The organism is Winogradskya humida (assembly GCF_016862215.1).
In the GTDB taxonomy this organism is placed as follows: Bacteria; Actinomycetota; Actinomycetes; order Mycobacteriales; family Micromonosporaceae; genus Actinoplanes; species Actinoplanes humidus.
The window spans coordinates 1-111148 of record NZ_BOMN01000112.1 but is presented as its reverse complement, the minus strand read 5'-3'; the positions used below and the strand labels follow the sequence as shown (position 1 = coordinate 111148).

Annotated in this window: 108 protein-coding genes and 1 pseudogene (1 of these 109 cut by a window edge); 56 read left to right on the top strand and 53 right to left on the bottom strand. The window is 70.1% G+C overall.

The features are described from left to right. Both Ahu01nite_RS38660 and Ahu01nite_RS38655 read left to right on the top strand, forming a co-directional pair. Positions 1–317, top strand: partial view of a lysylphosphatidylglycerol synthase transmembrane domain-containing protein gene (locus tag Ahu01nite_RS38660; protein ID WP_203841703.1) — the final stretch only. Its footprint begins 751 nt before the window's first position; only the last 317 of its 1068 coding nucleotides appear in the window; the start codon falls outside the window, past its left edge; the stop codon is at positions 315–317. 303 nt (positions 318–620) lie between these two features. Continuing rightward, on the top strand, positions 621–839 hold the full coding sequence (locus Ahu01nite_RS38655) for a hypothetical protein (protein ID WP_239159486.1): 219 nt from the start codon (positions 621–623) through the stop codon (positions 837–839). A 189-nt stretch (positions 840–1028) separates the two neighbouring features. On the opposite strand, the pseudogene Ahu01nite_RS51910 reads toward Ahu01nite_RS38655, so the two are convergent. Next, positions 1029–1809: pseudogene (locus Ahu01nite_RS51910) on the bottom strand (SDR family NAD(P)-dependent oxidoreductase). A gap of 86 nt (positions 1810–1895) precedes the next feature. On the opposite strand from Ahu01nite_RS51910, the gene Ahu01nite_RS38645 reads away from it, so the two are divergent. Beyond that, the gene (locus Ahu01nite_RS38645; protein WP_203841702.1) at positions 1896–2750 is read left to right on the top strand and encodes a helix-turn-helix transcriptional regulator; all 855 of its coding nucleotides are present in this window, start codon (positions 1896–1898) and stop codon (positions 2748–2750) included. On the opposite strand, the gene Ahu01nite_RS38640 is transcribed toward Ahu01nite_RS38645, so the two are convergent. From Ahu01nite_RS38640 to Ahu01nite_RS38630, 3 genes are read right to left on the bottom strand one after another with little or no spacing between them, the layout of a single operon-like run. Further along, positions 2742–5102, bottom strand: coding sequence for a glycoside hydrolase family 95 protein (locus Ahu01nite_RS38640; RefSeq protein WP_203841701.1), 2361 nt, complete (start codon positions 5100–5102; stop codon positions 2742–2744). The two genes, Ahu01nite_RS38645 and Ahu01nite_RS38640, sit on opposite strands and share 9 nt — an antisense overlap. 12 nt (positions 5103–5114) lie before the next feature. Then, complete coding sequence (locus Ahu01nite_RS38635) at positions 5115–6422, bottom strand: BNR repeat-containing protein (RefSeq protein WP_203841700.1); 1308 nt, start codon at positions 6420–6422, stop codon at positions 5115–5117. After that, on the bottom strand, positions 6422–7396 hold the full coding sequence (locus Ahu01nite_RS38630) for a cellulase family glycosylhydrolase (protein WP_203841699.1): 975 nt from the start codon (positions 7394–7396) through the stop codon (positions 6422–6424). Before Ahu01nite_RS38630 ends, Ahu01nite_RS38635 begins: the two co-directional genes overlap by 1 nt. Positions 7397–7583: 187 nt before the next feature. Here Ahu01nite_RS38630 and Ahu01nite_RS38625 point away from each other — a divergent pair, with 187 nt between their 5' ends. From Ahu01nite_RS38625 to Ahu01nite_RS38615, 3 genes are all read left to right on the top strand, one after another. After that, positions 7584–8843 (top strand): pectate lyase family protein, encoded by a 1260-nt coding sequence (locus Ahu01nite_RS38625; RefSeq protein WP_203841698.1) that lies wholly within the window; start codon positions 7584–7586, stop codon positions 8841–8843. Between the two features lie 109 nt (positions 8844–8952). Continuing rightward, positions 8953–9972 (top strand): alcohol dehydrogenase, encoded by a 1020-nt coding sequence (locus Ahu01nite_RS38620; protein ID WP_203841697.1) that lies wholly within the window; start codon positions 8953–8955, stop codon positions 9970–9972. Positions 9973–10132: 160 nt separating this feature from the next. Then, the gene (locus Ahu01nite_RS38615; protein ID WP_203841696.1) at positions 10133–10888 is read left to right on the top strand and encodes a SigB/SigF/SigG family RNA polymerase sigma factor; all 756 of its coding nucleotides are present in this window, start codon (positions 10133–10135) and stop codon (positions 10886–10888) included. Positions 10889–10909: 21 nt separating this feature from the next. Here the strand turns inward: Ahu01nite_RS38615 and Ahu01nite_RS38610 are convergent, their stop codons facing one another. Together Ahu01nite_RS38610 and Ahu01nite_RS38605 are read right to left on the bottom strand one after the other, a co-directional pair. Then, entirely contained in the window at positions 10910–11536 is a 627-nt protein-coding gene (locus Ahu01nite_RS38610; protein WP_203841695.1) for an NAD(P)-dependent oxidoreductase, read from the bottom strand. Next, entirely contained in the window at positions 11533–12945 is a 1413-nt protein-coding gene (locus Ahu01nite_RS38605) for an MFS transporter (RefSeq protein ID WP_203841694.1), read from the bottom strand. The genes Ahu01nite_RS38610 and Ahu01nite_RS38605 overlap by 4 nt, the downstream gene beginning before the upstream one ends. Before the next feature lie 131 nt (positions 12946–13076). Between Ahu01nite_RS38605 and Ahu01nite_RS38600 the strand changes: the two genes are divergently transcribed. Next, positions 13077–13820 (top strand): TetR/AcrR family transcriptional regulator, encoded by a 744-nt coding sequence (locus Ahu01nite_RS38600; protein ID WP_203841693.1) that lies wholly within the window; start codon positions 13077–13079, stop codon positions 13818–13820. A gap of 18 nt (positions 13821–13838) precedes the next feature. Here Ahu01nite_RS38600 and Ahu01nite_RS50870 read toward each other — a convergent pair whose 3' ends face one another. Further along, positions 13839–14330 carry a DUF3253 domain-containing protein gene (locus tag Ahu01nite_RS50870; protein WP_239159485.1) on the bottom strand — a complete coding sequence of 164 codons (492 nt, stop codon included), beginning with the start codon at positions 14328–14330 and terminating at the stop codon, positions 13839–13841. A 200-nt stretch (positions 14331–14530) separates the two neighbouring features. On the opposite strand from Ahu01nite_RS50870, the gene Ahu01nite_RS38590 reads away from it, so the two are divergent. Beyond that, positions 14531–14878: a hypothetical protein gene (locus Ahu01nite_RS38590; protein WP_203841692.1), complete on the top strand. Its 348-nt coding sequence runs from the start codon at positions 14531–14533 to the stop codon at positions 14876–14878. 29 nt (positions 14879–14907) lie between these two features. Further along, the gene (locus Ahu01nite_RS38585) at positions 14908–16380 is read left to right on the top strand and encodes a hypothetical protein (protein ID WP_239159484.1); all 1473 of its coding nucleotides are present in this window, start codon (positions 14908–14910) and stop codon (positions 16378–16380) included. Between the two features lie 143 nt (positions 16381–16523). On the opposite strand, the gene Ahu01nite_RS38580 is transcribed toward Ahu01nite_RS38585, so the two are convergent. Then, the gene (locus Ahu01nite_RS38580) at positions 16524–17369 is read right to left on the bottom strand and encodes a S1 family peptidase (RefSeq protein WP_203841691.1); all 846 of its coding nucleotides are present in this window, start codon (positions 17367–17369) and stop codon (positions 16524–16526) included. A 132-nt stretch (positions 17370–17501) separates the two neighbouring features. Here Ahu01nite_RS38580 and Ahu01nite_RS38575 point away from each other — a divergent pair, with 132 nt between their 5' ends. Beyond that, positions 17502–18272, top strand: coding sequence for a dienelactone hydrolase family protein (locus Ahu01nite_RS38575; RefSeq protein WP_203841690.1), 771 nt, complete (start codon positions 17502–17504; stop codon positions 18270–18272). A 32-nt stretch (positions 18273–18304) separates the two neighbouring features. Continuing rightward, positions 18305–18427, top strand: coding sequence for a hypothetical protein (locus tag Ahu01nite_RS51520; protein WP_275411811.1), 123 nt, complete (start codon positions 18305–18307; stop codon positions 18425–18427). Here Ahu01nite_RS51520 and Ahu01nite_RS38570 read toward each other — a convergent pair. Further along, positions 18421–19047, bottom strand: coding sequence for a cellulose binding domain-containing protein (locus tag Ahu01nite_RS38570; RefSeq protein ID WP_203841689.1), 627 nt, complete (start codon positions 19045–19047; stop codon positions 18421–18423). The two genes, Ahu01nite_RS51520 and Ahu01nite_RS38570, sit on opposite strands and share 7 nt — an antisense overlap. A 157-nt stretch (positions 19048–19204) precedes the next feature. On the opposite strand from Ahu01nite_RS38570, the gene Ahu01nite_RS38565 reads away from it, so the two are divergent. Then, positions 19205–20575, top strand: coding sequence for a S28 family serine protease (locus Ahu01nite_RS38565; protein WP_203841688.1), 1371 nt, complete (start codon positions 19205–19207; stop codon positions 20573–20575). A 189-nt stretch (positions 20576–20764) separates the two neighbouring features. Here the strand turns inward: Ahu01nite_RS38565 and Ahu01nite_RS38560 are convergent, their stop codons facing one another. Genes Ahu01nite_RS38560 through Ahu01nite_RS38550 form a run of 3 tightly spaced genes read right to left on the bottom strand, consistent with a single transcriptional unit; the run spans position 20765 to position 22070 of the window. After that, positions 20765–21010: an Imm10 family immunity protein gene (locus Ahu01nite_RS38560; RefSeq protein WP_203841687.1), complete on the bottom strand. Its 246-nt coding sequence runs from the start codon at positions 21008–21010 to the stop codon at positions 20765–20767. Between the two features lie 36 nt (positions 21011–21046). Then, entirely contained in the window at positions 21047–21571 is a 525-nt protein-coding gene (locus tag Ahu01nite_RS38555; RefSeq protein ID WP_203841686.1) for a hypothetical protein, read from the bottom strand. A 22-nt stretch (positions 21572–21593) separates the two neighbouring features. Continuing rightward, positions 21594–22070 (bottom strand): hypothetical protein, encoded by a 477-nt coding sequence (locus Ahu01nite_RS38550; RefSeq protein WP_203841685.1) that lies wholly within the window; start codon positions 22068–22070, stop codon positions 21594–21596. A 429-nt stretch (positions 22071–22499) separates the two neighbouring features. Here Ahu01nite_RS38550 and Ahu01nite_RS38545 point away from each other — a divergent pair, with 429 nt between their 5' ends. The 4 genes from Ahu01nite_RS38545 to Ahu01nite_RS38530 are packed head-to-tail and all read left to right on the top strand — an operon-like array spanning position 22500 to position 24817. Next, a complete protein-coding gene (locus Ahu01nite_RS38545; protein ID WP_203841684.1) occupies positions 22500–22934 on the top strand; it encodes a DUF4259 domain-containing protein in 435 nt (144 codons plus the stop codon). Between the two features lie 53 nt (positions 22935–22987). Continuing rightward, on the top strand, positions 22988–23743 hold the full coding sequence (locus tag Ahu01nite_RS52070) for a hypothetical protein (protein WP_203841683.1): 756 nt from the start codon (positions 22988–22990) through the stop codon (positions 23741–23743). A 10-nt stretch (positions 23744–23753) separates the two neighbouring features. After that, entirely contained in the window at positions 23754–24302 is a 549-nt protein-coding gene (locus tag Ahu01nite_RS38535) for a helix-turn-helix domain-containing protein (protein WP_203841682.1), read from the top strand. A 14-nt stretch (positions 24303–24316) separates the two neighbouring features. Next, positions 24317–24817, top strand: a complete 501-nt coding sequence (locus tag Ahu01nite_RS38530; RefSeq protein WP_203841681.1) for an immunity 21 family protein — start codon at positions 24317–24319, stop codon at positions 24815–24817. 68 nt (positions 24818–24885) lie between these two features. Here the strand turns inward: Ahu01nite_RS38530 and Ahu01nite_RS38525 are convergent, their stop codons facing one another. The 3 genes from Ahu01nite_RS38525 to Ahu01nite_RS38515 are packed head-to-tail and all read right to left on the bottom strand — an operon-like array spanning position 24886 to position 29526. Beyond that, the gene (locus tag Ahu01nite_RS38525) at positions 24886–26223 is read right to left on the bottom strand and encodes an MFS transporter (RefSeq protein ID WP_203841680.1); all 1338 of its coding nucleotides are present in this window, start codon (positions 26221–26223) and stop codon (positions 24886–24888) included. Beyond that, entirely contained in the window at positions 26210–27736 is a 1527-nt protein-coding gene (locus tag Ahu01nite_RS38520) for a Vgb family protein (RefSeq protein WP_203841679.1), read from the bottom strand. Before Ahu01nite_RS38520 ends, Ahu01nite_RS38525 begins: the two co-directional genes overlap by 14 nt. A 23-nt stretch (positions 27737–27759) precedes the next feature. Then, entirely contained in the window at positions 27760–29526 is a 1767-nt protein-coding gene (locus tag Ahu01nite_RS38515) for a flavin-containing monooxygenase (protein WP_203841678.1), read from the bottom strand. Positions 29527–29625: 99 nt separating this feature from the next. On the opposite strand from Ahu01nite_RS38515, the gene Ahu01nite_RS38510 reads away from it, so the two are divergent. After that, on the top strand, positions 29626–30342 hold the full coding sequence (locus Ahu01nite_RS38510) for an SDR family NAD(P)-dependent oxidoreductase (protein ID WP_203841677.1): 717 nt from the start codon (positions 29626–29628) through the stop codon (positions 30340–30342). Between the two features lie 48 nt (positions 30343–30390). Next, complete coding sequence (locus Ahu01nite_RS38505; RefSeq protein ID WP_239159483.1) at positions 30391–31563, top strand: cytochrome P450; 1173 nt, start codon at positions 30391–30393, stop codon at positions 31561–31563. On the opposite strand, the gene Ahu01nite_RS38500 is transcribed toward Ahu01nite_RS38505, so the two are convergent. After that, the gene (locus tag Ahu01nite_RS38500) at positions 31539–32420 is read right to left on the bottom strand and encodes a saccharopine dehydrogenase family protein (protein WP_203841675.1); all 882 of its coding nucleotides are present in this window, start codon (positions 32418–32420) and stop codon (positions 31539–31541) included. The genes Ahu01nite_RS38505 and Ahu01nite_RS38500 overlap by 25 nt on opposite strands. Positions 32421–32496: 76 nt before the next feature. Here Ahu01nite_RS38500 and Ahu01nite_RS38495 point away from each other — a divergent pair, with 76 nt between their 5' ends. From Ahu01nite_RS38495 to Ahu01nite_RS38485, 3 genes are all read left to right on the top strand, one after another. Beyond that, positions 32497–33324: an AraC family transcriptional regulator gene (locus Ahu01nite_RS38495; protein ID WP_203841674.1), complete on the top strand. Its 828-nt coding sequence runs from the start codon at positions 32497–32499 to the stop codon at positions 33322–33324. Positions 33325–33907: 583 nt separating this feature from the next. Further along, positions 33908–34453, top strand: coding sequence for a TetR/AcrR family transcriptional regulator (locus Ahu01nite_RS38490; protein ID WP_239159482.1), 546 nt, complete (start codon positions 33908–33910; stop codon positions 34451–34453). A gap of 5 nt (positions 34454–34458) precedes the next feature. Beyond that, positions 34459–35604 carry a GDSL-type esterase/lipase family protein gene (locus tag Ahu01nite_RS38485; protein ID WP_203841672.1) on the top strand — a complete coding sequence of 382 codons (1146 nt, stop codon included), beginning with the start codon at positions 34459–34461 and terminating at the stop codon, positions 35602–35604. Between the two features lie 167 nt (positions 35605–35771). Here Ahu01nite_RS38485 and Ahu01nite_RS38480 read toward each other — a convergent pair whose 3' ends face one another. Further along, a complete protein-coding gene (locus Ahu01nite_RS38480; protein WP_203841671.1) occupies positions 35772–36890 on the bottom strand; it encodes a lytic polysaccharide monooxygenase in 1119 nt (372 codons plus the stop codon). A gap of 170 nt (positions 36891–37060) precedes the next feature. Here Ahu01nite_RS38480 and Ahu01nite_RS38475 point away from each other — a divergent pair, with 170 nt between their 5' ends. After that, complete coding sequence (locus tag Ahu01nite_RS38475; protein ID WP_203841670.1) at positions 37061–39730, top strand: alpha/beta hydrolase; 2670 nt, start codon at positions 37061–37063, stop codon at positions 39728–39730. Here Ahu01nite_RS38475 and Ahu01nite_RS38470 read toward each other — a convergent pair. From Ahu01nite_RS38470 to Ahu01nite_RS38455, 4 genes are read right to left on the bottom strand one after another with little or no spacing between them, the layout of a single operon-like run. Next, the gene (locus tag Ahu01nite_RS38470; RefSeq protein WP_203841669.1) at positions 39727–40635 is read right to left on the bottom strand and encodes a hypothetical protein; all 909 of its coding nucleotides are present in this window, start codon (positions 40633–40635) and stop codon (positions 39727–39729) included. The genes Ahu01nite_RS38475 and Ahu01nite_RS38470 overlap by 4 nt on opposite strands. Then, positions 40626–41735, bottom strand: a complete 1110-nt coding sequence (locus Ahu01nite_RS38465; RefSeq protein WP_203841668.1) for a HEAT repeat domain-containing protein — start codon at positions 41733–41735, stop codon at positions 40626–40628. The genes Ahu01nite_RS38470 and Ahu01nite_RS38465 overlap by 10 nt, the downstream gene beginning before the upstream one ends. After that, on the bottom strand, positions 41728–42669 hold the full coding sequence (locus tag Ahu01nite_RS38460) for an alpha/beta hydrolase (RefSeq protein WP_203841667.1): 942 nt from the start codon (positions 42667–42669) through the stop codon (positions 41728–41730). Before Ahu01nite_RS38460 ends, Ahu01nite_RS38465 begins: the two co-directional genes overlap by 8 nt. Before the next feature lie 46 nt (positions 42670–42715). Continuing rightward, positions 42716–43291: a TetR/AcrR family transcriptional regulator gene (locus Ahu01nite_RS38455; RefSeq protein WP_203841666.1), complete on the bottom strand. Its 576-nt coding sequence runs from the start codon at positions 43289–43291 to the stop codon at positions 42716–42718. Positions 43292–43357: 66 nt separating this feature from the next. Here Ahu01nite_RS38455 and Ahu01nite_RS38450 point away from each other — a divergent pair, with 66 nt between their 5' ends. Continuing rightward, positions 43358–44536: an FAD-dependent monooxygenase gene (locus tag Ahu01nite_RS38450; protein ID WP_203841665.1), complete on the top strand. Its 1179-nt coding sequence runs from the start codon at positions 43358–43360 to the stop codon at positions 44534–44536. Between the two features lie 9 nt (positions 44537–44545). On the opposite strand, the gene Ahu01nite_RS38445 is transcribed toward Ahu01nite_RS38450, so the two are convergent. After that, positions 44546–45289: a DinB family protein gene (locus Ahu01nite_RS38445; RefSeq protein ID WP_203841664.1), complete on the bottom strand. Its 744-nt coding sequence runs from the start codon at positions 45287–45289 to the stop codon at positions 44546–44548. A gap of 68 nt (positions 45290–45357) precedes the next feature. Between Ahu01nite_RS38445 and Ahu01nite_RS38440 the strand changes: the two genes are divergently transcribed. Beyond that, the gene (locus Ahu01nite_RS38440) at positions 45358–45771 is read left to right on the top strand and encodes a VOC family protein (protein WP_203841663.1); all 414 of its coding nucleotides are present in this window, start codon (positions 45358–45360) and stop codon (positions 45769–45771) included. Positions 45772–45875: 104 nt separating this feature from the next. Here the strand turns inward: Ahu01nite_RS38440 and Ahu01nite_RS38435 are convergent, their stop codons facing one another. The 4 genes from Ahu01nite_RS38435 to Ahu01nite_RS38420 form a co-directional block, all read right to left on the bottom strand. After that, positions 45876–47720 (bottom strand): substrate-binding domain-containing protein, encoded by a 1845-nt coding sequence (locus tag Ahu01nite_RS38435; RefSeq protein ID WP_203841662.1) that lies wholly within the window; start codon positions 47718–47720, stop codon positions 45876–45878. A 189-nt stretch (positions 47721–47909) separates the two neighbouring features. Next, complete coding sequence (locus tag Ahu01nite_RS38430; RefSeq protein WP_203841661.1) at positions 47910–48245, bottom strand: TraR/DksA family transcriptional regulator; 336 nt, start codon at positions 48243–48245, stop codon at positions 47910–47912. A 39-nt stretch (positions 48246–48284) separates the two neighbouring features. Then, on the bottom strand, positions 48285–50525 hold the full coding sequence (locus Ahu01nite_RS38425; protein WP_203841660.1) for a M4 family metallopeptidase: 2241 nt from the start codon (positions 50523–50525) through the stop codon (positions 48285–48287). Between the two features lie 173 nt (positions 50526–50698). After that, on the bottom strand, positions 50699–51751 hold the full coding sequence (locus Ahu01nite_RS38420) for a zinc-binding dehydrogenase (protein WP_203841659.1): 1053 nt from the start codon (positions 51749–51751) through the stop codon (positions 50699–50701). 68 nt (positions 51752–51819) lie between these two features. Here Ahu01nite_RS38420 and Ahu01nite_RS38415 point away from each other — a divergent pair, with 68 nt between their 5' ends. Continuing rightward, on the top strand, positions 51820–52584 hold the full coding sequence (locus Ahu01nite_RS38415) for a helix-turn-helix transcriptional regulator (protein WP_203841658.1): 765 nt from the start codon (positions 51820–51822) through the stop codon (positions 52582–52584). A 46-nt stretch (positions 52585–52630) separates the two neighbouring features. Here the strand turns inward: Ahu01nite_RS38415 and Ahu01nite_RS38410 are convergent, their stop codons facing one another. Further along, positions 52631–54367, bottom strand: a complete 1737-nt coding sequence (locus tag Ahu01nite_RS38410) for an alpha/beta hydrolase (RefSeq protein WP_203841657.1) — start codon at positions 54365–54367, stop codon at positions 52631–52633. A gap of 301 nt (positions 54368–54668) precedes the next feature. Between Ahu01nite_RS38410 and Ahu01nite_RS38405 the strand changes: the two genes are divergently transcribed. From Ahu01nite_RS38405 to Ahu01nite_RS38375, 7 genes are read left to right on the top strand one after another with little or no spacing between them, the layout of a single operon-like run. After that, positions 54669–55118 carry a hypothetical protein gene (locus tag Ahu01nite_RS38405; protein ID WP_203841656.1) on the top strand — a complete coding sequence of 150 codons (450 nt, stop codon included), beginning with the start codon at positions 54669–54671 and terminating at the stop codon, positions 55116–55118. After that, complete coding sequence (locus Ahu01nite_RS38400; RefSeq protein ID WP_203841655.1) at positions 55115–56827, top strand: Hsp70 family protein; 1713 nt, start codon at positions 55115–55117, stop codon at positions 56825–56827. Before Ahu01nite_RS38405 ends, Ahu01nite_RS38400 begins: the two co-directional genes overlap by 4 nt. Beyond that, the gene (locus tag Ahu01nite_RS38395; protein WP_203841654.1) at positions 56820–58304 is read left to right on the top strand and encodes a hypothetical protein; all 1485 of its coding nucleotides are present in this window, start codon (positions 56820–56822) and stop codon (positions 58302–58304) included. Before Ahu01nite_RS38400 ends, Ahu01nite_RS38395 begins: the two co-directional genes overlap by 8 nt. Before the next feature lies 1 nt (position 58305). Then, a complete protein-coding gene (locus Ahu01nite_RS38390) occupies positions 58306–59649 on the top strand; it encodes a tetratricopeptide repeat protein (protein ID WP_203841653.1) in 1344 nt (447 codons plus the stop codon). A gap of 7 nt (positions 59650–59656) precedes the next feature. Further along, positions 59657–59866, top strand: coding sequence for a hypothetical protein (locus Ahu01nite_RS38385; protein ID WP_203841652.1), 210 nt, complete (start codon positions 59657–59659; stop codon positions 59864–59866). A gap of 11 nt (positions 59867–59877) precedes the next feature. Continuing rightward, on the top strand, positions 59878–61566 hold the full coding sequence (locus Ahu01nite_RS38380) for a toll/interleukin-1 receptor domain-containing protein (protein ID WP_203841651.1): 1689 nt from the start codon (positions 59878–59880) through the stop codon (positions 61564–61566). Further along, the gene (locus Ahu01nite_RS38375) at positions 61563–64622 is read left to right on the top strand and encodes a hypothetical protein (RefSeq protein WP_203841650.1); all 3060 of its coding nucleotides are present in this window, start codon (positions 61563–61565) and stop codon (positions 64620–64622) included. The genes Ahu01nite_RS38380 and Ahu01nite_RS38375 overlap by 4 nt, the downstream gene beginning before the upstream one ends. 156 nt (positions 64623–64778) lie before the next feature. On the opposite strand, the gene Ahu01nite_RS38370 is transcribed toward Ahu01nite_RS38375, so the two are convergent. Then, positions 64779–65666: an SDR family oxidoreductase gene (locus Ahu01nite_RS38370; RefSeq protein WP_203841649.1), complete on the bottom strand. Its 888-nt coding sequence runs from the start codon at positions 65664–65666 to the stop codon at positions 64779–64781. A gap of 90 nt (positions 65667–65756) precedes the next feature. On the opposite strand from Ahu01nite_RS38370, the gene Ahu01nite_RS38365 reads away from it, so the two are divergent. After that, a complete protein-coding gene (locus Ahu01nite_RS38365; RefSeq protein WP_203841648.1) occupies positions 65757–66314 on the top strand; it encodes a TetR family transcriptional regulator in 558 nt (185 codons plus the stop codon). Here the strand turns inward: Ahu01nite_RS38365 and Ahu01nite_RS38360 are convergent. The 7 genes from Ahu01nite_RS38360 to Ahu01nite_RS38330 all read right to left on the bottom strand — a co-directional run bounded on the left by Ahu01nite_RS38360 (position 66311) and on the right by Ahu01nite_RS38330 (position 73719). Next, positions 66311–67822 carry a tannase/feruloyl esterase family alpha/beta hydrolase gene (locus Ahu01nite_RS38360; RefSeq protein ID WP_239159481.1) on the bottom strand — a complete coding sequence of 504 codons (1512 nt, stop codon included), beginning with the start codon at positions 67820–67822 and terminating at the stop codon, positions 66311–66313. The two genes, Ahu01nite_RS38365 and Ahu01nite_RS38360, sit on opposite strands and share 4 nt — an antisense overlap. Positions 67823–67920: 98 nt before the next feature. Then, positions 67921–68640 carry a hypothetical protein gene (locus tag Ahu01nite_RS38355; RefSeq protein WP_203841647.1) on the bottom strand — a complete coding sequence of 240 codons (720 nt, stop codon included), beginning with the start codon at positions 68638–68640 and terminating at the stop codon, positions 67921–67923. Continuing rightward, positions 68628–69161: an RNA polymerase sigma factor gene (locus Ahu01nite_RS38350; RefSeq protein ID WP_203841646.1), complete on the bottom strand. Its 534-nt coding sequence runs from the start codon at positions 69159–69161 to the stop codon at positions 68628–68630. The genes Ahu01nite_RS38355 and Ahu01nite_RS38350 overlap by 13 nt, the downstream gene beginning before the upstream one ends. Positions 69162–69216: 55 nt before the next feature. Continuing rightward, positions 69217–69633, bottom strand: a complete 417-nt coding sequence (locus Ahu01nite_RS38345; protein ID WP_203841645.1) for a hypothetical protein — start codon at positions 69631–69633, stop codon at positions 69217–69219. Continuing rightward, the gene (locus Ahu01nite_RS38340) at positions 69633–71882 is read right to left on the bottom strand and encodes a DUF4132 domain-containing protein (RefSeq protein ID WP_203841644.1); all 2250 of its coding nucleotides are present in this window, start codon (positions 71880–71882) and stop codon (positions 69633–69635) included. Before Ahu01nite_RS38340 ends, Ahu01nite_RS38345 begins: the two co-directional genes overlap by 1 nt. A 309-nt stretch (positions 71883–72191) precedes the next feature. Further along, the gene (locus Ahu01nite_RS38335; RefSeq protein WP_203841643.1) at positions 72192–72743 is read right to left on the bottom strand and encodes a thymidine kinase; all 552 of its coding nucleotides are present in this window, start codon (positions 72741–72743) and stop codon (positions 72192–72194) included. A gap of 16 nt (positions 72744–72759) precedes the next feature. Continuing rightward, positions 72760–73719, bottom strand: a complete 960-nt coding sequence (locus Ahu01nite_RS38330) for a LysR family transcriptional regulator (RefSeq protein WP_203841642.1) — start codon at positions 73717–73719, stop codon at positions 72760–72762. A 124-nt stretch (positions 73720–73843) separates the two neighbouring features. Between Ahu01nite_RS38330 and Ahu01nite_RS38325 the strand changes: the two genes are divergently transcribed. From Ahu01nite_RS38325 to Ahu01nite_RS38310, 4 genes are read left to right on the top strand one after another with little or no spacing between them, the layout of a single operon-like run. After that, the gene (locus tag Ahu01nite_RS38325) at positions 73844–74467 is read left to right on the top strand and encodes an NADPH-dependent F420 reductase (protein ID WP_203841641.1); all 624 of its coding nucleotides are present in this window, start codon (positions 73844–73846) and stop codon (positions 74465–74467) included. Positions 74468–74498: 31 nt separating this feature from the next. After that, positions 74499–75434 carry an SDR family oxidoreductase gene (locus Ahu01nite_RS38320; RefSeq protein WP_203841640.1) on the top strand — a complete coding sequence of 312 codons (936 nt, stop codon included), beginning with the start codon at positions 74499–74501 and terminating at the stop codon, positions 75432–75434. A gap of 19 nt (positions 75435–75453) precedes the next feature. Further along, positions 75454–76122 (top strand): NADPH-dependent F420 reductase, encoded by a 669-nt coding sequence (locus Ahu01nite_RS38315; RefSeq protein ID WP_203841639.1) that lies wholly within the window; start codon positions 75454–75456, stop codon positions 76120–76122. 25 nt (positions 76123–76147) lie between these two features. After that, positions 76148–77005, top strand: coding sequence for an RNA polymerase sigma-70 factor (locus tag Ahu01nite_RS38310; RefSeq protein ID WP_239159480.1), 858 nt, complete (start codon positions 76148–76150; stop codon positions 77003–77005). Here Ahu01nite_RS38310 and Ahu01nite_RS38305 read toward each other — a convergent pair. Continuing rightward, on the bottom strand, positions 76995–77720 hold the full coding sequence (locus Ahu01nite_RS38305) for an SDR family oxidoreductase (protein ID WP_203841638.1): 726 nt from the start codon (positions 77718–77720) through the stop codon (positions 76995–76997). The genes Ahu01nite_RS38310 and Ahu01nite_RS38305 overlap by 11 nt on opposite strands. Before the next feature lie 184 nt (positions 77721–77904). Here Ahu01nite_RS38305 and Ahu01nite_RS38300 point away from each other — a divergent pair, with 184 nt between their 5' ends. Genes Ahu01nite_RS38300 through manD form a run of 6 tightly spaced genes read left to right on the top strand, consistent with a single transcriptional unit; the run spans position 77905 to position 84086 of the window. Beyond that, a complete protein-coding gene (locus Ahu01nite_RS38300) occupies positions 77905–78891 on the top strand; it encodes a LacI family DNA-binding transcriptional regulator (RefSeq protein WP_203841637.1) in 987 nt (328 codons plus the stop codon). 24 nt (positions 78892–78915) lie between these two features. Next, the gene (locus tag Ahu01nite_RS38295; RefSeq protein ID WP_203841636.1) at positions 78916–80136 is read left to right on the top strand and encodes an extracellular solute-binding protein; all 1221 of its coding nucleotides are present in this window, start codon (positions 78916–78918) and stop codon (positions 80134–80136) included. Beyond that, positions 80133–81185 carry an ABC transporter ATP-binding protein gene (locus tag Ahu01nite_RS38290; RefSeq protein ID WP_203841635.1) on the top strand — a complete coding sequence of 351 codons (1053 nt, stop codon included), beginning with the start codon at positions 80133–80135 and terminating at the stop codon, positions 81183–81185. The genes Ahu01nite_RS38295 and Ahu01nite_RS38290 overlap by 4 nt, the downstream gene beginning before the upstream one ends. After that, positions 81185–82060, top strand: a complete 876-nt coding sequence (locus Ahu01nite_RS38285) for an ABC transporter permease (RefSeq protein ID WP_203841634.1) — start codon at positions 81185–81187, stop codon at positions 82058–82060. Before Ahu01nite_RS38290 ends, Ahu01nite_RS38285 begins: the two co-directional genes overlap by 1 nt. After that, positions 82057–82881, top strand: a complete 825-nt coding sequence (locus tag Ahu01nite_RS38280; RefSeq protein WP_203841633.1) for an ABC transporter permease — start codon at positions 82057–82059, stop codon at positions 82879–82881. The genes Ahu01nite_RS38285 and Ahu01nite_RS38280 overlap by 4 nt, the downstream gene beginning before the upstream one ends. Then, on the top strand, positions 82878–84086 hold the full coding sequence (gene manD / locus Ahu01nite_RS38275) for a D-mannonate dehydratase ManD (protein WP_203841632.1): 1209 nt from the start codon (positions 82878–82880) through the stop codon (positions 84084–84086). The genes Ahu01nite_RS38280 and manD overlap by 4 nt, the downstream gene beginning before the upstream one ends. Positions 84087–84116: 30 nt before the next feature. Here manD and Ahu01nite_RS38270 read toward each other — a convergent pair whose 3' ends face one another. The 8 genes from Ahu01nite_RS38270 to Ahu01nite_RS38235 all read right to left on the bottom strand — a co-directional run bounded on the left by Ahu01nite_RS38270 (position 84117) and on the right by Ahu01nite_RS38235 (position 91271). Next, positions 84117–84737: a hypothetical protein gene (locus Ahu01nite_RS38270; RefSeq protein ID WP_203841631.1), complete on the bottom strand. Its 621-nt coding sequence runs from the start codon at positions 84735–84737 to the stop codon at positions 84117–84119. A gap of 71 nt (positions 84738–84808) precedes the next feature. Beyond that, positions 84809–86416 carry a glycoside hydrolase family 27 protein gene (locus Ahu01nite_RS38265; protein WP_203841630.1) on the bottom strand — a complete coding sequence of 536 codons (1608 nt, stop codon included), beginning with the start codon at positions 86414–86416 and terminating at the stop codon, positions 84809–84811. A 65-nt stretch (positions 86417–86481) separates the two neighbouring features. Beyond that, positions 86482–87762: a HEPN domain-containing protein gene (locus tag Ahu01nite_RS38260; protein ID WP_203841629.1), complete on the bottom strand. Its 1281-nt coding sequence runs from the start codon at positions 87760–87762 to the stop codon at positions 86482–86484. Between the two features lie 33 nt (positions 87763–87795). Beyond that, entirely contained in the window at positions 87796–88170 is a 375-nt protein-coding gene (locus tag Ahu01nite_RS38255; RefSeq protein WP_203841628.1) for a hypothetical protein, read from the bottom strand. Next, positions 88167–89330: a molybdopterin-dependent oxidoreductase gene (locus tag Ahu01nite_RS38250; protein WP_203841627.1), complete on the bottom strand. Its 1164-nt coding sequence runs from the start codon at positions 89328–89330 to the stop codon at positions 88167–88169. The genes Ahu01nite_RS38255 and Ahu01nite_RS38250 overlap by 4 nt, the downstream gene beginning before the upstream one ends. Then, positions 89303–89947, bottom strand: coding sequence for a methyltransferase domain-containing protein (locus tag Ahu01nite_RS38245; RefSeq protein ID WP_203841626.1), 645 nt, complete (start codon positions 89945–89947; stop codon positions 89303–89305). The genes Ahu01nite_RS38250 and Ahu01nite_RS38245 overlap by 28 nt, the downstream gene beginning before the upstream one ends. After that, positions 89944–90591 (bottom strand): TIGR04282 family arsenosugar biosynthesis glycosyltransferase, encoded by a 648-nt coding sequence (locus Ahu01nite_RS38240; protein WP_203841625.1) that lies wholly within the window; start codon positions 90589–90591, stop codon positions 89944–89946. The genes Ahu01nite_RS38245 and Ahu01nite_RS38240 overlap by 4 nt, the downstream gene beginning before the upstream one ends. Then, on the bottom strand, positions 90588–91271 hold the full coding sequence (locus Ahu01nite_RS38235) for a glycosyltransferase family 2 protein (protein ID WP_203841624.1): 684 nt from the start codon (positions 91269–91271) through the stop codon (positions 90588–90590). The genes Ahu01nite_RS38240 and Ahu01nite_RS38235 overlap by 4 nt, the downstream gene beginning before the upstream one ends. Positions 91272–91413: 142 nt before the next feature. On the opposite strand from Ahu01nite_RS38235, the gene Ahu01nite_RS38230 reads away from it, so the two are divergent. The 4 genes from Ahu01nite_RS38230 to Ahu01nite_RS38215 are packed head-to-tail and all read left to right on the top strand — an operon-like array spanning position 91414 to position 95475. Continuing rightward, positions 91414–92457 (top strand): NAD-dependent epimerase/dehydratase family protein, encoded by a 1044-nt coding sequence (locus tag Ahu01nite_RS38230; RefSeq protein ID WP_203841623.1) that lies wholly within the window; start codon positions 91414–91416, stop codon positions 92455–92457. A 17-nt stretch (positions 92458–92474) separates the two neighbouring features. After that, positions 92475–93737 (top strand): hypothetical protein, encoded by a 1263-nt coding sequence (locus Ahu01nite_RS38225; RefSeq protein WP_203841622.1) that lies wholly within the window; start codon positions 92475–92477, stop codon positions 93735–93737. A gap of 53 nt (positions 93738–93790) precedes the next feature. Next, a complete protein-coding gene (locus Ahu01nite_RS38220; protein ID WP_203841621.1) occupies positions 93791–94471 on the top strand; it encodes a response regulator transcription factor in 681 nt (226 codons plus the stop codon). Further along, the gene (locus tag Ahu01nite_RS38215; protein ID WP_203841620.1) at positions 94468–95475 is read left to right on the top strand and encodes a sensor histidine kinase; all 1008 of its coding nucleotides are present in this window, start codon (positions 94468–94470) and stop codon (positions 95473–95475) included. Before Ahu01nite_RS38220 ends, Ahu01nite_RS38215 begins: the two co-directional genes overlap by 4 nt. Here Ahu01nite_RS38215 and Ahu01nite_RS38210 read toward each other — a convergent pair. Together Ahu01nite_RS38210 and Ahu01nite_RS38205 are read right to left on the bottom strand one after the other, a co-directional pair. Further along, positions 95458–96324: a HEAT repeat domain-containing protein gene (locus Ahu01nite_RS38210; RefSeq protein ID WP_203841619.1), complete on the bottom strand. Its 867-nt coding sequence runs from the start codon at positions 96322–96324 to the stop codon at positions 95458–95460. The two genes, Ahu01nite_RS38215 and Ahu01nite_RS38210, sit on opposite strands and share 18 nt — an antisense overlap. 70 nt (positions 96325–96394) lie before the next feature. Continuing rightward, positions 96395–96589 carry a hypothetical protein gene (locus Ahu01nite_RS38205; protein WP_203841618.1) on the bottom strand — a complete coding sequence of 65 codons (195 nt, stop codon included), beginning with the start codon at positions 96587–96589 and terminating at the stop codon, positions 96395–96397. 234 nt (positions 96590–96823) lie between these two features. Between Ahu01nite_RS38205 and Ahu01nite_RS38200 the strand changes: the two genes are divergently transcribed. After that, on the top strand, positions 96824–97150 hold the full coding sequence (locus tag Ahu01nite_RS38200; RefSeq protein WP_203841617.1) for a hypothetical protein: 327 nt from the start codon (positions 96824–96826) through the stop codon (positions 97148–97150). Between the two features lie 52 nt (positions 97151–97202). On the opposite strand, the gene Ahu01nite_RS38195 is transcribed toward Ahu01nite_RS38200, so the two are convergent. Then, positions 97203–97361, bottom strand: a complete 159-nt coding sequence (locus Ahu01nite_RS38195) for a hypothetical protein (RefSeq protein WP_203841616.1) — start codon at positions 97359–97361, stop codon at positions 97203–97205. 226 nt (positions 97362–97587) lie between these two features. On the opposite strand from Ahu01nite_RS38195, the gene Ahu01nite_RS38190 reads away from it, so the two are divergent. Beyond that, positions 97588–97998, top strand: a complete 411-nt coding sequence (locus tag Ahu01nite_RS38190; protein ID WP_203841615.1) for a hypothetical protein — start codon at positions 97588–97590, stop codon at positions 97996–97998. On the opposite strand, the gene mtnP is transcribed toward Ahu01nite_RS38190, so the two are convergent. Continuing rightward, complete coding sequence (gene mtnP / locus Ahu01nite_RS38185; RefSeq protein ID WP_203841614.1) at positions 97991–98824, bottom strand: S-methyl-5'-thioadenosine phosphorylase; 834 nt, start codon at positions 98822–98824, stop codon at positions 97991–97993. The two genes, Ahu01nite_RS38190 and mtnP, sit on opposite strands and share 8 nt — an antisense overlap. A gap of 25 nt (positions 98825–98849) precedes the next feature. Then, positions 98850–99782, bottom strand: coding sequence for an AraC family transcriptional regulator (locus Ahu01nite_RS38180; protein WP_203841613.1), 933 nt, complete (start codon positions 99780–99782; stop codon positions 98850–98852). Positions 99783–99886: 104 nt separating this feature from the next. Here Ahu01nite_RS38180 and Ahu01nite_RS38175 point away from each other — a divergent pair, with 104 nt between their 5' ends. Next, a complete protein-coding gene (locus Ahu01nite_RS38175) occupies positions 99887–100630 on the top strand; it encodes an SDR family NAD(P)-dependent oxidoreductase (protein WP_203841612.1) in 744 nt (247 codons plus the stop codon). 47 nt (positions 100631–100677) lie between these two features. On the opposite strand, the gene Ahu01nite_RS38170 is transcribed toward Ahu01nite_RS38175, so the two are convergent. Then, complete coding sequence (locus Ahu01nite_RS38170; protein WP_203841611.1) at positions 100678–103695, bottom strand: fibronectin type III domain-containing protein; 3018 nt, start codon at positions 103693–103695, stop codon at positions 100678–100680. Positions 103696–103847: 152 nt separating this feature from the next. Between Ahu01nite_RS38170 and Ahu01nite_RS38165 the strand changes: the two genes are divergently transcribed. From Ahu01nite_RS38165 to Ahu01nite_RS38155, 3 genes are all read left to right on the top strand, one after another. Next, positions 103848–105209 (top strand): FAD-dependent oxidoreductase, encoded by a 1362-nt coding sequence (locus Ahu01nite_RS38165; RefSeq protein ID WP_203841610.1) that lies wholly within the window; start codon positions 103848–103850, stop codon positions 105207–105209. A 115-nt stretch (positions 105210–105324) separates the two neighbouring features. Then, positions 105325–105849, top strand: a complete 525-nt coding sequence (locus Ahu01nite_RS38160) for a TetR/AcrR family transcriptional regulator (RefSeq protein WP_239159479.1) — start codon at positions 105325–105327, stop codon at positions 105847–105849. A 126-nt stretch (positions 105850–105975) separates the two neighbouring features. Next, positions 105976–106764 carry a cupin domain-containing protein gene (locus Ahu01nite_RS38155; protein ID WP_203841608.1) on the top strand — a complete coding sequence of 263 codons (789 nt, stop codon included), beginning with the start codon at positions 105976–105978 and terminating at the stop codon, positions 106762–106764. Here the strand turns inward: Ahu01nite_RS38155 and Ahu01nite_RS38150 are convergent, their stop codons facing one another. Both Ahu01nite_RS38150 and Ahu01nite_RS38145 read right to left on the bottom strand, forming a co-directional pair. Further along, complete coding sequence (locus Ahu01nite_RS38150; RefSeq protein WP_203841607.1) at positions 106765–107343, bottom strand: TetR family transcriptional regulator; 579 nt, start codon at positions 107341–107343, stop codon at positions 106765–106767. It lies immediately after the preceding gene. A 30-nt stretch (positions 107344–107373) separates the two neighbouring features. Next, entirely contained in the window at positions 107374–107655 is a 282-nt protein-coding gene (locus Ahu01nite_RS38145) for a hypothetical protein (protein WP_203841606.1), read from the bottom strand. A gap of 91 nt (positions 107656–107746) precedes the next feature. Here Ahu01nite_RS38145 and Ahu01nite_RS38140 point away from each other — a divergent pair, with 91 nt between their 5' ends. After that, positions 107747–108283: a GNAT family N-acetyltransferase gene (locus tag Ahu01nite_RS38140; RefSeq protein WP_239159478.1), complete on the top strand. Its 537-nt coding sequence runs from the start codon at positions 107747–107749 to the stop codon at positions 108281–108283. On the opposite strand, the gene Ahu01nite_RS38135 is transcribed toward Ahu01nite_RS38140, so the two are convergent. Further along, a complete protein-coding gene (locus tag Ahu01nite_RS38135; protein ID WP_203841605.1) occupies positions 108270–108839 on the bottom strand; it encodes a TetR/AcrR family transcriptional regulator in 570 nt (189 codons plus the stop codon). The genes Ahu01nite_RS38140 and Ahu01nite_RS38135 overlap by 14 nt on opposite strands. 94 nt (positions 108840–108933) lie before the next feature. On the opposite strand from Ahu01nite_RS38135, the gene Ahu01nite_RS38130 reads away from it, so the two are divergent. After that, positions 108934–109677: an SDR family NAD(P)-dependent oxidoreductase gene (locus tag Ahu01nite_RS38130; protein ID WP_203841604.1), complete on the top strand. Its 744-nt coding sequence runs from the start codon at positions 108934–108936 to the stop codon at positions 109675–109677. Between the two features lie 51 nt (positions 109678–109728). Further along, the gene (locus Ahu01nite_RS38125) at positions 109729–110955 is read left to right on the top strand and encodes a VanW family protein (RefSeq protein ID WP_203841603.1); all 1227 of its coding nucleotides are present in this window, start codon (positions 109729–109731) and stop codon (positions 110953–110955) included. Positions 110956–111148: the final 193 nt, after the last annotated feature.

The window sequence follows — 111148 nt, the reverse complement described above, 5'->3', positions numbered from 1 at the left end:
GGCTCACGGACCTGCTCTGCCTCGTCGCCTGCACCCGCGCCCTGGGCCTGGACGTCAACCTCATCACCCTCGCGGGCATCTACCTCGGCGTCCAGATCGTCCGCCAGGTCCCCCTCTCCCCGGGCGGCATCGGCGTCATCGAAACAGCCCTGGTCGCCGGTCTCACCACCGCCGGCGCCACCGCCATCATCGCCTCCGCCGCGGTACTGATCTACCGCCTGCTCTCCTGCTGGATCCTGCTCCCGGCCGGCGGCGCCGCGGCCCTGTTCCTGCGCCGCGCCGGCACCCGGCAACCGGTTCCCATCGGCACCCGATAACGCCGCACCCCAGTGAGACGCCCGAGGAATCGGCATCCGACAACGTCGCACCCTCTGGTAGGCGCCCCGGGAAGCGAACGTGCCGGGTCCGGGCGGCGGTGGCCCCGGGGAAGCGGGCGTGCCGGGTCCGGGCGGCGGTGGCCCGCGGGAGGCGGGTGTGCCGGTGGTGGCCGGGGGAGGCGGGTGCGGCCGCGATAGGCCAAATAGTGGGTTTTACCAGCGGGAATGCGAGCCGATCGGAGGGCCGGGGGTCGCCCGGACGGACGGTGGGCCGGAGCGGGGCGGCGTGCGAGATTGGCGCGCATGCCGGACGAGAGCCCGATCGAGAATGCCCTGCTCGCCTATGCGGCCGGCCACGAGGACGGTGCCGTGCGGCGGCCCGATCCGCGGCAGGCCGGTGATGCCGAGACCGGGCCGGACTACCGCGTCGGGGTGGCTGACGGCAGCCTGATCGCGTTCCAGGCCGAGCTCGTCGACCAGGTTCGCCGTCTCCTCGGCGACCCCACCCGGGACAACCGGTAGCCCTCCCGGCCGCGACGGGAAGGTCGCGACCCGGGCAGTGGAAGGCGGGGGTGGAAAGGCCGGGGCGGGAAGGCCGGGGCGGGAAGGCCGGGGCGGGAAGGCCGGGGCGGGAAGGCCAGGACGACACGAGCGTGACCACCGCGGGCGTGAACGTGTTGTGACAGCCCGGGCTGACGCGGTGGGCGGTTGTCAGGCGCCGGCGGCGCCGTCGACCGGGAGGATGGCGCCGCTGACGGCGGAGGCCCGGTCGCTGAGCAGCCAGAGGGCGGCTTCGGCGACCTCGTCGGGGGTGGCCATGCGGCCCATGGGGCTGGTGGCGTTGATCTGATCGATGATGCCGGGGGTCATGGCCTCCCAGGCGTCGATCATCTCGGTGGCGGTGCCGCCGGGGGTGAGACCGTTGACCCGGATGTGGTCGGGTGCCCAGGTGACCGCGGCGGTTTCGGTGATGCTGTTCAGGGCTCGCTTCATCGCGCCGTAGGCGGGCAGGGCCGGGTTCGCGCGCCGGCTGCCGATGCTGGACGTATTGACGATCGCGCCGCCACCGCCACGGCGCATGATGGCGGCTTCGTGGACCATGGCGGTCCAGTGGCCGCGGAAGTTGACGGCGAATTGGGTGTCGATGTCCTCGTCGCTGGTCTCGTCGAGGGGGCCCGGCGTGCTGGATCGCGGCGCCGTTGTTGAACGCGCCGTCGAGGCGGCCGTGCAGGTCGGCGACGTGGTCGATCGCCGCTCGGATGCTGTCGCTGTCGGCGAGGTCGCAGGCGACGGCGTCGGCGATGCCGCCGGCGGCCCTGATGCCGGTGACGATGCGGTCGAGGGCGTCGACGGTGCGAGCAGCGAGAACAACGCTCGCTCCCTCACGGGCGAACAGGCGGGCCGCTGCCGCGCCGATGCCGCGGCTCGCGCCGGTGATGAGGACGACCTTGCCGGAGAGCAGGCCCTTGGTGGTGGTTTTGCTGTCGGTCATGGGGACCAGCGTCATCGGCTGCGGGGAGCGGATACAGGCACAATCGGTACCAGGCTGCCGCGGGTGGTGCCGCGCATACTGGGGCCGTGGACAAGCACGAGCTGGGGTTGTTTCTGCGGAACCGTCGCGCGCGGCTGATGCCGCAGGACGTGGGGCTGCCGTCCGGGCCGCGGCGCCGGACCCCGGGGCTGCGCCGCGAGGAGGTCGCGGTCCTGGCGCACATCTCGACCGAGTATTACGTGCGGCTCGAGCAGGGCCGGGCGCCGCGGCCGTCGGGGGAGGTGCTCGCCGGGATCGCGCGGGCGCTGCAGCTCACCGACGCGGAGACCGGGCACCTGCATGTGCTGGCGGGGACGCTCCGGTCGGGGCCCGCCCGGCACCGGCGGGACGTGCGGCCGAGCATTCTCGCGTTGCTGGACCGGTTGCCGGGGACCGCCGGGTTCGTGGTGTCGGCGGCGTTCGAGGTGCTCGCGTGGAACGATCTCGCCTCGGCGCTCATGGAGGACTTCGCCGCGCTCGATCCGGCCGGCCGCAACCTTGCCCGTCGGGCATTTCTCGGGCCGAGATCCGGCAGCAGCCTGTACGGGGCCTCGCGGTCACCCGAGTTCCGTCAGCACGTCGCCGTGAATCTGCGGGCCTCGCTGGCCCGTTACCCGGACGACCCGGAGATCACGGGGCTCATCGAGGATCTCCGCGCGGGCAGCGCCGACTTCGCCCGGCTGTGGGAGCGGCGTGACGTGCAGGTGGCGCCGATGCTCACGAAGACGTTCCAGCATCCCGAGGTCGGCCCGGTCACGGTGGACTGCGATTCGCTCACGCTGACCGACCGCGACCAGAATCTCGTGCTCTACACCGCGCCGAAGGGTTCCCGCGACGCCGATGCCCTGGCACTTCTGCATGTGCTGGGCCCCGGTGTGCATCAGCAGAGCGCGTCACGCTGAGATCTCGTACCGCCCCCCTGCCCGTGCGGTGAACGTGCACGACCCGCCGGCGTGCGCAGGGTGACGGAGGCCGTTCACCTCGTGTGGTGCCGCGAACAGGGTGCTGCGGACGGTGACCGCACCGGGGTGACCCGCCGTGATGGCGATCGCCCGGGCCTGCCCGCCGGACCAGGTGATGCCGACGGTCAGGTCGCCGCGGGCGCGCAGCCCGGTGACCCGGCCCTGCGGCCAGGCGGACGGCAACGCGGGCAGCACGTCGACGGAGCCGGTGTGGCTCTGGAGCAGCATCTCGGTGATGCCGGCGGTGGCGCCGAAGTTGCCGTCGATCTGGAAGGGCGGGTGGGTGTCCCAGAGGTTGCGCAGGGTGCTGGTGCGCAGCTGCTCGCTGAGCATGAGGTGGGCGTGGTCGCCGTCGAACAGCCGGGCCCAGAAGTTGATCTTCCAGGCCTTGCTCCAGCCGGTCCCGCCGTCGCCACGCGCCCGCAGCGACGTCTCCGCGGCCGCGGCCAGGCCGGGGGTGCCGGCCGGGGTGATCTGGCGGCCCGGGTGCAGCCCGAACAGGTGGGACACGTGCCGGTGGTCGTCGGCGGGGTCGTCCCAGTCGCCCTTCCACTCCTGTAGCTGACCCCATGACCCGACCCGGGTGCCCGGGTCGAGGCGGCGCAGCGCGGCCTTCACCTGGCCGCTGAGTTGCCGGTCGCCGAGCAGGTCCGCGGCCTCGAGGGTACTGGTGAGAAGGTCGCGGACGATCTGCTGCGACATCGACGCCCCGGCGGAGAAATCCCCGTGCTCGGGTGAATAGCTGGGGGACACCACCAGCGTGGAATCGCGCGGATCGACGTGCAGTTCGTCGAGCCAGAACCGGGTGACCTCGCGCATCACCGGAAAGGCGCGCTCGCGGAGAAAAGACTCGTCCAGGGTGAACCGGTAATGGTCGTAGAGATGCCACGCGAGCCACGCCGCGGCCTCCGGGAACCAGAACGCGGTGGGCCAGTCGTGGACCCCGGTGAATCCGAACGGATTGGTCTCGTTGTGCACGACCCAGCCGCTCGCACCGAACATCTCCCGGGCGGTGACGCGGCCCGGGCGGCGCAGCGCGTCGATGAACTCCACCAGGGGTGCGACGGTCTCGACAAGGTTCGCAGGCCCGGCGGGCCAGTAGTTCATCTGCAGGTTGATGTTGACGTGGTAATCAGCGGACCACGGCGCCGACGGGTACGGATTCCAGATGCCCTGCAGATTGGCGGGCAACGGCGACCCGGTCCGGGAGGAGGCGATCAGCAGGTACCGGCCGTACTGGAAGAAGAGCCCTTCCAATGCGTCACCCGGCTGATATTGCGCGAGTGCGACATCCGTCGGCACCTGCGGCAGGGCCCGCCCCAGGTCCAGCCGCACCCGGCCGAAAAGCGACCCATGGTCCCGCACGTGCGTTTCCAGCAATGGTGGGTACGCCCGCAGCGCCGCCCGATCAACGATCGCGGTCACTTTTCCATGCGGATCCGTGCCCCGGTAATCCGGATAGCGGTCGGCGTAATCGGTCCCGGCGGCGAGCACGATCGTCGCCGCCGAAGCCCCGCTCACCGTGACCGAGCCGTCGGCGTTGTCCGTCCGCCGGCCGCCCGTGGTGACGATCCGCAGCTGCACCTCGTAACGCAGCGCGTTGTCGTCGAGCGCCACGGCAACCGTGATCCGCCCGTCCGCAGCGGTTGTCCGCGCCGTCCGCCCTTCCGGGACGCCGAACGCCGCGGTGAACGAGACACTCCCGCCGCTGAGCCGCACGACAACAACCCGGTCCGGGTGGCTGACGAAGTACTCCCGCGTGTGCCGCACCCCGTCCGCGGTGTACTGCACGCGAGCCACCGCCCGCTCGAGGTCGAGCTCGCGGCGATACGAGCCGGCGGTCGCGGTCTCCGCGGTGGTCAGGGTGAGCGTGCCCAGGGCCTGATAGCTGCCGTACGCGTTCCGCGCCTGACCGAGCTCCGCGGCAACCTCCTCCGGCGACACCCGTACCCGCTCGTCGATCGCCTGCTGTACCCGAGCCACAGCACCAGGTCTGGGCGTACGCCAATTGCCGAAGTCATAGCCGGCCGAACCGGGCCCGCCGGTCCACAGCGTCTTCTCGTTGATCAGGATCTCGTCGCTCGCGACACCGCCGAGGATCGAGGCGCCGAGAATCCCGTTGCCGATCGGCAACGCCTGGCTCTCCCACTCCGTGCCCGGCGCGTCGTACCAGAGCGCGAGCTCCCCGGGCTTGTCCAGCGGGGACGGGCTGATCAGTGGCTCCGAGCCGAGCGGCACCTTCGCGGCGACGACGGCGGCCCCGGTCCCCGCGAGCACAGTCCTGCGGTCCATGCGTACCACCTTCTAGATCTTCCAGTCCTGGACGTCGATCTGGCTGCCGCCGTACCGGGGGGCGAAGATGCTCAGTACGCCGAGAGTGCGCAGCCGTTCGTGGTCGATCAGGGGATCGGAATAGTAGATCGGGCTCGACGTGTAGCGGATGGTCCAGTCGCTCCACCCGGACGCCTTCGACGCCGTCTCGATGTGCAGTTTCTTCGTCGACGAGTCCCCGCTCGCGACGTAGAGGTTGTCGTTCGCGTCGACGGCGATGTCCCCGCGCGCCGAGCGTTCCAGGAACGGCGTGTAGTCCTGGTGCCATGCCTTGGACGCCTTGTCGCGCCAGTAGTGCACGAGCACGGCGCTCTCGCGGGCCGCGGTGAAGTCCGTGTTGCTCGCGGCGGCGGCCGGCAGGTGCGAGGCGAGCACGTGCACGATGCCCGCCTTGTCGACGACCTGCGACTCCTGGTTCATCAGGCCCCGGTTCTGAGCGACGCTCCACGTCCGCAGCCCGGCGTTGTCGGAGACCAGGGGAGTGGTCCCGGTGGCCGCCACGACCGAGCCGTCGTTGTTGCGCCAGGTGCGGCCCTTGTCCTTGCTGTACGCGTAGTAGAGGTCATGGTTCGTGCTCGCGTCGGACGTCTCCCGCACGGTCCACGTGGCGTGGAGCAGGCTCGTGGAGTCGTACTCGATGCCGAACAGGTACGCGTTGTTGCCCGCCGTGGTGCCGTCGATGAACTTTCCGACGTAGGTCCACGTGCTCCCCGCGTACTCATAGAGAACTTCGTCTCCTGAGCCGCTGAGACCGGTGCGGATGGCGAGCTGGAGGGTGCCGTCCGGGACGCTGATGAACTGGGGGTAGGTGACCTGGTTCAGCGTCGAGCCGGCCAGGGTGCTGGTGACCGCGCCGAAACTCGACGCGGACCACGCCGCGGTGCCCGGCGACGTCGTCAGGCCTGCCACCGACCGGCGGTAGCGCAGCACGCTGGAGTGCATGTCGAACGCGAGGTGCAGGCTGCCGTCACGTGCGCTGATCCCGATGCTGATCGTGTTGTGCGAGTCGGTCGACGTGGTCACGTAGTCGGTCAGCCGCAGGTTCTGCCACGCGCCTGACGGCAACTGGCGCCGGGCGACGTTGACATAACCGTCCTGGTCCCAGTACGCCGAGTACTGCCAGCCGTTCGCCGTGACGATCCCGTCCTGCTGGAACGACTCCCCGTTCATGTACCCGGTGTAGGTGAGCGCCGTGCGCCCGTTCGTGGTCAGCGTCGTCGTGGAGATCGGTGTGACGGCCGGTGCCGCGGCCAGCATGATCGCCATCAGAAGATGCAGCATCAGAGACCCCAGCCCCAGCGCAGCTGCGCCACGCCGGACGCGTTGTTGACGGCCAGGCCGGTGCCGCTCTGCCGGGTGATCGAGTACGTGTCACCCGAGCGCAGCCCCGGCCAGTAGACGACCCCCATCTGTTTGGCGCGGGTCAGGTCGGTGAGGGCGGCGAAGTACGACGTGAACACGTTGCCGTCCTGGGTGGCGCCGTTCGTGTACGTCAGCCCCGTGGTCATCGGTGCGCCGGCCTCGTCGATCACCGTGCGGGACGCGTACGAGCCGATCCTGGGGGTGAGATCAGCCGTCCACTGAGCCCGCGTGGTGTAGGTGTTCCAGAAGCCGTAGAAGTGCAGCGACAGCAGGGTGCCGCTGAGCGCGCTCGCCGCGCCGACCCCGGTGACGTTGTCGTTGTAGCCCGTGCCGCTGATCAGGACCCGCCCGCGGGGGATGGTGCTGTGCCGGGCCAGCCACGTCGAGCACAGCGACACCCACGCGGACAGCGTGTATCCGAACGGCTCGTTCATCGGCTCGAAGTAGACGTTCGCGTTGCCCGCGTAGTCGCTGGTCACCGTGTCCCACATGGTGTTCCACCCCGCCGTGTCGTCGACGTAGCCGTCCTTGGTGGCCTCCCAGTAGCCCAGGATCACCTTCATCCCGTGCGCCAACGCCGAGTCGACAGCCCCCTTGTACGCCGCCCACCAGCTCGAGTTGACGCTCTGCGGGTTGATCGGCAGCCGCAGCGTGTTCGCGCCGAGCTGCGCCTGGAACCCGGCGACGATCCCGTCGGCCTTGCTGCGCACCGTCGCGTAGCTGTCGGACGCGGTCAGCCCGGTCGGGATGACCCAGCCGTCCACGTAGTTGTCCCGGGCATCGGCCCAGTTCACCCCGCGGAAGCCGTTCGTCGCGGCCTGCGCCGGGGCGGGCGTGACGACGGTCAGGGCGGCGACGGTGAGCAGGGTGGTGAGGGCGGCGCGGAGCTTCATCCGAACTCCAGATGTTTGCGTTAACATGGACATCGAAGTTCCTGAATAATTGCCCCCGCGTTACCGGCGTGTCAAGGACGCGTGCCGACCGCAAATTTCCTGCACATCCGAATGCATTGACTGGTGCCTATGGCCATGTGAGCGTGACCGGGTAAGCGCTTACCCCGCAGAGCTTCCGGAGTTCGCCATGCCCTTCCTCGCGGCCCTCCTCGCCGTCACCACAGCCCTGGCCCCCATCACCCCGGCCTCCCATGACCGCGACACGCTGCCCTCGAATGATGGCTGGGCTGCGGCCGGAGCCGGGACCACGGGCGGCTCGGCGGCCGACGACGCGCACGTGTTCGTCGTACGCACCCGGGCCGAGCTCCTCGCCGCCCTCGACAACGGCAGCGCTGTCCCGAAGATCGTGAAGGTCGCCGCCCGCATCGACCTGACCGCCGGGACTACCTGCGCGGACTACGCGGCCCCCGGCTACGACCTCGACGCCTTCCTCGCCGCGTACGACCCCGCCGTCTGGGGCAGAACGACCAAACCCACGGGCCCTCTCGAGGACGCGCGCGTGGCCTCCACCCGGCTGCAGGGCGCGCAGATCCGCATCCCCGTCGGCAGCAACACCACCCTGATCGGCGTCAACGGCGCCCGGATCGAGCACGGCAGCGTCACCCTCACCGGCGTCAGCAATGTGATCGTGCGCAACCTCGAGATCACCGACGCCGCGGACTGCTTCCCGGCCTGGGACCCCACCGACGGCGCGACCGGCAACTGGAATTCCCTCTACGACCTGGTCTCGCTCAGCGCGGCCACCAACGTGTGGATCGATCACAACACGTTCAGCGACGGCAACAACCACGACGCGGACCAGCCGCTCTACTTCGGCCGCCCGTACCAGGTGCACGACGGCGCCAGCGACATCATCCGCGGCTCCGACCTGGTCACCGTCTCGTGGAACAACTACTACGACCACGACAAGACGATGCTGATCGGCTCGACCGACACCCCGGGCGTGGACGTCGGCAAGCTGCGGGTCACGGTGCACCACAACCGGTTCGCCAACGTGCTGCAGCGGGCTCCGCGCGTACGGTTCGGGCAGGTCGACGTCTACGACAACAGCTACATCGCGACCGACGAGGACTACTCGTACTCACTGGGTGTCGGGGTCGAATCGTCGATCTACGCCGAGAACAACGTCTTCCAGCTCAGCTTTGACGTCGCCCCGGCCGACATTCTCAAAGATTGGAAGGGTACGCGGATCAGCGCACTCGGCACCCTCGTCCGCTTCGGCAGCCACCCGGCCCAGCCGGTGGACCTCGTCGCCGCGCACAACGCCGCCTACGACCCCGACTTCACCCCCGACGCCGGCTGGACCCCCGTCCTGCGCACCGGCGTCGACCCGGCCGCCCTGGTGCCACTTCTTGTCGCCGTGGGCGCCGGCCACGGGAAACTCTGACTGGGACCGGCTTTCCTGGGCAGGGCTGTGCCTGGTTGAGCGTCCCGCACGGGGGTCGTGGGCGCTGTGATGGAGGAGTCGCTTTTCCTCCAACCCTTTGAGGTACGCCATGAGCACGTTCCGTTCTGCCCAGGTGACCGAGCCCGGCGGCCCGTTCCGCATCGTCGAGCAGGAGTTGCCCGGACCGGGCCACGGTCAGGTCCGGGTGGCCGTCGAAGCCTGCGGCGTCTGCCGTTCCGACGCGGCCTTCATCGGCGCCGCGTTCCCGAACGTGCCGTTCCCCCTGGTCACCGGGCACGAGATCGCCGGACGCATCGACGCCGTCGGCGACGGCGTCGACCACTGGTCCCCGGGGCAGCGTGTCGCGGTCGGCTGGTTCGGCGGCAACTGCGGCGTCTGCCCCGCCTGCCGCGAGGGCGACTTCATCCACTGCGCGAGTGTCCAGGTCCCCGGCTGGGCCTACCCGGGCGGCTACGCCGAAGCCGTGGTCGTCCCGGCCACCGCGCTCGCCCGGATCCCGGACGCGCTGACCGCCGTCGAAGCCGCCCCGATGGGCTGCGCGGGGGTCGCGACGTTCAACGCACTGCGCCGCAGCCCGGCCGGCCCCGGCGACCTCGTCGCGGTCCTCGGCCTCGGCGGGCTCGGCCACCTCGGCGTGCAGTTCGCGGCCAAACTCGGCTTCGAGACCGTGGCGATCGCTCGCGGCGACGAGAAGGCCGCCACCGCTCTTGAACTGGGCGCACATCACTACATCGACAGCACCGCCGGCGACGTGGCGAAGCGGCTCCAGGACCTCGGCGGGGCCAAGGTCGTGCTCGCCACGGCGGGCAGCTCCGAAGCCATGAGCGCCACGATCGACGGCCTGCGGCACAACGGCCAGCTCGTCGTGGTGGGTGCCGACCCGGCCCCGATCCAGGTCAGCCCGTTCCAGCTCATCTCGACCAGCCGATCCGTGCACGGCCACCCGTCCGGGACCGCCCGCGACGTCGAGGAGACGTTGAACTTCGCCGCGCTGACGGGCGTACGTGCCATCACCGAGACCCGTCCCCTGGCCGAGGTGGCAGCGGCCTACGACCGGATGCTCTCCGGCGAGGCCCGCTACCGCATGGTCCTGACCCCGGGATCCTGACGGCGGTGGGTCCTCGGGCATCACGGGCTTGACCTGGGGCCTGTCATCCTTTCGGTTGGTGCCTGAGGACCCATCGGCTAGGGTTAGCGCAAATGTTTGCCATAGGGCATACATTTTCGGTGCCGCCCCGGCCGCGGGGCGGCGGATCCTAGGAGTCGCCATGACGACCGTCACCACCACCGAGGTCGCCAGCGAGCTCACCGCCGCCCTCGCCGCGATGAGCCCCGACGACCCCGCGCGGGAAAACCTGCGGGACCGGTGCATCGAGGCGTGGCTGCCGATGGCGCGGCACCTGGCCCGCCGTTACGCCAACCGCGGCGAGCCCCTCGACGACCTGGTCCAGGTCGCCGTCGTCGGGCTGATCAAATCGGTCGACCGCTACGAGGCCGACCGCGGCGTCGAGTTCGCCGGCTTCGCGATCCCGACCATCGTCGGCGAGATCAAGCGCCACTTCCGCGACCGCACCTGGGCCATCCGCGTCCCGCGCCGCCTGCAGGAGCTCCGGCTCGCGATCAGCGGCGCCAACAACGCCCTCACCCAGTCGATGGGCCGGCTCCCCACCGTCGGCGACATCGCCACCTACCTGAACATCACCGAGGAAGAGGTCCTCGAGGGCCTCGAAGGCGGCCGCGCCTACAGCGCCACCAGCCTGTCCACCCCGGTCAACGAGGGCAGCCAGGAGCTCAGCGACACCCTGGGCAGCGAGGACGCCGGCTTCGAACTCACCGAGCTGCGCGTCGCCCTCGGCCCCGCCATGGCCAGCCTGGACCCCCGCGAGCAGCGGATCCTCACCATGCGCTTCTACGGCAACCTCACCCAGACCGAGATCGCCGACCAGATCGGCATCTCCCAGATGCACGTCTCCCGCCTCATCACCAAGTCCCTCGCCAAGCTCCGCACCCAGCTCGCCTCATAGCTCTCCCGGCTTCGTCATTGTTCATTCGGCCAGGCTCGGTGCCTTACGGCTCCAGCGGTGGGCATCGAGCTCATCGACGATGAAACGGGCGACATCGGTACGCGTGATGCGCCAGCCGCCCTCGGGCGTGCTGTTGTCCGTGGCCCGATAGGCGCCGGTGGGTTCGCGGTCCTGCAGGTAGGTCGGGCGCACGAAGGTCCAGTCGAGGTCGCTGTCGCGCACGATGTCCTCCATGCGGGCCATGTCGGCGTAGAGGTCCCGGCCCAGTGGCCGGATCAGCCCCCGGTACCACCAGGAGTGGTGCGGGTCGTCGTGCCGGACACCGACCGACGTGATGGCCAGCAGCCGCCCCACGCCGGTCGCCCGCATCGCCGTGACGATGGCCCGGGCGCCGTCGGAGTAGAGGTTGCCGGCCCTGCTGCCGGGAGCGCCGATCGCGCAGACCACGGCGTCGTGCCCCTGGATCACCGTACGCAGGCTGCCCGCGTCGCGGACATCGGCCTGCTCCACCCGCAGGCCGGGCGCGCGCGGGACGCTGGCGGGATTGCGGACCGCGGCGGTGACGCGGTGACCGCTGCGCAGGGCCTCCGCGACGATCAGGCGACCCGTGCGGCCCGCGGCTCCGAGGACAACGACATCGATGCTCATGCTGATTTCCCTTCAGTGCTTTTAGTGGTGGGCAGGGCCCGGACCAGTAGCGCGCAGAGTGCGCAGGAGACGGCGACGATCAGCGTGCCGGTGAGCAGCGCGGCGGCCGGGGAGTCGCCGGCGAGGAAGACCGTGCCCAGTACGGCGACACCGAGCGCGGTCGCGATCTGCTGGACGGCATTGAGGGCCCCCGAGGCGCTGCCCACCTCGTCCGGTGCGGCCACGCCGAGGGTGGTCTGAATCAGCGGCCCGAACAGCAGGCCCAGTCCGAACCCACTGACCAGGCCCGCACCGGCGAACATCACCATCCCTGCCGTGGCGCTGAGCCCGCCGGTTGCCGCTGTGTTGCCGAGCACGCCGGTTGCCGCCGTGGCGCCGAGACCGAGGATGCCGAGCAGTTCGATGCCGAGTCCGATGTGGAGCAAGGCGCGGCCGAGGCGGGTGTGCAGTGCCGGGGCGAGCAGTGAGGCGACCGCGATGCCGAGGGCGACCGGGGTGAGCGCGAGACCGGTGTGCAGCGGCGAGTAACGCAGGCCCAGCTGCAGGAAGAGCGACAGGACGAGCATCAGCCCGCCGACCCCGGCGAACAGCACCGCGGCCACGGAAAGACCCGCCACGAACGGCCGCTTGCGCAGCAGTGCCGGCGCGAGAACGGGGGAGGGGCTCGTCCGCTGCCGGCGGCCCAGCACGACGAACGCCGGCACCGCGGCTGCCATCGTCGCGAAGGTCCACCACGGCCAGCCCGCCTCCCTGCCCTGGATCAACGGCAGGACCAGCGCCGCGGACCCGGCCGCGACCAGCACCACGCCGATCGGATCCAGCCGCACCGCACGGTCACCACGGTCGTCCGGCATCCAGGCCAGCGCCCCGAGGATCGCGAAGGCACCCAGCGGCACGTTGATCAGGAAGATCAGCCGCCACCCGAGCCCGCCCAGATCCGCGGCGATCAGCGCACCGGCGAGGATCGGCCCGCCGATCCCGGCCAGCGCGTTGACCGGCCCGAACAGCGAAAATGCCCGGCCGCGGTCCCGGGCGCCGGAGAACACGGCGGTCAGCACCCCGAAGCCCTGCGGAATCATCAGCGCCCCGAGCCCGCCCTGCGCCACCCGCGCCGCTACGAGCATCTCCGGTGACGAGGCGGCGGCGCAGGCCACCGAGGCCAGCGTGAAACCGGCAGCGCCGATGAGGAAGAGCCGGCGGCGTCCCCATCGGTCGCCCAGCCGCCCGCCGATCACCAGGAACACCCCGAACGCGAGCGTGTATCCCGCGGTCAGCCACTGCAGCGTGGCCTCCGTCCCGCCCAGCCCGGCCCGCACCGAAGGCCCGGCGACGGACATCACGGTCGAGTCGAGCAGATCCATCACAGCACCCGCCAGCACCACGGCGAGCACCCACCAGCGTCTCCCCATCACCCCTCCAAGCCCGATCCCAAGCCCGACTTCGAGCCCGACCTCAAGCCCGACTTCATATCGGGCGAACGTTGTTCGCGACGAACAATGTTCGTTGCGAACGTTGTTTGTCAACCCGGTAGGCTGTGGAGGTGACCGACAGCACCAGCCACGTCCGGGACAACCCGCGCACCCGCCCCGCCAAAGCACCACTGAGCCGCCAGGCCGTCCTCGCCGCCGCACTGGCCCTCGTCGACGAGGTCGGCTACGCCGCGGTGACCATGCGCCGCGTCGCGCAGGCCCTGGACACCGGCCCGGCATCGCTCTACGTCTACGTCGCCGACCGCGACGAGTTGATGGCCGGGGTCTACGACCTGGCGCTGGCCGCGGTGGAGCTGCCCGGCCCGGCCGACGGCGACTGGCGGGCCCGGCTCGAGCTGCTCGTCAGCCGGCTCATCGCAACCCTGGGCGGCCATGACGACATCGCCCTCGTCGCGATCACCCGGGTGCCGACCGGCCCGCAGACCCTGCGCATCCTGGAGGAGACACTGACACTGCTACGCGCCGGCGGCATCGACGACGCCGCATGCCCGTGGGCAGCGGATCTGCTGGACCAGTACGTGACCTCGTCCGCCCTGGAACTCGCCGCCCGGCTGCGCGACCAGCGAGCCGTGACGAAGGCGGAGGGCGCCGCCGAGGCCACCGAGGAGGCAATGTCCCGGGCCGCCCGGTCCGAACTCGACGCCGTCTACGGCGAACTGCCGGCCGCCACCCACCCGACCATCCACGCCCTGCGACCCGCGATGACCACCGCCGGCCGCACGAGCAACACCTCCGCCGCCTGGAAACTCGGCGTCATCATCGACGGCCTCCTGGCCCACCACCCGCAGCCGTAGACCCGTGCCCGCGCGACCTCACCAACCGGGGCCGCGCGCGAGGCGGATCGGCCCGACCGCGGCAGCCACGTCGACGTCGGCGCCGTGCTGCCGGACGGCGATGACTCCCTGCCGCGAGAGTTCGGCGGCGACTTCCCGCGCTGGGTCCATCAGCTCGCGCCACGACTCGCCACCGGCGACCCGCGCGGCATCGCTGGGGCAGATAGTGGCCTCAGGCCGGCGGTGCCGTAACAGTGCGCGCATCGTCGCGGCCAGGCGCACACGTTGACCATCGGGCGTCGGTTCCCACCAGGGGTCGCCTCGTTCGCCCAAGGCCACCTCGGCGTCCTCGACCCGCGTCCGGGCCGCGTCCGGAGTGTCGCGGGCGAGCGAGCGAGCTGTGGTCAGCTCATTCACCAGTTCCTTGCGCAGGGAGTCCGGGACGGACGGGTCAGCGGCTTGCCGCCTGCTGCCGGACACGCTCACGTATCGGCCGTCCGCCGTCACGGTGCCGTCGTCGTCCGGGCTCATCAGCCTATTGTCCCTCGGCATTGCGCCTGCCGGGCGTTGCGCACAATGTGCGGCGTGACTTTCGATTCTGATCGCCCGCGGAGCCGAGCGCCGGCCGGCAAAGTTGTCGGCGCGGTGGTACTCGGCGGGGTATGTGCTCGATCCACCTGCCGGGTCGCGGCCCACGACGACGATCCCGGCCGCACGGGTTCTCTACTTTGATGCGGCGGCCGAGGTTACGCGGAGATCCCACGTTGCTGCTGCAGTACAAGTTCCGCCGCGGCTACGAACGCCGTTGGATCGAGGCTGATGACAACATCTTCGGTGTGCGGCTCCTGCAGCTGCCCGACTCCAGGCGGGCCGCGGCGCCCGCGGGTGGTCTGGCCGCGCCGACCGCCCCGACCGCGCCGACCGCGCCGACGATGGCGAACGAGCTGCTCGCCGACGAGCTCGCGTGGCTGGCGACGGCGGGTGTGCGTACCGCGGGAATCTGTTTGCAACCCCGATTTCCACGGTGGAGATTAACCGGTAAAGTCTGCGCCGCGATTGCGCGTACGCGCAATTCTTAAGAATGAATTAAGCCGTGGCGGAAATGGATATGAGCGAGCACCCACCGAATCCAAGAAATCACCGTGCGGTCACTTCTCCGGGCCGGCGCCGGCTCATCGTGGGCATCGGCGCGGGTCTGGCCGTCGTCGTCGTGGCCGCGGGGGCGTACTTCGTCGCGGGGCCCGGGACCGAGTCCGCGGAGCTGACCTCGGCCACCGCCTCTCAGGGCGCCGCCGAGGCTCCCGGCGCGACCAACGGCCAGGCGCTGGCAGCGGGAGCAGCGCCGTCGGCGCCGGTCGCATCGCAAGCGTCGGCGTCCGGGCCGCCGTCGGCGTCGGCAAGCCCGTCCGCGGCGGCAGCGAAGGCCGGCGGCGGGTGCACGCGGCCGGTCGGTGCGACGCCCAAGGCGAAGGTGACCGAGGTGAAGCTCGGGGTGAAGGTCACCGGCTACGGCGGGCAGGGTGACACCGAGGCGCTGCCGATGGCGATCGCCGCGCGGCCCGCAGGTGGGTCGTGGCTCGCGTGGCTCGGCACCGACAAGCGGGTCTACCTGGGCAAGCTGGACTGCGACGACAAGCTGGTCGGCAGGCCCACGAGCTTCACCGGGATCGATCTGCAGGACGTGCAGGCCGACAGCAAGGGCGGGGTCATTCTGCTCACCCGCGCCGGGAGCTGCGGCTCCGGGCCGCTGTGCGGGGGCGCGTCCAGCCCGTGCAACACCATGCACATGATCCGCTTCGACGACTCGGGCAGGCAGGTGTGGGAGCGTCAGGTCACCAACCTGAGCAGCAGCCGTACGGGGTACGACGACGGCGCCCGGTTCGTCTGGTGGTACCAGCACCACGGCCGGCTCGCCACCGACGGCAAGAACTACGCGGCGTACTTCGGCGTCGCCATCACCGTGAAGAACGGCAGCTGCGTCGACATTCACGAGGGTGACCGGATGCAGGTCGTCAGCGCGAGCGGGAACCTCGTGACGAGCAACAAGGACGCCTTCGAGGTCGGCTGTAGTCACGCGTGGACGTCGCGGATCGTGTGGGACCCGCGTACCGGTCATTTTGTCACGGTCTGCGCGACCGACAACGACTGCCGCATCGCCCGGCCGAACCCGTACCGGACGGTCGCCGCGGGCACCTGCGACGGGACCCTGTTCGGCGGGGACCTCGTGCTGTCGTCGAAGAGTGGCTACTGGACGGCGTGGAGTCAGGGCGGCACGGCCAGGCTCGAGCATTTCACGACCGGCAGGTCCGATACCACGGTGAGGACGGGCGCGGCGACGGCCCATCCACACCTGGTCGCGTACGGAAGCAAGCGGATGTTGATGGTCTGGGGTTCCGGCAGCTCCATGGCCGCCCAGGTCTATGACGCCGGGTCCGGCAAGGCGGTCGGCAGCAAGTTCACCATCGCCGCCAAGGACCACGACTACCAGGCCTTCAAGGCCTTCCCGGACGGCAGCGCCGCCTACGCCGCCGCCGGCGGCACCAGCACCACGATCAAGATCGCCCGCGTCCTGCCCAGCTGATCACGATTCATCGATCGTGCCCGACCGCATCACGCGCAGTTGTGTTGTGCACAATTAAGTTGTACACAACTTAATTGCACACAACTGAGTTGGCTGGGCGGGCGAGCCCCGCCCCCAGTGGGGGCGGGGCTCGTTCTGGCAGGTCAGGGCTTGGTGAGCAGGCAGCCGCTGATGGTGAGGTCGATGACGCGGGCCGAGGTCAGGCACGTGGTGAACCAGTAGGTCTCCTGGCCGTAGCTCTGCCCCTCGATGACGGTGGTGGTGCCGTCCGCGGCGACCTCGCACGGGTTGTCGAGCGTGCACATCTCGCCGCTCTCGTTGCCCGTGTTGTTGATGCCGACGACCTGGCCCGTGGTGGTGTCGACGATCGGGGAGCCGGAGGTGCCGGGGATCGTGTCGCAGCCGGTGCTGTAGCGGATCGAGTCGTGCCAGGTCCACTCGTCCTCGCGGAGTTCGCCGACGAAGCCGTTGATCGAGCAGTTCCAGATTTCCTTCCAGTAGCTCGACGGGATGGCCATCGTGGTGCCGGAGACCGGGTGGCTGCCCGAGATCGTCAGCGCGGTCACGCCGTACGAGCTGGTCAGGGCGGCGTACGTCGACGTCAGCCGGTAGAGGGTGACGTCGGTGCCGGTCATCGTCGCGTAGAGGACGCGGTCGGCGCGGACCCGGCCGAGGGAGGCGCCGGTGCTGCTCAGCAGCGTGCCGGTGCGGGTGCTCGTGCGGTTCTGCAGGACCTGGCCGGCGGAGAGGAAGCCGCCCTCGTAGCAGTGCCCGTTGGTGAGCATCATGGCCCGGTCGGTGCTGACCGAGCTCGGGTAACGCACCAGGGACGCGGAGCAGTTGCTCAGGGCGATGGTCGAGGCCAGGGTCACAGCCTGCACTGCCGGTGCCGCCTTCACGGCGGCCTGCGCCGGGGCGGGCCCGACGAGGATGCCGCCGGCAGCGGCGATGGCGGCGGCTCCGAGCGCAATCATTTTCCGTACGCGCACAGGTGGTCCCTTCCGAGAGCGCTGATCTACCTGCCCGAACCTTTACATCGGCGTTTATCTATGTCAATGACCCGCTTTGCTCATACCACCGCCGTGACACGAAAGGCGCCACCGCCGTGACACGATCAGGTCATGAGCGATTGGCGGCGCACCTCGCGCACCGGGGCGGGGATCACGCACGACTGCTACGAGAAGGGCTCCGGCCCGGGTGTGGTGCTGATCCCGGAGCTGCCGGGCATCACCCCCGAGGTGTACGCCCTCGGCGACCACCTCGCAGCGGCCGGCTTCACGGTCGTCATCCCGTCGCTGTTCGGTACGCCGGGACGCGCGGCCACCGGCGGGTACGTCCTCGGTGCCGTCGCCCGGGTGTGCGTCTCGGCGGAGTTCCGGGCGTTCGCCGTGGACGCGGCGCGACCCGTCACCGCGTACCTGCGGAGTGTGAGCCGTGAGCTCGCGGCCCGCACCCCGGGCCGGGGCGTCGGTGTGATCGGGATGTGTTTCACCGGCGGTTTCGCCCTCGCGGCGGCCGTGGACGACGCGGTGCGGGCCCCGGTGCTGAGCCAGCCGTCCGCGCCGTTCCCGATCAGCGCCACCCGCCGCGCCGACCCCGGGCTGTCCGCCGGCGAGCTCGCCCAGGTGAAGGCCCGGACGACCGGCGACGGCCTCTGCGTGCTGGGCCTGCGGTTCAGCGAGGACCGGGCCTCCCCGGCGGAACGTTTCGCAACGCTGCGGGCGCAGCTCGGGGACGCGTTCGAGGTCATCGAGCTGGACTCGTCACCCGGCAACCCGGGCGGTTTCTCGAAGAGCGCCCACTCGGTGCTGACCGGCGAGGTCAAGGACGGCAACCCGGCCGCCGCGGCCCGGGACCGGATGGTCGCGTTCCTGCGGACCCAGCTGGCCTGAGGGACTGGCGGGCGGTTCCTACAGTGTCGGCCGTGACTGACGATCGTTTCCGTCCCGCGCTGCTCCACGGACTGCGGGTGCTGCTCCTCGGTGGGGCGGGTCTTGTTCTGCTGGCGCTGTTCCTCGGCCCCGTCATCCGGATCATCGGTCAGTGAGCGCAGGCGGTGCCGTTCACGGCGCACGTGCGCGGGCGGGTCGACGCGCCTTCGCGGGCGATGTGGAAACGCAGCGAGACCGCGGCTCCGGGTTCCACCGGCACCCCCGAGCGCCAGGTGTAGGTCTCGCCGCTGACCGTCAGGTTCGCCTGCGGCGCCGACTCCACCCATGAGGTCCGCAGCGCACCCGTGCCGGCCGGGAAGGTCAGCACGACGGTCCAGCCCGACGCCCCGGCGCCGGCATTCGAGACCAGAACCTCACCTATGTACGCGTCGTCGTACGCATCCACGAGGTGGTACTCGCCCGTGACGGTGGGCTTGACCGTGGGCTTCATCGTGGGCTTTTGCGTCGGCGCCGGAACTCGCGACGGCGAGCGTGACGGTGGCGGCGACGAGGTGCGCGGTGGGGGAGCGGGGGCCCTGGCCGGCGTACCTGTAGGGGTCGCACTGGGGGGTGGGATCGGGATGAACGGCGCGAGAGGGATCGGCAGGACCTCGATCACCGGGCCGCGTTTCCAGGCCATCTGCTGGACGGCGGTTATCGCCAGCAGCGTGGAGAGCGCCCCCACCGCGGCGAATATCACGAGCCAGGGCAGCAGGTCCCGCAATTGTCGCCTCATCGAAGGCGAACAATATCGAATGCGGATCTCCGGCAAAACTGCCAGTAAAGTTAACAGCTGTCGTCAGGCGAGCCAGGTATGCGCCCCGCCGTGGACCACCGGAAATGTCGCCATGGTGTCCTTGTGGAGGCCCGGTCGCCTCGGATAGCTTGCCATCGTGCGACGTCGATATCTGGTGGTCCTGCTGTCCGTGCTCGCCCTGCTCACCCCGGCTGTCCCGGCTGCTGCCGCCGACGACCTGCTGGAGCGGCTGGAGGCCATTCCCGGGCTGACCGTCGTGTCCCGGAGCGCACCCCAGGGCTACCGGTTCTTCGTGATGACGTACCGCCAGCCCAGCGACCACCGCCACCCGGCACAGGGCACCTTCGAGCAGCGCCTCACCCTGCTGCACCGCTCCAGCACCGCCCCGGTCGTTCTCGCCACCGGAGGGTACGGGCTGAGCGCCAACCCCCAGCCCGGCCGCACCGAACCCACCACGCTCCTCGACGCCAACCAGGTATCGGTCGAGCACCGCTTCTTCACGCCGTCCCGCCCCGGTAACGCCGACTGGTCCGACCTGACGATCTGGCAGGAAGCCACCGACGAACACCGGATCGTCCAGGCGCTCAAGGGCATCTACAGCGGGCGCTGGATCCAGACCGGCGCCAGCAAGGGCGGCATGACCTCGGTCTACCACCGCCGCTTCTACCCAGCGGATATCGACGGCGTGGTCGCGTACGTCGCCCCGAACGACGCGATCAACCCCCTCGACAGCGCGTACGACCGCTTCTTCGCGACCGTGGGGCCGGCGGACTGCCGGGCCGCGCTGAACGGCGTACAAAAAGAAGCATTGCGCCGCCGCGACCGCCTGGTCCCCCTGCTCCAAGCCGATGCGGCAGCCAACGGCTGGACCTTCACCCGCACCCTCGGCACCGCGGACCGCTCCTTCGAACTCACCGTCCTCGACACGGTCTGGGCCTACTGGCAATACAGCTCGGCAGCGGACTGCCCCGCCGTCCCCGCAACCACGGCAACCGACGCTGACCTGTACGCCTGGATCGACTCGGTCGCCGGCTGGAGCTTCTACACCGACCAGGGCCTCGACTACTACACCCCGTACTACTACCAGGCCGCCACCCAACTCGGCTGGCCCGACCTCCGCTTCGCCCACCTCCGCGGCCTGCGCCACTACCCCGGCCTCTACGCCCCGAACTCCACCCTCCCGGCGTCGCTCCGATCGCTGCACAACCCGCTGCCCATGCTCGACGTCGACCACTGGGTCCGCACCACCTCCGAACGCATGCTGTTCATCTACGGCCAGAACGACCCCTGGAGCGCGGAACAATTCACGCCAAGCGGGCGGGACTCGTTCCGGTATGTCGCTCCCGGCGCGAACCACGGCGCGAACATCAGCCGCCTAGCCCCAGCCGACGCCGCCGCGGCCACCGAGACCTTGCGGCGCTGGGCGGCTGCCCCTGCGACGGCGGCCCGTCAGGCCACAGCAGCACTGCCCCACGAAGACATGCTCCCGGCCCGCTCCGTGCGCTGAATCTATTGCCGGGAGACACCATGGACTGGGTGGAAGGCTTCTACTCGAGGACCGGCAGCTGGTGGGGCAGGGCCGAGGCCCCCGTCAGCGACCGCGAACACCCCGAGTACCTGGCGGTCCTTCATCGTGATCTCTGCTGAAGGGTGCAGGGCTTGCTGAACTCGGCTCGGCGCAAGTGGCTGACGGGCTTTACCGCCGGAGTGCAGCCGGCCGGGCGTCCAGGCGGCCGTAGGTGAGGATGCGTCCAAGGGATTCGCGGAGGGTCTTGATGGACGCAGAGTCCATGCCCAGCCGCACCTCCTGCTCGTCCGGAGCCTCGTGACCCGCCTGGAGCATCAAGACCCGGCCGGTGCCATCCTCCCGCTCGGCAACAACGGCGACCAGGCAGTATTCATCATCGACCCCGACCACCCGCGCCACGAACTCGATCGGCATGGCGACATTCCTACCAGAGCCCCGAACGGCGCCCGGCTATCCATGTCGAAGGGCGCAGGCCTGGCAAAGCTCGACCCTGCGCAAACCGCCCAGCGCCCACAGATCGTGCGACGGCAACACCCGCTCGGCATCGTGAGGTAGGCACGCTGGCGCTGGCTCACCGGTCCTGACCGCGTGGGCTACCGTCCGATGCTCTTCCGGCACTGTGATCGTGAGATTGCCATAGTCATCGGCAGGCGGCCGGCCGTCGACCGTGGTGACTTGAACAGGATTGATGATCTCGTACCAGGTCACGAGATCAGGCTGATCGATCGCGCGTGCGGCGAGCGCGGCGGGAACCAGAGCGACGTTCAGCACCAGAGAAGGCTCGCGGGCGGGGCCGACAGTGACTCCGGGTCGGTACAGCTCGACCACCAGCCAAGCTACATTGGGTGCCGCGTCTCGCGCGGTGTCCACCTCCGCGCCATCCCGGTAGCGGCGGACCGGCACCTGTGATGCGTACCGGGGATCAAGTTTGTGCAAGGCCTCCGCGACGGCATCCACCTCGCAGCCGTAGAGCATGACGCCCCTCATCGTCAGCCTTTCAGTAGTGGGCGTGGACCTGCAGGACCGGGTGGCCCAGGACGGCGGCTGTTGTGGTGAGTTCGTTGTCGCTGAGCTCCCAGGGGGCGCGGGCCCAGTTCCTGACGCTGACTTCGAAGCGTGCGAATCCGATGGGGGCTTCGAAGCGTAGGTCGGGCAGGGTGAGGGCGGCTCCGCAGCAGGGGACGGTCACCGCGAGGTCGTCGAGGGTGGGGTCGTCGCCGGTTCTGTCCTGCAGGAGGTCCCAGAACCAGTCCACACCGATCGAAGCCCCGCACCGCGGACAGAACACCTCTTCCATGTACTCGCCGCCGTCGATCACCGCGATACGGTCGTAGAACACCGGCTCCACCGACTCGACATGGTCGCCCGGCCCCGCGAACAGCCCGGCGACATACTCCGCAGCGGCGGCAGCTGCCTCGGCGGTGGGCTGCCATTCGGGGTCCGTAGGGATCACCCGGATCAAGAGCTCGCTCATCTCGCCCTCCTTCGCTGCGGAGATGTTAGGGGGCGCGTGCCGGCTACCGGGGATCAGGTCGCCAACGCGGATCGTCTACGAGTTGGTGAATGCTCTCGGCAGGGCAGGCTCCGTTCATCCATCTCTTGCCGAGCGCTCCCCGGGTACGCAGCCTCACCGACTCGCCGTCCTCAGAAAACAGCCACTCGTCACCCCGGTCGGACAAACCGATCTCGGCTGTGCCTTCGCGGAGCAGGATGGCCCTCGCCGCCTGCAGCATCAGGACAAAATCCAGAATGCTCACGGACGCGTACGTGTCCGGCGGCGCCGGTGGTGTTCCCCTGTCCGGTCCACGGGACCACGATAGGAGCCAGATCGACTAAGCTCGCCGGATTCCGGTGGATGTCCGTCCTGGGTGACTCCGGAGCTGTCAGCGAGCGGGGAGTCAGTATGGGTACGTGGGATGTCGGGCCGTTCGACAACGATGCCGCCGCGGATTGGTGCGGTGGCCTGAATGACGCGGCCCCGGAACGACGACCAGCGCTGATCCGTGATGCGCTGGTCCGGGTCGCCGAGCACGACGACGAGTATCTCGACAGCAGCTATGCGGAGAAGGCCATCGTCGCCGCAGCCGTCGTCGCTTCCCTGCTGCCGGGCGGGACGGCGATCAACACCCCGTACGCGCCGGACTTCCTTCTGGAGAGCGGCACCGTGAAGGTCGCCGATGACGTCCCCGCGATCGCGGTGCGAGCCCTGGACCGGGTTGTCGAGGAGAACTCGGAGTGGCGCGAGCTGTGGGAGGAGGCCGGGGAGTCGTATCCGCGGGCACTCGCCTCGGTGCAGGTCCTCCGCGCCGTCCTGGAACGGGCAATCAGCCCTGCATGATGGCTGGCACGGGCTCGCGGGTTTGAAGGGCTTTCCATGATTCTGGGGGACGGGTGTACCAGCTGGCCGCTGTTGTCGGCGACGAGGGGATGCTCCGGGACCGTGTCTCCGGCGTGAACCACGGAGTCGTCGGGGTGCTTCGCGGTGGCCTGGCGATGGTGCCGGTCACTGACGCCCTGTTCGAGGAGCTGGCCGGTTCCTGGCGCGGTGGCCCGTTTTTCGAGCAGATGCCCCCGGCGTTCGAACGGGCGCTGGCCGGGTGGTCCGTGCATGGCCCGCTCGCGTTCGTGCAGGCCAGTTTTCACGGCGGCGAGGGGGAGCAACTCGCCGCTGTGTGGCGGGACGGGGCACTGGCCTGGGGCCCGGTCTTCGACGGCAGATTCGACGGGCCGCGGGAGCAGTGGCCGATCAACGCCGCCCTGGCCCAGCTCGGGGTGAAACAGAGCGGCCATACGTACTCGTGGAACCCTGACCTGTTCGACGAGGTCGGTTTCGGCATGGAACGGGACATGACCGATTGGCTGGCCCACGCTCGCGCCGGGCTGACACTGCCCTCCCTCGAGGCGCTGGCGCGGGCGGAGCAACGCCACGACGTCGAGCGGGCACTGGCTCAGATTCGCCCGGATCTGGACGGCCGGGCGATCATGACGTTGCTGGACATCGCGCCCGGGCCGCTGGTCGGTGCGGCGACGCGACGGTTGCGCGAACTGAGTCTCGAACGTGGCCCGCTACCCCGTGGGGAGGCCGAGGCCGAACTGCGCGTGTGGGCTCACGAACAGGGCATCGGCCGGCGCACAGAGGACACCTAGGCTGTTACGAGTGAATGATGAGCTGACTCCCGCCCAGGTTGGCGCACTGGTCAACAAGGACGACGGCTACCGGGAGACTCTGGTGGCGCTCCTGAACGAGCGCGTGGGGCGATGGGCCTGGTGGGACCGCTCCTGGCGGGTCACTGAGATCCGGGAGGTGCAGGACCGGGAGATCAACGGGTGGCTGCACCACGTGACCATCAGTGGGGTGCTCGGTCGGGAGGCGGGGGAGACGCTGCCGGTGTCGGTCTTCGCGCGGGTGGCGGGGCCGCACCTGGACCGGTTCGAGGTGCGGGTGGGGGACACGGTCATCGGGCCACCGATCCGGGACAGCGATCCGCACCCGTTCGGGGCGATCTTCAGTGCGCTGATGGACCGGCGGGGGATTTCGCGCAGGGACATGGCTCGTCGCTGCTACCTCGCGGAGTCGAGCGTGGCGAAAATGCGGGCGGGTTACCTGGTGCCGCGCCGACCGGATCACCTGGCCGCGCTGGCGGCGGCGCTCGACCTGTCCGTCGGCGACCTGAGGGCGATCGCGGGCCTGCCAGAGGACGACTGAGGCAGCTGGAGGACATGGTGCTCAATACGTGGGTTTCGTCGCTTGGCGGGCCGTTGGTTGTCGTTCCCCGATCAGCGCTGGCTCTCTGGGAAGGTGGTGATTCCGGTGAGGACGAGGGGGACTACGGCCGGGCGTGTGCGGTGGACGGTTACCTCGGCCTGGTTGCTGTTGGTCAGGAGCAGGCGCTTGTCCTGGGTGATGAGCCGACGCTGACGACGTACCTCCCTTCGGAGCGGTTGTTCCTGCGGTGGGCGGCGGCGTATGAGGAAGCAGATCTGGTGAGCGCCGCGCGCCGGGCGGTCCGTGAGGGCGTGGAGTGGGACGCCGGGGAGGATGTCCGCTGGGTGGTGGACGGGCCGGTGGTGTTGTTCGACTCCGCCTGGCCCGGGGCGGAGTTGGAGCCCGACAACCATCTGGTGGTCGATCTGCTTCCGGGCACGTACCGGGTGCGGGCGACGTATCGCGTTGATGGCGACAACTGGATGGTCCTCGTCCAGCTCCAGCCCGTGCCGTGAAGCACCTGCAGTCGCAGGTCTGCCCGAGGACGTCTGACGTAGTCGAAGCCTGGACGCGGGTGAGGGGGTCAGGTCTCGCGACGGGGGCCGATTGTCACCTGATCCAGGGTAGGGGCGGCCTGGGGGACGTCGAGGCTGGTGCGGAGGGTGACTGGTTTTAGCAGGACCGCCGCGACGATGCCCAGGGTTGCCACGCCGGCGGAGATCAGGAAGACCTGGCCGGTTGCGTCGCCGAAGGCTGTGGCGGGGGAGGTGCCGGCGGCTGTGGAAGACGCGACCTGGCGGGCGAGGACAGCGCCCAGGACCGCGACGCCGATCGTGCCGCCCAGGGAGCGGAAGAAGGCGACCGTGGAGCTCGCCGCGCCGATGTCGCTGAGAGGGACGACGTTCTGGACGACCAGGACGAAGTTTTGCAGGGTCATGCCAACGCCCGCGCCGACCAGGACCATTGCTACGGCGATGAGGGCTATGGGCGTACCCACATCTATGAGGCCGAGGAGCACGAAGCCGGTGGTGAGGGAGACCGCGCCGGTGACCACGAAGGGTTTGAGGTGGCCGGTGCGGGTGATCAGGCGGCCCGCGACGATGGAGGCGATGAGGATGCCGGCCATCATCGGGATGGTGAGCAGGCCGGCCTGGGTGGGGGTGTGGCCGCGGCTGAGCTGGAAGTACTGGGTGAGGAAGACGGCGGCGCCGTACATGGCGGTGCCGGCGGCGAGGCTGCCGAGGATGGCCAGGGCGGTGGTGCGGCTGCGCAGGATGCGGGGCGGGACGATGGGTTCGGCGGCTCGGGTTTCGACCCAGGCGGCCAGGAGCAGCAGGGTGAGGGCGCCGCCGGCCATGGCGAAAGTCTGCCAGGAGAGCCAGGCGAAGGCGTCGTCGACGAAGGAGATCCAGATGAGCAGGAGGCTGACGCCTGCGGTGATCAGGGTGGCGCCCGCGTAGTCGATTGTCACGTTGTCGCGGCGGACCGTGGCGATTCGCAGGGTGAGCTGCAGCAGGATGAGGGCGGCTATGGCGAACGGGATGGCGATGAAGAAGCACCAGCGCCAGCCGAGCCAGGCCGTGTCGACGATGACGCCGCCGAGCAGGGGGCCCCCGATGGTGGAGACCGCGGTGACGCTGCTCAGGTATCCGCTGTAGCGGCCGCGTTCGCGGGGCGGGATCATCGCGGCGATCGCGATCTGGACGAGGGCCTTCTTGCTGAACAGGTCGGCGAGTTTGCCCCAGATCGGGGTGGCGGCGGTCGCGGCGAGCAGGGTCGCGGTGACCACCCACGTGTACTGGGACTGCGTACCGTGCAGGTCGCCGATCATCCGGGGCAGTGCGGTGGAGACGACGGTGCTGCTCAGCGTCGAGACGAACAACGCGAGCAGCAGGCCGCTGAGGGCTTTAGGGGTGCTCATCAGGCTTTTCCAGGAGGGAGAGGATGGTGCCTTCGCCGTCGTTGGCCAGGTGGAGGGTGCCGTCGGGGGCGACCGCGAGGCCGGCGAACCGCTGCGGGACGCCCGGCATGCCGTTGGTGAACAGCTCGGTGCGGGGGAGCGGCGTCCCCACCGCAAGATCCGTGATGTCGGTACGCGTAGAGCCCGTCACGAGATCGAGCACGCGCAACGATCGCGTGCCCGCTTCCACGACGAACAGCTCGTCACCACGGATGGCGATGCCCTGCGGGGAATCCAGCCCCGGGAAGACAACCGTGCCTGAAGAAACGACAACCCCGCGGTCGGAATCGCTGATGTAGAGGCGCCCCGAGGCGTCCAGGGCCACGTCGACGGGATGGCCGAGATCGGTCACCAGCGGCGTCACCGTGTCGTCCGGGGAGATCGCCACCACGCGGCCCGCTCCGGCTTCGGCGACGAGAATCGCGCCGTCCGCGCGTACACATAGGCCCAGGGGTTGATCGAGGCCGGAAGCCCGCGTGCGCACCTGGCGTGACCCGCGGTCGTATGTCTTGACCTGGCCGTATTGGGACGTCAGGTGGAGCAGGTCGCCGTCCGCGACGATGCCGTGGACGAAATGGAGCAGCTCGTCGGCGGGGTCGGGCGGGCTGGCGATCCGGTAGTGGTCGCCGGCGTGGACCTTGCCGTGCAGGTCGACGGTGATGCCGTAGGGGCCGCTCAGGCCGCGCGGCACGAGCTCGCGGGTGCGGCCGTCGGGGTGCAGCTCCAGCACGCCGCCGGTGGAGAAACTGGAGACGAACATCCGGTTCTCCGCGTCGAAGGCCGCGTTGTCCAGTCCCGCTACGTTGCTGACTTTTTCGGTACGCCCACCGCTGCCGAACAGATCAACGCAGGTCACGACCCCGTTCACGCCCCGCGACAGCACCTGCAGCACACCGCCGCGATCGAAGCGGACGGCCACCGGGTCGCTCACGCCGGCCTCGACGAGTTCCGGGTCGCCGCCGTCGGGAGAGATCCGGAAGATCTGCCCGGTGACCATGTGCGGGTAGTACAGATTGCCGTCCGGGCCGCGCTGCATCGCGTTGCCCAGCGCGAGTCCCTCGGTGAGCACCACGGGCTCGCCGCCGCCGGGAAACAGCTCCAGCAGCCGCCCGTTCATCCGCATCTCGTTGACGAACAGGCGGTCGCCGACGCAGGTGATGCCGTTCGGGACGCGTACCGAATCGGACACCAGGTCGTAGTCGCCCGCGGGGGTGCGCCGCCAGACCCGGCCCGGCACCAGGTCGGCGATGTACATGGCGCCGTCCGGGCCGAACGCGAGATCGTCCGGGGCCTCGACCGGGCTGTCCGCGCCGGTGATGTCCTCGAGGTCACCGGTGGCGAGGTCGAGCGCGCTGATCCGCCCGGCCAGGAACTGCGCGATGTAGAGCCGCCCGTCCGGGCCGAACGCGACGCCGTTGGAGCCCCACAACCGGTTCGGCGGCATCATCCTGCGGATCTCCCACCGGCTGCTCACCGGCTCGGACGTCCCGCAGCGGCTCACCGGGTGACCAGGACGTCGTCCAGGCCGCCACCGGCACGCCACTCCCGCAACAGTGCGTGGAAGGCGACGGGACCCGGACCGTACGCGTTGCTGACCGTCCTCGGTTTGCCCTCGTTGTTGTAGTAGCCGGGGGTGCACTCGGAAAGGAACTCGTAGTTGTTTGGTGCGTTCGCGCGGATGGTGGCGACCCATGCGCTCTCGGCCTCGGCGCTCGGCTCGATGCGGGCGGCCCCGGACTCGCGGGCGGCGGCGACGACCGCGGCGATGTGGGTGGCCTGCTCCTGCAGGACGTGCACGAAGTTCACCGACGCGGCGTTCTGCAACGAGCCGAGGTGGAACAGGTTGGGGAATCCGTTGCTGTAGAGGCCGTGCAGCGTACGCGGCCCCTGCGCCCACGAGTGCAGCAACTGCGTCCCGCCGCGGCCGTGCACGGGCAGGCGGCCGGACACGATGCCGGAGATGCCGACCTCGAAGCCGGTGGCGAAGATGATGCAGTCGACCTCGTACTCCCGGCCGCCGACGACCACCGAGGTCTCCGTCATCCGCTCGATGCCGCCGTGGTCCGCGGTGTCGACCAGCGTGACGTTGCTCCGGTTGAACGCCTGCAGGTACAGGTCGCTGAACGTGGGCCGCTTGCACATGTAGCGGTACCAGGGTTTGAGCAGCTCCGCGACGGCCGGGTCGTCGACCACCGCGTCGACGCGGGCCCGGATCTCGTTCATCTTGACGAAGTCCGCGTACTCGCTGGTGTCCTCGCCCGCCGGGACGGTGCCGGGCAGCATCTTGCGCTGCAGCAGCGCGGTGCCGGTCCAGCCGTCGCCGACCAGGTCCTCCTCGGCGTCGCCGCCGGTGACGATGGACAGGAAGTTCTCCATCCGCGCCTGCTGCCAGCCCGGTTGCAGCGCCTTCGCCCATTCCGGGTCGGTCGGGCGGTTGGCTCGTACGTCGACCGAGGACGGCGTGCGCTGGAAGACGTACAACTGCTCGGCATCGCGGGCCAGGTGCGGGATGACCTGGATGCCGGTTGCGCCGGTCCCGACGACGGCGACCCGCTTGTCCGCGAGCTTCGTCAGGCCGCCGATCTGGTCGCCGCCGGTGTAGCCGTAGTCCCAGCGGCTCGTGTGGAACGTGTGGCCCCGGAAGCTCTCGATGCCGGGGATGCCGGGCAGTTTCGGCTGGGTGAGCGTGCCGCTGGAGACGATGACGTAGCGGGCGCGGGTCTCGTCGCCGCGGTCGGTCCGCACGATCCACTCGGCGCTGTCGTCGTCCCAGCGCAGCTCGGTGACCCGGGTGTGGAACAGGGCGTCGTCGTAGAGGCCGAACCGTTCCGCGATGGCGACGGCGTGCTGCCGGATCTCCTCGCCGGGGGCGTACCGCATGGTCGGGACCGTGCCGACCTCCTCCAGCAACGGCATGTACACGTACGACTCGATGTCGCAGTGGATGCCGGGATAGCGGTTCCAGTACCACGTGCCGCCGAAGTCACCGGCCTCCTCGACCATCCGGATACTCCCGACACCGGCCTGGCGCAGCCGTGCCCCGGTCAGCAGCCCGCCGAACCCGCCGCCGATCACCAGGGCCTCGACCCGGTCGGTCAGCGGTTCACGCTCGGTCTTCGGCGTGTACGGGTCGGTGGCGTAGTAGCCGAACCCGCCGGTCGTGCGCTGGTACTGGGCGTTGCCGTCGGGGCGGATGCGGCGATCACGCTCGGCCCGGTACTTGGCGCGGAGGGCAACGAGGTCGGGGGAGTCGGATGTGGACATAGGGGATAGCTAAACGACCTTGGGGCGTACCCGTCAAGCAATTGACTTAAATCGGATGACGTCAGGTTCCCGTCAGGATCGTGTGATTCGCTGCCCTTTGTGGACTCACTGCGCTTCGCGGGTAGAACCGTCATCGTGACCGGGGCCGGCTCGGGGATCGGGCATGCCACCGCCACCCGGATCGTGGCCGGGGGCGGCAAGGTCGTGGCCGTCGACATCAACGCCACGAGCTGGGACAACGGTGTTGTCGGGGACCTCACCGATCCCGCGCTGATCGGGCGGATCGCCGAGGCGGCCGGCGGGCCGGTGCACGGGCTGGCGAACATCGCCGGGATCATGGACGGGTTCCTGCCGCCCGACGAGGTCGACGACGCCACCTGGGACCAGGTCTTCGCCGTGAATCTCACCGCGGTGATGCGGCTGACCCGGGCGGTGCTGCCGGGGATGATCGAGGCGGGTGGCGGGGCGATCGTCAACGTCGCGTCCGAGGCGGCGCTGCGGCCGTCGGCTGCCGGGGCGGCGTACACGGCTTCCAAGCACGCCGTGGTCGGCTACACCAAGAGCGTCGCGTTCTTCCACGGGCCGCAGGGGGTGCGGGCCAACGTCGTCGCGCCCGGGCCGACGGTGACCAACATCGAAGGATCAATGCGCTCCGCGTACGCAGGACGCCGCGCCGGGCCGGTCATGCAGGCCACGATGCCGCCGCCGACGTCCGCGGACCGGATCGCCGCCGCGATCACGTGGCTGCTCAGCGACGACTCGGCCAACGTGAACGGGATCGTGCTGCCCAGCGATGGAGGGTGGTCCGTTGCTTGACTTTCCGGATATAGTGGGCGTTGACTGATTTCTATGCATACGTTCCCCATGGCACGTGCAGCGTCATGCCCGTTCGACCCGCCGCCGCAGCTCAAGGACCTGCAGGAAGAGGCCCCGCTGACCCGCGTCGAGCTCTGGGACGGCTCGACCCCGTGGCTGGTCACCCGCTACGACGAACAGCGCACCCTGCTGCAGGACCCCCGCCTCAGCTCCGTGGTCACCCGCCCCGGATATCCGTCACCGGCGCCGCTGCGTCCCGGCGCCGACTCGATCGGCTTCATCCTGATGGACGACCCGGAGCACATGCGGCTGCGGCGCATGGTCACCGCCCCGTTCGCGATGAAACGCGTCGCGGCCATGCGCCCCGCCGTCCAGCGCATCGTCGACTCGCTCCTCGACGACCTGCTCGCCGGCCCGAACCCGGTCGACCTGGTCGAGGCGTTCGCGCTGCCGGTGCCGTCCCTGGTGATCTGCGAACTGCTCGGCGTCCCCTACGCCGACCACGACCTGTTCCAGGCGCACAGCCGCAACCTGGTCAGCCGCTCGGTATCCCCGGAGGATCGCGGCGCGTCCTTCGGGGCGCTCAACGAATACCTCACCGGACTGCTCGACAAGAAGGCCGCCGAACCCGCCGAGGACGTCCTCTCCGGCCTCGCCGCCCGCGTCACGGCAGGCGAGCTGACCCGGCGCGAAGCCGCGGGCATGGGGGTCCTGCTCCTGATCGCCGGGCACGAGACCACTGCCAACATGATCGCGCTGGGCACGGCCGCGCTGCTCGAACACCCCGATCAGCTCGCCCTGCTGCGCTCGTCGGACGACCCCGCGCTCGTCGGGTCCGCGGTCGAGGAGTTGCTGCGCTACCTCAACATCACCCACAACGGCCGCCGCCGCTCGGCCGTCGAGGACATCGAGATCGCCGGCGAGACCATCCGCGCCGGCGAGGGCGTGATCATGGCCAACGACATCGGCAACCGCGACCCCGCGATCTTCGACAACCCCGACGACCTCGACCTGACCCGCGCCGGCAACCGGCACGTCGCGTTCGGCTTCGGCATCCACCAGTGCCTCGGCCAGCCCCTCGCCCGCCTGGAACTCCAGGTCGTCTACAGCACCCTCTACCGCCGCATCCCCACCCTGCGGCTGGCCGCCGGCCTGGAGAAGATCCCCTTCAAACACGACGGCTCGGTGTACGGGGTCTACGAACTGCCCGTCACCTGGTGAACTATCCCGTACGCCCTGAGCGCCCCGAGAAACTCCGCCGCGTCGAGCACTTCGCCCGGAGCCGCCACCCCCGTCCTCTCCGTAGCCGTCAGCCGTAGCAGCGTCTCGACGGCGATGACGGCGGTGGTGCCATACGTGTCCCGCCCCTCGACGACGCCCTGTACTTCGCGGTTGTCGAGGGTGCGGGCGTCGACGACGTACCGGAAACGCTGGAGTCGCCGATCCTCCTCGCCCGGCCCCTCCGGCAAGCTCTCGATCAGCCCTGCGGCCAGCGGCGTGCCGAACCCCGCCGCGAGCGCCGTACTGACAAATCCCTCGACCCGCCCGACCTGGACGTGCCGCGGAATGGTCAGCACCTCGGTCAGCGGGAAACCGGTGTCGCCCTCGGCGCGGGGCCGCCACCTGATCCCGGCGAGCGACCGCAGGGAACCCCGCGAAGCACCGCCGCCACCCACGATGTCGTGCGTGACAGCGATATCCGCGAGCGGCCCCCACCGGTCCGCGATCAGATGGGCGAGCAGATCGGTAGGCACCCCGGCATCGGTGGCTGCCGGCACAGCGGGCCCCATACCGCTCAACGCGTACGTGTCCCTCAGGTAAGCCTGCTCGCCCGCGGTGTCGACATAGGGGATTCCGGCGTCCAGCGCCGCCCGCAACGGCCCGAGCCCGGAGATCAGGAACGGCCCGGCGCAGTTGACGACCCCGTCGGAGCCGGTGAACGCCTCGGTCAGGGCCGCGTGATCGGTCGCGGCGGCGTCCGCGCGCCCGAGCGGGACGGCTGTGATGGCACGGCGGGCGAGCTCGGCCAGGACGAGACGCCCCTGGTAGCCGGCCGCGCCGTAGACGGCAATCTTCATTCCCCGACGCTATGGCTGCTCGATGAGCCGTTCAATGCGTGAAACAGCCTTCTCCATGTGCGATACGCTCACCATCATGGACGTTCTGTCCGACGCTGTTGCCACTTTGCGGATCGGCCGTCCGCACTCGTCGATCGTCCGGCTCACGTCGGACCGTGCTCTCGGGGCGGTGGCGGGTGCGGGCTTCCACGTCGTACTCGAAGGCTCCTGCCTGGTCACGACGGCCTCAACTCCACCGGTGCCGCTCGCAGCCGGCGATGTCGTCTTCCTGCCGCGGGGCAGCGCGCACGGCCTCTCCGGCACTGACGCCGTCCTGCTGTGCGGCGCTTACCTGCTCGACCGTTCCCGGTCCCACCCGCTGCTCGACGGCCTGCCTCCGGTGATCCACCTGCCGTCCGGCTCCTGCGACGGACTGCGCACCACAGTGGACCTCGTCGGCGCCGAACTGCGGGGTCCGCGCCCGGGGGCCGACGCGATGCTTCCCGCCCTGCTCGACGTGCTCCTGCTGCAGATGCTGCGCGCTCACTACTCCGAATCCGACACCGGCTGGGCAGCGACTCTGCGCGACCCGGCGGTCGCCGCCGTGCTCCGTGCCATCCACGGTGACGTTGCCAGCCCCTGGACGGTGCCGGCCCTGGCCGCTGAGGCGGGCCTGTCCCGGGCCTCTCTCGGCCGCCGGTTCACGGCCCTGGTCGGCCGTCCGCCCCTGTCCTACCTCACCTGGTGGCGGATGACCGTGGCGGCCGGTCTGCTCACCGCCTCGGCCGCACCCCTGGCCACGATCGCCCGGCAGGTGGGTTACACCTCGGAGTTCGCCTTCGCGGCAGCGTTCAAACGCTCGCACGGCCGACCCCCGGGGGTCTTCCGGCGTGAGTCAGCGCCGCCCGGTGTTCTGAGTCTTTGATTCGTTTGCGGTAGGTGGCGAGGGCGTCAGGTCTAGCTGCGGGGCACGACGTTGCGCCGAAACCCGCGATGCCGCAACATTCTGCGGCTTCAGGTGTCAAGCATGGACCAATCACGTCTGGCCGGAAGACATGTGTTTCGCTGTCAGACACGATTGCTCGGAATTGACGAACAAGGCCGCACAAAGTTGTCGTATATCGGTGCTTCGCGCAACATCTAGCCTCGCGACCTTGCGGCCGTTGGTGTCCCGTGGCCGAGAGTCACGTCCGGACCGGCCGGAATGACTAGCCATGGCCCTACGTCCGGACCCCAACCGCCGACGAGATTCTCACCACCCGACTGCGAACGAATCAAAGGCTCAAGACGGCAGGCCGACCGTGATCAGGCCGACCGTGAGCGAGCCGACCGTGATCAGGCCCCTGTTTAGGTTGTGTGCAATTAAGTTGTGCACAACCTAACGGCACACAACCTAACGGCACACAACCTAACGGCACACAACCTAACGGCACGCAACCTAAAGGTGTTAGGCGAATGTGTGTTAGCGTTAGGAAGTGCAGAGGGCGGGGTTGACGAGGGAGCGGCTGGTGCTGGCTGGGGCCGAGCTGGCGGACGAGATCGGGTTTGCGGCGGTGACCGTGTCCGAGCTGGCGCGGCGGGCCGGGGTCAAGGTGCCCAGCCTGTATTCGCATGTGCGCAGTTCGCAGGATCTCAAGACCCGGATCGCTCTGCTGGCGCTGGAGGAGCTGGCCGATCGTGGTTCCGCGGCGCTGGCCGGGCGGGCCGGTAAGGACGCGCTCGCGGCGCTGGCGAATGTCTACCGTGATTATGCGCGTGAGCATCCCGGGCGGTATGCGGCCACTCAGATGCCCCTTGACGCGGAAACGGCGCTCAGTAGTGCCGGCCCCCGGCATTCGCAGATGACGCGGGCGATCCTGCGGGGCTATGACCTGACCGAACCCGATCAGACCCACGCCGTACGACTGCTGGGCAGCGTTTTCCACGGCTACGTCAGCCTCGAGCTGACCGGCGGGTTCAGTCACAGCGCCCCGGATTCCGCGGAGTCGTGGGCGCGGATCCTGGATGCGCTCGACGCGATGCTGCGGGCCTGGCCCCCTACCCCGGAAAGGTGAGCACCATGGATTGGATAACCACGCCGATCAGCGCGGAGTTGCTGCGCGGCGCATCGGAGCTGGAGCGCACCTCGCGTGGGCTGTTGCCGCACCGGCTGCCGGCGTGGGCCCGCGCGCAGAGCCCCGATCCGCAGCTGGCGATGGTGGAGGCGCAACCTTCGGGCGTGCGTCTCGTCTTCCGCACCCGCGCGACCGCGGTCGAGCTGGAGACCCTGCCCACCAAGCGGGTGTACGCGGGATTCCCGCCGCGTCCCGAAGGCGTCTACGACCTGCTCGTCGACGGCCGGCTCACCGGGCAGGGCAGCGTGATCGGCGGCAACACCCTGACCATCGACATGGCGACCGGCACCGCCGACTACCGCGACGGCGAGCCGGGAGCTGTGGTTTTCGGCGGGCTGGCGGACGAGTCCAAGGTTGTCGAGATCTGGTTGCCGCACAACGAGACCACCGAGCTCGTGGCGCTGCGCACCGACGCTCCGATCGAGGCGGTCGCGGAGTCGGGGCGACGGGTGTGGCTGCATCACGGCAGCTCGATCAGTCACGGTTCGGATGCCGCGAGTCCGTCGACGACGTGGCCTGCGCTGGCGGCGGCCGGCGGGGGAGTGGAGCTGATCAACCTGGGGCTGGGCGGCAGTGCGCTGCTCGATCCGTTCACCGCGCGGACGATGCGGGACATCCCGGCCGACCTGATCAGCGTCAAGATCGGGATCAACCTGGTGAACGCCGATCTCATGCGGTTGCGTGCCTTCACGCCCGCCGTGCACGGGTTCCTCGACATGATCCGGGACGGGCATCCGGACGTGCCGCTGCTGGTGATCTCGCCGATCCTGTGCCCGATCCACGAGGACACCCCGGGGCCGGGCGCGTTCGATGTCGAGGCTCTCCAGGAGGGCCGGGTCGCGTTTGTCGCCACCGGTGAGCCCGGCGGCGGGAGGCTGACCCTGCGCGTGATCCGCGAGGAGCTGGCCCGGATCGTGGCGCAGCGGGCCGCCCAGGACCCGAACCTGCATTATCTCGACGGCCTGGAGCTCTATGGCGAGGGGGACCCGCCGCTGCCGGACCGGCTGCACCCCGACGCCGCGACCCACCGGCTCATGGGCGAGCGGTTCGCCAAGGCGGCGTTCGGCGGGGTTTTTGCCGCCGGGAAGTAGGCGTGGAGGCGGGGAATGGGGAGGGCGCCTCATTCCCCGCCCGAGGATGATTCGCAGAGCCACGCGGTACTTCGTTGAGCCTCCTCTCGCCGGGGGGGACATCACTGCATACCTGGGAGCGCTCCCATCGATGATTGTGACTGTCTACCGGCGTTCTGAGAAGGGGGTCAGGCGGTGCAGCTCAGGGTCGGCACGGTCGACGTGCCCGAACCGGTGAACCCGAAACTGGTGCTCGACCCGGCTGCCACCGACCCGTTGTAGCTCGCGTTGACCGCCGTGGCCGTCGTGCCGCTGGTGGTGACCGTGGCGTTCCAGGCCTGCTGGATGACCGGTGCGGCGGGGAACGTCATGGCCACGCTCCAGCGCTGGATCGCCGCCGTTCCCGCCCGTACCGTGACCGTGCCCTGATATCCGCCGGACCACTGGCTGTCCACGGCGTACGTCGCCGAGCACGCCCCGGAAGCCGGCGGCGTCGTAGTCGGCGGCGTCGTGACCGGCGGCGTGGTGGTGGGCGGCGTGGTGGTAGGCGGTGTAGTGGTGGGCGGTGTTGTAGTGGGCGGCGTGGTGGTCGGCGGCGTGGTGCTGGTGCCGCCGAACGTGATGTCGCTGCAGAAGTAGTAGGACTGGTCGAGGTGGCTGGCCTGCCAGATGGTGTAGACCATGGCGCGCCCGGTGCGGCCCGTTGCGGTCACCGGCAGGTCGATCTGGACGCCCCCGGTGGCGGGGGTCCACTGTGCGGCCGGGGTGTTGCCGATCTGGCTGACCAGGTCGAGGTCCGACCACTTCAGCGGCTGGGTCACCGGGTCGTAGCTGGGCTTCGTGACGTACACCCGGATGTAGTCGGCGCCATGGCTGGCCTGGTCGAAGAGGCGTACCGAGAAATTGGTCCCGACCGGGGTGGTCTTCCAGTTGCCGACCGTGTCGAGGGCGTTGTAGCGCCCGCTCTGGGTGTGCCCGGCGCTGCAGAGCTGGCCGTCGGGTATCGCGGCCTGGTGGTTGCCGGCGACGCCTTCGCGGAAGAGGCCGTTCCAGTTCCACATGGCGTTCGGGTCGGCCTGCCAGGCCTGCCAGCACATCGGATCCTCGGTGGCCATGACGGGATCCTGGAAGCGGGTGCCCCAGCGTTCGAAGCAGCCGTAGTTGCGGGACGCGGGCCCGATGACGTTGCCGTGCGCGGAGGCCGGGCCCGATGGCAGGGCGACGACCGCGAGGGCGGCGATGACCGCGCCGATCAGGGCGCTGACGAGCAGCCGCCTGCGGGGAGGGGAAAGCGTGATGGAGGACATGAGGACTCACACTTCGTCGTGAGGACGGGAGGTGTGGCGAAAGCTGCCCAGGGCTTCCGCCGGCCGCGTGGCTGAGTCGGCTCCCGTAGCCTCCTCTTAACATTTAGACACGTCAATGTCTGATTTAGATGATCATTACCGTCTTTGCGCGGATCGGCTAGTAAGAGGGCATGCGGAAAACATTGGTGTCGGCCGCCCTCGCGGTGGCCCTGGTGATCGGCGGGTATGAACCGGCCCGGGCAGCTCCGCCCGCACCCGCCGGCAGCGCGTTGCCGGCCGGCTGGTCCGTCGAGGACGGGCAGCTGACGTGGCGCTCGGCGCAGCGGGTGCCGATGGGCGACGCCGCAGTCGAGTTCTGGTCCGGCGACCGGCTCCTCGGCCGCCCTCGCGCGCAGCCCGATCAGCGGACCTTCAAGCTGGCTCCGGGCGAGGCGGGCGCGCTCACCGATCTGGCGGTCCGCTCCGGCGGCCGGCGGCTCGATGCGGCGGCACCGAAGGCACAACGCCAGGCGAAAGCGCGACGCCAGGAGAAAGCGCAGCCGGCCAACGCGGTCGACCCCGGCCTCAAAGGACCATATTCCACCGTACGAGGTGAGTACGCCCTCGCCGGCGTCAAGCTCCCCGACTACGAGCAGAACGTGGAGATGCAGGCCGTCGTCGTGGCGCCGAAGGGCGCCCCGGGCAAGCGGCCGCTCGCGCTGTTCCTGCACGGGCGGCACTCGATCTGTTACGGCGGTGGCGACGACGACCTGGGGGAGTGGCCGTGCGCTGCCCCTAGCAAGCCGATCCCCAGCTACCGCGGTTACCTGCAGGCGCAGGAGCTGCTCGCGTCGCAGGGCTACGTCACCGTGTCCATCTCGGCCAACGGCATCAACGGCCAGGACTGGGTGTCCGACGACGGCGGTGCGCAGGCCCGCTCGTCCCTCGTCCGCCTGCACCTGGCGAAATGGGCCGACTGGGCCACGGGCGGGCGCGGGAACGCCCCGGCGATCGTGAGGTCCGCGCCGGTCGCCGACCTGTCCCGGGTGCTCCTGATGGGCCACTCCCGCGGCGGGGACGGCGTCAGCCGCGCCGCTATGGACACGCTCACCCCGCCGCCGGCCGCGCAGGACGGTTATCACGGCAGGGTGCGCTGGACAATCCGCGGCCTGCTGCTCATCGGCCCGACCATCTTCGGCCACGACCCAGTGCCGGACGTGCCCTCCGCGACGATCCTGCCCGGCTGCGACGGCGACGTCTCCGACCTGCAGGGCCAGCAGTTCATCGACGAGACCCGCGGCGTGAGCAGGGGCCGGGCACTGCACAGCTCGCTGTACGTCGTGGGCGCCAACCACAACTTCTTCAACACCGAGTGGACCCCGGGGCAGGCTGTCGCGCCGGCGTGGGACGACTTCTGGAGCGACGACCAGCCCGACGCCGTCTGCTCGCCCGGGACGCCGGCCCGGCTGACCGCGCAGCAGGAACAGACCGTCGGCGCGACCTACATCGCCGCGGCCGCGCGGCTCTTCGTCGCGGGTGACGACCGGGTGCGGCCGCTGCTCGACGGCAGTGGTGCCCGGGCGGCGTCGGCCGGTCCGGCGAGCGTTTACAGCCACGCGCTGGGCGGTGTGCGTACCCCCGTGATCGTGCCCGATCCGTCGGTCGGCGTGACCGGCGCCGGAAAGCTCTGTGAGCAGGTGGCCGCCGAAGCCTCGAAGGCCTGCCTTGACCCGGAGGACTGGACGCAGCGGTCGGCCCACTTCACCTCGTTCAACGGCATCACACCGGAGCCGGGGCGGTGGGCGGTCGGGCTGAGCGGGACAGGGCCGGTGACTCTCACGCCGGCACGGCCGGTCGCGACGGGCGGGGCGCGGGAGCTCACGCTGCGACTCATGGTCCCGCCCAACACCACAGGCAATAAGTACGCCGTGAGCGCGATCGACTCCCGCGGTAAGCGCACGGCATTGGGGGAGGTGCGGGTCGACGGGCTGCCGGGGACGGAGTTCACGACGTCGTACTGGGCTCGCGAGGTGCGCGTACCCCTCAAGGGTGTGAGCGGAAGGATCGCCAAGCTGGAGCTGACCCCCGGGGAAGGCGCGGGCAGGGCCTGGCTGATCGACGCGTGGGCGTGGAACCCGGGCACACCCGCCCCGCTCGCGACCTCGCTGCCGCGGATCGACCTCGGCAGCCTGCAGGTCGACGAGGGTGACTCCGGCACGAAGACCTATCAGGTGCCGGTGACGATCACCGGGCGCGGTGCCGGGCGGGTGCGGTTGTTCCTGGTCGACGGCGCCACGTACGAAAGCACGTCCTGGACGGCCGACATCCGGCCCGGTCAGCGCACGATCCGGGTGCCCGTCGACGTCGTCGGCGACACCCTCTTCGGCGAGGGCGAAGGCGAATACCTGCTGGCCAAGGCCGAGCGGGGCGTCGTGATCGGCGACTGGGCCGGCAGTATCGACATCCGTAACGACGATCCGATGCCGGCGATCACCGTCAGCCCGGCCGCCGCCCGCGTCGCCGAGGGAGGCACCCTCACCTGGCAGGTCACGCTCTCCGCGCCGACCGAGACCGGGTTCTACTTCGTCGGCGACCCGGAGCCCCCGGCCGGCGGGAACGAACTGTCCAGCACGGACGTCGACCCGCAGTGGTTCCTGGACATCACCGGCGAGGACCCCGAACCGTCCCGGCCGCTGTCCGGGACGTGGGCCACGCCGTACGTGTACTTCGAGCCCGGTCAGACCGCCGGTGACCTGTCCATCCCGACCGTCACCGACGATCTCGCCGAACCGGAGGAGACCGTGGAGCTGCACTTCGACGACTCGCTGTCCATCCCGCCGGTCACAGGGACCGTTTTCTAGTCGGTGTCGTTGGTGAGCTGTTCGTAGGCGGCGGGGTCGAGGTCCGTGGCGCCCTGCGGGGCTGTCTGGGCCGCGGTCCCGCCGTACTGCGAGATGGTGATGACGATGGGCTTGTCGGCCGGCTCGGTGGGCGCGTCGGAGGGGAACGTCTCCGGGGCCTGCGAGGCTGCGTCCTTCAGCTGGCCGGGGAGGTCCAGCGTCAGCTTGGTGAGGCGGCCCTGCGCGTCGAGGGTCGCGGTGAACGGCATGGCGCCGGCGCGGGGGCCGTACACGTAATAGGGGTCGTTGGTCAGCAGGTTGAGCTTCGGGTCGACCTTGGTGGCGTCCAGGGTGCCGGTGATCTCGTCGCCCTTGCGGGTCGCCGTGACGACGGCGGCGACCAGATCGGACGCACCGGTGACGTCGGGCTTCGCCGCGGTGGGGGTCGGCGGCAGGTTCTCCATCCCGCTCAGGTCCTCGGCGTCGGCCGCCGCGACGAGCCGCCTGTAGTCGGCCTTCACCCAGTGCTCGCCGTCCAGGATCGTCAGTATCTCCTTCGCTTTCGCCAGCTCGGCCGCCTGCTTCTTGTCGGCCTTGCCGGCGTACTGCTCGAACAGCTTCGCGTATTCCTCCTGAGCCTCGCCGTAGATCCGGTACCTCAGGTAGACGGTGTCCCCTACCCGCAGGATCGACGGTCGGCCCTCCTGGCGGATCACCGAGCTGCCCGGCACGTCGACGGCACCCTCCACGCTGCCGCCGTCGGTGCGGCTGAACGTGTAGTTCCCGGCCTGCAACCCGTCCAGCGACTGCGACAGGGCTGCTTTGCCGTCCGTACCTTTCTCTCCGGCCGGGGTCGTCCCGGCTTCCGCGCATCCGGCGAGAGTCACCCCGGCCGCGAGCACAACAGCGAGTTTCTTCATGGACATGACGGCACCGTACCGTCCTGACGCAAATGCCGATCAACGTCATACAGCAGCCAGTACGCGTGACTGCCGTCGCTCCGGTCCTGCAGCTCCCGGTAGGCCTGCTTGTCCCCGCGCCGGGCGAGCCCGGCCAGCGCCTCCAGGCGTACCTCCGGATCAGGATCGTCCCGGCGGGCTGACAGGGCCCCGGCCGTCACCGGGCTGTCCGGGGCGTGATCACGCAGGACGATCACGGCTGTTCTGCGCACAGAGGCGTCCGTGTCCGCGGCGAGTTCGGCCAGCAGGCTCTCCCGCCCGGATCCGGTCAACCCGAGTGCCACCGCCCGCCGGACGCCGGGATGGGCATGCCGGGCGAACGTCACCAGCTCCGGCAACTCCTCGGCAGGCGCGCGGTATTCGTCGAACGCGCCGATCAGCTCGCTGAGGACCGCACCGTCGTGTTCGGCGGCCAGGCGTTCCCGCAGCGGCGGAAGGGCCCGATCGAATCCGGGCTGCTCGCCGTCCACGTCCTGCATGCCGATCGTCCGCACCACCTCGGCGCCGAACAGCCGTACATCCCGGTCCGCGTGGGTCAGCAGCGCGGCGGCCCAGTCGAACGTCGCCTCGCGGTCCGGCAGGTTGTAGACCCCGTGCCACGACTCGGTCCAGGTCGCCGAGCCGGGATCCGGATCGGTCAGCGCCCGGGCGAGCAGCTCGTCGCGGGACAGCGGGATGAGCAGGCGTCGCTCCAGCAGCGTCACTATGCCGAGGTGGGTGGGCTGCGCCTCGGCCCACCTGCCGTCCGCGGCGGTGACACGCATCCTGCCATTGGCATCCCGGCTCACTGTGGCGTCCGCTGCGGCCAGGCGGTGTCGCAGCTCGGTTTCGAGATCCCGGCCGACCCAGTCGCGGGCGATCCGTAGTGCGGTGTGGATCGGGTGGCCCGGATCGATCAGCGGCAGGTGGCCGGTCCGGTGCTGGAAGAGGCGCTCCACGACGTCGATCGCGCCGTAGTCGGCCGCCCAGAACAGCACCTCGGCATTCGTACCGTCTAAGCCTTCTTCGTGCCCGGCACCTCGTACTGCGCTTTCTGTCCCGGGGTCGTGCACCAGTCGGTCACTCATCGCTGGGCAGGATACGAGCCAGCCATTGCAAGCGGGCCTGGCGGGCGTCGCGGGAGAGGGCGATGTCCGGCGCCATCGAATCGAAGGCGTGCACACCACCCGGCCAGACGTGCAGCTCGGCGGCGCCACCGGCCTGCCAGATCCGGGACGCGTAGGCCACACCCTCGTCACGCAGGGTCTCGGCCGACCCCACGTCCACAAACGCGGGCGGCAGTCCGGAAAGGTCGGTTGCCCGGGCCGGCGCGGCGTACGGGGACACGTCCGCGTCCCCGAGCAGCGCACCCCATCCCGTCTGGTTGGAGACCCGGTCCCACATGTCGACGTCGGCCATCTGCATCGCGGACGGCGAATCGTTGCGGTCGTCGAGCATCGGGCACAGCAGGAGCTGCCCGGCCAGCGCCGGCCCGTTGCGGTCCCGGGCGAGCAGCGCCACCGCCGCGGCGAGACCACCACCGGCGGAAATCCCGGCGACGACGAGAGCCGCCGGATTGAAACCGAGCTCCCCGGCATGCTCCGCGGTCCACTGCAGACCGAGGTAACAGTCCTCGACCGGCGCGGGATGCGGGTGCTCCGGCGCGAGCCGGTAGTCGACCGACACCGCCACCAGCCCGAAAGCCTCAGCCCAGTCAAGAAGCCGCCCCACGCCCCGCCGGTTGTCGCCGAACATCATCCCGCCGCCGTGGATGTAATAGATGCAGCCGCGCGCCTTCGTGACCGGCCTGGCAATCAGCAGCGGAACGCCGGCCCGCGTGTGCTCCTCGACCGTGAACCTGCCGCCGCGCTCCAGGTCGACCGGTGCGGACGGCGGGGCGGTCGCCCTCACCTCGGCGATCATCCCGGGCGTGAGCCGGAAGGGCCCGGCGTTCTCGGCGGCGAGTACCTTCGCCAGCTCGGCATCCAGCGGCGGCGCGTCATAACGTCGATCGGCGTCCATGCCGCCATCAGATCACGGCCGGTGGCTTTCTCTCTCGCCGAAGTCTTCACCCGCGGCGGTGGTCGCGGACAGCCAGGACGTTGTCGACCAGCTTGACGGGGTCGGCGAACTGCTGCCACGCTGCTGCCGGCAGCATGGCGCGGACGTACATCGGGGCCAGGACCAGCTCGAACACGTCCAGCGGTGTGAGCTCCGCGGTCCCGCTCGCGTCCAGCATCGCCTGGAACTGGTCGAGGCGGGGCACCATCAGCTCCAGCGAGCCGTCCACCGATTCGTGGGCGGCGGCGACGATGGCCCGGAAGAAGTCGAGGCCGCCCGGGCGGGTCAATTCCTGGGAAAGCCTGGTGGTGTACGCCGTGAGATCCGCCCGCAGATCCCCGGTCGCGGGCACCGGTGCACGGGTCGCCAGGTCGTTGACCGCGACGTCGAGCAGCAGCGCGTTCGGCGAGCGCCAGCGTCGGTAGATCGTCGCCTGGTGCACGCCGGAACGGGTGGCGATGTCGGCGATCGTGATCCCCCCGCCGGGCAATTCCACCAGCAACTCCCGCACGGCCGCGTGGACGGACTCCCGCGTGCGTGCCGTGCGCCCGCCGGGGCGAGCCGTCCCTGTCTGTTGTGCCACACCACCAGCCTACCGACTTCTAATGCGAGTACATTCGCATTTAGTCAACCGCTTCGGAGGTGCCCCATGGCACGTGTCCTCATCGTCGGCGCCGGGATCGGCGGCGACACCCTCGCGCTCCTGCTCGGCCGGGCCGGTTGGGACGTGACGGTCGCGGAGATAGCGCCCTCGCTGCGCACCGGTGGTCAGACGGTCGACCTGCGCGGCGACTCCCGCGACGTCCTCGAGCGCATGGGTCTGCTCGATGCCTGCCTGGAACGACTCGTGCCCCAACGCGGTGCTGCCTGGATCGACGCGGCCGGGCACCCGCAGGCCGAGATGCCGGTCTCCGCGTTCGACGGTCAGGGCCTGGTGTCCTCGCACGAACTGCTCCGCAGCGACCTGTCCCACATCCTGAACGACGCCGCAGGCCGCCACGCCACCTACCGTTTCGGCGACACCGTGACCGCCCTGACCGGCACCCGCGCCACCTTCCGCAGCGACGGCACCACCGAAGACTTCGACCTGGTCGTCGGCGCCGACGGCGCCCATTCCCGGGTGCGCACGCTCGCGTTCGGCCCCGAAGCGGACTACCGCAAGCCGCTCGGCCTGGCACACGCCTGGTTCACCCTCGTCGAGCAGCCCACGACTCCCGCCCTCGACGGCTGGTTCCTCATCCACCATGCCCCCGGCTCCCGCGTCGTGGAGGCCCGCCCCGGTCACCCCGGCGAGCAGGAAATCGGCTTCACCTTCCCGGCTGCCGCCCTCCCGCCCCGCGGCGACCGCCAGGCCCAGCTCACTCTGCTCGACACCGTCTTCGCCGACGTCGGCTGGCGCACCCGCGAGCTCCTCACCGCCGCCCGCGCCGCCCCCGACTTCGCATTCGACACCTACGACCAGATCCTCATGCCCCTCTGGAGCACCGGCAACGTGGTCCTCCTCGGCGACAGCGCCTGGTGCGCCAGCCCCCTCAGCGGCCTCGGCACAGCCCTTGCCCTCCGCGGCGCCGAATCCCTCGCCGGCGCCCTGCTCACCCACGCGGACCCGGCTGCGGCCTTCGCCCACTACGAGTCCCAGATGCGCCCCAGCGTCGACGCCGCCCAGAGAATGTTCCCCGGCCGCGTCAAGGCCGCCGCACCCCGCACACCCCTGGGCATCCGCACCAACGCCATGGTCATGCGCCTCGTCCAGACACCCCCGCTGGCCGCCGCCCTGTCCCGCCTGATGCGCCCCGGACCCTCCACGCCGGCCCCGATCCGCCCATGAGCCCTGCCTTCAGTCCGGTCTAGGGCGGCGGTGGGGCGGTCGGATGGGATGCGCCAGTTTGTCCAGGTCACGCCTGCAGAATCGGTGGTGAGCCCATTCCTCGTCGAGCACAGTGCCGAGGCATCGGCGGACGGTCCGCCCCTTGGCGTACGGGGGCCATCGTTCGTCGTCCGGGACCGGTGCGGTCCTCGCGAGCTGCTCGGGCGTTACCTCGGCCAGCCACGTCTCGATCTCCGAAGCCTGCCGGACCCGCACGGCGAGCACCTCGTCGAGGCTCGGTGCGGCGGACGGGTCGAGTTCGTCCTCCCGCTCCATGACGGCCGGTGGACCCAGTCCCAGGGCCGTGAACGGCTCGGTGAGCCCCAGCACGCAGCGCCGGAACCAGGAGTCGTGCACAAAGACGAGGTGGCGCAGGGTTTCGACCATCGACCACTCGCCGTCGACGCCGTGATGTTCGCTGTTCGCGGGCATGGACCGGACCCGCTCGGTGGTCGTCGCCCAATCGTCCCGCAGATGCCGCCAGGCCTCTCGCAGGTCGTCCGGCTGATCCGAGCGGATCAGCAGCCGCACGGGGTGACGACGGTCGAGTTCCGCCTCGACGTACGGCATCACCTCGACCCCGTTGACCACCAGGTTGGTGACCAGGCCGTCTATCTCGGTGTCCCGCATGACCACGCCGACCATCCGCGCCCTGCTCAGGTCGCACTCGCGGAATTCCGCACCGGTCAGGTCCTCATCGTCGAAGCGTCGCATGCAGACAGGTTAGGGCGCGCCGCAGCAGGTCCGCGGCAGCTCCGCGGCAGGTGCGGGACCATGGCGGTATGAAGCTGAACATGATCGGGATCGTGCTGGCCGCCGCGGAGCCTGCGAAAGCCGCCGGGTGGTTCGCCGAGCATTTCGGGTTCACGGTGGATGTGGACCTCGGGTGGTACGTGAATACGCAGCACACCGGGGATCTGAAGCTGAGCCTGGATTTTGTGCAGCGGGACCATGAGTCGTGGCCGGTCGTCACGCGAGGGCGGGACGTGGCCGGGACACTGGTGGCGTTCGTCGTCGACGATGTGGACGCCGAGCATGAGCGGCTCGCCCGGGCCGGGCTCGAGGTGGTGCTGCCGTTGGTGACCGAGCCGTGGGGGCAGCGCCGGTTCCAGGTGGCCGGGCCCGACGGTGTGTTCGTCGAGGTGCTGCAGCGGGTGGAGCCCGACCCGGATTGGCTCGCCGCCAACGGGTTCTGAGCGCGGAAGCAGCTGGCGCCACCCCGGCAGGCGGGGTGGCGCCGGGAGGCGGGGTGCGCCAGGAGGCAGGGTGCGCCGGGAGGCAGGGGGGCGCGCCGGGAGGGCTACTTCGGGGCGTGGGCGGCCAGGAAGGCCTGGGCGATGGCGGAGGCCATGTCCGCCGGGTCCGTTGCTGAGATCGCCTTGCCGCCGGTGGCGTCGGCCATGGTGGTCAGGGCGTTCATGTCGGCGTCGCCGCCGTAGCCGACAGCGATTATCGGGACCGGCTTGGCCGGGTCCTGTTCCTGTTTGAGTTTCGTCAGGAATTCCTGCTGGGTCATCTCGAACGAGGATTCCTCGTCGCGGCCGTCGGTCAGGACGATGACCAGGTTGACCGCGCCGGCCTTCTCCTGGGAGCGCATGGCGGCCACGCCGTCGAGGACGGTCCGGTAGAGCGGGGTGCCCGCGTCGTTCTCCGCCTTGTAGCCGGCGATCGCCGCGCCCATCGCCTGGCGGCGGGTGACGCCGCCGATCTCCTCGGCGAGCGGGCCCAGGGGGACGGCCTCGGTGTGGGCGGGGCTTTCCGGGGTGGGGGCGGAGAAGAACCACATGCCGATGCTGGTGTCCTCGCCGAACAGCGCGTTGGCGTTGGTGCCGGACTCGCGCAGCAGGGCCGCGCGGGTGGTGGTGCGGCCGGACTTGTCGGTGACCTTCTGGTTCATCGAGCCGGAGCCGTCGATCAGCAGCAGCACCTGGAACGGCAGCGTGCGGTACTGCGACCAGTTCAGCGACGGGCCGAGCAGCTCCTGGGGCTCCTCCGGCAGGGTCATCGCCCGGGGGGTCTTCTCGGTCCGGAAGCCCGCGGCCTTGATCGCGGCCGGTTTGATCGCGGCGTGCAGTTGGTCGGCGAGGTCCTTGCGGGTGCTCGACCGGGCCACCGCGAACGGGTAGTCGGCCTCGACGACGGCGTCCGCCGGCACAACCCCGGTGAGCTCAACCCCACGATCAGCCTTCGCGTACGCCCGGAGCTGCTGCTCGGTCGTCGGGAAGAACCCGATCTCGGAGGCGGCCCGCGCGTCGTCCTTCATGTCGGCGGTGCGGGTCAGCAGCACGGCGGGGTCCGCGTTGGGATCCTTGAGCCGGCTGCGCAGGGTGAGGGCGCGGAGCTGCGCGATGCCGCTGTCGGGTGTGGTGCGCTTCATGGCGGCGTGCACCGCGAAGACGGAGAGCATCCCGACGGTGTTGTGGGTCGGGTCGGGCATGGACGACGCCGGGATGCGTTTCTTGGCAACGCCGTCGACCAGCGCGGCCCAGGAGCCGTGGCCGTCCTTGACGATCATCGGGGCGATGGCCTTCGGCGCCGCGAGGACGACCGGGGAGCAGGCCACGGTCTCGCCGCGGGCGTCGTACGTGGTGCCACGGGTCTCGGCGATCTTCAGCCAGGCGCTGCTCGACGGGATCCAGACGTCGGGACGCCGGGCGGCCTGCGCGACGGCGGACGGGTCCTCGGCGGTGACGTGGATGGGCCCGCATGCGGACTCGTCGGGGCCCGCGAGGCTGCGCGCGGCCTCCTCGACCACGGGGGCGATCTCGGGTGCCGCCGAGACCTCCAGTGTCGTGTCCGGGCAGAGGGTGCGCTGGGTGTCGGTGGTGGTGCGTCCGCGCTGCAGCAGCGTCATCCCGCCGCCGGCGGCGACCAGCACCACAATGGTCACCGGGACGATCAGCCACCGGCCGCGTGGGCGCTCGGCGGGCTGCGCGGACTCCAGGGCGAGGCGGTCGGCGGCGGTGACGAACCCGTCGAAGGACGTCGTCCGCTCCACGGGCGCGGGTGGTTTCTTCTTCCTGGGCCGGGCGACGAGCACGAGGCCCACGATGAGCAGTGCGGCAGTCAGACCCGCAGCGATCCATAGCAACGCTGTGCCTATGGTTGCACTACTGGCTGCCAGCACTACGGCAGTGTCGGCCATGCGTATCGATCCTCCCCAATTGACCAGGGCGTTCCCTCCGGCGTTGTCGAACAGTAGCCGAGAGAACGTGAATCGCGTGGATCATCGATTCGTCGGGTGGCCGACACTGTGGCGCAGGCAACTTCTCTGTATCTGGCGACCCGGTCATGACCGGGACCAGTGACCGGTCACCGTTCGGGAGCCGGCCGCTTATCGAGGCTTTGCGGCGCAGGTGATGCAGGTGCGGGCGCCGGGGCGGGCTTCGAGGCGGTCGGGGTGGATCGGGCGGCCGCAGGTTTCGCAGATGCCGTAGGTGCCCGCGTCGTGGCGGGCGAGGGCGTCGCGAAGGTCGGCGATGCGGTGGTGGGCCGCGGCGAGGGTGGCGGTCAGCTGGGCCCGTTCGAAACCGACCGTGGCGCCCTCGGGGTCGTGTTCGTCGTCGGCGTTCGAGTCGCGGGAGGCCTCGAACAGGGCGCGCAGGTCCTCCTCCAGCGACGATGCCTCGGAAACGGCGCGGGTGAGGAGATGCTCGAGGTTCTCGCGCATCCCCTCACCCTAGGCCGAAACTCCCGCTAGGGGGCCTGTCTAGAGAGACAGGGTCCAGCTGTTGATGTAGCCGGTGTCGATCGACGCGGCGTCCTGGACGCGGAGCTTCCAGATGCCGTCCGGGTTCTCGCCGGAGACGTTGACGCTGTAGGTCTGGTCGATGTTGTCGGTGCTGCCACCGGTGCGGCTCTGCAGGGTGTACGCGCTGCCGTCCGGGGCGACCAGGCTGACGACCAGGTCACCGATGTACGTGTGGACGATGTGCACCTCGACCTTGCTGCTCGAGGACGGCGTGATGGTGCAGCCGGCCAGCGAGATGTCGCTCGTGACGGTGGTGTTGTCGGGGATCGCGACATCGTCGGCGTTCGTGCCGGAGCAGCCCGCGGGGCTGTTGATCCCGAGCGTGAACGACGTCGAGTGGCTCACCGAGGGCGAGGTGCCGGTGAACGTGATCGGGTAGGTACCCGTACCGAGCGACTCCGGGGTGACGATCGTGACCGTCGACGACTCACCGGCGGTGACCGAGGCGGGGTCGAAGGTGACCGTGACGCCGGCCGGAACGCCGGAGGCGGTGAGGTCGATCGTCTCGGCGGTGCCGTTGGTGCTGGTCGTGGCGAGGGTCGTGGTGACGGTCTCGCCGCGGTCGGTGGCTACCGAGGCCGGGGAGGCGGCGACGGAGAAGTCGTTGCCGACGGGGCAGTAGTCGCTGCCGGCGACGTTGACCGCGGTCCAGGCGGCCTGGACCGCCTTGTACTCGGTGCCGCACTCGCCGTACAGGTCGGCGGCGGCCGAAAGGCTGTACGCGCGGGCGGTGTTCGACGGCGTGGTGGTGTTGACGTACTTGGTGTTCGACACGAAGTAGGTGTCGAGCGCGCGGAACCAGATCTTCTCGGCCTTGTCACGGCCGATGCCGGTCACCGGCTCAGCGGCGCCACACACGGGGGAGGTGCCGAACGCGGTCTGCCCGGTGCCCTCGGCGAGGTCGAAGAAGAAGTGGTTGGCCACACCGGACGAGTAGTGCACGTCGACGCTGTTGGTGCTGGTCGACCAGCAGCCGTGCGACGAGCCGTCGAGCGTGGGGTTGTACATGTAGCGCAGCGGCGAGCCGTCGCCGTTGATGTCGATCTCCTCGCCGATGTCGTAGTCACCGGGGTCGGCGGTGGTGTCGGCGTAGAACTCGACCATGCTGCCGAAGATGTCGCTGGTGGCCTCGTTCAGGCCGCCGGACTCCCCGGAGTAGGTGAGGCCGCCGGGCACCACGTTCTCGGTGACGCCGTGCGACATCTCGTGACCGGCCACGTCGATGGCGACCAGCGGGTTCGCGTTGCCCGAGCCGTCGCCGTAGGTCATCTGGGCGCCGTCCCAGAACGCGTTGACGTACGCGTTGCCGTAGTGCACCCGCGACGGCACACCCGCGCCGGTGCCGAAGATGCCGTTGCGGCCGTGGACGTTGAGGAAGTAGTCGAACGTCTTCGCGGCACCGAAGTGCGCGTCGATGGCCGCGGACTGCCGGCTCGCGTTGGTGCCGGTGCCCCAGACGTTGTCGGCGTCCGTGAACGTCGTGCAGGTCGAGCTGCCGTTGTTCATGTCACACGTACGCCCGTTGCCGTGCGACGGGTCGATCAGGCTGTACGTCGAGCCGGACAGCGTGGTGTCCACGCCGACCGTGCCGGAGTAGATGCTGTTGCCCTCACCGGCGATGGTCTCGATCTCGTCGTACGAGCCGATCGGGGCACCGGTCAGCGCGTCGCTGATGACGTGCAGCTTCGACGGCGTCTGCCCGTCCTTGGCCCATCCGGTCACGACGGTTTCCCAGGCGAGGCGCCCCGAGCCACTGTTCGCGTCGACGAACAGTTCCGGCGTACCCGTCGCAGTGATCTTCCCGGAGAACGCACCGGAAGCGAGCGACTTGGCCTTCGCGGCAGTGACCTTCGGGGTGATCCCGAGCGACAGCGGCGCCTTCAGCCCGTTCGAGCTGCCGGTGTACTGCCCGTCCTTACCGACCCGGATGATCAGGTCACCACCGTCCACCCGCAGGCCACGATAGGTACGCTCGTAGCGCACCACCCCGCTGCCGTTGTCCAGCTTCTTGCTGCTGTACGCGGTGAATGTGTCGAGGGCGGACCCCTTGACGGCCTTGACGTTGTCCTTCAGCGCCGTGTCAGCGGCGGTGAGCAGTGACGGCGTGGACGGCGGAGCGGCGGACACGCTGGTAGCGGAGACCGCGAGACCGCCGCTGACCAGCAAGGTGATGCCGGTCAGCGCAAGAGCCTTTCTCAACCTGATCCTCCCCAATCCCAGGACGCACGTGCATCCATTGGTTTCAATATCATTGCCCCGGGGAAGGGTGGACGGGAAGTAATTAGAAGCTTAATTAACAGGTTTGACATCGATGGACATAGATCAGCCCGACTTCTGACAGATCGAACTGATCCTCAGGCCGCCGGCGACGATCAGGGGACGAGGGCGACGAAGGCGAGGCCCGTGGTGCGCTCCGCCAGGTCGAGGGCGGTGGCCGGGTCGTCGAGGCCGACTGTCAGCAGTTCGACCGCGGAGAGGTCCAGCAGTCCGGAACGGATCATGTTCCACACCGTGGTCACGGTCTGGTCGTCGCTCATCCAGGAACCGCGCAGGGTGAGACGGCGGTGCATCAGGTCGCCGTACGGGATGGTGAGGGTCTGGCGTACGCCGCCGACGAGAACCAGGGCGCCGTTCCTGCGCAGGCTGTCGTACGCGGCCATGGTCGCGTCCGCCGTCGGGGTGGCGCCGAGGGTGTCGAGGGCGACGTCGACCGGGCCGATCCCCGCCGCGTCCGTGGCGCGGTCGCCGGTCAGCTGGTGGGTGCGCACGCGGGGGCCGAGCTCGGCCAGCCGGTCGAGTGCCGCCTTGTTGCGCCCCACCGCGGTCACCGTCGCCGCGCCCGAGGCGAGCGCCACCAGCACCGCCGCGCCGCCCAGCTGGCCCGTCGCACCGATCACGGCGACGTCACGGCCGGTCAAGGGGCCCGCCGCGTACAGGCCCGACGCGGCGATGCAGAGCCACGGCAGGAACGACAGGCGGGCGGGGTCCGGGTAGGTCTCGGCGCCGGGCAGCTTGATGAGGGTCTCCTTGGCGCACAGGGCACGCTCGGCGAAAACCCCGTCGCGCCACACCGTACGCATGCGGTCCGTGCGCTCGCTGCCGGTGCCGGTCCCGCCGAGGCCGACCCAGCCGACCAGGATCTCGTCGCCGTCACCCGCGTCGAGCCGCGACGTGTCCACCACGACATCGCCCGGCGCGACGTGGAACACGTCCGGCGCGACATCGGTCACCCGGGCGATGCAGGACGGGCCCAGGGTGAGGGGCACGGGCAGGCCGCCACGGTTCCCGGTCACGACCATTTTCGTGTACGCCGGCAGGTGCGCGGCGAGCACCTCCACCAGCACGCCGCCACCCTGCAGTGCCGGCGCAGGGATGTCGGAGAGGCGTACGACATCATCTTGTGAAGCAACAGTCCAAGCTTTCATGGTCCCAGCGTGACTCAGCGATAAGCTGGTATCCAGAATCGCCTTATGCTGGTATTGGAGGTTCCAGGGTGAGCGTCGAGCTGGGAACTTTCCTGCGCAGCAGGCGGGAGCGCGTAAATCCGGCCGACGCGGGCCTGCCGGTCACCGGGCGACGCCGCACACCGGGGCTGCGCCGCGAGGAGCTGGCCCTGCTGGCCGGCATCAGCGCCACCTGGCTCACCTATCTCGAGCAGGGCCGCGACGTGCGCCCGTCCGGTCAGGTGCTCGACGCCCTCGCCCGGGCGCTGCGGCTGACATCCGCCGAGCAGGAGCACCTGCGCCGCCTCGCCGGCGGGGGCGTGCCGCTGGGGCAGGACGCGGCCGAGGAGGCGGCCCCCGAGGTCGCGGGCGTTCCGGCGCTGCTCGGCGCCAATCCCGCGTACGTCACGGGCATCTGTTATGACGTTCTCGCGAGCAACGCGGCCGCGGCGGAGTTGTTCCGGGGTATGACATCGGGTGGCAACGTCGTGCGGTGGATGTTCACCGAGCCCGCCGCCCGCGAGGTCCTGGTCGACTGGGAGCTCGAGGCGAGCACCATCCTGGCCCGTCTGCGAGCGATCGCGGGACGCCACCCCGGCCACCCGCGCGTGACCCGGCTCGTGGCGGAGCTGACCGCGGCGAGCCCCGAGGCGCGGCAGTGGTGGCCGCAGTATGACATCCAGTTCAGCCGCGCGGGCAGCAAGCGGCTGCGGCATCCCCGGCTGGGCGAGATCACCGTGTCGCACGCCGCGTTCCACGTCGCCGACCGCCCCGAGCAGACCCTGGTGATCTACAACCTGCCTGGGCTCGATTGAAAACGCGGCGCCCGTCGCCGGGCGCCGCGCTTGAACTACAGGGTGACTACCGGGTGCCGTTCAGGGTCGACGGCATCGGCGGGCCGGCGACCGGCGGCCGCTGGCTCTGCACCGCGTTCAGCGTCCTCGCGGCCTCGCCGGAGTCGTCCGGCAGCGGCTCGAGGAACGGCTGGTACGCGCCCTGGCAGACCTTCCCCTTGGCGGGGAGAGAGCCCTTGAGCAGGTAGTTGTCGATCGCGCCGGTGGCGCAGGCCGACGAGCCGTAGGACGTGTGTCCCCAGTTGGTGTTCGACAGCAGGCGGCTGTTGGGCAGCCGCTTGGATGCCGAGACGGCGTCGTCGTAGTTCGTCGCCGGGTCCCACTTGGTGCCGACGATCAGCACCGGGGCGGCGGTCCGGCGGTTCCACGGGCCGGTGTACGCGTCCTCGTCGCGTACGGTCCAGGTGTTGCGGGCGCACTGTGCGGTGCCCCAGCCCCAGGCCCGGCCGAAGTACGGCGCCCGCTTGTCGGCCTTGACCATCAGGCCCGGCCACGAGCCGGCGTCCTTCGGGTGCAGCGCGTCGGTGCAGTCCACCGTCGCGAAGGTCTCGAAGCCGTTGTCGTACGGGAAGTCCCGGCCGGCCTTGGCCCGGGCGTCCTTGATCCGCTTGGCCAGCGCGGTGCCCGCGGTGGCCTTCGCGGCGGCACTGGAGGAATCGAGCAGCGTCTTGATGTACTGCGCGTCCTGGGTCACCCAGTCACCGGCACCCGTGTCGTACAGGTCGCCGAGGATGCCGCTGACGAAGTCGGCGTACGTGATGGTGAAGCTGCCGAATTCCTCGTCCACGACCACCAGCGGCTTCTTCTTGAGCTTCGACGCGATCGCGTCGAAGTTCTTCACCGGGTCACCGGCGGCGAAGGCGCAGTACTGCTCGCCCGCGGCGTCACAGCGCTTGAGGATCTCCCGCAGCGCCCTGTACGCCCCGTCGGCCGACCGGAGCCGCTCGTCCTGCTCCTGGTTGGCCGTCTTCGCCGTGCCGACCCAGTGTTCCGGGTCGAGCACGCCGTCGACCACGATCGCCCGGAAGCGGTCGGGGAACATGTTGGCGTAGTACTGCCCGATCGCGGTGCCGTAGCTGAAGCCGAGGTAGTTCAGCTTCTTGTCACCGACGGCGCGGCGCAGGACCTCCATGTCCCGCACCACCTCGGCGGTGGACGCCGCCCCGGTCAGCGGCTTGCCCGTGGTCGAGCACGCCTTGCCGAACTTCTTGGCGGCGGCGACGTACTTCTTCTCCTCGGCCGCACCCAGCGGGAACGCGACGTTCATGTCGCCGAGCACCGCGGTCTGGTCCTTGACCGACTTGAAGCACTTGATGTTGGCGCTGTTGGCGATGCCGCGCGGGTCGACACCGACGATGTCGAACTTCGCGAGCACCGCCGGGCTCAGGAAGTTCGGCGCCGCGAGCGCGATGCTCGTGCCGGAGCCACCGGGACCGCCCGGGTTGAGGAACAGGCTGCCGATCTTGTGCTTCTGGTCCGTGGCCTTGACCCGCAGTAGCGCGATCTCGGTCTTCGCGCCCTTCGGGTTGTCGTAGTCGAGGGGAAGCTTGGTGGTCGCACACTCGGCGTAGTCGTAGCACTTGTACCAGCCGAGCTTCGGAGTGGGCACGCGGTCGACCCGCTTGCTCTCCTTGGCACTGGTGCGATCGGTCTTCGTGGCCGCCGCGGCGGGCGCAGCGGCCCCCGCCACCAGCACACCGGCGATCATGCCGGCCGCCAGAAGGCTTCTTCCCAGATGTCGCATTCGCATCCCTTCCGTCGAGGACGAGCGGCGTCGTCGCCGTTCGACCCTGGACAATAGGAAGTCGACGCAATAAATCCGAATACACCGATCTCTAAACAGGACTCAGGGTGATGGGCCGGCCTCGTCGGGTGCCGGCGCGCCGCGGGCCGGTCGAGGTGGTGGGTCTGAACGCGTTCCCGGGAACCCTCTTGATGGAGACTCGGTCTCCAACATCTGAAACACTTTCATTTTGTCCTTGATCTGTCGCACATGGCGGCGGTATTCAGTCGACGTTCGCATTGCTGCGAGCAACGCTGGTCCGATGGTCGGCATCCACGATGAAATGCATTCAGAATGGTTCCCGGCGCCGGTCCCTGTGCCCGTCGTGACCGGTTACGGCGAGCTTGGTGTCCGGCCGGATGCGACACCCGATGAGGTCCGGGTGGCGACAGCGCGAAGAGCCCGGGTGCTCACCGCCGAGCGGGAGCTGGCCGGGCTCAACTCCCGGTCACTGACCGGTTCCGATCGGCGAGCAGAGCACGACGACGAGCATCCGCCGTGCTCTGTGCTGCGGCTCGAGCCGGTCTGGAGCCTGATTTTCGACGACCCCGCGGTGGCGCTGGAGCGGCTGCGGGCGGACCTCGAGTCCTTCCTGTGCGGCGCTGAGGGCGGCGACGCGATCCCTTTTCCCGTGCCGACAGATCTGGAGCGCAGCGACTTTTCCGGCGATTTCCGTCACCACCCATTATTGGACGGCGTGGACCACTCATGACATCCCAGAAATCACGAGGGCACCGGGTCGTCGGCATCGATCTCGGCACCACCTATTCGGCCGTCGCCGCCTACAACGCCGCCGAGTGCGATGCCGAGATTCTGCCGGACCCCACTGTGGACAAAGGCGGCGCCGCGACGCCGTCCGTCGTCTGGGACCGTCCCGGCTCGCCGACGGTCACCGTCGGCGCCGCCGCCAAGTCGGCCATCGCCGATGACCCGGGCCACATCCTGATCGAGGTCAAACGGGAGATGGGCGCGGCTGTCCCGGCGCCGGGGGTAGGCAAAGCGCCTGAACCGGTGCGGATCTCGTTCCGTGGCAGGAGCCGCCTTCCCCAGGAGATCAGCGCGCTGGTGCTGATGAAGATGAAGGAGATCGCCGAGCAGAATCTCGGAGCGCCGGTGCACGATGCGGTCATCACCGTCCCGGCGTACTTCACGGAGCGGCAGAAAAAGGCGACCGAGGAGGCGGCGCTGCTCGCTGGGATCTACCCGCGACAGCTCATTCCCGAGCCGACCGCGGCTGCGATCTGTTACGGCTTCGACCGCGCCGACGCCGAGCGGCACGTCTATCTCGTGTATGACCTCGGCGGCGGGACGTTCGACGTGTCCATCATCGTGGTCGAGCAGGAGTCGATCGAGGTGCTCGCCACCGCCGGCAACCCGCGGCTCGGCGGCGGCAACTTCGACGATGAGATCACGAAGTGGGCCTTCCGCGAGCTCGGCGAGCCGGTGGACGCCGACCCGGGCTGGGCGCAGCGGGTGAAGGCATCGGCCGAGCGGGCCAAGTGGGAGCTCGCCGTCTACGACGAGTCCGAGCTGGTGGTGCCGGCCCGGGAGCCAGGTGGGCCACCGCGGGGCCTGCGGCTGGACCGGGCCACCTTCGAGGGTGAGATCGCCGGGTTGCTGCGCGAATCTCTGAGCTGTGTCGAGGATGCGCTGACGATGGCCGCGGCGCGTGGTGTCACCCGCGCGGAGCTGGACGCCATCCTGCTGGTCGGCGGTTCGACGAGGATTCCGCTGGTCAGCCGGATGCTGCTGGACTACTTCGGCCGCGGTGCCGGTTTCGTGCGCAGTGACGCCAACCCCGACACCCTCGTTGCCCGGGGCGCGGCGATCGTGGCCAACCGATTCGCCCCTTCCGACGGCTTCGACCTGCTCCGCCGGCCGGACGCGGACCAGCTCAACCGGGAGCGGGACGACGAGCTGGAGATCACCTACATCACCGAGCACACCCTGGGTCTGGGCGTCCAGGAGGGACTGGTGGACCCGCTCATCCCTCGCGGCGACAACATCCCGCGTTCGGCCAAGAACGTCTACACCAATCCCGAGGATGCCACCGTCGTGCGCTGCCCCATCTACCAGGGCGAAAGCCGTTACACGTACGAGAACGAGCTCGTCGGTGAGGTGGTGCTGGACGACATCGAGCCCCGCCCGCGGGGCTACCACGAGTTCGAGGTCACCTTCACGCTCGACATCAACGGCCTGCTCGACGTCCAGGTCCACCACCGCCAGACCGGGCGTGACTTCCGGGGCACATTCGAGCAGAGCACGGGCATCGGTAAGGTCAGCCGCCTCGCCGAGCTGCGCACCGAGTTGCTCGCGCTCTACGCTCCCGACGCTGGTGCGCCGCATCCGGCCGGCCCGGTGCCCGGTCCGTTGCCTGGTCCGTTGCCTGGTCCGTTGCCTGGTCCGTTGCTCGATGATTGAGCAGATCGAGCGGGCGCTCGGCGCCCAGCGGGTCGGTCCGAGCATGTGGGGCGACATCTACCGGTCGGCGACGGGGACCTACATCCGGGTCCTGCCCGCGAGCACGCCGGGGCTCACGGCCCGGCGCAGGCAGGAGCTGGACAGCTGGGCCGACCTTCCGCAGGCCAACGGGGTGGCCCGGGTGATCGAGGCCAAGCAGCGGCCCCTGCTCACGACCCGGGTCTTCCAGTGCGTCGTCTACGAGGCGGAGGGTGCCGAACCCCTCACCGCCATTCTGGCGTCCGGTGACCCGGCCCGCCGCTTCGGCGCTGTCACCGCCGTGCTGCGGATGATGCCGTCCTGGTGGCAGTCGGTGGCGGAGGGCATGTTGCCGATGCCCAGCGACATCGTTGTCCGCGAGGGCGTTCCACACCTGTTACGGGTCCCGGCCTGGGGGATGCCCGCGATCGCCGAGCTGCTCGCGGAGCCGGCGCGGGTACTGCACCTCGCCCCCGAGCTGATCCGGGACACGGGCCCCGGAGCGGGCCGGGCGACGGACCTGTTCGCCCTCGGTGCCATGGTGCTGAGCTGTGCTTTCGACCATGACGTCGGCGACGGCCCGATCGTTCTCCAGCGCGCCGCAGCCGGGGTCGCGCTGACCTCCTGCTATCGGCGGGAGCGGCTGCCCGGGTGGACCGCAGGTCTTCCTGCGGTCACCGAGGCGCTGGATCGGGCAGCCGTACTCGCCGACGTCGATCCCGCTGTCCGGATGGCGGCGGATCGGGATGTCGTCGTCGCGGCGTTGCGGGCGGCCGTCCCGGCGTTCGACCCGGTCAGTTCCGTGCGGCAGTTCCGTGACGCGGGCGACCCCGAAGCCGCCGTCCGGCTCGCCCGGCAGGCACTGCTCGCCGACGGGTCCTATGAGCTGTACCTCCTGGCCGCTGACATCGCCGCGACGGGTCTGCACCGGCCGCTGACGGCTCTGACCTTCCTCGAGGAGGCGGCGCTGCTGGCACCGGAGCGCCCCGAGTCCTACGCGGGACAGTTCGACCTGATCGGCCGGACACACACCCTGATCCTCGGGATGCTGGGCAGCGCCGATCCGTCGTTCGCCGACCGGCTGGACCGCATCATGACGACCGCGCTGGACCGTTTCGACCCGCAGGACCGCGAGGACCATCTGCCTGCGATGGCCCGCTATCTGATCGCACGAGAACGGCCGGGGGCGGCCAACCGGCTGCTGAGCAGCGCTCTCATCCACGATGGGAAGTCACACTGGTGGAAATTCGAGCTGATGATCGCGTACGGGTGGACGTTTCTCGCCGCCGCCCGGCCGGAGCAAGCGGCTGAGGTGGCCGCCGGTGTCCGGGCCGGACTGCGCAGGGTCGAGGCCAACCGTTCGGTGCGGCCAGACCGGGTCGGGCGCTGCGGTGCGGCGCTGCTGCTGCTCGAAGAAGCCGTCCTGGGTCACCGGCAGGACCGGGCGGGCGGTGCTTGAGATGATGCTGACCCTGATTGCCGTGTTCATCCTGCTGATCGCCACGAACGTCTACTTCCTGTGGGGACAGCCCCGCCTGCGGCGGCGGTCGTTGCTGACCGCGATCCCGCTGCTGTACAGCGAGGTACGCAGCGAGCTCGAGACCGCCGAGGGCCGGCTGGCCGAGGCACTCGTCAACGGTCTCGGCGCCCGCGACACCCGCGACGCCCGCTTCGCGCTCGCCTGGGTGCGCGCCCGGCTGGGTGAGTTCGACCGCTCCAAGTACGCCGACGCGCTCACCGCGCTCGGCGCCGTCGAGCGCGACGACACCGTGACCACCGACCTGCGGCTCTGGCTGCTGGCGAAGCAGGGCCGCCACGACGAGGTCCTTGCCCTGGCCGGGCGGGCCGGCGTACGGCTCAGTCCCACTGTCCAGAACAGGACGTTGCAAGCCGTGGCCTTCGAGAACCGGGCCGTCGAGCTGTGGAACAGCCGCGACGCCGACGGCGCGGTACGCAGCCTCGACCAGGCGCGCAGGCTGCGTACCGAACCCATGATCGGCGGTCCGGATCTGGTCGAGGTGCTGATTGAGGACGGGTTGCGGACGTTGGCCACCGGTGACCACGGGCGAGCGGAGCGTTCGTTCGCTCAGGCACTCGAGCGGGCCAGGGAGGACAGCGTTCAACGGATCGAGGCCCGCCTGGGGCTGTTTGCCGTCCGATGGCTCGGCACCGACCGGGCCGCCTTGCTGCCCTTGCTGAAGGACGAGTTCGAGGCATTGCGGGCCCGTCGCGACCTTCGCGGAGCCGGACGCGATGACACCGGGGCGCTCCGGGCAACCGTCGGCTGGTGGTATCTCACGGCGCTGCTGGACGACTGGCGCCGGCGGCTGACCCCCGGCGAGCCGTTGCCGCTGACCGAGCGGGAACTCTTCCTTGCGGCCGTGCGCGTGGTGACCGAAGCCGACAGCGAGCAGGGTGACGTGCCGATGATGCACGGCCTGATCGAGTACGGCTTCGCCGAGGACGCCCCCGGACGTGGCCGCGCCGTCGCGTTGCTGCAGCATTCCACCCGGCTGGCCAAGGGTGTCATCCTGCCGGAGATCCGCGAGCTCACCGGCGCGGCGATGCCGGAGCATCCCGGCTGGACCCGGCCGCCCGCGGAACGGCCCGCGCCGTGGCCCGGCTTCCCCCGGCCCGACGACGCCCCGCTGGACGACGTGCTCGTCCGGCTGGCGGCCCTGAGACAGAACTTCCCCGAACTGACCGAGGTGCTGGCCGACATCGGCCGGCGGTTGCGTGACGCGCGGTCGGGCCTGAACCGTCCGGCCGGGCAGAATGGGAGCGACACACGTGGCAGCCGATAGCCGACCGGTGACCGGCAGGGCGTCGCTGATCGACCGCCGGGCATTGCTGAGCCGCCTGGGTGAGGTCGAACCGGAACCGGCGGAGCCGAACCCGTGGCTCACCCGGGCCGGCCTGCAGGACCGGCTCCCGCACCTGCTCGGGCTCGACCAACGCTCGTCGTACGAGCTGTGCCGGCGGGTCCTGGACCGGCTGCGACCCGGATGGGACCGGCCATGACGGACCCGGCCATGACGGACCCGGCCCTTCCAGCGCGGGCCGAGAGCGAGTGGGACGTGTTTCTCAGCTATTCCCGGGCGGACGAGCTTTGGGTGCGCAAGGAGCTGTACCCGGCGTTGCTGTCCCGTTTCGTCGATGGCCGCCCACCGCGAATCTTCCTGGACCTCTCCCCGGACGGGCTCCGGCCCGGGAGCAACTGGCTGAGCGGGCTCGCTGAGGCGGTGCAGCACAGCCGATTCTTCGTCGCCGTCTACTCCGCGCGCTACTTCGCCAGTCCGATGTGCCGCCAAGAGCTCGACTGGTCCATGACCGTGCACCCGGCCCGTGGTGCGCTGCTGCCCGTGCTCCTCGACTCCGGCGACCAGGTGCCCTTCGCGTACAGCTCGATCCATTGGCTGTCAGTCACGACCCACGACTGGCTGGACCGGTTGTGCGCCACGATCGGTCTGACCGGGCGGCGGCACCGGTTCGGCCTGCGGTGGGGCACCGGTGTTCCGGACACCCCGGTCGAGCACACCCTGCCCGAACAGCGGGTCGAACTCGTCGGCTGGAGTCCCGGCTGCGGTGAGGAGGCAGTGAGCCTCGACGCCGGCCCCGCAACCGAGTGGCTGCGGGGCACGCTGAACATGACGACCGCGGGCGGGATCGCGACGTTCCGCGACCTGTCGTTCAGCTCTCCCGGCACCGCGTTGCACCTGACCGCCCGCTATCCCGGTGGCGATCCGGTCAGCGGCGCGTCGTTCACCGTACGCGGATCGGCACCGGAACCGGCCGGTGTACGGCCGTCCGTGACGGACGCACTCTGGTTCTTCGGCGACTCCCGCACGGTGGCGTTTCTCAGCCGCGGCGCGCTCACGGTCCGCTCGGCCGGCGGTCAGTGCACGAGGGCCGGCGAGTTTTCCGACCGTCCCCGGATCCGGGCGCGATGGTCGCGGTACACCGCGGTCGCGTGCTGGTCCGGGCGGGTGTTGGTGGTCGACCTCGACGGGCGGTCGACTGCATACCGGCTCGGTGCTGGCCCGGCGGTGCCCGCGGCACTGTGCCCGGCCGGTGACCTGCTCTACGCCGGCATGTGGAACGGGCGGATCTGGGCGCTACGGCCCGGGTCGGGCGAGGTCACCGAGGTGCTGCGGCACGACGCGGGAGTGCAGGCCATGGCGTACGCCGGGGGGCAGTTGCTCGTGGTGGGCTTTGACGGCCGCGCGACCTGGCTCTCGACGAGCGGCGATCCGGTCGCCCGCGGGACCCATGACCTGGAGCGGGTCGTCTGGGCCGCCCACGCAACGCCGGACTGTGTGCTTGTGGTGGGTGCGGCCAAGGTCCACCGCATCGGCGTAACGGGTGACGGCCTCATCTCGTTGCCGCTGCTCACGACGATGACGACCGGCGCGCTCACCGACGGTGATCTGGCTGTTGCCTACGACCGGGCCGGTCAAGGCTGCCGCTTCGACGCGGAGCTCGAGGTCCGGGGGGCGTTCGGGGCGCCGGCCGGGGCCCGTCCGGTGGAGACCGACGACTCCGGAGACCTGGTGGTCACCGCGCACCGGGACGGCTCGCACGCACTGCTGATCGATCACCGGGTCGTGCACGTCAACCCGCACGGCCCGATGGCGGTCTCGCCCGACGGCGCCCGGGTGGCGCTGGCCGGGCCGGGTGGGGTCGACGTCGTCGAGGTCGCAGACCTGGGCGTCCCGGCGTGAGCCGCGTACGAGCGCTCCGCCGGCGGATGGACAACCTCTGGACGGCCTACACGCAGGCCTCCGGCATCACCCGTGAGGAGCTGGGTGCGCTGACGGAGGCGATGTTCCGGGTCGCCGTGCATCCGGGCACCGCCGTCACCGAGGCCGTCGACCTGCTGCACCGCGCCTACCGGACGGACCGGCGGGATCCCCGGTTCACCTATCATCTCGGCCGGCTGGCCCTGGCCGTCGGATGCCCGTCCGAGGCCGACGCCTGGCTGACCGCGGCTCTCGTGGTCAGCCCGGACGATCACCGGATCGGTACCCTGCTGCTGGAGGCCCTGCGCAGACAGGAACGAGCCGCGGAGGCGGGTGCGGCACGGGCCGGCTTCGGTGAACGCGCCCGGACACTCGCCACGGGGATCCGTGCCGCAGGTGTCGCACGGTGCGGCTGGCCAGGCTTCTACGACATCGAGTTCCAGGAGGGTCTGCGTGCCGAGCCCGGCGCGGAGGCAGGCGCCGGGCTCCTTGACACGCTGACAGCGCTGCGTGACCTTGCCGACCGTCCGGGCGGCGTCCGGGCGTTCACTGCCGCCGCGATCGGCTGGCTGGTGCGTGGCTACCCGGTCTCAGCGGTCCGCGCGCTCGCCGACGGCCTGCCCGCCGGGGATTTCAGGGCCGCCTACCTACTCACCCGGGTCTGTGCCCTGTTCGAGCTGCCGGAGTCCCAGCTGCCCGCCGCACTGGCGGGCTCGCTGCACCGCGGTGAGCTGCCCGAGGTCCTGGTGGCCCTGATCCATCAGCGGCGGCTGCTGGGCGGCAGCCAGGGTTTCCCCGAGCTGGGGGCGCTGCGCGCGGCCGAATGGTTCCTGGCCGACGGCGGCACCCCTGCCGTCGCGGCCCGGCATGTGACCGCCCTCGACGCGGCGGTGGATCGGATGGGCCGGGAGACCCCGATCTGCCTGCCGCTCGGGCCGCCGGCCGATCGTGAACCGTCCGGTGCGGACGGTGCGCTCGCCCGGCTGCACGCCCTGGAGACCACGCTTTCTCGGATCGACGGGCAGCGCGGCCGCCTGTCGGCCTTCCTCACCGGTCCTGCCGTCCTGGTTGCCGACCGGGCGCTGCTGGCCACAGCGGTGGAGTCGTTGACCGGGGCGGCGAAACAAGCACACGCGGAGGCCGCCGAACTCCTCGGCGAGGTCAGCCATCTCAGCGCCGCCGAGCTGGGGGAGGACTTCACCAGCCGGGTCCGCGACGTGCACGACGCGCTGGCCGACCGGGTAGCACCGGGCAAGCTCCGCAAACAGCTGACCAAGCTTTCGAGGCTCGGCGCGGGGCCGTCACCGGCGGTGAAGCAGTTACTGGCCGCCTTTGCCGGGACACAGGACGACGCGGGGACACAGGACGACGCGGGGACACAGGACGACGCGGGGCCACAGTTCGACGCAGGGACACAGGACGCAGGGCCACAGCGCTCACCGACAGATGTCCGGGCTGCCGTCGAACGTGCCCACGACGCGGTCACTCGGGCCTTCGACCAAGCGGAATCCACCCTGGTCCCGTACGTCGCCGGCGCCGCCCCCCACCGGCTGCGCGCGCTCATTCTCGGGCGCCGGGCCGAGACCGCATACCGGATGGGCCGGACCCGGGAGGGCTGCTCGACCTGGCACCGGCTGCTCGCCGAGAACGGGACCAGCGCCTCCGTGCTGCGCAACCTCGCCGTGGCCCACCTCGGCAACGGCGACGAAAGGCAGTCCACGGAGGCGTGGCGCTGCTACCTCGAGGAGCTGTACCGGGAACCGGCCCGGCACACGGCCCTGCGGGAGCGCATCCACGGCGTGCTCGCGGAGTCGTACCTTCCCGCAGGCCTGCGCCACGGGAAGTCCGGGTCCGCCGCTGACACTGTCGCGTTCCTCGGTGACCGGGCCGCGTTGCGATCCGCGGTCGTCCATCTCCGGCTCAGGGAATTCAATGCAGAGCTGAGTTTTCGCAGCTCCGTGCTGCGGGTGGGTTCGGGAGACGAACGTGGCGGGTTGCTGCCGCACGCCCTGCGTCGCCGGTTCACCGCCATGGTTGCCGAGCGTGGGGCTCCTGACGACGATGCGGCGGTCGTTGCCGGGGAGCAGGCCCGGCGTACGGAATCGATCGAACGCACTTTGCAACTCAAGCTCGGAATCCGGCATGCACTGATGACCGAGACGGACTGGGCCCTCGGCCGCCAGGCGGTGACACTCATCGCGAATCTCGCCGTCGTGGACGGGATGCCGCTGGACCCCGCGGACGACCTCACCTACCGCACCGCCCTGTCGCTCGGGGCCGCCGACCCGGTGGCCCTGATCGGTCAGCTCAACCAGCTTGCGGAGACCGCGACGGACCGGGCCACCGGGCTGCTCCTGCGGGAGATGTCGCGGCAACAGTCCACCCTGCCTCAGTGGTACACGGGAATCGTGCGGGCATGGCTCGGCGGCCCGATCCCGGCAGAGCGATCGTTGTTCCTCGACGTCCTGCCGGGGCTGTACGACCCGCGAACCGATGCGGTGATCGACGCGGCCGGCGAGGACCCCGGCCGGCTCGCTGTCGGCGCGCTCACGGCCCACGACGCACTGGACAAGTGGCGCCGGTTGCTTCCCGGCGCCACCGGCCCGATCCGTGAGCTAGCCCGGCTGGCCGAGCTGAGCGGCGATTCCCGGCACGCCTACGACCTGCTGGCGGACGCTGCCCGCCACGGCTCGCACCCCCACGGCCGTCTGGCCTGCGCGAACGGTGCGGTGCGGATCGGCTGGCAGCTCGGCATGCACGATGCCCTGGTCGGGCTGATCCGCAACGTGCTCGTCGGTCAGCCCGCCAGCGCCAGTGCCTGGCATCTCGTGGAGCAGGTCCACCTTGCGAAGATCCACAAGCAGCCCGTTCGCGCGACCGTCGACGATTTCGGCCGCTGGGCGAGATCACTCGGCCCGGATTCCGCGGAGGCGGCCGCTCGGGTGCACGGCCGCCTCGAAACCGAGCGTCTCCGGCTGACCAGCACCTACCAGGGCTTCCGGGTCGATTCTGGCGGGCGGGTGTACCCGCCTCAATAGCGGCCGACGTAGTGGTAGTCGGCGATCATGCCGGCCGCCAGAAGGCTTCTTCCCAGATGTCGCATTCGCATCCCTTCCGTCGAGGATCGCGGGCGTCATCGCCGCGCGCTCCTGGACGGTAGAGAGTGGACGCAGCAGATCTGAATACAGCGATCTCTAATCAGACACCACGAGGTCATCGAGCAGCGTCGCGTGGGTGGGGGACCAGCCGAGCAACTTCCGGGTGTACGCGCTGACCACCGGCGCGTCCATTCCGTAAATGGTGGCCATGAACGGGCTCGGGAAATGCGCGACGGCCTCGTCCGGCGTCAGCGACACCGCGGGCACACCGAGACCCCGGGCGATCGTCTCCGCGATGCTCCGCAGGGTGACGTTCTCGGCCACGCCGTGCAGCACGCTGCCCGCGGGAGCCTTTTCCAGCGCGAGCCGGAACAGCACCGCAGCGTCGAGCCGGTTGACCGCCGGCCACCGGTTGCCGCCGTCGCCCACGTAGGCAGAAACCCCTGTCCTGCGGGCGGTGGCGACGAGCAGGGGAATGAACCCGTGGTCGTCGGGGCCGTGGACGGTGGGTGCCAGGCGGACCACGATGGCGCGTACGCCCCGGGTGGCGAAGCCGAGGCACGCCTTCTCCCCGACGATCCGGAACGCCGCGACCCCGGCCGGATCGGGTTCGTCGAGCTCGCCGGTCTCGCGCCCGGCCGGCATGACCAGGGTTCCCGAGGTGACGACGAGCGGCTTGCCGGTGCCTTCGAGGGCCCGGCCGAACGTCTCGATCGCGTTCCGGTCGCGCAGGATCATCGGCTCGGGATCGGCGAAGTCACCGCCGTATCCCATGTGCAGAACGCCGTCGGCCGCCTCGGCGCCACCGCGCAGCCGGTCGAGATCTTCCAGAGAGCCGGGGTACGCCGTAGCGCCCACCGATTCCAGCCGGGCGGCCGCGGCGTCCGACCGGGCGAGTCCGGTGACGGTGTGGCCGGCCGAGACCAGTTCGGCGACGACGGCGGGGCCGGTCTGCCCGGAACCGCCGGTGACGAAGACATGCATGAGCACTCCTGAGGTAACGCCAGTGACTGGCACTACGGCCGACAGTAGCCCGTAGCGCCAGTGACTGACAAATGCGGTACGCTCGGGTCCGTGCCGAGGAGTGGAGCAGACGCCCGCCGCCGCCTCCAGCAGGCCGCCCTGGAGCTCTACCAGGAGCGCGGCTTCGACCGGACGACCTCCGCGGAGATCGCCGCCCGCGCCGGTGTCAACGAGCGCACGTTCTTCCGGCACTTCCCGGACAAGCGCGAGGTGCTCTTCGACGGCGAGGCCGACCTGCGTGCCGCGCTCATGCAATCGGTTGCCGAGGCTCCCGGGGAGCTGCCAGCCCTCGACGCCCTGCTGCACGCGTTCCGGAGGGCCGCGCAGATCCTCGAGGACAACCGCGCGTTCCGCGAACCCCGGCTGCGGATCATCGCCGCGACCCCCACCCTGCGCGAACGCGAGCTGGCCAAGGCCGCGATGCTCACCGACGCCCTCGCGGAGGCGCTGCGGCAGCGCGGCGTCGCCGACCGGCTGGCGGGCCTGGCCGCCGCGACGGGCTGGGCCACGTTCCACCACGCGGCGCAGGACTGGATCGACGACCCGTCGCGAAGCCTGGAGAAGCACCTCCTCCAGGCCTTCGACGACCTCCGTGGGCTTGCTTCCTAGTAGTGACCCACGTAGTGGTAGCCGGCGTTCAGGCTGCCCGGCGCGGCGTGCACGGGGGCCAGTGCGTCGAACGGCTCCACGTCCACGTCGCGGATCAGGTCGGTGTAGTCGCTGTTCAGTGTCGGCACGTTGATCGTTTCGGGGGCGGTGCCCTGCTCCACCCAGTCCATCAGCGGCTGGAGGAATTCCGGCACGGCGACCTCGGAAGGGCTGTCCGCTTCCGGGCCGAACAGGCAGTGGTAGCCCGCCGGGATCATGTAGAGCCGGGTGTACGCGTCAGCACCGCCCCGCTGCTGCACCGCGCGGTAGTAGTCCACGGTGGAGAACGGCGGGATGAACGGGTCGGCCCAGCCGTGATACATGATCAGCTTGCCGCCGCGCGCCCGGAACGCCGACAGGTCCGGATCGTTCGCGTTGTAGAGGGCGTCACCGACCCGGTTGAGCCGGTCGAACGTCGCCTTGGTGAACCGCACGTCGGTCAGCCGGAAATCGTCGGGCAGGACCGTGGGGTAGCCGAGATACTTCAGGTAGTTGTAGCCGATCGTCCCCGCGTTGCCGTCCAGCGGTGAGCCGGAGCGGACCACGAACAGCCCGGTCCAGCCGAGCTCGGAACCGTACGGCATCCCCCCGTTGTAGAGGCCGGCCGGTCCCCGGTAGAAAGCCACCACCGCGGCCACCTGCGCCCCGGTCAGGCACGCCGGCCGGTCGACGCCGGCCGGACAGCGCAGCGACGACGGCTGGAACCCGCACCGGCGCGGATCCTGGATCACGTCACCGCACGCCCGGACCACGGCGTCGTGCAGCGCCGGGATCTTCTCCGGGCCGAGGATCTGGCCGCCCCGCGAATCGGTGTTACGCACGGCCATCCACGCCTGCAGCAGGGCGAGCGGTGCCTCGTTGTTCGCCGGGGCGCCGGCCAGGATGCCGTCAAAATCGGCGGGGAACCGCTGGGCCAGGTTCAGCCCCTGCCGCCCGCCGGTCGAGCAGCCGTCAAAATAACGGTACGCGGGCCCGTACCCGTAAAAGCCCGTCATCACCGTGTCGGCAGCGACCCGCAGCCGGTGCTCGGACGTGAGCCCCCACTCGACCCGGGCCCGCGGATCGGCGCCCCAGGTGGCCGGCGCCGTGCTCAGCGGATCCCCGGTGTGCCCGGTGTCATCGGCGGCCACCACCAGCGTCCTGGCCAGCGCCGCCGGGCAGCTGAACCCGAACAGCGGGAACGCCAGATCGGGCACCTCACCGCACAGCCCGCTGCACCCCTGCTGAACGTACTGCCCGGTCCACCCGGTAACCGGCAGCTTGACGGTGAAGTGCGTCGCGGGCAGCAGCACGCCCTGCACCTGGCAGTAACCGTCAGCGACGGTGGCCGAGGTGACCTTCCCCTGGGCGAGGTGTACGGCGGTGAGCCCGCCACAGTTCACGGTCGCCGGCGCGGCCCCGGCGGCACTCGCCCCACTCAGAACCAGCGCGAGAGCCGCCATCACGACCAGCAGTTTGCGGATCATCATCGATTCCCTCCTTAGAGGATCGACGTTGCCACCGCGCTGATTCCGGCACATCAGTCCCAGGACTGGTCCTGAAATCATCCCCGGGACGGAGAACTCCGTCAGAGGTCGTACGTGTGCGAGCCGGTCGCTGTGTGCACCACGACGCTCAGTCCGCCGGCCAGGCCTGCCTCCGGGCCGGGCCACCACGCCGCCCACCAGCCACCCGCGACGCTCGCCTGCACCCTGGTTCCGTCGGGCAGCAGCAGGTCGACGCCGGTGACGTCGGGGGCCGCCCGGCCGAGCACGTCGGAATACTGCCGGGCGCCGTATCCGGTGGCGCCCCTGGTGTCGACGGCGACCCGTCCCGCCGCGGGCAGTGGCGGTTCGGCGTCTGCGTCGTCGGTCAGGCGCTGCGAACCCGCCACCTCGCCGGGCTCCAGCAGGGTGCACTCGATGAGCGGGCCGGTGCTGAGCCACATGACGAGCAGGGTCGCCCGGCCTCGGCGTTCGGCGAGGACCACGTCCCCGGGGGTGCTCGTGCCGTTGTCCCAGCCCGCGGCGCAGAGATCGGCCTCGGGGGAGACGGCGGATCCGGGAAGGGTGCGGGGGACCGGCGTCCAGGAGGCGTAGGCGGTGCCGTTGCCCCCCGGTAACAAGGCCACCAGCAACGCTGTCACCGCCGCTGCGAGGACCGCGACGAGCCGCCGTGGGCGTACCCGTGCCTGGGGTTGCTTCGCCATGATCAGCGTGAGATCGGCCCGGGAGCGGGACCACTCCTGCTCGCTCGGCTCGCGCCCGCGCGCAGGGTCGAGCTGGGCGAGGCTGGTCAGATCATCCATGGTTGTGCCTCCATCGGTGTGCTCGGTGCGGTGACGGCGGGTTCGAGCGCCTGTCTCAGCCGGCGGCGGGCCCGGCCCAGCCGCATCGCGAACGTGCTCCGCCGGCAGCCGAGCACGGTGGCGGCCTGCTCGCCGGTGAGCCCGTCGAAGGCGACCAGCGACAGCACCTCACGGTCGGCGGCGCTGAGCGTCCACCAGGCCCGCACGAGATCAACCCGCCCGGCTCCGGCCTGCGGGTCCGCCCCGGCCGCGGGCGCATCCTCGACCATCCGTACGTCGACCACGTCCCGCCGCCGCACCCCGCGCACCTGGTTCGCGATGGTCCGGCGCGCCACCCCGAACAGCCACGGCCGGGCGTCGCCGGGGACCTCGCCGAGCCGCCGCCACGCCACCAGGAACACCGACGCGACCACGTCCTCGGCGTCGGCCCGCGGGATGCGCCGTTCGACGAAGCGGAGCAGGTCGGCGTACGTCTCCTCGTGGATGGCACGGAATCGTTGCTCGTCGGCGCTCACCCTCATGCCCCGTACCTGTCCGGGCCCGCCCGTCCTGTCACACCCATGATCGGAAAATTTTCTACAGCGCGAACGGACGGTAACTCAGGATCTCGTCGACGATCTCCTCCGGCGTCGCGTCGTCCCGCAGGACCGGAGCGGGATGCGTGACGTTGACCTCTAATACGTGCAGATAGAAGGGGTTGGTCAGTGCACGTCCGACGATCTCGATCAGCTCGTCGCGGGTGATGTCGGGGACCTTCGGCCAGGCGGGCCACAACAACCCCCGGGCGAACTCCTCGACCGGCCCTGAGGAGCTGTAGCTGAGGAAGGCGTACAGGTCGAGGTCGTAGCCGGTGTCCGCGTTGAATGCCGCGATCGCCGCCTCGGTCGGCTCACCCCGCCAGTGCAGCTCCTCGATCCGTTCGACCGCGGCGCACACCTCGGCGAGTCGCTCGGGCGCGATCTCCGGCTCGCACAGCTCTGCCCGCAACTCCATCAGCGTTCCATTCCGAGAAGCTCGACCAGCAGTTCCGACAGGGCGGCAGGATCACAGACCCCCATAGGAGTACGCCGTTCAAGCTGCCAATGATCCGACCAGGAATCGTCAGCCCAGATCTCCGTGATCCGCTGTTCCGGGACGGTGTTGTAGCCCGCCGTCGTCACCCCCGGTTCGATCTCGACCACGAGCGTCAGCCCGCCGGGCAGTCCCCGCTCCAGCTGGGTGTGCAGGTGGTTACGGGTGTGGAAGCCGTTGCCCTGCCAGGCCCCGCCCAGCAACCGCGCGAGCCGTTCCGTCTCCACCGGCCCGAACCCGCTCAGACCCGTCGCCGCGCGCTGCTCCCCGGTCAGCGTCACCACCGTCCGATGCACCTGCGGGAACGGTTGCAGCACCTCGTAGTCGGCGAGTATCTCCGCCCACACGGCCAGCTCCTCACCCAGCTCCGCCGGGTGCACGATCCCGAGCCGCGCATCGCCGTCGACAACCGCGGCCGAGTCGTGGACGTCGGCGAAGCTGCCGTCCTCCGCGACCCGCAACGCCCTGACGAGTCGTTTCTCCGCGTCGTACTCGCCCCACAACAACCGCCGCGCGACCGGCCCGAGAACGGGATGCGGCAACAGCACCGCGCCGAGGTCAGCCGCGGGACGGAACCGGTGCGCGAGCATGTCCCGCTCGAACCGGGCGATCTGCGCCGCCGCGGTTGCCCGCAGCTCCTTCTTGAAGCGCAGAAACCACTGGTACGCCTCGGGATCGGTGTCCTTGACCCCCGGTTTCGGCGGTCTCGCGAGCCGCCGGCCGTCGGCGCCCACGGCGTACGGTGTGAGGTGATCGTCGGTTATGACCGTGAACTTGCGTGGCCCGTAATCGAGCGTGACCCCGCTGTCGAGCCCGTGGGTGATCGCCAGCCGGTCCGCCAGCTGCGTCACGGACAGCCCCCGCCGCGCGGCGGCCTGCGTCAGGTGTACAACGGCCCGCTCGTTCGTGGGCCCGCCGGACATGCCCTCCTCGATAGCCAGCAGGTGCCGCAACGCCACATCCGACCCCACGGTGGCCAGCACCGCGAGCCCGTCGATCGCCCGTGCCCACCGGCTGCGCGCCGGCCACGACTTCACCAGCGGCGCCAGCCGGTCCATGGTGTCGTCGTCCCCTACGTGCGCCTGCGCCAGCACCACCCAGGCCTGCGCCGGAGGCATGTCATCCGTCACCCAGTCATCCAGCAGCGCCCTGCCGAACTCCGCCAGACTCGGCCGGTCACAGCCCGCGATCAGCTCCGCAGCCTCGGGATCGGCCACCGCCACCAACGGCTGCGCGGCGGCCGAGGACTCGACGATCACCGGCACCCCGCCGCCGTCCGGTGCGGGGTCCCCGGGCGCGGGCTCCGGCGCCTGCGCCAGCCGCGACCGGGCCAGCGCACCCACCAGCCGCAGAACCTGATCCTCCGGCATCATCGCACCGGTCGCCGTCCGTACCTCCGGCCACCGCTCCGGCTGCGGCTTCTGCTTCCGCGCCGTCTGTGGTCCCTCCGCAAACTCCACAGGTACGGGTGTGAGCAGCTCGCCGTCCGGCAACTCCCACCCGGGGGCGGGCTCGATCAGCGCGGTGATCACGGCGAGCGCGCTCGGTCCGTACCCGTCAGCGGCTTTGACAACGACCGGTCCCTTGCCGGTGGCGGCCAGATAGCGCAACCCGTCCTCAGCGTTCTGCCGTGCCTTGCCCGCTTTCCCCACCGCAGCCGGGATCAGCGCCCGCGCCGCGCTCTCGGCATGCCGCTGCAGCCACATCCGCCCCCACAACCGCGCGGACCCGAGATGCCGCAACCACCCCGCGGCCAGCGCCGCGGCCTCCGGCCCCCGGAACGGCAGCAGCAACAGCCCCAACCGGTCGGCGTCCTCCCCGGCCTCGTTCAGGGCGAGTGCCAGCGCGTCCAGCTCGAACCGCGCGACCGCCACCCGGTCCAGATCAACCCGCTGCCGGTGCCGCACCAGAATCGTCGTCGCGAGCAACGCCCGCGCCGACGCCTCCGGCCCCTTCACGAACAGCCACGACACCTGCGCGGGCGTCAGATCCGACAACCGGTCCGCCCCGGTCGCCGCCGTCACCCAGTCCGGCTCCTCCCGCCCGTGATCCAGCGCCGCAGCCCGAGACCACCACAACTCCCGCTCCCCGTCCACCCACACCACGACGGTCGGATCCGCACAGACCAGCCCCTCGACCACCCCCGGCCCGCGCCCCTTACCCGCCACCATCGCCTGCCCCTCCAGGTCCGTCCGATCGGTCCGGAGACCGTATCGGAACCGCCTTGCCCCCGCGCCGGCGATTCGGCACGATGCCGGCGTGGGATCAGACTGGACCTGGGAACCGCACGTCCCGGAGGCAGACGCGTTCCGGGAGCTGCACGCGCGCCTGACCGCCCTGTGGCTCGCTGCAGCCCAGCGCCTCAACGCCACCGGGCGATGCCGTGCTGATCACCCTGCTGGACGACCCGGCGGCCGTTGATCCGGTTCGCTACCAGGACATCCACGCCCGGTGGCTCGAGACCAGGCCGTGAAAGGCGGTCAGGGGAGGACGACGCAGCGGCGGCAGCGGGCCTCGTAGGTGTAGGTGCCGTCGTCGGGGAGGGCGGTGGAGGGGGCGAGTTCGCGGATCATGGGTTTGCCGTGTTCGAGGACCTGGGTGTGGGTGGCGTCGAGGGAGCGGCAGACGTCGCAGACGGCGCGGCGGTAGATGACCTTCTCCGGGGCTAGCTCGAAGAGTGCCTGGACCGGGGCGAAGAGCGCGCCGCGGTGGTCGAGGTCGATGCCGGCGACGACGACCTTGATGCCCTGCAGGACGGCTCGGCCGAGCTCGGCGATGTCGGAAACGGTGAACATGTGGATCTCGTCGACGCCGATGACCTCGACGTCGGTGGCCGCGGCGCCTGCGAGGGTGGTGACCTTGACCGTCTGGAGGCTGCCTCCGGAGCGGGAGGTCACCGCGGTGTCGCGGCCGTGGCGGGCCGACTGGTAGATGCAGTGCGGGATGCCGGCGTGCTGCAGCGGGGACAGCAGGCTGATCATCTCGAGCGACTTGCCGCCCTTCATCGGGCCGAGGATCACGGTCAGGTCCATGCCGCAGACCGTGCCATCAGCCGGGTTGCTCGTCGTGGGCGGCCACCCGCCGCGAGACGGGTGCCACAGTGGCGCCGGCAGCGGTCTCGCCACCGAGCTGCCACATCTCGTAGTTTCCGCATTCTGCCGTGATCTCGGCCGTTGCCCTGGCCGCCGCGAGGAAGTCGTCGATCATCGGCGAGGAGCGTGATGCCGCGACCGCGAGGCACACCTGCTCGGGTGCCATGTCCGGGACCGGCACGTAGCTGACCTCGGGATGTGAGTGGAACACGGTCGCCGAGCGGGCCAGGAACGAGATGCCCCGGCCGGCCGCGACGTGCTCGAGGGTCTCGTCCACCCCGCGCACGAGGTAGCCGGCGTTGGGGTGCGGGCGCCTGGTGGGCTGCGTGCCGGGGTCGGCGTGCCAGAGCAGCGGTTCGCCGGCCAGGTCCGCCTCGGTGATCTGCTCCTTGCCGGCGAACCGGTGGCCGGCGGGCAGCACCGCGACGCGCGGCTCGGTGTACAGCGGGATGACGCGCAGGCCGGTCTCGTCGATGGGCAGCCGCACGAAGCCGATGTCGATGCGGCCGTCGAGCAGCATCGTGGCCTGGTCGTCGCCTTCGATCCGCTGCACGTCCACGAGCACGTCCGGGTGCCGGGTGGCGAACTCCCGCACCGCGGCGGTGACCGTGATGCCCGCCCGGAAGCCGACCATCAGCCGCCGGTTGCCCCGCGCGGCCACGGCCACCCGGTGCCGGACCGCGTGCGCGGAGGCCAGCAGCGGTCCGGCGTCGCTCAGCAGCTGCCGGCCGGCGTCGGTGAGCGCCACGCCGTGGCTGTCCCTGGTCAGCAACGGGGTGCCGAGGTCGTGCTCCAGGGCGCGGATCTGCCGGCTGAGCACCGGCTGCGCGATGTGCAGCTCCTCGGCGGCGCGGCCGAAGTGCAGCTTGTCGGCGACGGCGGCGAAGTAACGCAGCTTGCGCAGGTCCAGATCCATGGGGCCTCCCGGTCCGGCGATGCCCCAAGGGTATCGCAGCGACCGAAAGAGGTCTTGGACAGCCATTCGACGCAATGGCACCGTGACGTGAAGCGCCATTCAGCGTCAGAAAGCGGGAACGTCAATGAGCAGCATCAGCATTATCGGCCTGGGCGGCATGGCCCGCGCCATCGGTGCCCGCGCGGTGGAAAGCGGTAACGCCGTCGAGGTCATCGGTCGCGACGCGGCGAAGGCCAAGGACCTGGCCGCCGAGCTCGGTGGCGGTGCCACGGCCGGGACGTTCGGCACGGTCCCGGCCGGCGACATCGTCATCCTCGCCGTGCCGAACGCCGGCGCGGTGCCGGTCGTCACGCAGTACGGGGACGCGCTGGCCGGCAAGGTCATCATCGACATCACCAATCCCCTCCGGGCCGACGCCTCCGGGCTGGTCACCCCCGACGGCACGTCCGCCGCGCAGGAGATCGCCGGGGCCGCCCCGGCGAGCGCGCACGTCGTGAAGGCGTTCAACACCGTCTTCGGTCACACGCTGACCCCGGGCCGCTCACTGGACGTGCTCTACGCCGGCGACGACGCACGGGCCAAGGCGAGCGTGTCGGCATTCATCGAGAGCCTGGGGCTGCGCCCCCTGGATGCCGGCGGCCTGGACATGGCGCACTGGCTGGAAGGGACGGGTCTGCTGATGATCAGCCTCGCCCGCCACGGCGTCGGGAATTTCAATTTCACCCTCGGCGTCACCATTCTCGGCTGACCACACGATCACCATTCTTAAGGACAGTCGCATGCGCGTTTTTGTCACTGGCGGGACCGGCCATTCCGGTTCGTACATCATTGCTGAGCTTGTCGCCGCCGGGCACGAGGTCATCGGTCTGGCCCGGTCAGACACCGCTGCGGCGGCGGTGTCCGCGCTCGGCGCGAAGGTGCGTCGCGGCGACCTCGAGGATCTCGACGGGCTCAAGGAGGCGGCTGCGGACTCCGACGGCGTGGTGCATGTCGCGCACCGGCAGGACCTGCTCTTCTCCGGCGGGGTCCACGCGGTGGCCGCCGCGGAGGTCCCGATCATGCTCGCCTATGGCGAGGCCCTGGCGGGAACCGGTAAGCCGCTGGTCGTGGCGGGGAGCATCGGCTCGCCCGGGCAGGGACTTCTGGGCCGGACGGCCACCGAGGAGGACCCGGCCCTTCCCAGCGATGATGAGCACCGGGCCACCCTGCGAGCTCGTAATGTCGTGGAAACCACGGTGATCGGCCTCGCCGAGCGGGGAGTGCGGTCCTCGGTCGTGCGGATCGCCAACATCGCGCACGACACGACCGATCGTGCCGGTTTTCTCCCGGCACTGATCGCGCTCGCGAAGGAGAAGGGCTTCGCCGGCTATCCCGGAGACGGCGCGAACCTGTGGAACGCCGTGCATGCCCGCGATCTCGGTTCCCTGTTCCGCCTGGCCCTGGAGAGGGGACCGGCCGGCAGATACTGGCACGCGGTCGATGACGAGGGCATCCCGTTCCGCGAGATCGCCGAGGCCATCGGCAGCCGCCTGGGCGTGCCCGCCGTGAGCGTTCCCGTCGACGAACTGGTGCTCCCGGCGTACTTCGGGTTCCTCGCGAATGTCGTTACGCAGAGCTACCCGGCGTCCAACCTCATCACCCGCCGGACCCTCGGCTGGGAACCCACTCAGCCCGGCCTGCTCGCCGATCTGGACAACGGCCATTACTTCGTATGACAACGGGAGAGCTGTGACCATGACAACTGTGGGACTCATCGGAAGTGGTGCCATCGGCAGCACCATCGCGCGGCTCGCCGTCGACGCCGGGCATCGGGTCGTACTCAGCAACTCGCGCGGTCCGGGAACGCTCGTGGACACGGTCGCGGAACTGGGTCCCGGGGCGTCCGCGGCGACCAGCGGGGAGGCCGCGGCGGCCGGCGACCTCGTCGTGGTCACGGTGCCGGTCAGGGCCTTCGCCCACCTGCCCGTCGCCTCGCTGGCCGGGAAGACGATCATCGACACGTGCAACTACGGCGCGGAGCGGGACGGGCCCATCCGCGAGCTCGACAGCAACTCGCTCACCTGCAGCGAGCTGCTGCAGCGGTACATCCCGGACGCCACGCTCGTGAAGGCGTTCAACACCATCTACTTCAAGCACCTGCTGGCACTCGGGCGCCTGGCGGGGGCGGCCGGCCGCTCGTACCTGCCGATCGCCGGGGACTCGGTTCGGGCGAAGGCCGAGGTGACCGCGTTCATCGATTCCATCGGGTTCGGCGTGGTGGACGCGGGACAGCTGGCGGACAGCTGGCGGCAGGCGACGGGGACGCCGGTGTGGGGCACGCCGTACGGGCCGTACTCGGACGAGAAGGGCCGGCCGGCCGGTGAGGACGCCATCCGTGCGGCGCTGGCCGTCGCCACGCGGTAGTCGATCCCCGGGATAGGGTCGGGCTGTGGGGGATCTCGACGAAGCGACGACGCTGTTCATGGACGTGCGGCCGCGGCTGTTCGGGATCGCGTACAGGATGCTCGGCAGTGCGGGTGAGGCCGAGGATCTGGTGCAGGACGTGTGGTTGCGGTGGCAGGCGACCGACCGCGGTGTCGTCCGCAATCCCGGTGCGTTTCTGGCGACGACCACCACCCGGCTGGCCATCAACGAGTTGCAGTCGGCGCGGGCGCGGCGTGAGACGTACGTAGGGCCTTGGCTGCCGGAGCCCGTCGACACCAGCGCGGATCCGTTCCTGGGCGCCGAGCGCGGTGAGGCGCTGGAGCTCGCCGTGCTGATGCTGATGGAGAAGCTGACACCTCACGAGCGGGCCGCGTACGTGTTGCGGGAAGCGTTCGACTACCCGTACCCGCAGATTGCCGAGATTGTGCAGTCCACCGAGCCGGCGGTCCGTCAGCTGGTGAGCCGGGCCCGCAAACACGTCGCGGGGGAGCGCAAGATTCCCGTGCCGGAGCAGGCGCAGCGGCAGTTGCTCGTGACGTTCCTGGAGGCCGCCCGCGGTGGTGACCTCGAAGCGTTGGAGAAGCTGTTCGCGGCCGATGTGGCGAGTGTGTCCGACGGCAACGGCGCGCGGCAGATCTCCCGCAGGATCGTCACCGGTGCGGGGCGGGTCGCGAAGTACATCGCGGCGTTCTCGAGCTGGTGGTGGGACGGCGTGGACGTGCGCTGGGCTACCACGAACGGGCAGACCAGCGCCGTCCTGCGCCGCGGTGACACCTTGCTCGGGATGGTGACCGTGGTGGCTTCCGAGGACGGGATCGATCAGGTGCTGTGGCTGATGAACCCGGAGAAGCTCACGATGTGAGGGCGAGCCACTCCCGGAACGTCGTGGCCGAGAGGACCGAGCCGGCCGGCCCGGTCAGGACGTCGCCCTTCACCGCGCCGAACATGCCGGCGGTGGGGTCGACGACGACCTTGCGGGAGCCGGCCACCGCGATCCGGCCGAGTTCGTCGAGCGTGAAGACCTCCGGTCCCGCGTAGTTGCGCGTGCCCTGCAACGGCGCGCCCGAGGCCACCGAAGCCACCGCCGCGGCGACGTCGGCCGACGCCATCGGCTGCACCGGCGTGGCGGGCAGCCGGACGGTGTCGCCGTCGGTGGTCCAGGACAGGATCGCGTTCACGAACTCGTAGAACTGCGTGACCCGGACGATCGAGTACGGCACCGGGCCGGCCTTGAGGATGTCCTCCTGCAGGACCTTGGCCCGGTAGTACGCGAGGTCCGGCACCTGGTCCACGCCGACGATCGACAGGACCACGGCGTGCCCGACACCTGCGTGCTTCGCTGCTGCCAGCATGGTGTCCATCGTGGCCTGGAAGAACGCGGGCGATGCCTCGTCGAAGGTGGGGGAGTTCGTCAGGTTCACCACGACGTCGGCGCCCTTGAGCCCGGCGTCCAGACCCTCGCCGGTGAGCAGGTCCACCCCGTTCGACGGGGACAGCGACACTGTCTCGTGAGCGTGGAGCAGCTTGACGACCTGCGAGCCGATGAGCCCGGTGCCACCCAGTACGGCGATCTTCATGTCCTGCACACCTCTGTCCGTTGCGCTGCCGGGGCCTTCGCCCGGCGACGCCAGCTATGACAGGGCAGCCCCTCCCGGTGTGACAGATGTCGATCATGTAACTGGAAAGTCACTCATTGACAATCTTCTGGAAACGGTTCCAGACTGACTCACGTCAATATCTCGATCTTTCCGGGAGTGCGGCGTGGCGGTGACGATCAAGGATGTGGCGAGGCTCGCCGGTGTGTCCGCGTCGTCGGTCTGCCGGACCCTCGCCGACCCCGGGGCGGTGCTGCCCGGGACCCGGGAACAGGTCGAGAAGGCCGTCCGCGAGCTCGGTTACTACCCCAACCGGGCCGCCCGGGGGCTGAGCACCGGCCGCACCGGCAACCTCGGCGTGGTCCTGCCCGACCTGGCCAACCCGTTCTTCGCGAGCGTCGTGAAGGCCGCGCAGACCCAGGCGCGGCGGCTCGACTACGCGGTCTTCCTCAGCGACATCGACGAGGACCCGGCGGTGGAGACAATGCTGATCCGGGCCCTCGCCAAGCAGGTCGACGGGTTCCTGCTCTGCTCGCCGCGCTCCAGCGACGACGAGCTGCGCGCGTTCGCCGGGCACACCCCGATCGTCCTGCTGAACCGCCGGATCGGGCCGTTCCCGTCGGTGACCGTGGACGCCGCGGACGGGATGCGGCAGGCGCTGACCCACCTGCACGCCCTGGGCCACCGCAGGGTGGCGTACGTGGCGGGTCCGCGTTCCTCCTGGTCCAACCGGGAACGGCTGCGCGGGCTGCGCTCGGTCGCCGGCACGCTCGGCGTCGACCTGGTCGAGGTCGGGAACGTGCCGCCCACGGTGGAGGGTGGCGTCTCCATCGCCGACGTCGTGCTCGCCAGCACGGTCACCGCGGTGCTCGCCTACAACGATCTGACCGCGTTGGGGCTGCTCAACCGGTTCCATGCCCGTTCCGTCGCCGTGCCCGGCGACATCAGCGTGATCGGCTTCGACGGCATCCTGCTGTCGGCGCTGGTGAGTCCCGCGCTGACCACGATCGCCGTCGAGATGGACCGGATCGGCCGGGTCGGGGTGGATCTGCTGTTGGAGACCATGACCGACCCCGGGCGTACGCCCATCCGCCGGGTCCTGCCCGCCCAGCTCATCGTCCGCGCCTCGACCGGACCCGCCAGACCTTCCTGAGAACCACCGAAGGAGAGCAGAGCCATGCCGTCCAGCAGACGCCAATTCCTCGCCATCACCGCCGCCGTCGGGGTCTCGGTCACCGGTCTGAGCGCTTGCAGCGCCCCGGATTCGGGCCAGGGCGCGGCCAAGACCGACGGGCCTGTGCCCGACAAGCCGTCGGCGCCGCAGACCGTCAACGTCCTCGACGTCGCCGGGAACCTCCAGCTCACCCAACCCATGATCGACGACTTCGTGGCGAAGAACGACAAGGTCATCGCCAAGGTCACCTATACCAAGGCGACCGCCCCCGAGCTGGTCGGCAAGGTCAAGGCCCAGCAGGGCGCCGGCCGGGTGGACATCGACCTGGTCCTGACCGGCGTCGACGGGCTCGCCGCCGGCATCGACCAGGGGCTCTGGCTCGATCTGCTGCCCGCGTTCGCCGCCCGCCTGCCCGGCATGGCCGACTACCTCCCCGGCGCGGCGGCGATGCAGAAGCTCGCGGGCAACGCCGGTGTCGCGGTCACCTACTACCCGTCCGGCCCGCTGATCGAATACCTGCCGAAGAACGTCGCCACCCCGCCCACCGCGGCGCCTGCGCTGCTGGAATGGGCCAAGGCCAACCCGGGTGGCTTCCAGTACGCGCGCCCGTCGAACTCGGGCCCGGGACGCACATTCCTCATGGGCCTGCCCTACCTGCTCGATGACGCCGACCCCAAGGACCCGGTGAAGGGCTGGGACAAGACCTGGGCCTACCTCAAGGAGCTCGACAAGTACGTCACGCTGTACCCGTCCAGCACCAGCGAGACCATGAAGAACCTCGCCAACGGCTCCGCGAAGATCATCGCGTCGACAACCGGGTGGGACATCAACCCCCGGGTGCTCGGTACGGTCCCCAAGGAAGCGAAGGTCGGCACCCTCGCGGGCTTCCACTGGATCACCGACGCGCACTACGCGGTCATCCCCAAGGGCGTCTCGGTCGACAAGCAGGCCGCCGTGCTCGCGCTGATCGCGTCCATGCTCACCCCGGAACAGCAGGCCAAGGCGTACGACAAGGGCTACTTCTACCCGGGCCCCGCGATCAAGGACGTGCCGCTGTCGATGGCGCCGGAGGACAGCCGCAAGGCGATCGAGGAGTTCGGCCGCCCGGAGTACGAGGCGCTGATCGCCGGCAGCCCGCTCACCGTGCCGCTCGACGCGAAGTCCCTCGTCGCCGCGTTCGACCGCTGGGACCGCGAGGTCGGCGGAAACAAGGTGAAGAAGTGACCGACGGATTTCAGGAGCTGCGGCTGGATGGCGTGAGCCGCAGCTTCGGAGGTAGCGACGCGCTCGCCGACCTCGATCTCACTATCCGCCGTGGCGAGTTCATCGCGTTGCTCGGGCCGTCCGGCTGCGGCAAGTCGACCGCGCTGAACTGCCTCGCGGGGCTGCTGCCCCTCACCCGCGGCAGCATCTGGCGCGACGACACCCGCCTCGACACCCTCCCGGCCGAGCGGCGCGGTTTCGGCATGGTCTTCCAGAACTACGCCCTTTTCCCCCACATGACCGTACGCGGAAACGTCGCCTTCGGTCTCCGCATGCGCCGCCTGCCCCGAGCCGAGATCAACCGCAGAACCGACGAAGCGATCCGACTGGTACGCCTCGACGAGCACGCCGCGAAACTGCCCGGTCAACTCTCCGGCGGCCAGCAGCAGCGCGTGGCGATCGCCCGCGCCGTGGTCCTCGAACCATCGCTCGTACTGATGGACGAGCCGCTGTCGAACCTCGACGCGATGCTGCGCCTCGAGATGCGTACCGAGATCCGCCGTCTGCACCAGTCGCTCGGCCTGACCACCGTCTACGTCACCCATGACCAGGAGGAGGCACTGTCCATGTCGGACCGCCTCGTCGTGCTCCGCGGCGGCCGGGTGCAGCAGATCGGCACCCCCGAGCAGGTGCACACCCAGCCCGCGAACAGGCACGTCGCCGGGTTCATGGGCTACCGCAACATCCTGCCGATGCGGCTGAAGGAGGGCAGCGTCGTCGAGGGCGGGGGACTGACGCTGCGGGGGACGAAGGTCGGCGAGATCGCGGCAGGCGACGCTGTCGAGGCGGCGATCCGCCCCGAGGACATCCACCTGGCCGCGCATCCCGGCGAGGGGATCGAGGTGACCACCGAGGTCGTCGAGTACCAGGGCCGGGAAGTGGCCGCCGAGGTCCGCACACCCGGCGGCGTGCTGCTGCATCTGCGTACGGACAGAGCCCTGAAACCGGGCGACAAGGCCGAGCTGGTCTTCGATCCGGACCGGCTGCTGATCTTCCCCGAGGGGGACTGATGGTCGCGCTGAGCCACCGCCTGGCCGACCGCGGCATCGACCGGCACCTGTTCCTGCTGGTACCGGCGACGCTGTTCGTCGCGGCGCTGTTCATCTACCCGTTCTGCTACGGGCTGGGCCTGTCCCTGCAACCGGCGCAGGGCGGCACGTTCGGCGCCTACCGGGAGTTCTTCACCGACGCGTACCAGCGCGACACCATCATGACGACGCTGAAGATCGCGCTGCCCGCCGCACTGCTGAACGTGGTGGCTTCCGTGCCCATCGCGTACAAGATGAGGGGCCGTTTCCGCGGCAAGCGGTTGCTCACCACCGTGCTGGTGGTCCCGATCACCCTGGGGACCGTCCTCACCGCCGAGGGGCTGCTCAACTTCCTCGGCCCGACCGGCTGGTTCAACCGGACCCTGCTCGCCGCCGGGATCGTCGACACCCCGCTCACCCTGACCCACAACTACACGGGTGTCTTCCTCTCGCTGGTCATCACCGGGTTCCCGTTCGCGTTCCTGCTGGTCCTGTCGTACCTGTCCGGCATCGACCCCAGCCTCGAACGGGCCGGGGCGACCCTCGGCGCGGGCTGGGCACAGCGCTTCTTCCGGATCACGCTGCCGCTGCTCGCCCCCGGCCTGGCCACCACGTTCTGCCTGACGTTCGTGCTCGCGTTCAGCGTCTTCCCGTCCGCGATCCTGGTCGGCGACCCGTCCGGCAGCACCCGGGTCATCTCCATCGCGGCGTACGAGGCCGCCTACGTGCGCTACGACTACGCGGCCGGCAGCGCGGCCGCCCTGATCATGGGCGTGGTCGAGCTGATCGTCATCGCCGTGGTCCTCGGCCTGCGCAGCCTGCTCTACACCGGCACCACGAGCGGAGGAAAAGGATGACGCGGCCACGCCTGGGCACGTGGTTCATCGGGACCGCGATCACCATCTTCTTCATCGGCCTCGCCGGCGTCGTCGGCTCGGTCGTGGTCAACTCGTTCGGCACCCGCTGGTTCGACACGTGGCTGCCCGAAGGCTTCACCCCCGACTGGTACGGCCAGGCGTGGGACGAATTCACCCTGCTCCCCGTCCTCGGCGTCACCCTCACCGTGTGCCTGCTCGTGGCGGTGATCTCGGTGCTCGTCGGCGTGCCCGCGTCCTATGTGCTCGCCCGCCGCGCCTTCCCCGGACGGCGGGCGCTCTACCTGCTGTTCCTGCTGCCGATCCTCATGCCACCCATCACGTACGGCATCCCGCTCGCCACGGTCCTCTACAAGTACGGGCTCGCCGGGCATCTGTCCGGCGTGGTGCTCGCCAACCTCGTGCCGTCGATCCCGTTCGTCATCCTGACCATGACGCCGTTCATCGAGCAGATCGACCCGGCCGTCGAGCGGGCCGCGCGCATGTGCGGGGCGCGTACGGTGCAGATCTTCACCAAGATCTTGGCTCCGTTGCTGATCCCGGGCATCCTTGCCGCGACCATTCTGGTGGTGGTCCGGACGGTCGGCATGTTCGAGCTGACGTTCCTGACGGCCGGGCCGGACTCGCAGACGCTGGTGGTCGCGCTGTTCTACTCGATGTCGGCGGCCGGCATCCGCGCCCAGCAGTCGGTGGACGCGATGGCTGTCATCTATACCGCGATGATGCTGGTGCTGCTGGTGGTCGCGCTGCGCTTCGTGAATCCGACGCAGCTCGTCGCCCGGGTCAAGGACGACTCGGAGTGAGGATCGTCGACGCCCGGGTCATCGTCACCTGCCCGGGGCGCAACTTCGTCACGCTGAAGATCGTCACGTCCGACGGGTTTACGGGGGTGGGGGATGCCACGCTGAACGGGCGTGAGCTGTCCGTCGCCAGTTACCTCACCGAGCATGTGGTGCCGGCGCTGATCGGGCGGGATCCGGCGCGGATCGAGGACACGTGGCAGTACCTGTACAAGGGTGCTTACTGGCGTCGCGGGCCGGTGACGATGTCGGCGATCGCCGCCGTGGACACTGCTCTGTGGGACATCAAGGGGAAAGTGGCCGGTCTTCCCGTTTATCAGCTGCTCGGCGGGCGGTCCCGGGACGGGGTGACGGTTTACGGGCACGCTAACGCGGTGGACGTGGATGGGGTTCTGTCCGAAATTTCGGCATACATTGACCTCGGCTATCGGGCCGTGCGGGTGCAGACGGGGATTCCGGGGCTGGCGAGCACGTACGGCGTGGGCAAGGACCGCACGTTCTACGAGCCCGCCGACGCCGCGATCGCCACGGAGAACACGTGGTCCACCGAGGCGTACCTCGCACACATCCCGAACGTCTTCGCCCGGGTCCGCGAGGAGTTCGGCCCCGCCCTGAAACTGCTCCACGACGTCCACCACCGCCTCACCCCGATCGAAGCAGCCCGCCTCGGCCGCAGCCTGGAGCCCTATCACCTGACCTGGATGGAGGACCCCGTCCCGGCCGAGCTCCAGAGCGGCTTCCGCGAGATCCGCCGCCACACCACCACCCCGATAGCCGTCGGCGAGGTCTTCAACACCATCTGGGACTGCCAGGAACTCATCACGGACCAACTGATCGACTACATCCGTACGACGGTCGTCCACGCCGGCGGCATCACCCACCTGCGCCGCATCTTCGACCTGGCCGCCCTCTACCACGTCCGCAGCGGCTCCCACGGCGCCACCGACCTCTCCCCGATCTGCATGTCCGCCGCCCTCCACCTGGATATCAGCATCCCCAACTTCGGCCTGCAGGAATACATGCGCCACACCGACGAGACCGACGAGGTGTTCCCGCACGGCTACCGCTACGAGGGCGGCTACCTGCACCCCTCCGAGGAACCGGGCCTCGGTGTGGACATCGACGAGGAACTGGCTGCGCGCTACCCGTACCGTCCGGCGGCCTTGCCGGTGAACCGCCTCGAAGACGGAACGATGCACAGCTGGTAGCCGCGGCCGGGCGACAGCGTGGGCGGGTGGTCAGTCGAACCAGGCCACGATGCGTACGCCGTCGTCGCCGAAGCGGCCGGCCAGGGCCCGCATGACGGCGAAGACATGTTCCCAGCCGGTGCCGGGGCCCAGCGCGTCGAGGCGGTTCAGGGACAGGTATTCGAGCCGTTCGCCGCCCGCCTGCCAGCTGCCGTACGGTGCCTGCGCCGGGGTGGGTCCCAGCGGGGGAACGCCGTAGCGGGTGACGATGTCGGCCGGCCACTCGTCGTCGACCCGCCGGTAACTGCAGTCACCCTTGGCCGACCATTTCTGCAGCACGCCGCGGCATTGCGGGGTGACCGTCATGTCCAGGTCCTTCAACTCGGCCCACGACACCCAGGTCTGATCCCCGACCGCCGCGTCGATGCCGGCGTCACTCTGGAATTCCGTGCGGACCGCATCGGAGACGTCACCCGGAAGCCCGCGTCGCGCGGCGATCGGCGCCCAGTTGGCCCAGTTCCGCACGCCGAACAGGCACCCGAACGCGAAGTAGTTGTTGTTGGGGTACAGCGGGTAGAGATCCATGGCCCGTGTCCACGGTTCCATGTCGTCCGGGTCGTCATGTGGTCGCAGCTGGTAGACCTCGATGACGCCGTAGATATCGGTGGACACGGCCGCCGACTTTACCCACAGCGCAGGGCGGCCTCGCGAATGGCCGCGCGGCCGCGCCATCATGCGGATGGTCAGGTGAAGGTCCAGCGCTGGTTGGCAGCGCCGGTGCAGGTCCAGAGCTCGAGAGCTGTGCCGTTGGCGGTGGCGCCTCCCGTGACGTCGAGGCAGAGACCCGACTGGACGCCGGTGATGGTGCCGTCCGCGTTGAACCGCCACTGCTGGTTGGGGCCGCCGTTGCAGGTCCACAACTCGATCTTCGTGCCGGGCGTGGTCTGATTGTCGAACGCGTCGAGGCATTTGCCGTAGACGACGAGCTGACCCGCCGGGGTGCGGGTCCACAGCTGGTTGGTGCCGACGTTGCAGTCCCAGATGCCGATCAGGGTCCCGTCGGTCTGGCTCCAGTTGGGGTCGTCGACGCAGCGGTTCGAGGCCGCGCTGACGAGCGTGCCGGCCGGGGCGTTCGGGTTGCCCGCGGATCCGCCACTCACGCGGTACATGGCCGCGCCGTGCGCCGGGACCGAGGCGCTGATCGCTCCGGTCGTGCTGGAGGCGGCCCCGGTCCAAAGATCCGTGAGGGTGTACGCGCTGCCTCCGCTCTTGCCGATCGTCGCCGCGTCCGTACTGATCGTCCGGGCGGTGGTGTTCTCGTTGAACAGCACCACGGCCACATCGCCGTTGGACAGCCGCTTGGACAGCACGTCGAGACCGTCGCGGGTCTGGACCAGCACGCCCTGGGCGCCCAAGGTGTCCTGGTCGACCGCGATGACCGCGCGGTTGGTCAGGATGCCGAGGGTGGTGGCGCTCGCCGTGGTCAGGTTGTTGCCGGCGATCAGCGGGGCCGCCATGATCGCCCAGAGGCTGAAGTGGGCCCGGTCCTCGACGGCCGACCAGCCGTTACCCACCTCGAGCATGTCCGGGTCGTTCCACGCGTCCGGTCCGGCGTAGCGCGCCAGGCCGACGCTCTGGTGGAAGTTGCGCAGCATGCTGTCGAAGCCGGTGTTGATGTCGTCGGTCGTACGCCACAGGTTGCCCACGCTCGGAGCCCAGGTCCAGGGTGCGTTCACCCCCCACTCGCACAGGCTGTAGACGATCGGCCGGCCGGTGGCGGCCAGCGCGTCCCGCATCGCGGTGTAGCGGTCGATGTACTGCTGCTGGGTCGTGCTGCCGTTGTTGTAGCAGTTGTCGTACTTGAGATAGTCGACTCCCCAGGCGGCGAAGCTGCGGGCGTCCTGCTGCTCGTGGCCGAGACTGCCGGGGTAGCCCGCGCAGGTCAGCGTGCCCGCGTCCTCGTAGATGCCCAGCTTGAGGCCTTTGCTGTGGACGTAGGCAGCGGTTTCGGCGATGCCACCGGGGAATTTGGCGGGGTCGGGAACCAGGTTGCCGGCGGCGTCACGGCTGCTCGTCATCCAGCAGTCGTCGATGTTGACGTAGCGGTAGCCGGCTGCGGCCATCCCCGAGGAGACCATGACGTCGGCCGTCTGCTCGACCAAAGCCTGGGTCACGTCACACCCGAACGCGTTCCAGTCGTTCCACCCCATCGGCGGGGTGCGGGCGAGCCCATTGCCGATTGGGGCGGCTTGGGCAGTGGTGGGTGGGGTGGCTTGGGCGGCGGTGGAGGGGACGGTTGTTGTGGCGGCCGCCAGGACGATGGCGGCGACCACACGGGGAAGGCGGGTCATGGGAAAATCCTATGATGCATTGCATCGACATGCACAAATGTCTGATGTTCTTGTTCAGGCGACCGCTACGCCCCCGGTCGGGCCGCCCGTGCTCGCGACCGCAAACTCCGGGTCGTTTCCGGCAACCTGTCGACAACCGCGCGGGTCGGATCGGTGATGTGTGTCTGCCGTACCGCCGCGGACAGCAGCGCGTCGTCGCAGACGGTGTCGACCCTGAACAGCGGGCCGAGGATGATCAGAGCACGGAACACCTCGCGCAGATAGCCGTAGAGCCGTGCGGGTAGCCCCTGTAGCTTCACCTCCTGGACGAGGTCACCGTGGGCAAGCTGCGACCGGATCCCGTACGCGCTGCTCACGTCACGGTAGATCGACAGGCGGTCCTCGCCGTCCCTCCCGATCAGGATGGCCGTCCGCTGGGCCACCTTCCTGGTGAAGTCGCCGCCTTTGTCCACGATCAGCAGATGTTCCAGCGCCGAGATGAGCCAGAAGACGATCTCGGCGCGGTCGTGCGGAGAGACTGGCTCGCCGTCGGTGCCAAGCCGTGGCCCCTGCGCCAGCAGGCGATGCGCGCTCCGCCGAAGGCGGTCTGCGAAGGACTTCGCGGCCTTGCGATCCGGGCCGGTGGTCCGCGCCGCGGCGTCCCGCACAGCGCTCAGCAGGGGTTCGAGCGTTGCGACGGTGGCAACGATGCGGTCGGTCGCGGCGAGGTTGAGCAGGAGCAGCGGCTGCCAAGCGGCAATCGTCACCTCCGGCTCGCCCGGCGCTGCCGCTACTTCGCTCGGTTTCCGGGCAGCACTGATGCGACGCAGAACGATGCATCCGCCGTGGCTCAAGGCCTCGTCCCATGGGTCGGCGCTGAACCGGCGGGTCGACGGGAGCGGCGTCAGCGGTTCCAGGTCTGCCGATTCGATGCGCGTCAGCTGCCAGCCCGCGATATCGACGGGACCTCTGAGGTCCAGGGCGCTGTCGATGACGAACATCCGTTCGCACGGCACCGCCGGCCCGGCCAGGAACCCGGCCAGGTCCGTGACGAGACCATGAGGCAGGTCAGGGGTGGGCAGGTCACGCAGGAGGCCGGTGATCCCGAGCGTGTTCAGCTGGCGGATGGACAGGTACCGGCCCCAGGCGTGCTGCGTATCTTCGGGCGTCCGGCCTTCGTGGACCACATGCAGGTAGTCGTGCGCCCGAGCGGTGAGCCGGGCCTGCCGGCCGAGATCGTGAAGCCGGTCGGCAAGCTCCTCGCGTAGTTCATGACCGGGGTCGCTCAGCTCGTCGCGGTGTTGCCAAGCGAAGCGGAGAACGCCGGTGATCGCTGCGGTGAGCGTCTGATGCGGGTCGACGGCCATGTCGCCATCGTGCCGGATCTGAATGGCGGCCCGTCATCGAGGCGAGCGGGATGGGGGGCCGCCACGGAGACGGAACCGTGCGTAGATGGTCGCGGCGATGGCGATGGCCGCGTAGCAGGTCAGGAGGCCGAGGGCGTAGCGGATGCCGCCGGTGACCACGAGGGGTAGGGCGACCAAGGTTACCGTGGCGGTGGCTATCAGGGGCGCTGCGAGGTAGGGGCGGGATCGGGTGGCTACGGCTCCGACGCCGATCATGAGCGGGAGCAGGACGCCGTCGTGGGCGATGAGGACGGCGATGAGGAAGATCAGCGCGCCGCCCTTGACGTTGTGGTCGGTGAGGGCGCCGCTTGCGGCGTACACGATGATGAGGGTGCCGGAGGCGATCAGGATGCGCCGGGCGGTTTTCACGAAGCGCTCCGGATCGTGATGCGGGAGATCCATTTGGTCTGCAGGACGCCTGGGCGGTTGGGGGCGATCAGGCGGGCGGGGTAGCCGTGGTCAGGGTGCAGTGGTTCGCCGCCGAGCCGCAGAGCGATCAAGGTGTACGGGTCACGCGTGTGCGGCGCGGCGACGGTGCTGGCCCGGTAGCGGCCCTGAGCTTCGAGCGACTCCACGTAGGCCGACGCGTGCGAAGGGTCGGCGCCCACCAGTTCGACGAGGTCGCGCAGCCGGACTCCCGTCCAGGTGCCGGTGGCGCTCCAGCCTTCGACGCAGCTGATCGGCAGGACGGCCGTGTGCTGGGGGAGGGCCTGCAGGTCGCCGAGGGTGAGCTGGACCATCCGGCCGGGTCCGGTCACGGTGAGCAGGTAGGTGCCGGCGAAGATCGCGTCGCGGACGCCCGCGCCGGCCGAGGTCTTGTTGACCGGGACGTGTTGCGGATCGTCGCCGCGCCGGCGGGGTGCCAGCACCGAGATCGGGGCGAGCGGGGTGACCGTCTGGCCCGCCGTGCTGAGCGTGATGATGCCGGCCGTGGCGGCGACGGTGCCGATGAGCCCGCGGCGGCTGAGCGTGCCCGGGGCGGTGTGGTCCGGCTCCGGCCGGGTCAGCGCCGACCGGACGACGGGCAGCTGCACACCGATGTGCACCAGCAGCGCGCCGATCGCCAGCCACGCCGCCCAGTAATGGCCGGCGGTGAAGAAGAACGGCATCGGGTCGTACCAGCGGGCGACGTTGAGGACCCCGCTGACCACCTGGAACAGCGACGCGGCGACGAGCACGGCGATGCTCGCGCGTTCCAGGCCATGGGCGATCGAGCGCAGCGGTGGCCACTCGAACAGGCGCGGATAGACCGACCACAGCTTCGCTCCGAGCAACGGCACACAGGCGAGACCCGTGATCACGTGTACGCCCTGAGTGGCGCGATACAGCCCCACCGGCCGTGACGGCCACCAGAACCACGCGGGTGGATGCTGGATGAGATGGCTGAGCAACCCGGTCCCGAAGCACACCGCGAACGCGAGACCCAGCGCGATGCCGAGCACAGCAGTGAGCCGCGTGGACCGCAGCGGCGAGGTGAAGCTCTCGTCGGTGACCGGCGGTTTCAGCCGGATGTCAGGGAGGCGAACCATCGTTCCCCCTCCGTCCACGAGTCGCAGATGGTCAGGCCGGTCGCCGCTGCCAGCGCCGGCAGGTCGTCGATACAGAGCACAGCCCAGCCGAACGGCGCGCTGACGGCGCCGTCCACGACGCTGAGCCGGGCGTTGCCGGACCAGCTGCGGGTGCCCGGCCGGGCAAGCTCGACGTGCAGCCGCCCGCCCGGCGCCATCAGGTCGCGGCAGCGCCGCAGCAGCCTTGCCGGGTCGCCGCCGATGCCGATGTTGCCGTCGGCGAGCAGCAGGTGACGCCAGCGGCCGTGCCCGGGCAGCGCCGCGAAGACGTCCCGGCGCAGGGCGGTCGCTCCCCGCGCCCGCGCCAGCCTGACCGCGGCGGCGCTGATGTCGATCCCCAGCGCCGGGCGCCCGAGCCGGTTCAGCGCACTGGTCAACCGGCCCGGCCCGCACCCGATGTCCAGCGTCGGCCCGGCACACCGCCCGAGCAGCCCCCGATCACCGGGCAGATCCACCCGCGACCAGTCCGCCGCATCCACCCGGAACGCCGGCCCGTGATCGTCGTGCACGGTCAGCCCGGCAGGCTTCCCCGCAGCCGCCCGGCGCAACGCGGTATCGAACACAGCGAGCGCGGTCATCGTGGGGCCGCCGCTGGTTGCCGCTCGGCGCGGGCGGCCAGCGCCCCCGCGAACCGGCTTTCGGGGCGCATCGCCGCCACCGCGCGGGCATCCTCGATGGTGTCGACGTCGCGCAGGACGGGTAGCCGCGCGATTCGTAGTCCTTGCAACGCTTTCAGGGTGAGCTCGCCGGTCTGCGAGGTCGACGTCGGGACGTCGTGCACCAACTCCGCGCAGGCCGGGTCGCGCAGACCGAGGGCCCACCAGCCGCCGTCCTCCGCGAGGCCGAGCACCGCGTCGGACCCGTCCCCGGCCAGCAGCCCGATCGCCGCCTCGAGCAGTGCGGGCGTGAGCTGCGGGGTGTCCATACCGATCAGCAGGCTCGGCATCCCGGGGACGGCCGTGTCGGCGAAGGCGTTCGCGATCCGGGAGCCGAGCGACCCACCCCGCTGCGGGACCCGGCCCCAGCCCGCCGGTGCCGGGAGATCACCCTCGATCACGAGTACGGGGTCCGCGCCGGTCGTCGACGAAACGGTGTCCACGGTGTCCGCGAGGGCGGCGGCGGCGAGCGTTGCCGCCTTGGCGGGCGTACATGGCGGGCAGAGCCGGGTTTTGACCCTGCCCGGGACCGGGGTTTTGGCGAGGACGAGCAGCCGTGTCCTCATCGGGCCAGCACCGCGCTCATGTCGCGGATCGCGCGGGCCGTGCCCCGGACAGTGCCGGTGACCTTGGAGTGGGTGCCTGCGGCGCGAGGGTGGTAGGCGACGTCGACCTCGGTGACCGTCCACCCGGCCCGGGCGGCGGCGACGAGGAGTTCGAGGGGGTAACCGAAGCGGCGGTCGCGCAGGCCGAGTGAGAGCAGGTCGTCGCGGCGGGCGGCGCGCATCGGGCCGATGTCGTGGACGTCGAGGCCGGTGGTGCGGCGCAGCCGGGCGGCGAGGATCGCGTTGCCGAGCCGGGCGTGCGGTGGCCAGGCCCCGCGGGTGACCGGGCGGCGCCGGCCCAGGACGAGCCGCGCGGCACCGGCCCGGACCGGGTCGGCGACCAGCGGAAGCTCGGCCGGGTCGAACGAGCCGTCGGCGTCCATCACGCAGACGATGCCGTCGTCGGCGTCTCCGTCGCCGGAGCGCGACGAGGAGGCCGCGAGGATTCCCGCGTGGACCGCCGCGCCGTAACCGGGCTGGGGCACCGTCACCACGTACGCGCCGAGGTCACGGGCCACCTCGGCCGAGCCGTCGGTGGAGCCGTTGTCCGCCACGATCACCCGGTATCCGGCGGGCATCCGGGACAGCAGCCCGGGCAGTGCCGGCGCCTCGTTGAGACAGGGGAGAACCACATCGGTCATGTTCGTGACGGTAGGCGCTCACCCGGGCCGGGGAGCCCGCTACGGCATTACCGAGTGCTTACGGCCGTGATCTTCTTACGTACCTCTGACGGATCGGCGGGATCCGGCATTACCGCACTCGGGTGGCCCTACGGTCGGTAGCATGACGCACGTACTAGTCACCGGAGGAGCCGGCTTCATCGGCACCCACGTGACCTCCGCTCTCCTCGGATCCGGGCACCAGGTGAGTGTCCTGGACACCGGCCACCCCGCCGCGCACCGCGACCCGATGCCCGCCGACGTCCACGGTGTACCGGTCCTGCGTGCCGACGTCCGTGACCGCGACGCGGTCGACGCCGCACTGCTCGGCGTCGACGCGGTGCTGCACCAGGCGGCGATGGTCGGGATGGGGGTCGACCTCGACGACCTGCCCGAATATGTCGGCTGCAACGACCTGGGCACCGCGGTGCTGCTCGCCGGGATGGCCCGCGCCGGGGTGCGGCGGCTGGTGCTCGCCAGTTCCATGGTGGTCTACGGCGAGGGTGCGTACGCCTGCCCCGGCCACGGACCCGTCCGCCCGCCCGCGCGCGCCGTCGCAGACCTGGCCGCCGGGCACTTCGAGCCGCTCTGTCCCCGCTGCGAGCGCCCGGTGATCTCCACCGAGGTGGACGAGGACGCGCCCCTCGATCCGCGCAGCGTCTACGCCGTCACGAAGGTCACGCAGGAGCAGTTGTGCTCGGTCTGGGCCCGGCAGACCGGCGGGTCGGTGGCCGCGCTGCGATACCACAACGTGTACGGGCCGGGGATGCCGAAGGACACGCCGTACAGCGGGGTCGCCGCGATCTTCCGGTCCGCGCTGGAGGGCGGGCGCGCGCCCCGGGTGTTCGAGGACGGTGGCCAGCGGCGCGACTTCGTGCACGTGTCCGATGTGGCCCGCGCCAATGTGGCGGCGCTCGAGGCTGCTGCGAGCGGATTCCGGGCGTACAACATCGCCTCGGGCCGGCCCGCCACGGTGGGTGAGCTGGCGACGGAGCTGGCGTCCGTCTCAGGCGGCCCGGCGCCCGTCGTGACCGGCGAGTTCCGCCTCGGCGACGTCCGGCACGTCGTCGCGTCCCCGGCGCGGGCCACCGCCGAGCTCGGCTTCACCGCGGCGATCGACCTGACGGCGGGGGTGACGGAATTCGCGTCCGCGACGCTGCGCGGGTAGACGTCGCCGCCGCGGCGGTGGGGCTGGGGCTGGTCGCCCTGGCCTGCCTGACCGGCGCCGCGCTCTACCTCGCGGGCCATCCCGTGCACGCCACGTCGGCACCGTTCACCGGTATCTGGCTGCCGCACGCCGGGCCCGGAACCCCGCTCGCCCTCGCTGTCGCGGCGCTGGTCGTCCTGCACGGTCCCCGCCTCGCCGCCCGCCTCTCCTGGCGGCGGCTGCTCCTGGCCGCCTACGGCGCCGCGGCCGCGTGGATCGTGTCCCTCGCGCTGATCGACGGGTGGCAGCGGGGGATAGCCGGGCGCCTGATCACCAGGGACGAATACCTCAGCGAGGTCGGCGGCGTCACCGGCGTACGCGTCATGCTGCGCGGCTTCTCTGCCAGGATTCTCGACTTCCAGCCCGATTCGTGGACCACCCACGTCTCCGGGCACCCGCCCGGCGCGTTCCTGATCTTCGTCGGGCTGGACCGGATCGGGCTCGGCGGCGGGGTGTGGGCGGCGCTGACCTGCGTCGCGATCGCCGCGCTGGCCGCGGTGGCCGTGCCGGTGACGGTCCGGGCACTCGGTGACGAGGAGGGTGCGCGGGCCGCCGTGCCGTTCCTGGTGCTCTTCCCCGGCGCGGTGTGGATGGGAGTCTCCGCGGACGGCCTGTTCGCCGGGCTCACCGCGACCGGGCTGGCGCTGCTCGCCATCGGGCTGACCCGGCGCAACGTCGTGGCCGGGCTCGGCGCGGGGTTGCTGCTCGGCTTCTCGCTCTACTGCTCGTACGGCTTCACGTTGCTCGCCGTCCTCGCGCTCGCGGTCGCCGTCCTCGCCCGGCGTGCCGGGCCGCCGCTCGTCGCCGCCGTCATCGGGTTCGGGATCGTCGTCGCCGCGTTCACTCTGTCGGGGTTCTGGTGGCTCGACGGGTACCAGAAGGTCACCGTGCGCTACTACCAGGGGATTGCGAGCGTCCGGCCGTACGCGTATTGGGTCTGGGCCGACCTGGCACTCGCCTTCGCCTGCGCCGGTCCGGTGTCCGCCGTCGTGCTGCGCCGGGCCTTCGCCGGTCTGCGGCGGACCCCGGTGGTCGTCCTGCCCCTCGCGGCTCTGCTCACGATCGTCGCCGCCGACCTGTCCGGGTACAGCAAGGCGGAGGTGGAACGGATCTGGCTGCCGTTCGCCGTGTGGCTGATGGCCGGCGCCACGCTGATCCCGGCACCCGCCCGGCGCGGCTGGCTCGCCGCCCAGGCGCTGCTCGCGCTGCTGGTCAACCACCTGCTGCTGACCACCTGGTGACCCGTAAGGATTCCGCAAGACCTGATCCACCCCGGGCCGGATAGCCTCGACAGGTGCCCCATGTGCTCGTCGTCGACGACGACCCGACCGTCAGCGACGTCGTGCGCCGCTACCTCGAACAGGACGGCTGCCGGGTGCGGCTCGTCTCGGACGGTGACAGCGCGCTCGCCGCCGTCGCGGCCGAACAACCCGACCTGGTCGTGCTCGACCTGATGATGCCCGGGCTGGACGGCCTCGAGGTGTGCCGGCGGCTGCGCGGCGGCCTCCCCCACCTGCCGGTGATCATGCTGACCGCGCTGGGGGAGGAGGCCGACCGCGTGATCGGGCTGGAGGTCGGCGCGGACGACTACGTGACCAAGCCGTTCTCCCCGCGCGAGCTGGTCCTGCGGATCCGTTCCGTCCTGCGCCGCACCGCTCCCCCCACGGAGCAGACCATCCTGCGCGACGGTGACCTCGTCGCGGACACCAGCCGCCGGGTCGCCGAGCTCGCCGGTCACCCGCTCGCGCTGACGGTCCGCGAGTTCGACCTGCTCGCCTTTCTGATCCGTCACCCCGGCCGCGCCTGGTCCCGCGCCGACCTGCTCGCCAAGGTGTGGGGCTGGCAGTTCGGCGACCAGTCCACGGTCACCGTGCACGTGCGCCGGCTCCGGGAGAAGGTCGAGGCCGACCCGGCCGCACCCCGGCGCCTGCTCACCGCGTGGGGCGTCGGCTACCGCTACGAGCTGACCCAGTGAGCGACCAGGTGCTGATCGGGCTCTACTCGCTGATCGCCGGGGGATCGGTCGGCATCGCCGGTCTGCTGGCCCTGCGGGTGCTGCGCCACCGGTCGATCGCCGTGCACGTCACCGTGCTGCTCGTCGTCACGGTCGCCGCCGTGGCCGCCGGGGTCATCACCGTCGCGACCGCCATGTTCCTCTCCCCGCACGACCTGCAGGTGGTCCTGCTGACCGTCGCGGCTGCCGTCGTGGTCAGCCTCGGCGTCGGCATCGCGTTCGGCCGCCGCCTCGCCGCCGCCGCGGTCTGGTCGGCACAGGCCCGCGAGAACGAGCAACGGCTCGAAACCGGGCGGCGCGAGCTGGTCGCCTGGGTCTCGCATGATCTGCGTACGCCGCTGGCGGGCCTGCGCGCGATGGCCGAGGCCCTCGAGGACGGTGTGGTCGCCGACCGTCACACCGTCGCCGAGTACCACCGCCGGATCCGCGTCGAGACCGACCGCATGACCCATCTCGTCGACGACCTGTTCGAGCTGTCCCGGATCAACGCCGGTGCGCTGCGGCTGACGCTGGCCCGCGTACCCCTCGCCGACGTGGTCTCCGACGCCCTCGCCGCCACCGCCCCCCTCGCCGCGACCCGCGGGGTCAGGCTCGTCGCCGCCGAATCCGGCTGGCCCGTCGTCCGCGCCAGCGAACCCGAACTCGCCCGCGTCCTCACCAACCTGCTGATCAACTCGGTCCGCTACACCCCGTCGGACGGCACGGTCCATGTCGAAGCCGGCCACGACCAGGACAACGCCTGGTTCGCCGTCTCCGACACCTGCGGCGGCATCCCCGCCGCCGACCTGCCCCGCGTCTTCGACGTCGCCTTCCGCGGCGAAACCGCCCGCACCCCGGGTGAGGCGGGCGGCGGGCTCGGCCTCGCGATCGTCCGGGGCCTGGTCGAGGCCCACGGCGGCCGGGTAGCAGTGGACAACACGACCATCGGCTGCCGCTTCGTGGTCCGCCTACCCGTCGGTGCCTGAGACCTCAGCCTTCGCCGTTCCGGCTTCTCGTTCGGCCTCTGGTCCGGCTTCCCGCTCGGCGATGGCGGCCTGGATGCGCCTCAGTGTGCGCAGGGCCTTCTTCGCCGCGGCCCGGACTTCCCCGTCGAACACGGTGACGCCGCGATCCTCGGCCAGCAACCGTTCGAGCGTCGGCTTGGCCCGCTCGTCGCCGGTCGACCCGAGCGCGACCGCGGCCCAGTACCGCTGATCCGGATCCGGGGACTCCGCCGCCTTCAGCAGCCGGGGCACGACCTCCGGCGTGAACAGGGCGAGGGTGCTGGCGAGATACCCGATCCGAGGGAACCGGCGCTGCTCGAACTCTGCCCAGAGCGCCTCCATCGCCGCGTCCCCACCGATGTCGGCCAGGGCGTCGGCGGTCCGCTGACGCAGCCAGTCGGCGTCGTCATGCAGCAGTGGTGCCAGCGCGGGCACGACCGAGGCATCCCCGAGGCTCTTGAGCGCCGTCACCGTCTCACCCCGGACGATCCACTGCGGGTGATCGAGCAGCGTCACGAGCTGCGGCACCGCGGCCCGGATGTCCATCGCCGCGCAACCCATCGCGGCCCACGCCTGGCAGTTGTAGCGGGTGTCACCGAGCGCGGCGAGCAGCGGCTCCTCCAGGCTCGCGTCCGCGAAGACAACGGCGTGGTTCATCGCCCGCGAATACAACGACCTGTGAAAATCCGGGTATTCGCGAACGAGCACGTGCAACGCCGCAATCGCCGACTCGTCACCGTGCGTCCGCGCCCGGTCGAGCAGTTCGTGCACATGAGCTTCGCGGGTCTCAAGATCTCCCGATCGAAGTTTCTGGAGGTCAGCGGGATTCACGCCCCGACCTTACGCGGCACCACCCGCACCCCCGGACCCGGCGTCACGGCCCGCCGGGCGCCGGGTTGATCTACATTCCGCGCTGGGCCGCCTGCGTGCGCTTGACCCATGCGGCGAAATCGGACTTGGACGAGAAATTCTTGTTCCGGTCCCGCAGGGAGCCCACATTGTCGTTCACGGAGCCGTTCGTCATCTTCCCCGAGCTGTCCACCTCGCCGGTAACAATCCAGTGGCTGGAAGGATCGACCCAACCTTCAATACTCATGATTGCTTCCCTCCGTCGATCAATTCGTGCCGCCAAATGTACCGGCGTTGCGCCCGGCAATTACCTGGCCGGTGGTGATATCGCCGTTCAGGCGGTTCAACCGTCCACATCGGTACCTCCCGGCGGCCACTCGGTGCGGAATTGGATCCGCACGCCCCGGTCCGGCGCAGGAGGCGGGTTGTAGCCTTATCCATCAGGCTCAATGTGATCTGTTCGGGAAGCAGGTAATCGACCATGATCGAGTCGAAGGAAGCCGCCGGCGCCGCGCTGGAACGTGTGGGTCAGCTGCAACAGCAGGTGGACAGTGGAGAGGTCGATCCGGCCGGAGCCGCACCGGAAATCGTTGACAAGTTGAATTCCGTCATCGGTTTCTTCGTAATGGCCGGCGCCACGGAGAACCTGTACACGGCAATTGTGGAACCCCTGGCAAAATGGAACATCTATTCGGTCTCGCTGAAATTCCTCGAGAACCCGGATGCTCCCGGGGCGCAGAGCGCGCGGCAGTTGTTCGACGCCCTGTCGGCGTTCTGCCGCAAGTGGGAGACCCTCGACAGGGCGTAACCGGTCAATGGTGACTGACGGACAGCGCGCTGCGGGTCGGATACGTACCTCCTCACCAAGGTCGATACGGCGGACCTTCGAACTGGTCGTCGTTGTAGGCCGCGGAATTGGTGAGGTGGCCGTCGTAGGGGCCCACCTTCGTGACCGTGGGTTCGGAGCCGAGCCGGATGTGGTCGAGCAAGCCAAGCGGGCTTTCGATGTCGTTCGACACTCACTGTCCAGCGTGGACTTGAAAGCCCAGCTCACCGAGCGACAGATACGGCCCCTTGTGCGTCCAACTCCTAGCCAGGAGGCGCCACGTGCCGCGAGATCAACGTACCCGAGGCGCTTCGACGGCTGGGCATGACGATCAGGATCCGCACGCTCCGCGGGGCTGGGCGAACAAGTATCGGTATCGGATCGCTGCCGGCGCCCTTGGCGTCAGTGCCTTGGCGTTGGTGGCGCAGCTGGTCCTGCGGGACAACCCGGACAAGCCCGAGAAGCCGTCGCCCGCCGTCGCCGTCTCCGTTGCTGGCGGGTGCAGCCCGTTCATCGTGTGGTCGCAGAACGAGTGGGAGCCGTACGGGGTGAAGGTCATGACCGATACCACCGTGACGCGGACCATTGTTCGCAATGTCGCCCCGAACGACATCCTGGAGGTCAGCGGGTGGCAGAAGGGGTTCAACCCGCACGCCGGCAACCCCGGCGAGTTCGGGAGGCCGATCTGGTTCCGGCTCGCCGATGGAAGCGGTTGGTTGCACATGGCCGGGGTGCGGACCGGATCAACCGTTCATGAGGACGACGTACCGAAGGATGAGCAGGTGGGGCATTTCGCGGTGCCGACGACGCCCGAGTGTGAGATCAGATAGCGGGGGAGAGGCCGAGGCGGGTCCGGGCCTCGTCGGGGATGAGTGCCGGGTCGGTCATCACGGCCGAGGTCAACGCTGTGTGGCAGGTGCAGCGTACGTCGGGGTCGGCCTGGGTGATTGCCGTGGTCAGGACCTCGCGGGCGGCGCTGAGGTTGGCGCGCATGGTCTGTGCGACCAGCTCGACCGTGACGCTCGCGGCGCTGTCGTGCCAGCAGTCGTAGTCGGTGACCAGGGCGAGGGAGGCGTAGCAGAGCTGGGCCTCGCGGGCCAGGGCGGCCTCCGGGACGGCTGTCATGCCGATGAGGTCGAGGCCCCAGGAACGGTAGAGGTTCGACTCGGCGCGGGTGGAGAACTGCGGGCCTTCGATGCAGCAGTAGGTCGCGCCGTCGGTGACGCCGGTGCTGAGCAGGTCCTTGCGCAGGCGGGAGCAGTACGGATCGGCCATCGGGACGTGGCCCACGACGCCGGCGCCGAAGAAGGTGCCCGGGCGGATGCCCTTGGTGCGGTCGACGAGCTGGTCGGGCACGACGAGGGTGCCGGGGGTGTAACGCTCGGCGAGGCTGCCGACGGCGCTGATCGCGAAGATCTGGCGGACGCCGAGTGCGCGCAGGGCGAAGATGTTCGCACGGTACGGAACCTCGCTCGGCAACAGCCGGTGCCCTGAACCGTGCCGGGCCACGAACGCGACCCTGCGTCCCGCCAGGGTGCCGACCGTGATCGGCCCGCTGGGATCCCCGTACGGAGTGCTCGGCGTGACCGTTTCCACCTCCTGAAGCAGGTCGAGGTCGTACAGTCCGCTGCCGCCGATGACTCCGATGTCCGCCATGGTCCGACCGTAGTCCCGATCGGCATTACGGCGCTCTTACGAGTGCGTTCTGCCGTGCCTGGAGCCGGAACGCCCCGGGCGTCCGGCCGCGGTCGCGGACGAAGGCGCGGGTGAACGACGGCACCGATCGGTAGCCTGCCCGGGTGGCGACCACGTCGATGGTGTCGGGGGTGTCACGCAGGCGTACGGCGGCCAGGTCCATGCGCCATTGGGTGATGTAGTTCGCGGGGCTCTGGCCCATGGCTGTCTGGAAGCGCCGGGCGAGCGTGGCGCGGGAGACGGAGATCGCCGCGGCCAGTGAGGTGGTCGTCCAGTCGCGGGCCGGATCGGCGTGGACGAGCTCCACCGCCTCGCGGACGACGTCGTCCTCGCCCCAGCCCAGCCAGGTGCCGCGTTGCTGGGCCGGTCGCCGGGACAGCCAGGCCCGGATCAGCTGGATCAGAACGAGGTCGACGAGGTTGTCGACGACAGCGTCGGTGCCGATCTGGGGGCGGGACAGCTCGCGGCCGAGGAGCCGGACGACGTCGGCCAGGTAGGCCGCCCCGGACTCGCCCCCTTCGACGTGGATGAAGTCGGGCATCTCGTCCAGGACCTGGGTCCGGGTCGCGTGATTGCAGTCGTAGTGGATGGTGAAGATCCGCGTGCGTGACGGCCCGGATCCGAGTCGCAGCACCTGGCCGCCGTCTCCCGAAGGAGGCACCGCCGTTGCCGGGCCGGTCCCGGGGGTGTCGGTCAGCAGGTGCGGCGTGCCGGCCGGCACCATGACGACGTCGCCCGTTGCGAGCTGCACCTGCCGGCCTTCGCCCAGCACCAGCCAGGCGCCTCCACTGAGGACCGCATGGGTGGCTATGCCCGGGTAGTCCGACAACTCTGCGGTCCACTCTCCGCCCGCCACGATCTGCGCGCCGACAGTTCCCCGCATGCCGGTCAGGCGCAGCACCTCGGACACCAGATCCACGACACGGACATTAACAGAGCGCCTCATGACGTGAGTCAAACAGATAAGAAAACTGAGTCAGCTGAGGCTCGTACGCGCAGATTGCGGCAACTAGCGTGACAACCATGAAGCTACAAGGAAGTACCGCGCTGGTGACCGGGGTCGGCGCTGAGAACCTCGGACACCATTTCGTCGAGCAGCTTGTCGCGCGGGGCGCGAAGCGGGTGTACGCGACGGCGCGCCGCCCCGAACTCATCGATGTCCCCGGGGTGGAGGTGCTCCATCTCGATCTGACCGACCGGGAGTCGATCAACGCGGCGGCGGCGGTCGCCCGCGATGTCGATCTGCTGGTCAACAACGCGGCGGTTTTCGCCGCCGGGCTGAACTTCACCGACGGCGACCCGGCCCTGATCCGCGGGCTGTTCGACACCAACGTCCATGGGACTCTCGACGTGATCCGGGCGTTCGCCCCCGGTCTCGCCGCCAACGGCGGGGGAGCGATCCTCAACGTGTTGTCGTCGGCGGCCTGGGCCACTCTCGACGGTATCAACGTCTACGGGGCGTCCAAGGCGGCCGCGTGGAGCATGACGAACGGTCTGCGTTCTGAATTGGCGGGTCAGGGCACGTTCGTCAGCGCCCTGATCTTCGGGATGGCCGCGACCCCGCCGCTCAGGGCGTTCGCGGACGCGGTTGCCGGGCCCGGCGTCCTGGACGCGTTGATGACCGATCCGGCCGTGATCGTGGGCAGGGCACTCGACGGCCTCGAGTCGGGGCGCCTGGAAATTCTCGCTGACCAGCTGGCCATCGACGCGAAGGCAGCGTTGTCGAGCGACGCCGAGTCCGTTTACCAGACGCTCGGCGCCAGGTGAACGGAAAGGGGCCGGCGCTGAAGCAGCGCCGGCCCCTGATCCCGTGATTACGAGTACGACAGGACGATGTCCGCGCGGCGGTTGCGGGCGCGGCCGGCTGCCGTCTTGTTGCTGGCGTCCGGGTTGGCCTCGCCCTGGGTGATGGCGTACGTGCGGATGCTGCGACCGCCCGCGAGGGTGGCGCAGGTGTTGCGGGCGCGGCGTTTGCCGAGGGCGTTGCCGTTGCCCTGGTTGCCGCGGTCGTCGGTGTGCCCGATGCAGGTGATCGAGCGGATGCTGCCCAGGTCGGCGCGGAGCCGGGCGAGATAACCGCGCTGGGCCGCCGTGACGGTGGTGGCGCCGCTGGCGAAGTAGACCGAGCGGGGCACCGTGAACCGGCTGAGCACCAGCATGGACCGCCCGCTCGCCCGCAGTGCCGGCCCGCTCGCCGGGACCGTGGTGACCGCGACCGCGACGGGATAACCGCCGGGGGTCGCTGCCATGGCCCGGCCCAGCGAGTTCAGCATGACCTTGACCGCGGCCTTCCGGCTTGCGGTCTTCATGGTCGCGGAGCCGGTGCCGAGGACCACGCGCTTGCCGGAGACCGTGCTCCACAGCTTGACCCCGTTGCGGCCCTTCACGGCGGTGGTGAACGTGACCGTCGCGGTCAGCGTGGCCTTCGCCGGGGTGCCGCCGGTGACGATCAACGTGGGTACGGCGACCTTGGACGTGCCGGTGGACGGGCCTGGGCCGGGTTCGCCGGTGCCGCCCTTGGTGACCGTGGCGGTGTACGAGCCGAGGACCTCGGTGCCGACGCTGTCGGTCAGGCGATACGTGACCGGGTCGGCGGTGCCCGTGAAGCCGGTGACCGGGACGAAGGTGATCGTGCCGGTGGTGGGGTCCAGGGCGTACGTTCCCTGATTCTTGATCGTGACCTTGGCGGCCGGGGTGCCGGCGCCGTCGAGCAGGGTGAGGCTGCCGCCGGCCGGGACGGGCAGCACGGTCTTCTGGGTGGTGGTGTCGCTCCCGGTGCTGCCCGGGCTGGTCGGCGGGATCGTCACCGGCAAGGCCATCGAGCGTGCCGTCCCGGACGGGTCGACGCCGATGGCCAGGAACGTGTGCTTGCCCGCTTCCAGACCGGCCGGCACGGTCACCGGCGCCGCGAAGTTCCCGTCGTTGTCTGTGGTCACCGTGGCGAGCTGGGTCGGGGTGGAGAAGATCGAGATCGTCGCGGTCGAGTTCGGCGCGAAACCCTTGCCGATCACGGTGATCTGCTGCGCCGGTACGGCGAGTGCCACCTGGCCCTTGTCGGTGGTCAGGGTCAAAGGCACATCGGCGGGTACGGTCGTCGGCACCGCGGGCGCCGTCGGTGTCACCTCGTTCGAGGCCGGCGACTGCCCCGAGATCCCGCCCGGCCCGTTCGCCACCACGCTCACCGTGTAGCTGGTGCCGGCCGTCGCACCGATCACGCAGGACGTGCCCGTCGTGGTGCAGGAGGCTCCGCCGGGTGCGGCGTAGGCGGTGTATCCGGTGATGCTGCCGCCGCCGGCCGTCCAGGAGGCCTCGATCGATGATGTGGCGGCCTTGGCCACCGGGGCAGCGGCCGGTGCGGTGGGCGCGTTCGGCACGACCACCGGCGGCGTGGTCGTCACCGGCGGCGTGGTCGTCACCGGAGGATCGGGCACGATCGGCGGGTTGGGAAGGTTGGGGATGCCCGGGAAGAAGTAGACCTCGATCACGTTCGACTCCGCCGACGGGCCGGGGCCGGTCGTGTTGGTGGCGGTCACCCGGAACGTGTAGGCGGCCCCACGGAACAGATCGGTGATCGTGCACGTCAGGACCGGGTCGAACGGTGCCGGCACCGTGCACGTTTTGCCCTCGACGGCGGTTCCGCCGTTGTACGCCTGCACCGTGTACGAAACGATCGCTGAACTGCCGGTGTAGGCCGGCGGCTCCCACGTCACCGTCGCGTCCCTGCTCAGCGGCAGGTTGGTGGCCTCCACCCGCAGCGGCGATCCCGGTAGCGGCGGGCCGAGCCTGATGATCCTGCGGGAGTTGGGCAGCGTGGCGTAGATCGAGCCCAGGGCGTCGACGTGCAGGCCGTAGGGCGGGGTGAGGGGCGAGGACAGCGCGGGACCCGGTATCGGTTGACCGGGGTTGCCGCCGGCCAGCGTGGTCCGGCCCGCCGCGCCGTCGGTGGCGGTGGTGTCGACCTGGACGATGCTGTAAGGGGGTGACGAGGCGTAGAGCTCTCCGCCCGGCCCGGTGGACAGTCCGACGGCGAGGAAATTGGCCAGGACCGAGAGCGTGTTGTCCTTGATCTTGTAGATCTTATTGTTGTCCGGAGTGGAGACGTAGACCGTGCCGTCCGGCGCGGCGGTGACGCCGAGCGGGGAACCCAGGGGGCTCAGCCGGGCGTCGCCCGGGGTGCCGGTGCCACGCGTCCCGGTGCCCGCGACGACGGTCAGCAACCCGGTCACCAGGTCGATCGCGCCGACCTGGTACGCCTGGTCGTTGCCGAAATAGAGCGTGTCGCCCCGCACGCTCAGCTCGGTCGGTGTACCGACCGGGCTGAGCCCGGCCGGCCCGTTGACCATGGTCCCGCCGGTGCCGGTCCCGGCGACGAGCTCCAGGCCGCTGCCGGACAGGTTGCCCACTCCCGTGATCTTGTAGATGCGGCGGTCGCCGGTGTCGCCGACGTACAGGTCACCGTCGTACCACGCGATGCCGGAGGGGGAGCGCAGGGGCGAGGCCAACGCGGGTGCGCCGGGGATCGCCGTCGCGCAGGTGCCGGTCCCCGCGATCACGGCGAGCGCTCCGTGCGGCGTGACCTGCTCCACCGTGCAGTTGTCGAAGTCGGTGAAGTAGACGTTGCCCAGCGGGTCCGTGGTGACACCCTTGGAGGCGCCGAGCGGCGAGTCCAGCGCGGGGCCGGGCTGTGGGATGCCCGGGCCGTTGCCGGCCACGATCGACAGGTCCAGGGCGTTCGGATCGGGGTCGGCCAGGGCCGGTGCCTGCCCCGTGAGCACCGTTGCCCCGAAAATGGCGGCCGACACGGCCACGGCGAGTGTTCTTGGCGTGAACATGTGTTTCCCAGCACTAGGACGGAAGAGTCTCGCGCGTACGGTAAGCCCACTATTTCGGGCAAATTTGACAAATCCTCAAAGTCACCGAGCGTTGACTTATCAAGCGAAGGAGGCGTACGGTCAAGTCACCAATTGGTGACTTAGGAGGCGTCATGGATGTGCTCGTGGTGGGCGGCGGCCCGACCGGGATGACCCTGGCGGGGGACCTGGCCCGGGCCGGGCGGGACGTGACGGTGCTGGAGCGGTGGCCGTCGATCAACCCGTCCAGCAGGGCGTTCGCGACGATGGCCCGCACGCTCGAGGTGCTCGACGCGCGCGGCCTCGCCGATGAGCTGCTCGCCACGTCCGGGCGTACCGAAGCGGTCAATCTCTTCGGGGGTGGCCGGTTGGATCTCTCCCACCTGGACTCCCGCTACCGGTTCGCGATGATCACGCCGCAGACGAAGGTCGACCAGGCGCTCGGCCGTTACGCGCAGGAGCAGGGCGCGCGGATCGTGCGGGGCGCCGAGGTGACCGCCCTGACCCAGGACGCGACCTCGGTCACCGTGACCACCAACGACGGCAGGACCTGGCAGGCCGCGTACGCGGTGGGTGCCGACGGCGCGCACAGCACCGTACGCGGACTGCTCGGCGTCGCATTCCCGGGCCGGACCGTCCTGTCGTCGGTGGTGCTCGCCGACGTCCGGCTCGCCCGCGGCCCGTCCGACGGCGGCCTCACCGTCGGCTCCCAGCCTGACTCGTTCGCGTTCCTCGCGCCCTACGGGGACGGCTGGTTCCGGAGCATGACCTGGGACCGCAACCATCAGGTCCCCGACACCGAACCGATCGCCGACGGCGAGGTCCAGCGCGTCCTGACCCGGGGCCTGGGCCGCGACCTCGGCGTCGAGGAGATCAGCTGGCAGTCCCGCTTCCACTGCGACGAACGCCAGGTCCGCGACTACCGCCACGGGCGCGTGTTCCTGGCCGGGGACGCCGCGCACGTCCACTCCCCGGTCGGCGGTCAGGGCATGAACACCGGCATCCAGGACGCCGCGAACCTCGCCTGGAAACTCGACGCGGTGCTCGGCGGCGCGAACGAGGCCGTGCTCGACACGTACCAATCGGAACGTCATCCCATCGGCAAGCGCGTCCTGCGGCAATCAGGTCTGATGATGCGCGCGGTGGTGCTGCATCCCCGGCCCGCCCGCTGGCTGCGCGACCGTCTCGCACCTCGCGTCCTGGCCGTGCCCGCCGTCCGGGACCTCGTCGCGGGAAGCTTCGCCGGCACCGGCCTGCGGTACGGCCGCGGCTCTCTGGTGGGCACCCGCGCGGCCCAGGTGCACAAGCCGGTCTTCACATTGGTACGCCCGAAGCGCACTGCGCCGTTGGACACCCCCGTCTCGCAACAGGAGCGTGCCGACGACGGGCCCGCACTGCTCGTCCGCCCCGACGGCTACGTCGCCTGGTCCGGTGACCTGACCGACAACGGCCCGCGAGGCTGGCAAGCGGCCCTGGCACGCTGGACCCATGCCTGATTCACCCCGCCCTCCTTTGCCGGAGCCACCCCGCCCTTCTCTGCCTGAATCGCCGCGCCCTTCTTTGCCCGGACCGCCGCGACGCCGCGACGCCGCGCGTACCCGTGAGCAGATTTTGACCGCGGCCCGCCGGCGCTTCGGCCGCGACGGCTACGAACGCACGACCCTGCGGCTGGTGGCGGCGGACGTGGGTGTCGACCCGGCGATGGCGGTCCGCTACTTCAGGACCAAGGAGGCCCTGTTCGCCGCGGCCGCCGACTTCGACCTGCGCCTGCCGGACCTTTCCGCCGTACGCCCGGAGCAGCTCGCCGACGTCCTCCTGCCCCGCTTCTTCGCGGTCTGGGAGGAGGAAGGCACGTTCCTGCCCCTCCTGCGCGCGAGCACGGGCAGCCCCGCCGCCGCCGAGGCGATGCGCGAGGTCTTCGCCGCCCAGGTCGCCCCCGCGATCGGCGCCCTCGCCGTCGACAATCCCCTGCAACGCGCGGGCCTGCTGGGCGCCCTCATCCTCGGCCTGGCCATGACCCGCTACGTGATGCAGGCCCCGGCAATGGCCGACCTGGACCGCGACCAGCTCACCGCCTGGACCCGCCCCCTCATGCACCACATCCTGACCACCCCGGCCCCAGCCCCCGCCGCCTGACCGCTGGCCGGCTCGCGCCGCGACGGGGGTGGACATGCTGACTGATGTCACGACGCGACATTAGTGCTAGGGTGATGTCACGACGCGACATCAGGTCGCGGGTGCCAGCTCAAGGAGGCCGCAACCATGGCTCCAGTCATGATCGTCCGTCCCGGCGAAGGTGAGCTCATCGCCAACAACGGGCCGTCGCAGATCCGCATCCTCGAGAACGGCAGCAACACCGGGCACCGCCTGGGCGTCGGCGAGATCACCCTCCAGCCGCACACACCCGGGCCCATCCAGCACCGCCACGCCCAGCACGACGAAGGCTTCTACGTGCTCGCGGGCGAGGTGCGGTTCACCGTGGGTACGGACGACTACGACGCGGGCCCCGGCACCTGGGTCATCGTCCCGCCGGGCGCACCGCACACCTTCGCCAACCCGGGCGACGACCCGGCGGTCATGCTCTCCACCTTCACCCCGGACCTGTACGTGCAGTACTTCCGCGACCTCAAGAAAATGGTCGAGTCCGGACAGCCGATGACGCCCGGAACGATGACGCCGCTGTGGAGGAGGTACGCCACCGAAATCTCCTCCGAGTACGCGAATCCTTCAGGAACCCCGACCTTCATGGTGGTCGGCGCACTGCGCCCCGGCACGGACCTCGCGAAGTTCAACGCATTGAGGGAGGACGAGCACAAGCAGCTGGAGGTGCTTCGTTCGCAGGGAAAGGTCGGCGCACACTACGTTTCCCCCACCCGGCGTGCCACCTTCGTCGAGATCATCGCCGCGGATGAGAAGGAAGCGGCGGAGACGCTGGCAACCCTTCCGTTCGCGCAGTTCTTCGACGCCGACATCTATCCGACCACGCCCCCCGACGACGCGGAGCTCGCTCACCGCTCGCGTCTGCTGAGCCGGTCTTCCCTGCCCGGTTGATCAGCGGAGCCGCGCGGCCGCCGGCACGATCGTCACGAGCAGGGACATCACCGTTTCGGTCCTTGTCGCCAGGTCGGTGTCATCGCTGCCTTCCAGCCACTGCCGGTATGCAGTACGGAAAACCTGAATCCCCACGGCGGCGGCCAGTTCGGCGATGCCGGCGTCGACGCCCCGCCGGCGGAGCGTGTCGCTGAAGCCGGCCGCCATCTGCTGGTGCTTGCTCAGCTCCCGCTCCAGCAGTTCGGGGTTCGCCGCGATCAACGCGTTCCGCCGACGCTGGTCCTCGCGTGATCCGAGCTTCTCCCAGTCGAAACCGGCCAGCGTCCCGGCCACTGCCAGCAGCGGTTCGGCGACGTCGGCCGCCTCGTGGAGCTCGCGGACGAGCGCCTCGTTGAGCGCGTCCGCGTCAGCGAAGAACACCTCTTCCTTGTCGGCGAAATACCGGAAGAACGTCCTGGTGGTGACGCGGGCCCGTTCCGCGATCTGAACGGCACTGGTGGCCTCGAAACCCTGCTCCGCGAACAACTCCATGGCGGCCTGCTTCAACCGCTCCTCACTACCGTGCTCCCACCGAGGCATGGCATCAAGATACCCAGCCGCGGGGAGGCGTCATCGACTTCGGAGATCGTCAGCCGCTACCTGTATGTCCCGGAAGTCGATGACGGCTTGGCGGGCGATGCGGATCAGTGCCACCAGGCCGCCGTCGGCCAGCAGCAGGATGTCGTCGACGACTTTGTCCGGGAGGGCCAGTTCTCGGGGGCCGTAGCAGTCGTGCCAGGCCATGTCGGCGAGGTGCAGCAGGTCGAGTGCGGCGTCCACGTGGCTGTCGGGGAAGGCTGCTGCGATGCGGGAGCTGCGTTCCTCGCGTCGTTGCTCACTGCCGACAGCCATCCTGGTCCTCCCATGCTTCGTGGGTCTCGACCGTAGCTCCGGCAGGCGAGCGGTCCGATCCGGTCGCCTACCCCGTGGGAGAGTGGTGGTTGTGGATGTTGCGGGGCGTGCGGTTGTGCTCGAGACCGGGCGGTTGCGGATGGGGGCCTGGCGGGTGGGCGAGGCCGGGGTTCAGCGGGAGCTGTGGACCGAGCGGGATCCGCGGGTGCCGCCGCATCGGCGGATCGACGCGCAGGGGCGGCCCACGGTGGGGGACCTCGAGGATTCGATTCGTGACGATGAGTTCTGGTCGACCGGGTTGCTGGCGGTCGAGCGGAAGGCCACGAAGGACGTCATCGGCTACTGCGGGCTCTTCGACGGCGGGCGGGGGACGCCGGAGGAGCCGGATCTGGCGTTCGAGTTGCTGCGGCGGGTGTGGGGTCAGGGGTATGCGACCGAGGCCGCGCTGGCGGTGCTGGACCGTGCGCGAGCGTCGGGGTACGAGCGGCTGTGGGCCACCGTCTGGGACTGGAACGTCGCCTCTCGCCGGGTCCTCGCCAAGGTCGGGTTCACCGAGACCGGGCGCACGGCCGTCGACGCGGAACGGGGGACCATGCTGTTCACCTCGATCCGGCTTAACGGGCGGTGACGAGGGCGGTCAGGTCGGTTTCGGTGATGTCCTGCTGGAGGAAGACGACGCGGTAGACGACGTAGCCCATCCAGGCGTGGGCGGTGACTGTCACGGGGAAATCCTGCGAGAGCTCGCCGCGGGCCTGGGCGCGTTCGAGGATCGTGACGAGGCTGTCGTGCCAGGGCTGGAGGATGCCGGCCAGGTCGGCGCGGCCCTCTTCGCCGCGGGAGCTCATCGCCGCGGCCGTCACGCTCGCGTCGCCGTACGGTGCGATGACCTTGATCAGGGCGTCGAGCTGGGTGCGGGCGTCCGTGGTGACCGAGCCGGTGTCCGGGGTCGAGGACGGGGCGAGGGTGTCGCGGACGGCGTCGGTGATGATCGCGGCCTTGTTGGGCCACCAGCGGTAGAGGGTCATCTTGGCGACGCCGGAGCGTTCCGCGATGCGTTCCATGGTGACCTTGTGGAAGCCGAGCTCGGTGAGCAGCTCGGCGGCCGCGGCGAGGGCGCGGCGCTGGGCTTCGGGGTCGCGCCGGGGGCCGGTGCGCGGGCGGGTCATGAGAAACGTCTCCAACATCACACTGCGTTAATGACGATACGAGACGTATCGTCAAGTCATTCCAGGGTACGCCGGAATCGACGACGAACCTGTGGCACTTGGAGATCAGATCATGGCCCGACTGAACGGCAGGACCGCACTCGTGACCGGTGGCGCGAGCGGCATCGGCAAGCAGACCGCGCTGCGGATGGGGCTCGAAGGGGCAACCGTGGTCGTCGCCGACGTGCAGGACGCGCTCGGCCTCGAGGTGGCCACCGAGATCGAGAAGAACGGCGGCCGGTCGCTCTACGTGCATCTCGACGTGGCCGACGAGGCGAACTGGGCGCAGGTCATCGCAACCGTCGAGGAGGAATTCCGCGGCCTCGACATCCTGGTGAACAACGCCGGGATCGACCACAAGGAGATCCTCGAGGACACCTCGCTGGCGACCTACCAGCGGGTCATCGCGGTCACCCAGACCAGCGTCTTCCTGGGCACCAAGGCCGCCGCGGCGCTGCTCAAGGCGTCCGGCTCCGGCTCCGTGATCAACGTCAGCTCCATCTTCGGCACGTCCGGCGGCTTCGGCTCGTCGCCGGCGTACCACACGGCCAAGGGCGGGGTCCGGACGCTGACCAAGAACATCGCTGTCGAGTGGGCGCCGCTCGGCGTACGCGTCAACAGCGTGCACCCCGGCTTCATCGTGACGCCGCTGATGGGCGACGACCTCGACCGCACCCCGCTGATCGAGACCACCCCGCTCGGCCGGCTCGGCGAGCCCGAGGAGGTCGCCGCCGCGATCGTCTTCCTCGCGAGCGACGACGCGTCGTTCATCACCGGGTCCGAGCTCTACGTCGACGGCGGCTACATCGCACGCTGAGCAGTCATTGTGCGGATGCCGGGTCGATCATCGACCCGGCATGATCGTTTGATGAGAAAGTCTGTGCTGGTCACGGCCGCCGTCCTGGTCCTGGCCGCGGCCGGCTCCGCCGCGGTGCTGGTACGCCCGTCGCAAACCGTTCCCGCGAACACGTTCGTGGCCGGCGTCGCGGTGGGCGGCCGGACCGACGAGCAGCTGACCACCACCCTCGAAGGCCAGGTGCGCGACAAGGTCGAACAGGTCATCACCGCGAAGGTCGGCTCGTCCGTGCTCCGGATCCACCCCGCCGACCTGGGCATCCGCCTCGACGTCGCCGCCACCCGGGCGGGCATCGGCCACTCCTGGCTACGCTGGCCGGAACCCGCCCGCCACGACGTCACCCCCGTGCTCGTCGTGCCCGCGAACGCCCGGACCGCCCTGGCCGGGCGGCTCGCCGAATTCCAGCAGGACTCCCGCAACCGGTCGGTCACCCTCGCCTCGCCCCGCAAGGTGCTCGACGGCAAGGGAGACCTCTCCTACACGGCCTCACGCCGCGGGGTGACCGTCGACGAGGGGCGGGCGGGACGTGCGGTTGATGCCGCTGCGGGCGTACGGTCAATCTCTGAAGCCATGCGTGCCGGACGCACCACCGTGACCTTCGCGGTCACCGCGACCGAACCGGGCGACGACACCCCCAAGCTCGCCGGCGTCGACCAGCTCATCGGCACGTTCACCACCTACCACCCGTGCTGCGCACCCCGGGTCACCAACATCAACCGCATCTCCGAGCTCGTCGACGGCACGATCATCCCGCCCGGCGGCACCTTCTCCCTCAACGACACGGCGGGGGAGCGGACCAGCGCCCGCGGCTTCGTCGCCGCCCCGGCCATCGTCGAGGGCGAACTCCAGGACCAGTTCGGCGGCGGCGTCTCCCAATTCTCCACCACCCTCTTCAACGCCGCCTGGTTCGCCGGCCTCGACATCCGCACCCACCAGCCCCACAGCCTCTACATCACCCGCTACCCACCCGGCCGCGAAGCCACCCTCGACTGGCGCGCCATCGACCAGATCATCCACAACCCCACCGACACCCCCATCGTCATCCGCGTCCACAGCACCCCGACGGGGATCACGGTCGCCCTCTACGGCCACACCGGCAACCGAGTCGTCGACTCGGTCACCGGGCCGCGCCGGCCGGTCGGCACGGGTTTCGCCATCCAGGTCCGCCGCACCATCACCCAGGACGGCAAGGAAACCGGCACCGACACCCTCAACTGGACCTACCAGGGGCTTGATTGAGCGGCCTCAATGATCGGAGTGTCAGCTTTCGCTGCGCATGTGGGGTGGCCGTCGCAATGCCGCTGCCCCGGGACCCGGCAGCACGTTCCGACCAGGCTCGTAGACCGGGACGTCTCGCCACAGCAGATTCCAGAACGCGCCGCCGGCCGCTTCACACACCGCCCGTCGAAGCCGCATGGCCAGGTATCCGCTT

What these genes read in the sequence shown, in the direction of transcription:
- Ahu01nite_RS38655 (WP_239159486.1), top strand. Translation starts at nt 621, where the DNA reads ATGCCGGACGAGAGCCCGATCGAGAATGCCCTGCTCGCCTATGCGGCC.
- Ahu01nite_RS38640 (WP_203841701.1), bottom strand. Translation starts at nt 5,102, where the DNA reads ATGGACCGCAGGACTGTGCTCGCGGGGACCGGGGCCGCCGTCGTCGCC.
- Ahu01nite_RS38635 (WP_203841700.1), bottom strand. Translation starts at nt 6,422, where the DNA reads ATGCTGCATCTTCTGATGGCGATCATGCTGGCCGCGGCACCGGCCGTC.
- Ahu01nite_RS38630 (WP_203841699.1), bottom strand. Translation starts at nt 7,396, where the DNA reads ATGAAGCTCCGCGCCGCCCTCACCACCCTGCTCACCGTCGCCGCCCTG.
- Ahu01nite_RS38625 (WP_203841698.1), top strand. Translation starts at nt 7,584, where the DNA reads ATGCCCTTCCTCGCGGCCCTCCTCGCCGTCACCACAGCCCTGGCCCCC.
- Ahu01nite_RS38620 (WP_203841697.1), top strand. Translation starts at nt 8,953, where the DNA reads ATGAGCACGTTCCGTTCTGCCCAGGTGACCGAGCCCGGCGGCCCGTTC.
- Ahu01nite_RS38615 (WP_203841696.1), top strand. Translation starts at nt 10,133, where the DNA reads ATGACGACCGTCACCACCACCGAGGTCGCCAGCGAGCTCACCGCCGCC.
- Ahu01nite_RS38610 (WP_203841695.1), bottom strand. Translation starts at nt 11,536, where the DNA reads ATGAGCATCGATGTCGTTGTCCTCGGAGCCGCGGGCCGCACGGGTCGC.
- Ahu01nite_RS38605 (WP_203841694.1), bottom strand. Translation starts at nt 12,945, where the DNA reads ATGGGGAGACGCTGGTGGGTGCTCGCCGTGGTGCTGGCGGGTGCTGTG.
- Ahu01nite_RS50870 (WP_239159485.1), bottom strand. Translation starts at nt 14,330, where the DNA reads ATGAGCCCGGACGACGACGGCACCGTGACGGCGGACGGCCGATACGTG.
- Ahu01nite_RS38590 (WP_203841692.1), top strand. Translation starts at nt 14,531, where the DNA reads ATGCGGCGGCCGAGGTTACGCGGAGATCCCACGTTGCTGCTGCAGTAC.
- Ahu01nite_RS38585 (WP_239159484.1), top strand. Translation starts at nt 14,908, where the DNA reads ATGAGCGAGCACCCACCGAATCCAAGAAATCACCGTGCGGTCACTTCT.
- Ahu01nite_RS38575 (WP_203841690.1), top strand. Translation starts at nt 17,502, where the DNA reads ATGAGCGATTGGCGGCGCACCTCGCGCACCGGGGCGGGGATCACGCAC.
- Ahu01nite_RS38570 (WP_203841689.1), bottom strand. Translation starts at nt 19,047, where the DNA reads ATGAGGCGACAATTGCGGGACCTGCTGCCCTGGCTCGTGATATTCGCC.
- Ahu01nite_RS38560 (WP_203841687.1), bottom strand. Translation starts at nt 21,010, where the DNA reads ATGCCGATCGAGTTCGTGGCGCGGGTGGTCGGGGTCGATGATGAATAC.
- Ahu01nite_RS38555 (WP_203841686.1), bottom strand. Translation starts at nt 21,571, where the DNA reads ATGCTCTACGGCTGCGAGGTGGATGCCGTCGCGGAGGCCTTGCACAAA.
- Ahu01nite_RS38550 (WP_203841685.1), bottom strand. Translation starts at nt 22,070, where the DNA reads ATGAGCGAGCTCTTGATCCGGGTGATCCCTACGGACCCCGAATGGCAG.
- Ahu01nite_RS38545 (WP_203841684.1), top strand. Translation starts at nt 22,500, where the DNA reads ATGGGTACGTGGGATGTCGGGCCGTTCGACAACGATGCCGCCGCGGAT.
- Ahu01nite_RS38530 (WP_203841681.1), top strand. Translation starts at nt 24,317, where the DNA reads ATGGTGCTCAATACGTGGGTTTCGTCGCTTGGCGGGCCGTTGGTTGTC.
- Ahu01nite_RS38525 (WP_203841680.1), bottom strand. Translation starts at nt 26,223, where the DNA reads ATGAGCACCCCTAAAGCCCTCAGCGGCCTGCTGCTCGCGTTGTTCGTC.
- Ahu01nite_RS38515 (WP_203841678.1), bottom strand. Translation starts at nt 29,526, where the DNA reads ATGTCCACATCCGACTCCCCCGACCTCGTTGCCCTCCGCGCCAAGTAC.
- Ahu01nite_RS38505 (WP_239159483.1), top strand. Translation starts at nt 30,391, where the DNA reads ATGGCACGTGCAGCGTCATGCCCGTTCGACCCGCCGCCGCAGCTCAAG.
- Ahu01nite_RS38500 (WP_203841675.1), bottom strand. Translation starts at nt 32,420, where the DNA reads ATGAAGATTGCCGTCTACGGCGCGGCCGGCTACCAGGGGCGTCTCGTC.
- Ahu01nite_RS38495 (WP_203841674.1), top strand. Translation starts at nt 32,497, where the DNA reads ATGGACGTTCTGTCCGACGCTGTTGCCACTTTGCGGATCGGCCGTCCG.
- Ahu01nite_RS38485 (WP_203841672.1), top strand. Translation starts at nt 34,459, where the DNA reads ATGGATTGGATAACCACGCCGATCAGCGCGGAGTTGCTGCGCGGCGCA.
- Ahu01nite_RS38480 (WP_203841671.1), bottom strand. Translation starts at nt 36,890, where the DNA reads ATGTCCTCCATCACGCTTTCCCCTCCCCGCAGGCGGCTGCTCGTCAGC.
- Ahu01nite_RS38475 (WP_203841670.1), top strand. Translation starts at nt 37,061, where the DNA reads ATGCGGAAAACATTGGTGTCGGCCGCCCTCGCGGTGGCCCTGGTGATC.
- Ahu01nite_RS38470 (WP_203841669.1), bottom strand. Translation starts at nt 40,635, where the DNA reads ATGTCCATGAAGAAACTCGCTGTTGTGCTCGCGGCCGGGGTGACTCTC.
- Ahu01nite_RS38465 (WP_203841668.1), bottom strand. Translation starts at nt 41,735, where the DNA reads ATGAGTGACCGACTGGTGCACGACCCCGGGACAGAAAGCGCAGTACGA.
- Ahu01nite_RS38460 (WP_203841667.1), bottom strand. Translation starts at nt 42,669, where the DNA reads ATGGACGCCGATCGACGTTATGACGCGCCGCCGCTGGATGCCGAGCTG.
- Ahu01nite_RS38450 (WP_203841665.1), top strand. Translation starts at nt 43,358, where the DNA reads ATGGCACGTGTCCTCATCGTCGGCGCCGGGATCGGCGGCGACACCCTC.
- Ahu01nite_RS38445 (WP_203841664.1), bottom strand. Translation starts at nt 45,289, where the DNA reads ATGCGACGCTTCGACGATGAGGACCTGACCGGTGCGGAATTCCGCGAG.
- Ahu01nite_RS38440 (WP_203841663.1), top strand. Translation starts at nt 45,358, where the DNA reads ATGAAGCTGAACATGATCGGGATCGTGCTGGCCGCCGCGGAGCCTGCG.
- Ahu01nite_RS38435 (WP_203841662.1), bottom strand. Translation starts at nt 47,720, where the DNA reads ATGGCCGACACTGCCGTAGTGCTGGCAGCCAGTAGTGCAACCATAGGC.
- Ahu01nite_RS38430 (WP_203841661.1), bottom strand. Translation starts at nt 48,245, where the DNA reads ATGCGCGAGAACCTCGAGCATCTCCTCACCCGCGCCGTTTCCGAGGCA.
- Ahu01nite_RS38420 (WP_203841659.1), bottom strand. Translation starts at nt 51,751, where the DNA reads ATGAAAGCTTGGACTGTTGCTTCACAAGATGATGTCGTACGCCTCTCC.
- Ahu01nite_RS38410 (WP_203841657.1), bottom strand. Translation starts at nt 54,367, where the DNA reads ATGCGACATCTGGGAAGAAGCCTTCTGGCGGCCGGCATGATCGCCGGT.
- Ahu01nite_RS38405 (WP_203841656.1), top strand. Translation starts at nt 54,669, where the DNA reads ATGGTCGGCATCCACGATGAAATGCATTCAGAATGGTTCCCGGCGCCG.
- Ahu01nite_RS38400 (WP_203841655.1), top strand. Translation starts at nt 55,115, where the DNA reads ATGACATCCCAGAAATCACGAGGGCACCGGGTCGTCGGCATCGATCTC.
- Ahu01nite_RS38395 (WP_203841654.1), top strand. Translation starts at nt 56,820, where the DNA reads ATGATTGAGCAGATCGAGCGGGCGCTCGGCGCCCAGCGGGTCGGTCCG.
- Ahu01nite_RS38390 (WP_203841653.1), top strand. Translation starts at nt 58,306, where the DNA reads ATGATGCTGACCCTGATTGCCGTGTTCATCCTGCTGATCGCCACGAAC.
- Ahu01nite_RS38380 (WP_203841651.1), top strand. Translation starts at nt 59,878, where the DNA reads ATGACGGACCCGGCCCTTCCAGCGCGGGCCGAGAGCGAGTGGGACGTG.
- Ahu01nite_RS38370 (WP_203841649.1), bottom strand. Translation starts at nt 65,666, where the DNA reads ATGCATGTCTTCGTCACCGGCGGTTCCGGGCAGACCGGCCCCGCCGTC.
- Ahu01nite_RS38360 (WP_239159481.1), bottom strand. Translation starts at nt 67,822, where the DNA reads ATGATGATCCGCAAACTGCTGGTCGTGATGGCGGCTCTCGCGCTGGTT.
- Ahu01nite_RS38355 (WP_203841647.1), bottom strand. Translation starts at nt 68,640, where the DNA reads ATGGATGATCTGACCAGCCTCGCCCAGCTCGACCCTGCGCGCGGGCGC.
- Ahu01nite_RS38350 (WP_203841646.1), bottom strand. Translation starts at nt 69,161, where the DNA reads ATGAGGGTGAGCGCCGACGAGCAACGATTCCGTGCCATCCACGAGGAG.
- Ahu01nite_RS38345 (WP_203841645.1), bottom strand. Translation starts at nt 69,633, where the DNA reads ATGGAGTTGCGGGCAGAGCTGTGCGAGCCGGAGATCGCGCCCGAGCGA.
- Ahu01nite_RS38340 (WP_203841644.1), bottom strand. Translation starts at nt 71,882, where the DNA reads ATGGTGGCGGGTAAGGGGCGCGGGCCGGGGGTGGTCGAGGGGCTGGTC.
- Ahu01nite_RS38335 (WP_203841643.1), bottom strand. Translation starts at nt 72,743, where the DNA reads ATGGACCTGACCGTGATCCTCGGCCCGATGAAGGGCGGCAAGTCGCTC.
- Ahu01nite_RS38330 (WP_203841642.1), bottom strand. Translation starts at nt 73,719, where the DNA reads ATGGATCTGGACCTGCGCAAGCTGCGTTACTTCGCCGCCGTCGCCGAC.
- Ahu01nite_RS38325 (WP_203841641.1), top strand. Translation starts at nt 73,844, where the DNA reads ATGAGCAGCATCAGCATTATCGGCCTGGGCGGCATGGCCCGCGCCATC.
- Ahu01nite_RS38320 (WP_203841640.1), top strand. Translation starts at nt 74,499, where the DNA reads ATGCGCGTTTTTGTCACTGGCGGGACCGGCCATTCCGGTTCGTACATC.
- Ahu01nite_RS38315 (WP_203841639.1), top strand. Translation starts at nt 75,454, where the DNA reads ATGACAACTGTGGGACTCATCGGAAGTGGTGCCATCGGCAGCACCATC.
- Ahu01nite_RS38305 (WP_203841638.1), bottom strand. Translation starts at nt 77,720, where the DNA reads ATGAAGATCGCCGTACTGGGTGGCACCGGGCTCATCGGCTCGCAGGTC.
- Ahu01nite_RS38295 (WP_203841636.1), top strand. Translation starts at nt 78,916, where the DNA reads ATGCCGTCCAGCAGACGCCAATTCCTCGCCATCACCGCCGCCGTCGGG.
- Ahu01nite_RS38285 (WP_203841634.1), top strand. Translation starts at nt 81,185, where the DNA reads ATGGTCGCGCTGAGCCACCGCCTGGCCGACCGCGGCATCGACCGGCAC.
- Ahu01nite_RS38280 (WP_203841633.1), top strand. Translation starts at nt 82,057, where the DNA reads ATGACGCGGCCACGCCTGGGCACGTGGTTCATCGGGACCGCGATCACC.
- Ahu01nite_RS38265 (WP_203841630.1), bottom strand. Translation starts at nt 86,416, where the DNA reads ATGACCCGCCTTCCCCGTGTGGTCGCCGCCATCGTCCTGGCGGCCGCC.
- Ahu01nite_RS38260 (WP_203841629.1), bottom strand. Translation starts at nt 87,762, where the DNA reads ATGGCCGTCGACCCGCATCAGACGCTCACCGCAGCGATCACCGGCGTT.
- Ahu01nite_RS38250 (WP_203841627.1), bottom strand. Translation starts at nt 89,330, where the DNA reads ATGGTTCGCCTCCCTGACATCCGGCTGAAACCGCCGGTCACCGACGAG.
- Ahu01nite_RS38245 (WP_203841626.1), bottom strand. Translation starts at nt 89,947, where the DNA reads ATGACCGCGCTCGCTGTGTTCGATACCGCGTTGCGCCGGGCGGCTGCG.
- Ahu01nite_RS38240 (WP_203841625.1), bottom strand. Translation starts at nt 90,591, where the DNA reads ATGAGGACACGGCTGCTCGTCCTCGCCAAAACCCCGGTCCCGGGCAGG.
- Ahu01nite_RS38235 (WP_203841624.1), bottom strand. Translation starts at nt 91,271, where the DNA reads ATGACCGATGTGGTTCTCCCCTGTCTCAACGAGGCGCCGGCACTGCCC.
- Ahu01nite_RS38230 (WP_203841623.1), top strand. Translation starts at nt 91,414, where the DNA reads ATGACGCACGTACTAGTCACCGGAGGAGCCGGCTTCATCGGCACCCAC.
- Ahu01nite_RS38205 (WP_203841618.1), bottom strand. Translation starts at nt 96,589, where the DNA reads ATGAGTATTGAAGGTTGGGTCGATCCTTCCAGCCACTGGATTGTTACC.
- Ahu01nite_RS38200 (WP_203841617.1), top strand. Translation starts at nt 96,824, where the DNA reads ATGATCGAGTCGAAGGAAGCCGCCGGCGCCGCGCTGGAACGTGTGGGT.
- mtnP (WP_203841614.1), bottom strand. Translation starts at nt 98,824, where the DNA reads ATGGCGGACATCGGAGTCATCGGCGGCAGCGGACTGTACGACCTCGAC.
- Ahu01nite_RS38175 (WP_203841612.1), top strand. Translation starts at nt 99,887, where the DNA reads ATGAAGCTACAAGGAAGTACCGCGCTGGTGACCGGGGTCGGCGCTGAG.
- Ahu01nite_RS38170 (WP_203841611.1), bottom strand. Translation starts at nt 103,695, where the DNA reads ATGTTCACGCCAAGAACACTCGCCGTGGCCGTGTCGGCCGCCATTTTC.
- Ahu01nite_RS38165 (WP_203841610.1), top strand. Translation starts at nt 103,848, where the DNA reads ATGGATGTGCTCGTGGTGGGCGGCGGCCCGACCGGGATGACCCTGGCG.
- Ahu01nite_RS38155 (WP_203841608.1), top strand. Translation starts at nt 105,976, where the DNA reads ATGGCTCCAGTCATGATCGTCCGTCCCGGCGAAGGTGAGCTCATCGCC.
- Ahu01nite_RS38150 (WP_203841607.1), bottom strand. Translation starts at nt 107,343, where the DNA reads ATGCCTCGGTGGGAGCACGGTAGTGAGGAGCGGTTGAAGCAGGCCGCC.
- Ahu01nite_RS38145 (WP_203841606.1), bottom strand. Translation starts at nt 107,655, where the DNA reads ATGGCTGTCGGCAGTGAGCAACGACGCGAGGAACGCAGCTCCCGCATC.
- Ahu01nite_RS38135 (WP_203841605.1), bottom strand. Translation starts at nt 108,839, where the DNA reads ATGTTGGAGACGTTTCTCATGACCCGCCCGCGCACCGGCCCCCGGCGC.
- Ahu01nite_RS38130 (WP_203841604.1), top strand. Translation starts at nt 108,934, where the DNA reads ATGGCCCGACTGAACGGCAGGACCGCACTCGTGACCGGTGGCGCGAGC.
- Ahu01nite_RS38125 (WP_203841603.1), top strand. Translation starts at nt 109,729, where the DNA reads ATGAGAAAGTCTGTGCTGGTCACGGCCGCCGTCCTGGTCCTGGCCGCG.